The sequence below is a fragment of the Flectobacillus roseus genome (assembly GCF_030056595.1).
In the GTDB taxonomy this organism is placed as follows: Bacteria; Bacteroidota; Bacteroidia; order Cytophagales; family Spirosomataceae; genus Flectobacillus; species Flectobacillus roseus.
The window spans coordinates 57672-152906 of the sequence record NZ_JASHIF010000023.1 but is presented as its reverse complement, the minus strand read 5'-3'; the positions used below and the strand labels follow the sequence as shown (position 1 = coordinate 152906).

Here is a 95235-nt window from a genome sequence, read left to right as displayed (position 1 = left end):
TTTCGCTTTCGAGCCGTTGGTTCATGGGAAGTGGGATGTTTTGGAGCTTGGTAACTACAAAACTCTTGCTTCCCTTTCTTTTTACCTAATTTGTCCCATTTTTTAGTAGGGTAGAGTAGTTTTTCCTTTTAGGCTTAAACACGTTCGGACAAAAAACCAAAAAACTTTACACATTTCCTATTGGTGCGCAGGCATATACTTTTCGAAATAGCTTTCCTAATGGAATCACTGCAACGCTCGATACAATCAAAGCATTAGGAATTACTGAATTGGAGGGTAATGTTCCGAAGGGTATGGATGCGACCGAATATCTAAAATTGTTAAAAGAAAGGAATATTAAAGTTCCATCGACAGGTGCAGGTTATGAAGAAATTGTTGATAATCCTTTGAGTGTGGTAGAAAATGCCAAAAAACTAGGAGCTAAATATGTGATGGTGGCATGGATACCTCACAAGGCTGATTTTGATATTTTTGAAGCACAACAAGCGGTAGAAGATTTTGATAAAGTCGGAAAAGTTTTGGCTGAAAATGGTATTACTTTCTGTTATCACATTCATGGATATGAGTTTATTCCGTATCAGGATGGAACGCTGTTTGACTTCATAGCTCGACGTACCAATCCTAAGTACGTTTCTTTTGAGCTAGATATGCTTTGGGCGTTTCATGGTGGCGCCAATCCCGAAGGACTTTTGGATAAGTATCCCACTAGATTCAAAATGCTTCATGTAAAAGATTTACGTAAAGGCGTACAAGGAAATCATTCAGGCTCGACGCCTGTGACTAATGACGTAACTTTAGGAACTGGTCAAATCGACGTAGCTGGTATTATCAGAAAGGCTAAAAAACTAGGAATTAAGCACTATTTTATCGAAGACGAAAGCCCAATTCAAAATATTCAAGTGCCACAAAGTATTGCCTATTTGAAAAGCTTGAAAGAATAAGTCAGAGTGTTGAGATAGGTGTTGCTTTGCGATTTTCACAAAAAAACTGTATCTATGTAACTCAATCCAACAGACTTTGTGATGAATTCAGTACACCGTTCGGCTTTTGCGAATGACCCTCGAAATGTTTACACGATTCCCGCTTTCAGTATCCATCTCCTCAACGAAATTTTGATAATTCAACATAGCGAATCTGTCCCTGATACAAGTATCAGGGGCTTTTTTGATTTACCAGTTGGTCATATCGAAATTAATTGGGTTGTATTTGAACATCCAATGGGCTATTTGATACAAGTCAATATGGTGGGAGATTCCTTGCAAACGCATTGTAATTGTGGGAGTTCCAAACTCAAAATGTGTGATCATCAGGCGCAGGCTTTGCACAATATTCAGAAGCACCAAGATTTATTGATTTTCTTTGATGATGCCTTACGTTTTAGAAAGGTACGCGCCAAAGCGTATGATTATGGTTTGGAAGCTGAACCTGATTTGATGAAGTATTTTCGTTTACTTTATCAGGAAAAACAAACACATATTCTACCCAAAAATCCTGCCCTTTTTGCTTTTACCAACGACACAAAAGTGGTATTGCAAGACCAATTGCTGTCGGCAAATCATTGGCAACATTTGTCCAATACACAAGGGCAAGAAAATCTGATTGTAGTTTTTAAACTACATAAATATTTCGACCATTTTCATTTAGAGCTATATCAAGCTGATTTTACCAAGGAGGGAAAACCTAAAAATCCATTGATTTCAAGAGCGCCACTAGATAAAATTTGGCAAATTGAAGACCCTGATGTATTGAAGTTTTATATGGCTGTGGCTCGCTTTCAGCATAATTATGAGCAGACGCCTCCCGAAGAGGATTTAGCTAGTTTGAAAGCACTTGTCAAAAATCCTTTGGCTTTACCGATTTTTTATCATAATCATAAAACTTCTGTCAATATTGCCTCACAGTCGATTGTGCCTGTGCAATTGAGTACGCTTCCCATAGAATTGCAGTTGGAGGTCTTTCAGCAAGATGAGATGTATGAAATAAAGGTGTACCTTCAAGTAAATGGACAGGTTTATCCTCTGCAAGATTTGACTTTAAAATACGGCTATTTTATTCAAATTCATCAAACGATGTATTTGGTAGATAATCTTCATTTTCTCAAAGTAATTGCCTTTTTTAGAAGACATAATTATTACCTCGTCTTACATGAATCAAAATATACGGAGTTTCAAAAAGAGATTCTTGATCCGCTTGAAAGACATGTTCGTGTCAAATACTCTTATCTGAAACCTGCTAGCCCTGAGCAAATTCAAGAGGTAAATCTCAATCAAGCTTTGGTTAAGATGATTTATTTATCTGAATATGAGGATTATATCTTGTTGACGCCAACGATGGTTTATGGCGAAGTAGAAATTCCTGTTTTGTCCAAAAAACAACTTTATGCCATTGACCGAAAAGGCAAGCCTTTTACATTACCACGTAATGAGCCTGAAGAACAACGTTTTTTGGGAATATTAATCAGACAACATCCAGATTTTGAAAAGCAATTACATCAGGAAAGTTTTTATTTACACCGAAAAAGATTTTTAGAAAATGAATGGTTTTTGGATGCTTTTGAGGTTTGGCGTGAACAACAAATCAAAATTCTAGGATTTAATGAATTTAAGAAAAGTAGATTAAGTGCGCATAAGGCTAATGTGAGTGTGGTGGTTAATTCGGGGATGAATTGGTTTGATACGACTATCAAAATTCAGTTTGGGAAACAGAGAGTTTCGTTGAAGCACCTACAAAAAACAATTAAAAACAAAGAAAAATATGTAACCCTCGACGATGGCTCGTTGGGTATTTTACCTGAATCATGGGTTTCAAAATTTGCAGATTACTTCCAAGCTGGGGAAATAGTCGAAGAAACTTTGCGAGTTCCACAATCCCGTTTGGGAAGTCTAGAAGAGCTTTTTGATGCTGAAATGCTGACGCAGGAAGTTAAGGCTTTGAGTCAAGACTTTAGAGATAAGATTGAAAATTTAGATAAAATAGCACCTATTCAAGTAACCTCATCACTTCATGCTCAGTTGCGGAGTTATCAATCTGAGGGTTTGAATTGGCTGGCTTATTTGAATCAGTTGAGTTTAGGAGGTGTATTAGCCGACGATATGGGTTTGGGCAAAACGCTTCAGGTATTAGCCTTATTTTTATGGCAAAAAGAAAAAAGCATCCTCAAAACAAATTTGGTGGTTGTGCCTACCACTTTGATTTTTAACTGGTTGAAAGAAATTGAAAAGTTTGCGCCTAGTTTAAAGGTGCTAGTCATGCACGGACCAAATCGTCCTGAAAATACACTTGGTTTTGAGGAATACGATGTTGTTATTACGACCTATCATACACTTTTGTCTGATGTAAAGTTTTTACGAAAATACCTGTTTAATTATATTGTTTTGGATGAGTCTCAGGCTATTAAGAACCCTGAATCACAACGATATAAGGCTGTTTGTATGCTGCAAAGTCGACATCGTTTAGTGATGACAGGAACGCCCATTGAGAATAATACCTTCGATATTTATGCACAGTTTTCTTTCGCTTGTCCAGGACTTTTGGGAACAAAGCGATTTTTCAAAGAATATTATTCTATGCCAATTGATAAGTTTAAAGACTTGCCAAGAGCGCAAGAATTACAACAAAAAATCAAGCCATTCGTCCTTCGAAGAACCAAGCACCAAGTAGCCAAAGAACTTCCCGAAAAAACAGAAATGGTACTTTACTGTGAAATGAGCACTGAGCAAAGAAGGGTTTATGAAGCTTATGAGCGAGAGTTTTGGGATTATTTGAATACAAAAAAAGAAGGGGATATTCCGAAGGAAAGATTACATATTTTACAAGGTTTGACTAAACTCCGCCAGATATGTAATTCGCCTGCCTTGCTCAGTGATGAAGAGTTTTATGGACATGAATCAGCCAAATTGCAAGTTTTGATTGAAGAGATAGAAAACAAATCTCCGAAGCATAAAATATTGGTTTTTTCACAGTTTGTAGAGATGTTGGAGTTGGTCAAGAAAGAATTGCAAATTCGAGATATCCCTTTTAGTTATCTGACAGGACAGACCACAAATCGCTCAAAGGTGGTGGAGCAATTTCAGAATGATGACCAAATTAGGGTATTTCTGATAAGCTTAAAGGCTGGTGGCTTAGGGCTTAATCTTACCCAAGCCGACTATGTATATTTGATAGATCCTTGGTGGAATCCTGCCGTAGAAAATCAGGCGATTGACCGAGTGTATCGAATAGGACAACAAAAAAATGTGGTTGCTGTTCGCTTGATTTGTCCAGATACCATTGAAGAAAAAATGATGACATTGCAGGCTAATAAACAACATTTGGCGAATGAACTTATTAAAACTGACCAAGATATGTTACAAAGTATGACCAAAGACGATTTGTTGAACTTGCTAAAACATTGATGCGTTCTAATTTAGTGATTTGCGATTGAGTGAATGAGTGATTATTCTAAAATTTTTTTTCTAGTAGAGGCGCAATGCTTTGCGTCTTAAGCCTAGTTATACATGGCATAGTTTTATCAAAAAAGCACTCGAAAACTACTTTCAAGCGCTTTTTTGATAAAAAATTATAGAATCAGTAATCATCTAATGATGAGTAACTTGGGTGTTTTCTTAAAACTTATTTAACTACACTTGGATACAAAACACCGTCAAGATTAGTCATTGATAGTCCCAACAATTTTGCCACAATTGGCGCAATATCTTCGAGTCCCATCGTTGGAATTACCACATCAGATTTTATATCAGCGCCATATGCGATGAATCCTGTTTCTATTTCTTTGAAATTAGGGAAATAGCCATGAGTTCCGCCTTTGGCTGGTTTTAGGAATGGTTCTTCAAAAGAATCCGAGAACGAAAATCCTTGTTTGGCTGTTAGTGCAAGAGCTGCTTCTGGGTCAGCGCCAATTGCTTGGTAATCTTCTGGCTTTACTATCTCAAATAACTTTTTAGTGCTAGCTGGCAAATCTGCCAAGATTTGCTGAACCTGTTTTAGTGTTTGTTGGTCTTTTTTATCTTTCAAATACAAAAATGCCATTCCGCCTTGTGGATGGAAAGTGGCTTTCCAATTTCCTCTATCTTTCTTCTTTTCCATCAAACCAGCTTTTACAAGCCATGTATTTGGAGAAAGTTGTGCATGAATATCCACAAATCCATGATCACCAACAATCAAAAATGTAGTACTATCCTTGATACCTGCACGTTCGGCAGCTTCCATAATTTTACCTACAGCACGGTCAGCACCTGCGATAGCTCTCATGACACTTGGACCATTACGACCTTCTTTATGTTCAAAATGGTCTAGGTTGAAAATATGTACAGTCGTCAAATTAGGTTTGTATTTTTCTAATACATAAGCCGCCATACGAGCAATATTTTCATCCATTGTCAAGTAATCGCTATCCATCGCTTTGGCAGTTAATTTACCCGTTGCTTCACGCTCAATTTCTTCAAACAACCCTTGTGGTTTGGCAAATTTGCGCATTTGAATCAATGGATCTGCTACATTTTTTTCAATTTCAGTTTCTGGAATATTATAATCTACGGTTTGTGTACCCACTGTTACAGGCCAGTGAATAGAGGCTGTTTTAAGCCCTTTTTTATGCGCTGCATCCCAGATTGTTTCTGATTTAATCAGGTTGTTTTCCCAGTTCCAACGACCAGTTTGTCCTGTTGGCTCAAATGGAGTATTGTGAAAAATCTTGTGTTTGTTTGGTAAAACTCCTGTCACAATCGTAGTGTGCGAAGGATAAGTAACAGTCGGGAATACACCTCTTACACCATCCGAAGAAGCACCGTGTTGAGCCATTTCATGAAGGTTTGGCGTAGGCCATTGGGCTTGTCTATAGAAGTCTGGGCGAAAACCGTCGAGACTGATAACAACTACATACTTTGATTTTTGGGCAAATGTTATCGAAACCGTGGTCAACAATAACATTAGAAAAATAGCTTTTTTCATTTTTGAGTATTTAAAGGTAGGATAAAAAAGGCTGTTAGAGTATAAACATGCCCTAACAGCCTTAAGGAGTATTAGTGCTGAATTGTGATTATAAATATCTAATTATCAGGATTTTAATCTTAAAGTCAAATTGACAACTTGGTAAGATATGATGAGTACACAATTCACGATTAATAATTCATAATTCACACCCACTAGAATGCGTATCTTAAACCAAGTTGAATACGCCAAGGCGTTCCACCAGCTGTTGATTGTTTACGACCAGCGCCACTTTCAACGGTGTAAGTATAGTTTTTTGTAGTTTGATCAAAACCAGTCATCGTTACCAAGTTGATATTACCATGGTTATAACTTACACCTTGAGTTTTATCCAAAAGGTTCATGAAGTTGAAGCAGTCAGCAGATACAGAAAGTGTTCTACTAAGAATTTTTATATCTTTTGTTAAACGTAAATCAACTGTGTAGTAAAATGGATTGACACCGCCATTACGCTCTGCTACTTTACCAATGTTTTGTCTGATATAGTTTTTAACACTTTCCGTTACTTCTGGGTTATCCAATAATCCTTGAATACCTTTTCTGATTGGTTCTGGAACGCTTGGATTATTTGGATCAAATACAAAAGCTAAGTCGTTTGTTAATACGAAGTCACCATTCAAACTTTTATTACCACCTACCATGAATGAGTAGCGAGTTCCTCCAACACCATTGAGGATAGCACCTAATTGGAATCCTTTTACGCTTGGTGTAGCAGCTGAAATCACTAATTTATCTGAGAATTGGTCATCAGAATAAGAAACAGTTTTGTCACGCGGGTCGTCTACTACTGGTCTGAAGGTAGATGTGTTCGCCACACAACAGTTGAAAGAGGTATTGTCCTTCGTGTCATTTTTCGTATAACTTACCGACACATAGCCATCATGACCGATTTTCATACTAGCATCCAACACAATTGCGTATTGGTCTAATACACCTGTCGACTCTAATTCTAATACACGACCAAGGTTTTTGTCTTTTCTACCTAGTGTCCAGTCAGTTGAGCCATTGGCAGGAATGGTATTAGCAGGAACGTACACACCACGGTTTGCTTCGTTACTCAATCTGAAATAAGGCTCGTCAACGATGTTTCTGTCATAATACACATAGTTGTTGACAGTTTTTGACCAAAGTAAGTTTACCCCAGCTCTAAATCTTTCGTTGAAAAATCTATTGTACGAAAGGTTCATTTTGTAAATAGAAGGTACTTGGAAATCCTTGCTTACTGCGTTGATTGTAGATACATAACTTGCTCCTGCAGGAATGCCTGGGGTAGTAGCAGGATTGTTGCGATACGAAACAAAATCTGGGAATGGTACACCAGCACCTGAAATGTCAATTGAGCCTACCATTGTTCCACTGTTTTGGATATTGTTCAATTGCAAGTACGAAACTGGTTGTGCTGAGAAAATACCACCACCCAACTTAACAATATCTTTTTGGCGACCTTTTACGTCCCAAGTCAATTGAAAACGAGGCTGAATATTGTTGTAATCCGCTAAAGTATTGTTTGTTTTGATTCCTAAACTTGTTTCTGTCTTAGGATTGGCATCGCCCTGACGGAAGAAAATAGTAGCATCATAACGTAGACCAAGCATTGCACTCAAATTTGGTGTTGGGTTAAAATCAACTTGAGCAAATAGTGCTAAGTCAAGCAATGATTGTTTAACAGCTGGATTTACCAATGGAACTTCTCTCGCATAACGACTTGGCTTTTGGTCAATAAAATCTTGTAAGCTATTGAAGAAAAAGCGACCGTTCATTTCGTTTACAATTGTTGAATTCAAAAACGTCAACATATTGTCAGTACCGAATTTGTAGTTGAAGGCACCCTTGCGCAAATAGGTCGTATTGGCTAATTGGATCGTTTTATCTCTTGTTGTTTCAGTACCAAAACGTTGTCCACCAAACTGTACGGTTCTAGTTTGTGTCGCACTCGGATTACTAGCCGTTGGAATTACAGAACGTACTGTAATAATTGCTCTAGGAATATTGGCACTTGGCAAATCATCATTTACGATATAATCACGCGCAACTGTTTGATATTGCACTTTCAATTCGTTGGTGATGTCTGGACTCAACGATGAACGTAACGAAACTAATGAGCTATTTTCTTGAGACTTAAAGCCAATCCAACTTTCGAGTAAGTTAATATTCGAGTTATCTGTCGACGAGTTTGGACTAAACCAAGTAGTAAGGTTATTACGGAAAGTAAGTTTGTTTTTATCATTAATCTGCCAATCCAAACGAACAAAAAGTGCGTTAGCTTCTGTTTGTCTGGAGAAATCTCCATACTGTTGGGTATTTTTCATGCCGTATTTTGCCCTTGCTACTTCAATCAACTTATCCAAATTTTCCTTAGTTATACCAAAGTTTTGTTCTTGTGTTTGGTCATATACTGGTGCAATCTGGTAAGGAATCGTTTCTGTCTGACGGTCATAAGCTACGAAGTAGTGAAGTTTATCTTTCACAAGCGCTCCACCTAAAGAGAATCCATATTGCTTTTGATCAAAAACTGTAGTACGAGGAGTTCCGTTGATATTGTACTCACTAGCCAAAGGGAAAAGCTTATTTCCTAATAAGGTAGCTTGATTGGCACGTTGGAAGAAAAAGGCAGATCCTTCTGTTTTGTTTGTACCATTTTTGGTAACAGCATTCACCGAACCTCCCCCTTGACGACCCTGTGTAACGTCGTAGTTATTTGTTGAAACCTGATACTCACGAATTGCTTCTTGTGAAATCGTATAAGGTCCATTACCGATTGCGCCATTGCTGTACATGTTACGAGCATTTACCCCATCCATCGTAACGTTGGTAGCCGAGCTGCGCTGACCACTAAAACTACCATTTTTACCTTGGAGTGGAGACAATGCCGTTAGTGCCGTAAAGTTTCGTCCTTCCATGGGCAATTGCTTCATCTGAAGAGAGGTCACAGCGATAGCAGCTCCAGCACGTTCGGTTTCTTTGTTGACAAAATTGGCGCTTACTACAACTTCTTTCAGTTCTGTATTGCTTTGCTTTAATTGAGCATTCACTCTCAATTTATCGCCTTGGTTCAAAACATAATCTGTGAATTTTGTAGTTTGATATCCCACAAATGAAATTGTAACCGAGTAAGGTTTACCAAGTGGCAATTGTTGAAGTTGAAACTCCCCTTGTGCATTGGTAACCGTTCCTGTTTGAAAACCTGTCGATTCGTTGCGAACCTTCACTGAAACACCTGGCATAATTTCGCCACTTTCATCAGTGATTTTTCCTAAAATCGTTGCATCCGTACCTTGTGAAAATGAATTAAATGAGATAAACAATACAGAAAAAATAAGGAAAGTCTGTAAGTGTTTGACAAGGTTTGAGAAATTTTTTGACGTAGTAAACGTGAGCATAAACGTGTATGTGTTTTGTTGAGGCCACAAAAGTATGATTACATTTTATGCTGTCTATCTGCTTTTTCTAATGTGAACAAATTTTCATTTTGAGGTAATCTATGTTTAAAATACCTTGATTTTTAGGGACTTTCTAAGTATGATTTGATATTCTTCCGATAAAATGTTTTTAATGAGTCGTATTAAAATAAAAAATCCCCACCGAAGTGAGGATTCCTATAACAGCGTTAGATATGTTCTGACACCAATCAAATTTCAATAAGTAATAGGTCGTCAAACATATTTACGCTGTACGTTTTACAAAATCTATGCCGTTACTTTTCTACAATTTAATTTTTGTGGTAATCTTCAAAATATCTAAGGCCGCTTTCTGAAGATTGATATATTGTTCAGGGATAAGTAAGACCGTTTCTTCATCATCTCGAACCGTATTTTTGAGTTGTACTAATTGAATTTCTGTCAAATCGACCTCTTCTCCCTGAAGCGTTTTTATGCCTAATGCTAATATTTTTTCGGTGTTATCCCCTACCATTTGTAGATTATGAAAATCTGGGATTTGGTCAAAATGTTCGGTCACATAAAGCCCAAGAGTGGCAGTATAAGAGGCAAAAAGGTGATTCAATACCGAAAATTTATGAACTTCTTTAATACTCGTCTGCTTACTTTTAGGTTCAGAAAACATTCGCTGAAATGCCGATGCCAAGTTGGCAGTTTTGACATATACATCTTTGCGAGCCAATTTGTAAGGCAAATAATGAAACTCATTACCCAGATATAAGCCTCTTACTTGTCTAAAATATTCTAAATTAGCCTCCAACATATCTATTAGTACTTTCTGTAACTTTTCTTTTTCCCAAGTTGGAAATAAAAAATAACTCGCAATAAAGGATATACCCCCACCAATAAAGGTATCCATGACTCTTTCTTCCAATATCGAAATATTTCCCATTCCTAAAAAATTATAAAGAATGAGTATAAATGGTGTCATAAACAAAACACTTACCACATAGTTTTTCCGCTGAAAACTATACGCACCAAGCATACAAAGTAACAAAATGGCGAACAACACATTTTTGTTATGTTGATAGGACAGAATCAACAAACCGAAAATTGCACCAACAATAGTTCCGATTAGACGATGGTAATTACGCTCCTTAGTTAGGCTAAAAGCTGGTTTCATAATTACCATAATCGTGAGCAAAATCCAATTGCTGTGCAAAAACTCAAAAGATTGTGCAATGATAAAGCCAACCAGCATCACTAGCGCCACACGTAAAGAGTGTCTAAAAATTTCGGAATCAAAGGTAAGGTTCTCTCTAAAGATTTTAGGTTCAAATTCTTGGTGAGAAATAAATTGATCTGTAGCTAAATCACTGGTATTAAGCGTCTTTTTCTTCCTATTTTTAAAATTTCCGACAATCTTTTTTAATCTCGCAAAGATATTCTTGATGTTGACTTCAATGTTTTTCAAAGCGCCAATACTCAGTGCCGTAAATCCATGTTCTTCGGCATGTTCTTCCAAATCCAATACAGCAAGATGTAGTTCTTGAAGCTTTCGTGGAATGATTGGCGAAAGATGTGGAGTTGTACCCATCTTGAGGTCATAGCCAATCTTTTCTAATTCATCTGCCAAAAGTGTTAGAATATCCTCATACTTTTTGAGAATACCGACGCTATCAAATTGTTTATGAAGGTGTTGGTAATTATAAAAGGTTGACATGATTTGCTCAAACAAATCAATAATATCCACAAAAACTACGACCAAAAAACGTCCTTCTTGTGTTGATTCTCGAACTATCTCGCGAGTTTTAAAAAGCATTTCTCGTGTCGCATCTTGCTTTTCATTTACACTGATTTGTGTTTCAATAAGCTTTTCATAGTTTTCGTCATAATCGACTCCTTCACGATAAAAGGCCGCTTTAATTTTCATAAACTTTGCTACCTCTACTATCGAGTCGCCTAAAGATTGCTGTGCAATTCTGTAAGGCATAATTCGGTAAAGCGATAAGCTAAGTGCCGTGTACCAGAGTCCTCCAATTAGGATATAAACAGGGTGCAACATGATTTCATGAAGCGGACGAATATCTCCAATACTCAATGTCATGACCAATAGCGCTGCCGTACCAATAGCGGCTGCACGAAGTCCATAGACATAAAACATAGAGAATAAAAAGCTAAATCCTGTAATCATTAATCCCAGAATCGGGATCGAAAGATTGGCAAACCCTACTAATAAGGCTACTAGCGAAACAATGCCTGTAGTGGTAAGCATGGCGTTACGTCGATGTACGATTGGACCGGGTGAATCCACGACACTCGCACACAAGGCACCCAAGGAAATCGTCATGCCGATATTGATTTTATCAAATTCGAGCATGAAAAGACTAGGAAAAAGAACCCCAAAGGTGATACGAAGTCCATCTCCAAAATAGGAGCTTAGGACGAAATGCTTGATTTCGTTGGTAGGTCTTTGTGCACTATTGAGCATATTATTCAAGATTAAGATTGCTTATTCGTACTAAATTCAATGGTAGGTTTTTGGCTTTTTAAATATAGAACTATTTTACAAAGAAAAAGGGTATTTCGCTAAAAATACCCTTTTCTCAATTTAATCTTGGAATAACTTGATTTGTTTCAAATTGTCGAACGTAAGGGGCTTTGTAATAAATCCGCTTACTTCTTCAAACCCTTTGGCTCGCTCTATATCGGCTGGGTTGATCGACGAACTCACGACATATATCGGGATCTCTTTCTCAAATTTATTTTTGATTTTGGAAAACTCTTCCAAAAACTCCCATCCATCCATTACAGGCATATTGATATCCAGTAATATCAAATCTGGAATTACGCCCTCTCCTACGACTAGTTCATTGAAATAGTTGAAACCTGCCAAACCATTTTCGAAAATGCTTAAGCTTTTACAAAAGTTCTTGGAGACCAATAATTTTTTTACCCAAAATCCATAGATGTTGTCGTCATCTATGACACAAATAGTTTCTACAGGCTTCATTAAAATGTAATCTTAAATGTTGTACCAATATTTTCTTGACTTTCGACTTCAATTTTACTACCCATCAAATCCAATTGATTTTTGATTAAAAATAACCCAAAACCTTTGCCACTGGTGTGTTTATGAAAGGTGTGATGCATACCAAAAAGTTTGTATTTATACTTCTCGAGGTCAATACCCATGCCGTTGTCCTCAATTTGTAATATGATTTTATTGTTTTCAATCCAAGAAGAAAGAGTAATCTCTGGGCACATTGCGGGTTTCCGAAACTGAATTGCATTGGAAAGAAGATTAATCAGAATGCTTTCCAAATAGGCTGGTATGTAGTAGACACTCTCGCAGCGTGTAAAGTTGCTTTTGATATGTGCTCCACTGAGAACTAGCTCGCTTTGAATCATACTTTTGACTTTCGTCAATATATCATCAAAGCAAATTCTAACTTTCGGTTGTTGAACTTGTGACTGTGTTACCAATACTTCATTGAGTTGAGCGATTGTTTCGCTGAGCTGCTTAGATATTTGCTTTACGTTATCTAATAAAAGCCTTTGCTCGTACTCGGTGTCGCATTCTTCAATGAAATTACTTACCATTTCTAAGTTGCCAGTATGTGACCTTAGATTATGTGACACAATATGGGCAAAATTTACCAATTTCCTGTTTTGTTCATGAATGATTTTTAAAGAATCTTGTAAAAAAAGTTCTTTTTGTTTCTCTTCATCGATATTCTTGATTACTCCACGAACGCCGATAATAGTACCTTGAATATCGAATAGTGGACTTCCTATAACCCTTACCCAAATTTTATTTTGCGCGTAGGTTAAAAACTCACAGCTGATATCAAAAGATTTTCCTAGTGCGATTGATTCATTAAATGCCTTACTAAAAATATCTCTTGAAGCCTCTGGATAATACAATAATGCTTCTTGCAGACTAGGCGTTTTTAAATTCGAAGGATATTCATAGATAGCTTTTGTGCTCTCTGACCAATATACTTCCTGAGTAATGAGGTCAACTTCCCAAGCACCAATTCGTGCCAACTTGGCTGACTCATTCAACAGAAATTCATTCTTTAACAAAGCACTTCTATGGTTGACAGTTTCAGTTATATCAATGATAGAACCTGCCATTTTGATCGGTTTCCCCTCTGAGTTCCATAGTGCTTGTCCCGAAGTTTGGAACCATTTATATTCTCCAGATCGACAAAGCAATCTAATTTCGGTCTTGTAAGGCTTCCTTTGATAAAGATGCTCTTCGAGAAGTTTTTCGACTTTTCTTCTATCGTCCTGATGTAAAAGCGAGTTGAAAAAAGTATTGAATGATGTATTAAATTCTCCATCCTGATAGCCTAGTAATTCATAAAATTTACTCGACCACCAAAGTGTATCATACTGCAAATCCCAATCCCATATACCAGCCTCGATTCCTTTGATTATAAGTTCAAATTCTGTTTTGTGAACGGGAGGCTGTGGTAATTTTTCAGGGTGTTCTACCAAGTACGAAATATGCGTAAAAGTTCCTTTCACCAATACAGCATAGTTGAGTGCATCTCTTAGCTCAACATACCCGTTAATTTGAAAAAATTGAAAATTCCCCTCAGCGTTATAAAGTCTTATTTTTTGCTCAAAATAGTTTTCATTTTTTGTTAACTCCTTTACTATATTGAAATCTAACCATTTAGTGTCTATCGAAAATAAACGGCTCTTCAATGTATCCAAATTATTAATTGTTTGGGAAGGCAGTGATAAAATCGCATTCACATTATCTGAAATAGAAAATGTATTGCTCGTCAAATCCCATGCCCAAAAGTTAGGGATATCATAATATCCTTCCCGATTCCAAGGCTCTCGGATCGCTCTCATAACACAGTGTGGTTTTACTCAAATCAAAAATTCAATTGTGGTCCTTTTAGGAAATTTATCAGTAGTGGAAAGGATTTACTATATGATTAACATAGAGTAAAAAGAAGTATATTTTTTATTGATAAGTCTCTGAAACAGGGACTTTAATAGAGTTACGGGTAGACGATTTGTCTTAAAGTTGGCATACAATAGTAAAGCAAAAATTCTACCTACTATATCGCAGAACGGTGCTTAATGGGAGAAAATAAGATTTATTCTGTAGAAGTTAACGAAATTCGTAATTGACAATACGAATTTCGTTAAATATATGAATTTTAGCAAAGATACAACTATGTATTGATTATATGGTCATTTTGGTATCTAAGATGTTTGGCCAGCAACAAATATAACTCATCTGCTGTATGCGGTTTCAATAGATAATCGTTCATTCCTATTGCAAAAGCTTCTTTGATGGTTTCGGCATTATTATCGGCCGAACTTGCTATAATGGTCAAGTTAGGATCTATTTTGCGAATTTCTTTGGTCAGTTCAAATCCGTTTAGCTCTGGCATTTGCAAATCGATAATCGCTAAATCGTACGATTTCTCTGCTCCAACGAGTTTTAGAGCCTCATATGGAGAGGCACATGTATCCACTTTAATTCCCTTCTTAAGTAAATTTCTAGCAATAATTTTAAGGTTGATTTCATTATCATCTACCGCTAGAATATTATACCCATTAAAATCAAAATCTGTTAATTCCTTGGTAGTATAAGTTTGATTTTGAGCAATATTGAAACCAACTGTAAAATAGAAATTTGAACCTTGATTGAGTTTGCTTTCAACATGTATTTCGCTATTAAACAGTAACAATATCTTTTTGATAATAGCAAGTCCAAGACCAGTACCACCAAACTGGCGTGTAGTGATAATAGACGCTTGAGCAAATTCATCAAATATCTTAGGTAAAGATTCTTCCGAAATACCAATGCCATTATCTATTACCTCAAACTTGACATCTACATGGTTATGAGTTTTGTTTTCGACCTTTGCTCTTATTGTAATTTGGCCATTTTTGGTAAACTTCACAGCATTGGATACCAAATTATTAATTACTTGGACCAAGCGAGTTGGGTCACCTTCCAAAAATGCTGGGATATTGGCATCTAAATCTAGTTGTATTGTATTCCCTTTTTCTTTCGAACGATGCCAATTTATTTCTACAATATTGTTGAGCAAATCAACCAAGTTGAATGGTATTTGCTCAATTTGTACTTTTTGCGCTTCCAGCTTACTGTAATCAAGAATATCGTTAATGATAGATAAAAGTGTTTCTCCAGTAAACTTCAATACTTTTAATGGAGCTTCCTGCTCTTTGCGAGGTTGCTCTTCTAAAAGCAAATGTATATTACCAAGAATCGAATGCAAAGGAGTTCTAATTTCATGACTCATCATCGATAAGAACACCGATTTTGCCTTGAGTGCGTCCTCCAGACGTAGTTTTGCTTGCTCTAATTCTTGGTTTTTTATTTCTAAATCTTCCTTAATCTTCTCTAATTGAATTGTTTTTTTTCGAAGCTCAAATTGATTCGTCACTTGATTTGCCAAAGCTTTCAAGGCCTCAATTTGATCATCAGCTAACGAACGAGGCTTGTTATCTATTACACAAAGGGTACCTAGTGCGTATCCCTTAGAAGTTACTAGTGGAATACCCGCATAAAATTGTACCCCAGGCTCGCTAGTGACGAATGGGTTGTCATAGAACCGATCATCTTCTAAGGTATTTTCAATAATAAAAGGCTCATAGGGGTTCAAAATCGTATGTCCACAAAAGGATGTATCTCTGGGTGTCTCGGCTATGTCGATTCCTTTAGCAGACTTAAACCACTGTCTATCCTTATCAATTAAACTGATAAGGCTTATCGGAGTTTGACAAATCTCTTGCGCAATTTGGGTAATAGAGTCATAATCTCTTTCTGGTAAAGTATCGAGAATATAATAACTCTTTAGTGCCTCTAGTCGCTCAGATTCGTTACTTGGTAAGAGTGGTATTTTCATAAGTAGTTTGTTACGTAAAAATTGAGGTAATGTACCCAACAATATCTTTGTAAGTGAACAAAGACCCCTTTTGCCCAACCCACTCGGAATAGGTTATGGCTGTCTGGTATTCAGAAATTTACAGTGTTTCGCTACTGGCGATAGACGAAACTTACTACTTAGGGCTTGCAGATTTATAGTTTTATAGAAGTGCCATCACAAGGTCAACTTGAGCACAATACAAATTAATTTGTTATAGGATACATACTTGATACGTGTAGAGTCTATCAAAGACACATATACAGAATGGTAAAAATACATATTTTATTTAAACTAATAAAACTATAGTTAGTTGATGAATATATTTTATGAATATCATAAAATATATTGAGCATTACCTCTCACATTGACATGAACAGTCATCAACCCAGAAGATTTCTCTGCAATAGATGTCCCTTTAATATGATGAGGCAGAAATACTGCTCCATCTTCTATATCTTTTTTGTAAATGTTGGTAGTAGCTTCCGTTAGATTGCTATATTTAACACGAATGCTCTTAATTTGTCCTACTTCATTCACGGTGATTTTAAATATAATTTTACCAACCTCGCCCGATTTATCAGTCAATACAGGTTTTTGAGCCAAATAAAAGCGGTCTAGGCCGTTTTCAAGTCCTTCCCCCTTTGAGGCACCATAATCTGGCATAAAAGCTTTAGGTTCGGGACTATAGCCTTTTTGGTCAGTAGTAGAGCTTGGTAATTTTGCTCTAGGAGCTTTATAAGGACTTGGTTTAGCATAGGATGTTTCTGCTCCTGATGCATTACGATTCTCCCTGTTTGGTGCTGCAGGACCCGATGCTTCTTTTATTTTTTTGTTATGTTCAATGATGTTTTTGAAGGGAGCTTCTTCTAATTCATTCGTAGCAAATGAAATTTTAGGTGTTTCATGGGTTACTGTTTTCGAAGTTCTATTCCAAACAGACACTTTTAACGAGAGGTAGAATAGAATAGCACCAACCCCAAGCGTCCACCAGAAGGCCGCTTGTTTGTTTTCTTGTTCTTCTATTTCTTCTTGATACGTTTTCATGGGTTAAGGTATTTGCTTCTACTGCAAATTTATAGAATCCCATCAAGAATATAAAAGATAAGGGGTTGAATAATAGCTTATAAAGCCATATTCAACCCCTTAATAAGTGCTTAGTTCTTGTTATGGTTTCTTGGGAGCAGTCGCCGGAGCATAACCTGTACGAGTCATTTCGCCCCAAGAGTGAGTTTTCTTGAAAAACAAATCATAGTTGCCTTTTATAGCCCAATATACTGTGAGAGGGTGATAAATAAACGGCTCTAAAACAGCGGTAATAAATAAACGACCAATCTCTTTTGGTTCGGAATAACGGTTAAAAAATGTCTCTTGAGCCTGAATAGCCAATATCGAAAAGAATAATGACATGGAAAATACCAACCCGAGCATAGCTACAAAAAAGTATATATTGATATAGCCCAATAGAATCATCACCAAGGTGAAAATCAGACCGAAAGCTTCGATAAATGGTCCAAACCATTCGGCAATTAACCAGTATGGAAAACTCAACATACCAATTATACCATACTTTTTGCGTCCAATCATATCTCTGTGAAGCATCAAACATTCAGCCGTTCCTCGCGCCCATCTATTTCTTTGGCGAGATAAAATGGTTTTTGTCACGGGGGCTTCTGTCCAACAAAGCGGCGTAGGAACGTATGCAACTTCGTAAGGTATTTTATTATTGAGCATCAGCTTATGCAAGCGAATCACCAGCTCCATATCCTCTCCAACCGTTTTCTTATTATAGCCTCCAACTTCAATCACACGTTCACGATGAAAAATACCAAATGCTCCTGAAATAAGTAAAAGCCCATTGATAGAGCTCCAGGCTGTACGTCCTAGAAGGAAAGCTCTAAAATATTCTATCAGTTGAATTCTTGGTAGAAATTTATTGGGAATTTGCAACTTCACCATGTGACCATGATATACCTCAGCGTCGTTATTAAGCCAAACAATTCCTCCTACTGCAACAACCTCTTTGTGGCTATTAATAACAGGGTAAATCAAGTGTTCAAAAGCATTCTCTTCCAATAAACAGTCAACATCAACGCAGGCAAAATAGTCAGAATAGGAAACATTAATTCCTGCATTGAGGGCATCGGCTTTACCGCCATTAGCCTTGTCAACTACAATAAGTTTTTTAAAAGCTTTATTCTTTGATTTATAAATCGCTTTGATTTCATTACAAGGCAAACGGTATTCGAAGTAATAATCAACCTTCTCTAAATCGTAAAATTTAATTGCTTTTTCAAGGGTATCATCTTTACTACCATCGTTGACAATAATCAAAGTTAAATTATTGTAACCCAGTGATAATAAGGAGCGAATATTCTCCACAATGGTGACTCCTTCATTATACGCAGGGGCTACAACTGAAATAGATGGAAGATAAGGGTTTTGACGAAAAGCGTTAAAATCAATATTGAGATTTGCTTGTTTGTGATGCTTCAGTACTTTCCATGACCGAACGCTCATGAGAATGTAAGATGTAAAAATCATCATACAGTACAAAAACAAACCAAATTGTATAAAGTAAGAGAAGAATGTTAGCATCCGATTAAAATTTATTTAACACATGAATAGCCAATTTTTGGTCTGATTTATCACCGTTTGACTCAAGATACGATAAAAATGACATACTATTAGAATTCATGTTTTGAAGCGTTTCGGCAGCTTTTACTCGAATAGCTGGATACGCATCTTTCAATTTGTTGAATATAAATGGAACATCATCGTCGGTTCCGTGCAAGGATACATATTTTAGAATAGCGATTTTCACAGGTTCTTCTTCAGTAGCAAATCTTCGCTTTAATTCATTCAAGTAATCGTTTCCACCACACTCTGCAAGATATTCGATGATAGCAGTCCTTACTTTTGGATTGGGGTGTACTACAAACGACGCCGCATCCATGTCCAAATCAAGTTCTTGAAAAATATTAGCGAGCTTCAATCCCAATATTTTAAGCGTAATAGATTCGTGATTAATCAATTTACTTAAATTTGGGATTTGCTTAAACTGGCTTCTCTTCAAAAAACTGATAATTTCGTACATTTCCCAATCTGAAAGTGGAAAATGAATTTCTGATAGAATATCTACTTGATCTCCGCCCATTGATATTTCGGCCTTGATTGCCACCAAACGTACAAATTGGTTAGGATGATCTAATAATTCAGTAAACATAGTCGAATTTTCCAAAGCCTTAATCGCTAAAAGGTCGTTGGTCGCATTGACAAGCTTATACCATTTATATCGAAAGAATTCCTTTTTAATTTTTTGCTCAAAACCAAAAAAGGTATATAACTCTTTTATCTTTTTTTGATCATCGCCCAACAAAACTTTATTGGCATTGAATATTTCCTCGTAGAGAATTTCTCTAAACAATTTGAATTTCAGTTGAATATTCGAAAAGTAGTTGGCAATTTCCTTGCTCATGAATTCTTGAATATTCAAGTCTTCTTCCATGAGCCAAGCTGTAATATATTGCTGTATTTTTTCTCGTATTTCTGACCTTCTTTTTGCGTTTCTTTTGGCACTTATTTTTTCACTCAATATGCTTATTATAATAACCAAATCCACAATCAATAAGATTGTAGCAAAGACTAATATAATAAATATAAGTCGCTGAATATGAGCGGGTATATTGTTCATAAATTTTGAGAGAAAGGGCAATAAATATAATCAAACTTACTAGGGAATACCTAGACGGAAGTTCCTAGAAGTCGTTTAACACGAATGATTAACTCATTGAAACGAAAGGGTTTTTCAACAAAATCATTTGCACCAAGTTCCAAAGAAGAAACGATTTTATCCTCTACATTCGTACTTGAAAGTACTATAATTGGAGTTTGAGCGTCACGAGTTTTACGGATATGAAAAATGAGCTCATATCCACCCGAAAACGGCATTTGTAAATCAGTTATGACAATATCAGGTTGAACCTCATCGTATAAATCAATAGCGTCTAAGCCATTTTGACAACCTGTCACTTCAAAGCTCTCTCTATTAAACTTATCAACAAGTAATTTTAACAACAGTGATTCATCCTCAGCAATTAGAATTTTCATGATTATTCAAAATTGGGTCTAATACACCCTAAGTATCGTGAAACTAGGGTTAATATTTATTTTATCGGTTACCGAATAATAGTTTTATTGAATTTTACCTTCATTTACTGGGCTTCATCAGTAAGCATTTTAATTTTGTCATAGTCGTTTTGAATATGAAGTAAAAGCTCTTGAAGATCCTCTATCATCTTTTGTTGAGGAACAATAAATTCTTGGGTTTGTAGAAAGGTTTTTTCGACCTCTTTGCAAAGCTGGCTAAATTCAATTTGCCCGACACATCCCAACATTGAACTCATCTTATGCAGTTTTTTGGCAAAACCTAGTTTGTCACCACTAGCAAAGGTCTCATTCAATTCAGACATTTCTGTAGGAATGTTGTTAAAAAAGTACTCCATTATTTCGAGAAAATATGAAGCCTCGTTGTCAAATAACTCTGCAATGTACTCTTTGTCGAAACTAGGATGAAAAGGAAAGGATTCTAAGCTCATTTTAATCAAACATCACAAATAAAACACGGATAAAAATAATACGCTAAAATTGGCGGAGCGTTACTTTTTTTATCATAAAAATCGAACAGCACCTTCAGCTATTTTACAAAGAAAATCAAAAAACTTATATTTGACTACTTTAATTAACGAAGAATTAAAATTATCAGCGCAAAAATCATTCCAAATAGGTTTTACTCGAATTTCGGTATTTTATTTGTAGCATAAAATTTTGATTACATTTTTTTTGATAGAATTATATTTAAGCATGAGCGAATCACTAGAAAAAAGAACTTTTCTTGACCTTCAGAAGGCTGGGTTAAACCAGTTTGGAAACTTAGCCCTTGGCTGGTTTCTTACCATTTTTATTATCCGTCTTATCGAATTGATTTACGGTAGTACGACTCAAAATATTGGCGACTCACTCATTTTTTTATGGGCTAGAGGCTCGTTGTATGATTTCATATATTTTTCAAAATCTATTGTCTTTTTAGGACTAATCCATCAAGCACTACTATTTATATCTCCCAATATTGCCAAAATTATTACTTGGGTAGTTATTTCTGTCTTAACGCTATTGCATCTGTCTTTGATGCAATATTTTATGACATCCCTAGTACCTCTTGGAGCCGATTTATACAGCTATTCGCTGGATGATATTAAACAAACTGTAGGAGCAGCAGGTGTACCTGTACTCGGCATTATTGGAATGATTGTGATTGTGTCGTTACAATTTTTACTTTTTCAAACATTAACCAAAAAAGCTCCAATACATCGTTTTATTATTCCTTTAGTAATTTGGGCTCTTGCCTTTGTTGTGTATTACTTTGATGCAGAACTACAAATACCAAGTCATCAATTCAGTAATGAGTTTGACAATTATTTGACTTACAACAAGTCCCTCTATTTTTCTAATTCATCGTATGATTATTTTGTTGCTAGCGACGACGAAGTAGATATTTATGCAGATAGTTACTTAGGAATTGGGGGTGCTTTACTTGGTGGAAATAACGAAATTTTGAAGGTAAATTATTTAGATGAAAACAATTATCCTTTCTTGAGAATCGATTCAACGCAAGATGTATTGGGCAACTTCTTCAATAAATCTCCTCAAAAACCTAATATCGTATTTCTGTTGGTAGAAGGCCTTGGTAGGGCTTTTACGGGTGAAGGTGCTTATTTGGGTAACTACACCCCGTTTATTGATTCGTTGTCGCAAAAAAGTTTGTATTGGAACAATTTCTTGAGTGAGGGGGGACGTACATTTGCGGTACTTCCCTCTATTTTAGGTTCGCTACCCTTTGGAAAAAGTGGATTCAATGATTTAGGTAATAATATGCCTGTCAATAATTCATTGATTGGTATTATGAAACGCGCAGGCTACCATACTGCATTTTATTATGGTGGCGATAGCAAGTTTGACAATATGAAGCTGTTTTTGCAAAAAGAAGGTATCGACCAAGTGAATGACGAGCCAACCTTTACAGGCTCGGGATATCTCAAATTACCTAAATCTAGTTCATCATTCACTTGGGGATATGACGACAAAAGTTTATTTAAACGATACTTTGATGTGAATGCCAATGAGACCAGCAAGCCAAGTTTTCAGGTTATCTTGACAGTGTCCACACACAGTCCATTCTTAATTAATAATCAAAGTATTTATACCCAAAAACTATTGCAATATAGTCAAAGTCCAAAGGCTAGAATGACGCCATCGCAGCAACAGAATGCTAAAGATTATACACAAATGCTGTCAACGGTGATATATACAGATGAAGCTATTCGTGAGTTTTTTGAGAAATATAAAAAGCGTAAAGATTTTGCCAATACCATTTTCGTTATCACGGGCGATCACCGTATGCCTGAAATTCCGATGGCGACCAAAATTGACCGTTTTCACGTACCATTGATTATTTATTCGCCGCTATTAAAGCGCTCAGTAAAATTTGAATCTATTTCGACTCACTTTGATATTGCGCCAACTATTGCAGCTTTTATGAATAAGAATTATGGTGTTGCTAAACCGTTGGTTACCAACTGGATTGGTACGGGTATCGATACAGTCAGACAGTTTAGAAACGTACACTCTTATCCATTGATGATGACTAAAGCACAGATGATTGACTTCATTTACGGCGATTATGTATTGAATGGGACAGATTTATATCAAATTGGACCAAATATGTCGATGACTTTGAGTCCAGAAAAAGATGCACAGTCGGCGGTAAAAGCCAACTTCGATATATTTAAGCAGAAAAATGAAAAAATTCTGAAAGGGACTAAATTACTACCCGACTCAGTTCGTCTAAAATAGCCATTAAACAAAAAGGTTCTAAAACGATATGTTTTAGAACCTTTTTGTTTAAGAATTTCTCCTATTTTCCCAATCGATTTTTAACAAGTCTCTTCACCGTATCAATACTTACGGAAATATCTAATTCTTGCAAAAGCTTTTTTTGTAAAGCTTTCAAATTAATAGATTCGTCTTTGAGGGCTTCTTCTATTACCTCCAAATGCTGAGGATTATCAAGTGATATGATTTGTTTTCGACCTTGTCCTTCTTTTCTAATCAAACCATTGAGTCCTTCCGACAACCATGCTTTTTTCCAATTCACAAATGTATTCTCACTAATATTCATGAACTTTGCGACGTTTTTTTGGTTCATTCCAAAATCATTCAACAAAAGCCCCTGACAACGCATACGAACCTCTGGCTTCGGATGATACATCGAAGTTTCTTGTAACAGCTTTTTTTCCGATTCAGAAAGTTTAAGTGCTTCTCTTTTTTGCATTTTACTCGTAAATCTAGCGTGATTTAGGTTTACCTCATTTTTCAAAGGATAACTTTACTGCTTTTTTGCTAGATTTCCAAACCGTTACCTAATTTCTGCCTTTGGATACACCTTTTCCTTATAGTAATCCTCTAAAATTTTGCTTGTAAGAGGTCTGTATACGTCCCAGAAGAAACTTTTTCGCTCTGAGACTGATTCGTCATGCACTAACATGGGTACAACATACTCAATCCACTTAAAGTAGGTTGAAAACATTCCGATAGGGTTATCACTAAAGTCTCCAGCAAAATAACTGAAGTGATAATCATCGCCTTTGTGAATAATTATGGCAGGAAATTTTGATGGAATTCCATAACGTTGGAGTTCTTTTGTTCCTTGGGTATTGGCATACACCTGATGATATGCCATTACCTTATTCATTTTGGGGTTGCTTTTTAATACATCAAACCAATAAGGATATTTGATGCTTTCTGGCAAGCCATATTCTTCCTGACCCTCTTGGGTACTTATCATGAAAGGAACTTCGTTAGTGAGATGTCTTTCGTTTTCTAATACCACCACTTGGTCTTTTTCAGACACAAATGCAACGCCTGATTTCTTGAATGGCCATGAGCCCCTTTGCTTGATATAGTTGCGCACCAACCATCTAGGTAACTCAACGTTCACTGTGGTATCGAGCGAATCGAAGTACCTCCCTATCCAACCTGTCCATTGTACACCAAAATCACGTTCAAACTCTTCACGAATATGGGATGCAGTGGGCGAATTAATATCGTTAAATTCCATCATGACAAGCTTTTTCTGCTGCTTCATATTTTTGAGCAGAGTCAAATCTTGATCAGACATTCCTCCATACAAAATTCCAGAACGTTCGGTCTGACTTTTACCAGCAAACCATTCCTGACGATAAATACCATAAGTGTCAGTGAAAAATGCTACATCTGAATCCTTACTAAGTTGCTCCAACTGCGAACTCGAAAAACGTTCTAAACCTTTTACTTGATACTTTTGGTCGTCTTTCGGAAAAAAGCCAAAGTAATCACTAATTTGATACAACTTGGTACTGGTCTTAGTGAAACGCTTATGTTTAAGCATCCAAATCAAAGAGATATGTTCCTGTCCATCAGGCGTGAGAACGGTCTTATCGACAGTAGCCACAACCATTTTTCTTTTTGGCGTTAGACACCATGCCAACCACATCCAAATCGGTGCGCTAATGATTACGAGCAATACTAATTTAATCCAAGAAATTTTTTTCATTTTACCTAAAGCTTTCTGCGAATGCTAATGCCAATATCGAATTGATTACCGTTGACTCTTTGACTTAAATCTTCGTTAAACCAAGAAGCGCTGAGTCCTAGCGTTGTTTTTTCCTTAAATACTTTACTGTAACCAAGGTTTACTTTGAAAGTATTGAGTTTTCTTCCGCCTTCCAACAAAACGTTGCGGCTTTCGTCGGGCGAAATCCCTGATCCTATGCCTAAAGAGAGGAAATCAAACGAACCACCAAAGTAATATCGTGTAGTAAAAGTATAACTCTGTGAAATATCGCTATTGCTTGGTACTAAAAATGCACGGAGGTTGAACCAATAATTACCGATGTACTTACCAAGTGACCCCGTATAAATCCATGTTTCGTCCGAAAACTTTAAGTAACGATAGCCAATCTCCCCTTCAAAGCTTTTGGGTAAGTTGGCGTATAATGAGAAACCATTTCTAAATGTTGGAAATACAGGTAAACTAGGCGAATAACCAAAATTGACATAAGTATAGAAGGTTTTGCTGATGCGAGGATAGCCATCAAGTTCAAACTGGATACCGTCGTCACCAAAGCGTTTGGCATGAGTAACGCGCCCAATAAACGAACCAACTTGAGAACCTCTACTAACAGAAATACTAGTTAAGTGCCAAGGTTGTTCGTGTAGAGAAGAATTATAATTTTTATCAAAATAGAAAAAATCATACGACAAAGTTGCAAACACCTGCCTCGAATTATCTTGCATACGTCCCGCCAAAGTACGAGCTTCTGTGTTTTGAGGTTCGCGCTTGATTACACCATTTACGATGGAAAGACCCTCATCAAATTTTTTCAAATCTTTTAAGGCCTTTGCCTTTTTAAGTAATATCTCCGTATCGTCTGGATAATATCCTAGGGCTGTTTCGCAGATAGTGAGCGCCTCTTGGGGATGGTCGTTCCAATATTCCAAGTCAATCATGGAACTAAGCGCCTCCTTATTTTTGGGATTAGCAGCAAGTACTTGTCCAAGCTCGGCTCTGGCGCTATCTGTCTTGTCTGTCCAAATATATATTCTCCCCAAAAACACTCTTATGTCCTGATAATCAGGACTCTTTTTGAGAGCCTGCTGACAATACGAAACGGCAAGGGGATAGTTTTTTTGTTCAAATGCAGCATTGCGAGCTAATTTGAATAGCTCGTCGGAATCAAGCGTAGGAGCTTGTGAGTAACTTTGAAAACAAAGACTCGATAAAGTAAGGAATAATAAAAGATACCTTGAAAGTAATTTCATAAAAGTAAGTTTTGAAATTGGGCAATAGTTCAAAAACTAGGAATGCCAGGAAACCCAATCATCAACATTAAAACATCAGAAATATTGCGATAAAACACACTTCTAATACTCTAGCAAATTTTATGCTATTATCATGATTTTTTAACGTTCAGAAAATTAAAATTACGGGCTTCCTAGCATATATCAAACATATTGCCAAAATCTTACCTAAACTTCTACTCTCAGAGCTTTGAGTCCGTAAACACCCTGCATCTCTTCTAATTCGAGGTATTCGATCTTACCAGAAAGGATATTCTTACTTTGAAGGTATGTAATATAACTGGCGTATTCTTCAGCATCCTTATGATTGGCATATACCATGGCTATCTTGCCAGGCTGCGTCAATCGTTCGCCAGTATTTTTTACTAAAGCTTTATCAATACGCTTTTTCATAATCTCATAACGAAGATTATAAGCTCCTTCTGTATCAAAACGGCGTTCGTCTTTTCTAAAACTAATATCAATTGGATTGCTATGAATTAGAATCAGTTGCGTCGTGTGCAAAGGCACAGGCAACTCTGGAATTAAATCCTCTGTCATTTTTACAATTTTGGCCATCGAAATCAATTGCCACAATCGTAAGTTTTTCAAATACAGCGGATTAAAAGGTTTGTTTGGTGCAATACTTTGTCCGATATAGATATTGTATTCAACACCATCCGTTTTATATTTTTCGAAATAATTGGGATATGCCTCTTGCAAAACTTCCCTTTCTTCTTCCAGAAAATTATTAATCGTGGCGTTGATTTTAGTCAGACTATCTTCAAAGGCATTTCGATGCGTAAAAATATGTTGATGAAATGCTTCAGTCTTGGCAAAATAGGCTGCAATAGCATCGCTCGCTTTGCCTTTTTCACCTTGTAAATGCTTGAAAATAGGTTGTATTTCTTCTTCAAAATAAAAGTTGATATTCATTTCCTCATCAGGCAAAATACCTTCAGCAATTTTTTGAATAAAACCATCATTTTTAAAATTCAATTCGTCCAACAAAGGCAACACAAATTCATTACGCAATACATTCAAGGTTTCCTGAATCAGAAGAAGCTGCTCCATAAAATCTTGTTGTAAGGCTTTATTTCTTTCAATAGATGAATTACGAATGTCGACAGCGCCATACAAAGGATATACCTTTTCAAAAACCACATTACCCATGGGCTGTTTGGTGGTTGCTCTGTTTTTGAGATATTCCCATGCGACTTCATTAAATTTCCACTCAACAGAAGGCTGTAAAGAGGTAAATTTTTGCTTTATCAATCGTTCAATCTTATCATCAAAATTCTTGATGTGATAGTCTAGCGCTTGCTCCAAAATAGGCAATACGCTGTTGATTTTATTGAGCGAATCATGCGATAACTCCGAAACATTGGACGAGGCAATTTCCAATACCCCAAGCATGCGGTCTTGCGACTGAATCGGGTACATTAAATAGCTTTTAAATCCTTGCTCGATTAAATAACCCGCAATACTGGTTTCTTCTTTGAGTAAATTTGGAATAAAAACTACATGAGGATATTGTAAAAATTTGTCATAGGCTTTTTGAAATTCTTCATAATAAATACTTGAAACTGGGGGCGTAATCAACATCGTGCTGCGATGATACTCATGAGCGTTGACATAGGTATCATTGAGCCGCAAGTATGGCATGAGGTTTACTTGGATATTGGCAGTTCCTAAAAGTACCTTTATCGTTTCGCTGAGGGCACTGTAACTAACCTCTTCTTTTTCTGAAGGCATTTTGAGCACAATATTCTTCATATCGTGTAGACAAGTTTCGGCAGTTATGTCTTTTACAGTGATTAAGCCAAATCCTTCAAATTCAAATTGATGAAGTGGTAATAAAGTTTGAAGTGTTTCTAAATCGATAATTTCATTTTTACCATCGCACACCAAGCCACTCTCAAGTTTTGGTAAAGGTTCAGTCCCTATGTAATTAACATCCAAAAAGCGTTTATCTGGCTTGACAAGATAATGTGTCAATAATCCTGTTTTTTTATTGAAAAACGAATAGGGAACTTCCTCTTCCGTATCAACCTTAATACCATAATATTTGCCTAAAATCCATTTGTATGCATGGTGCAATTTGGTGCTATTGAGTTTTTGGATATGTTCCGATTCTTTGACCAAAATTTTTCCAGAATCTTTATCAATAAAAATATCTTCAAATGCTTCCGAATAGTAAAAAAAGCGAATATGAAAAGGATAGCTCAGCGCAAAAATCTCCTTGTCGTTTTCTGAAAGCAAAGGAAAAATAACGGTTTTGAGTAAACTTAAAACCTCTGGGTATTTCTGTAAAATTTGTGTATCATAAATAGGCTCGTGAAGTTCAGGGTATTGTTCTAACTGGTTCAATACCTCTTCATAAATCCTCTTGAGAATTCCCTCAGAGGATTTGGCGTATTCTTTCAGTAGTCGTAAAAATGGACGAAATGAAAGCTTGGTCGATACGAGCTCTTCGACTGTGAATAGGTCACATTCTTGTACTAGCGTGTTCATTGTTATTGTTGCCTCTACGGCATTCCTTGCTGCGATTAATTAATTCTACCCCCACTAACTACTCTTCTGAATCACAAAATAGACATCCTTTAGCTAAGACAACTACAAGGTAATCAACATTTTACTATTATAAAACAACAGAAAATGTACTACTATCTTTTTACAACAATCATTTGTCATTTAACATGCTGTCATTTACTAGCGAAAAAAGACAAAGTTATATTTTGATTGAAATGGTTTCGAGACGAGTGTGTAAATGATTCGGGCGGTTTGCTGTAAAATTTAGCTATTTTATCATACTCTATACCGCCGTTTATCAGTTATCACACTTAAGTGGGTTTCGTAAAAATGAAACAAATGTTAACTCCAAAAAAGTTTATTTTTTGAAATTATCTTGTAATGATTATAAAAAATATTGCTAGAAGAAAAAACCAAGCTTAAAACTAATTACTTCATCTTCTGAGGAGCGCCCATAAGTCAAGGTTACCACTGCCATTTGGAACGGTGAAAGCCAAATACCACCACCATATCCATGATGCCATTTTTGAGAGGTTTCATTGGGATTCCAAACTCTACCAAGGTCATTAAACGCCAGCACACCAAGATGCGCAGGAAAAAGATATGACTTGAATGAAAGCAACTTCAAACGTGCCTCCAAATTGTGATAAAACGAGCTTCTTCCTGAAAAACGTGAACGACGGTATCCTCTCAAATTACTCAAACCACCCAAAGTATTAGCTTGATAGAACTCATAGTCTAACAAGTTGATTCCCCCTCCCACACGCGTGGCAAATGACAAAACCGCTGGTAATTTGAAGGTATGATAAAATGCCAAATCAGTTTTGACATTGAGATAATCATCTTTGTAATTATGCTCAAATGCTTTCTGAAAAGTTGCCTCTGTATTCCATTTTAAACCACGAGTTGTCATAACTGGATTATTGCGAGTATCAACGGTAAAACCAGTACGTACCCCATAAAAATCTTGTTCGTCATACACAGGCGAGCCTTTGGCAGCATATTCGGCAATGTATCGCTTAGCATTTTCTTTTACATTATATCCATTGAACACAAGCCCATAATAGAGTTTTAAAGGTCCCCAATTATTGCTCAAAAGCACTGAGTTTTCAAGGTTACTAAGTTTGACTCTATAATATTCAATACCTTTTGAATGAATATATTGGGATTCGTTGCTTAGGCCAAAAAAGTTATCTGTTAGCCCATCTTGCTGTAACGTTAGTTTTACTTCTAAATCAGCTTTACCTATTACATCTACAGCTTTTCCGACATAATAAAGGTTAAAAGCATTTGTTGAAAATGCATAATTTCCAGACAAACTATGTTGCATGCGGAATGGTGATTTTCTAAAACCTTGCTGGGTATATTGCACCCCACCACCAAGAAACAGTCCATCGTCGGGGTTATAGGCGAGCGAACCTAAAGGTGCCAATCTATCATAAACAAACGCAAATCTGTCTAGATCATTGATATGCTTATCGTTTTCAGTCGTATGGTTAACGGTTTCTTCTCCAGCCTGAATCGTTGTGTTTTTCTTTTTGTCATAAATTAGCGTCTTTCGTGCGCCTTTATCCACTTCCGAACTATCAATGAAAATATCTTTTCCTTTTCCTCCAATGAGTCTAACTTTAATTCCTTTGTTGGCTTTTCCGTACACATGAAATACATCTTCGCCATCCATTCCCCAAACACGAATCTCCTTTGTATCTTTTGGGTCAAAAATTCTTTGATACAAAAGTGTACCTTGTTTGCCTTTTTTAGTTTGGTCAAACAATTTTACGCTAGTATTACCATCAGCCAAACGTTCAATGTCAATGATTTCGTCTTTGTCAGAGGCTACCACATCTACTTCTTTAGCTAAAAACTTGTAATATTCTGAAGCATAGGCTAATAAATCCTTTTTACGTTGTTTTAACTTAGCTGCAATTTCGGAGGTAAATGGATCATTATTGGGTAGCTTTTTGATAGACTCATCAATCAATGAATCTGAGATACTTTGTTGTAACAAGCTGGCTGTTTCTTGCCAGTCTTGTTGAGATAATTGGGTCAAAAACGCCCTGTCAACATATCTGGCATTGAAGTTGAAAGTATTAACATCACGAATTTTATAGTCAAAACCTTGTACCTTAGGCAAAATCCATTTGCGAGAGACAATCTTTGGCAAAACGCCTTGACTCACAAAAAAGGCTTGGTCACGGTCGCGTGGAATTGCTTTAAAAACCGTCTGTTTTCCTTCGTCAAAAGCTGCCCAACGCCATTGGTCATCATGACGATCCCAATCGCCAATGAGCATATCCAACAGTCTAGCTCGAAGTAAGGCTTTTTGATCCACTACATTTTTATTGTCTTGATCTAATTTATCAAAAAGCTTAAGGGTCGAATAAGTCTTTTTGGCTCCAGCAAAACCTTCATCTGGTCGCTCCTCAAACAAGGCTAATTGTCCTGCAAAAAGTCGCTGATATGGTCCAAGAATAGTATCGTTTGGTAGACGAACCAATCGAGGATTGGTATGTAAAACTCCAGCAGCTTCGGCCAAAGAAGGAATCGTTAGAGCAGCAAATGGATGGGATGCAGAAATTTGGTCACCAACAATATCAACGGTAAACTTGCTACGAATTGCCTCAGGAACAGCACTTTCTGGATATTTTTCTACTGATCTTGTTACATATTGATTTTCGTCTTTACCAGCATATCGGAGTGATAACGTTTGTTGACCTCCCCCACGTTGAATTACTTTTAACCCTCCTTTTTCATGGGTCAAATCCAACACGGGTGCTTGCACAGGACTCGTCCAAATACTCCGATAATTTTTACCCAAGAGCCATTCTTTAAACTTATTGGCCTTGAATTTGGGATTAGGAATAGTTTGTTGATTAGATTTTACGACTAACTCCTGATAAGGCTTTTTCTTAAACTCCAATACTTTTTCGTAAAGCAACTGACCATTCGCATCCCAAAAATAGATTTTTGACGTACCATCCGACAGCCAATCTAACTGAGCAAATCCTTTAGTCGCTGCGGCAAAATAGGAATCTGCACCCTTTTTGACAGGAGTTGTTTTGGAGCCAGCACCAGTAGTGATATAATAAAGAGAGTCTTTCTCAATTAACTGAAGCGTATGTTCATGCCCGTTGGCATAAACCACATTGGGATACTGCGACATGATTCGAACCATTCCCGTTTGCATTTCCTTGTACACAGGATTAGGAATATCCTGAATATTACCAATCCAAGAACGATATAAAGGATAAATAGAGCCAATAATCGGCAAAGGAATATTGATACCCAGTTCGCTAAGTGGCAATATATGTGATTTGAAAGGATAATAGCCACCGTGTAAACTATACGAATACATTGGATGATGTCCTGCCACCACAACCTTTTTGTGTCGGTTACGATACAAAATATCGTCTAGGGAAGTCAACAAACCTGTCAAGGTTTTTACTTCGCAATCAGAGTTTTCATCTGGTTTTTTCCAAGGGTGCAAATACCACTGTGTATCCAATAAAATCAGTGTCTGATTGTCAGAAAGGGGTATTTCTTGAGGTGTCGGGCATCCCCCTTTTGGGAAAAATACTGCTGGGTTTTGGAGGTAATCGGTTACAAATTTTTCCTGGGCAATAATTTCTGTCCAACCATTTTTTCCACCTTGTTCCCAGTCATGATTACCAGGGATAATAAAGCCCGTTCCAATATGCGATTTGATCACATCTAATTGCGCTTTCAGACGATCTTCAGCATCTTTTCTGTCAGGATGTTCCTCATCGACCATTCCTTTGGGATAAATATTATCTCCTAGAAAGACTACTGAACTATTTTTCCCTTTCAATTTTAATTTTTCTGAAAGTGTATTCAAAACTGCATCTTTACCATGTGTATCAGGCTCGCCTGCATCACCGATAAGAAACAATGAATATTCAACTTTTGGTACAGGGCTTTGTGCCAAAAGTTGAGTTGAAAGTGATAGGAAAAGAAGTATATAAAGTAATTGAGTTTTCATCTTAAAAAATTATCAAGCAGTAGTGTGCGCAAATCAAAATCCAATCGTGAGATTGCCAGTGACAGCATAGCCATTATATACTGGAACAAACGATACGTTGGAAGGTAACTTTGGAGCAATCTGCTTTTTGATCCAAGGATAAATAATATATGAAGCCTTAGCAGAAAGAATTCCGATACCTGCACCAACCAATACATCAGACAACCAGTGACGGTTGTTTAGCATGCGAAAAGTACCCGTAGCTGTAGCTACGGTATATCCACCAATGGTGTACCAAACACTTTGGTCGCCATACTCAGTAGCCAAAACGGTTGCGCCAAAAAAAGCATTGGCTGTATGTCCAGAAGGAAACGAGTCACTACTCGAATCGTCAGGACGAGTTATATTAGTCAATTTTTTTAATCCAAATACAGTTCCCAACATGATGCCTGTTCCCAAAACTATTATACCACCTTTATCGACAAAAGTATTTTTTCCCTTTATGCCCACTAAGCTCAAGCCCATAGCAGCAGCTTGGGGTGTAAATTGCAAGTAATCGTCGGCATGAGTTCTAAAGCTAGACAAATATTTGGTATGCCACTCCTTTTGTTCAGCCTTGGTACTATTGTTTATGAACACCATTCCTGTACCAATCAGAATCCCAGGTGCAATCATTTCTTTGGCAGTAATTAAAGGTTTTGAACTATCAGAAGTTTGCTTTTGGGCAAACGTAATATTTGATAAAAAAAGAAAGCTGATAAATACCAGCCTAAAGGATTTTTTGAACATAGAAATGAAATTTTAGTCAATGGTAAAGTCAACTTGTTGGCAAGCAGGTATGGTGTTATGCCTCTGGTTATTAGCCATTTGCATACTTCACCTTGAATCTATTCAAAATTTGAACAGATTTCATTTAAAAAACAAACCCACACAAATAAACATTACTTATGCTGCTGCAACATGGTGGCTATCCCAAAAGCCAGAATAGAAGCCACAAAACCGAACATGAAAATATTATAAGCAATACGTAACAACTTATACTTTTTACCAAGTACCTTCCCCAAAAAGTAAATATCGCGCGTCATGGAGGCATATAGAAACTCCGAGTCATTCATCATTTCCTTCATACCAGCCTGATAATCTTCTAATTTCATTTCGTGAAAATTACCAAAAAACAACAAATTAGCACTTCGGTTAGCAATATCCTCCTTTGAAAATTTACCTTTCGTTACATTCGGAATAGTTGCCAACACTGCAAAAACTGTAGCCAATAAACATACTGTAGTAATCATGATCGTAGGTATTATGAGATAGGTATTCTCCTCCAATTTCCTCATTAATATACTGACAATCAATGAAATAACAATCGTATTTACCGAAATCATAATATTGGCCTTGTTATCAGCCATCGCAGACAGTTGAAAGTGATTGGCGGAAGTGGTTCTAAACATGGTTTCAATACCACGGTCTGGGCGTTTCACCTTTGCGTCTGCATTCTTTTCTTTCTCCTTACTATCTTTTTTACTCTGTTTCAATTCTTCTAATTTCTCTTTGATGAGAGCTATATTTTTTTGTTTACGAGGTTCCAAAACTCTCTTTCCATATGCAGTAAAATAGTGATGATCCTCCATAAAGGTTAGTGTTTTCTTAAGCCAATCTTTCTCGGATAAAGACATTTTGGTAAAGCAAATTTCGGTACGAAGATGTTCTGTCATTTCTAGGAAATTATCAGAAGCCAAATGCGACAAATCGGCATCACACAAAATCATTTGCTTATGCGAATGTGGGCTTTGGGGCATACGAGTAGCTCCAATATAGATAGCAACTTTATCTATTTGCTTTTGGGGGCATTCTATTTTTGCCAGAAATTCCTGAGAAAGTGTAATACTGTGGGTTTCATGGTCATCAAAGCTCACCGAGTAACCAATATCGTGCAACCAAGCAGCCATCAAGAGATTTTCGAGCGCTTTATCTTTCACCCCTTCCTCTTGTGCAATTTCTATGGTGGCAGCCACTACGGCTTCTGTATGTTGGGCATTGTGGTAACAAAACTGAGGCGGTAGTTGTGACAACACCGACTCGGCATATTGTTGTACTAAGTTGAGTTTTTCGGTATGCATAAAGACAATTGCAACACGATTATAGTGTCTTTTTCAGGTAAAAAGTTCCAAATGGAATTAATGATAATACGAATGCCAACATTGCTTTGCGCAAGGTCATGCCTACTTGAATAATCATAGCTAAAATAGTTGCCACAAATGCTACAAACAGGACTCCATGAATGGTGCCTCCAATTTTAACGATTTCGGGTTTATGCAAAATGTATTTGACTGGCATTGCCACAAACAACAAAAACAAATAGCTGTAGCCTTCTATTTTTCCTATGATAAGGAACGCTCTGATGATATTAGCGGATAAGGAACTTTTTTCTGACATAATTTAATTAAGCTTTTGTAAACGACTATCGAAAGTGATGTGACAAAGTAAATTGACGACTTTGAAGAGTATTTACACTTCTTCAACTCAATATTGAGAAATTTCGTTTCAAAAGCCTAGGATTTAGCAAAATACACAATAAAAGTAGTGCCTTTATCAACCTCGCTTTGCACATCTATTTTTCCACCAAGCGCCCGAATTTGAGAACTTACGATATAAAGTCCTAATCCTTTGCTATCTGGATAATCATGAAAACGTTGATAAAGCCCAAAAATTTTACTTCGATGACGCTTCAAATCAATACCTATTCCATTATCTGTAAAGTGAAGTTCAACATAATTAGGGGTATCTATGGTAAACACCTGTATTTCAAGTGGTCGACTCAATGAACGATACTTTATGGCATTGGTCAATAAATTTAATAAAATACTTTCAAGATAAGAAGAGTCAAAACTCACTTCACCAACACCACTAAAGTCTGTTTGCAATGAAGCATTTGCTTCTCGGATTTGGTAGCCAATAGAGGATTTTACTTTGTCAAATTCAGTTTTCAAACTCAAAGGCTTTTTCTCTAAGTTTACCCGATTTTTCATTACCAAAACATCCAATAAATCATTGATAGTTTGATTGAGTAAGAGTGTCGACTCTTTAAATTTTTCGAGTAATTCTAGCGTCATTTCATCACGAATTGACTCTGGCTCTACCAAATCCAGAATACCGATTAGATTAGACAATGGCGCTCGTAAATTGTGGGAGGTGATAAATGTAAACTGCTTTAAATCAGTATTACTATCGGTCAACTCTCGAATCAAAACCTCTTTTTCTGCTTCTGCTTTTTTGCGAGCAGAAATATCCCTGAATACCGAAATTGCATGTGTAAACTCACCTTTAGCATCGGGTACGGGTACAACTTCCAAACTTGCCCAAAATTGCTCACCATTTTTGCGATAAACAATGATTTCAACTTCCTCATGCTTCCAATTTTTGATGGCATCCTCAATTTTGGCAATTGCCTCCAAATCGGTTTTTTCACCAACCATCATCATCGTTGGATTGGCGATTATTTCGCTTGAGTCAAAGCCCGAAAGACGAACAAAAGCCGTATTAAAATAAACAGCCCGATGGCATTCATTTTCGAGGTTAGGTTCTGTAATCACAATGGCGTCATTGCTATTAGTAATCACTGACTCACGCAAACGCAACTGAAGTTCCTCTTCTTTTTGTTGAGTAATATCACGTCCAGAAGCAAATATGAGTTTTTCGTCAGGAAGATATGTCACCGACCACGAAATCCAACGAACACTTTGATCTTTGGCAATAAAACGATTTTCCATTACCGACACCGAAGCCTTTTCTTGAATTCCTCGGAGGACTTCAAGTGTTTGTTGTTTGTCTTCTGGATGTACAAAATCTATTACATCATGACCGTTGATTTCATGAGTGTCATAGCCCAAAACACGTAAAAAAGCGTTATTAATTCTGACAAAAAAGCCGTCGAGCGTAGCAATACCTAGCAAATCGTTACTCAACAAGAAGAAGTGATTGAGCATTTCGTCAGCATTTCGCTTTTCGATTTCAGCTCCTAACTGCTTGCAAACCTCTCCCAAAAAAGATAGGATACTGTCGTCAGGTTGATGTACGGCTTTACTGAAAAAAACCATCCATCCGATATGCTTTTCATCGTAAATGATAGGAATAGAAATAGCAGAGTGTATCCCTATTTTATCAGAAACGGAGGTTCTTTTAAAATCCTCCATTTCGTGAAGATTATTCAACCAAATAGGATGCTGACGATTGTAACTGTCGTTATATATCGTTTGAGCAAGACTCACATCTTTTTGCAAAAATGGCTCTACCATTTCTTGAAAATGCTCAAATTCGGTGGTGTAGCTGTGGGTTTGTAATCGGATATATTCTTTTTGGTAGTCTGTCATCCAAATTTCTGAATGCTCCCAGCCCAAGTAATTCCTTATCGATTCTAGACAAGCATTTAGCCCTTTGGTGAGCGAGGCAGCATTCCGAAATAGTTCTAAACTATGGACTAAAATTCGTTTTTCTTCTTCAGCTCTAACTTTTTCGGTAACGTCCCTAATCAACATTTGCATAGCCTTACGACCTGCGAAATCAATAGGATATGCCGTAACCTCTACGATGATTTTTTCGTACCCTGCTTTTAAATGTACTTGCAATAAGCTGTTTTTTAATGTCAAAGACTCTCTTTGCATGGCTTTCGGACAAATATCCTCCATGCACATCTCCAAAAACTCTTCTCGATCATAACCATAATGCTGAATTGCGGCAGGATTTACTTCCAAAAACTCCATGGTGACACTATCATAAATCCACATGGGGTTGGGATTATTATCAAAAATTTGTCGATAGTTGTATTCAGATATTCGTAGCTTTTCTTGCGAAACCTTACGCTCAGTTATATCCATCATAGTGCCCAGCATCCTTACGGGCACGTCATTATCATCATAAATTACTGAGCCACGGTCATGAACATAGAAATATTCTCCAGCACCATTTTGAAAACGATATTCATATTCCCAGAACTTATTACTTCGAGAAAGCAAATGAGCCTTTATAACGGCCTCTAATGCAATGATATCTTCAGGATGGACTCTTTCACCCCAAAAACTAAAATCAGAAGTAAACGATTTTTCCTCATACCCATGGGTATGTAAGAATGTATCTCCCGAACGCACTACCTCATTATTTGCCAAATTGACATCCCAAACCACACCAATTGTTGCATTGGACACCATAGTGTAGCGCTCGTTACTCTGCTTTATTCTTTCAAGATTACGCTTACGTTCAATACTATATCTAATGGTCTTTGAAAGCAGTTTTGACTCTAATTCACCTTTTATCAGATAATCTTGTGCACCATTTACAATTGCTTCGGTGGTTGTTTGGGTATCCTCCATACCCGAAAGCACAACTATTGGGATATGAGCTGCCAGTTTATTCAAATCTATAATAGACTGAATACCAATACTATCTGGCAATGATAAATCCAAGAATACTAAATCATAATCGGCATTGGCCAAAGCCTGTTTAGCTTCAGCTACCGTTATGACATTCTGAACCTCCTTTACATCTAGCCCTGTATCGTGTAGATATTCCTCAAAAAGTATATAGTCACCGAGGTTGTCTTCTACAACGAGTATCCTCAATTGTTGTGGTTTTATAGTAATCATGGTGGTAATGAAGTTAAGTTAGTGGCAAAATTAAATTAATTTTACCTGCATTAGGCTCAATTTTGTAAGACAAAAGTGTAAAAGTGCTTCTGAGAATATTGTAGAAACCTTTTGCCTACTGCAAACTACTAATAGCAAAAAGCGATATTTTGCAAAATTAATAATACTTGTATTAGCCTTAAAGCCTTAGGAAACCAGCCGTAAACATTACGGCAAAACCTTCTACTTTTATATAGGAAATGTTTTGCCTAAAGCCCATAGCCGAAAATCGAAAGCTCATTACAAGTTAGTTTCGATAAATTTGGGCTTATTTTTAGGTAATGTAAATTTAAAAGCACTACCCTCTCCAACTACACTCTCAACCCACATTTTACCCTTATGGCGTTCAACGATTTTCTTGCAAATAGCCAAACCAATACCCGTTCCAGAATATTCTGTTTTGTTGTGTAGTCTTTGAAAAATGATAAAAATCTTTTTAAAATATGCAGAATCTATACCAATTCCATTATCTCTGAAAGAAAAAATCCAATCATTTTCAGTTTCATCTAATTCAATCTGAATAACAGGGTCTTTTTCTCCTCGATATTTTAGCGCATTTCCAATCAAATTCTGAGCTAATTGGAGCAATTGTACCCTATTCCCATCTACAATGGGCAATTTACTGACTAATACTGTTGCGTGCTCCTTTCTAATTTTTTCGTCGTAAATCTGTATGACCTCCGTCATCACCTCATTCAAGTCTACAAGAACAAAAGCATCGCGGTTGGTACCAACACGTGAATATTCCAACAAATCAAGTATCAGCTGTTTCATGCGCTCTGAGCCATTCACAGCAAAATAAATGTATTTCTTTGCTTGATCGTCGAGTTGGGAATCATACTTTTTCTGCAAAAGTTGCAGGAAACTACTCACCATGCGTAGGGGTTCTTGAAGATCATGCGAGGCTACATAAGCAAATCTTTCGAGCTCTTCATTGGATGCGACCAACTCGCTTGCTCTTTTTTCAAGTTCAAGATTTAACTCGTTTAACTTCAATTCCGTTTGTTTCAATGGCGAAACATCCTGAATTGCACCAATCATTCGAATGGCATGATTAGTTTCATCATAAAGCGTAAAGCCACGATCATACACAAACTTATAGGAGTCATCGGCACAAAGGATGCGGTATTCATCCTCCCAGTGAAGTTTTTTATCAATCAAATGTTTACGTAAACCATAATTTACTCTTTCGGCGTCGTCGGGATGAACCTTCGAGAGCCACCAGTAATAATCACCTGTAATTTCTTGAAGCGAATACCCTAATATTTGGGTCATACTTTCACTCCATAGAATCTCATTGGTTTCGAGATCCAAGTCCCAAATCAAATCATTGGTGGCTTTCGCGACTAAATTATAACGTTCATTACTTTCTCTGAGCGCCAATTCAGCTAGCTTACTTTCCATAATGAGCGTTACTACTCGCTTCACATTTTCGAGCGCCACCTCTTCTTCTCGCGAGGGCACTCGCTCGTCATTAAAGAAATACGCTAACACGCCAATGATTTTGCTCCCAGCTCCAACAATTGGCATCGACCAGCATGCCTTAATCCTCTGTGCTCTAAGCATTTCTACCAAAGGTTGCCATTGTGGCATCAAGGCAAGGTTTTTTACAAATTGTTTATGTGGGAAAAACAAACTGGTGTATTCTCCTTGCTCATTTGGTTTGGTACTAAAACCAAAGGTTTCGATAGAGGTAATCAAATTTTCATCCAAACTTGAATCTACGAGCATTTTCAACTCGTTACCTACCACTTGCCAAGCAGTAATAAATGTGCTTCCTTGTAACTCTTGTACTTGATTGATATAATATTCCAGTACTTGCGCCAATGTAGAATCTTGAGAAGTGTTGTATTCCAGAGCTGCTTTTTCGATTCGGTCAAGCTGCTCTTTCAACTTTTGTTCGGTAACATCTCTAAAAAAGATAGAAAGTCCATTTTCGGAAGGATAGGCGTTAATATGGAACCATCTTCTACCCGGTGCATAAAAGTCATCAAACGATACTGATACATTTTCTTCGATGGCGCGAGTATATTCAGAATAATAACTCAATGGCGCACCATGTCCAAAAGTATCCCAAAGATTTTCATTGATTAAGAAATTACGACTCATCCCCAACAGTCTTTCAGCTTCAGCGTTCATGTAAGTCACTGTATATTTGTGATTTACCGCAAAAAACCCATCAGTAATACTTTCAAGAATATTAGTAATTTGAACATTGTATTGTTCCAAATCACGCTCATGTTTTTTCCTTTCAGAAATATCTGTGAAGATGGTAAACAACGACACAATCTGATTATTTTCGTCGGCAATCGGTCCGGCACTTACATAATAATCTATCCAATCTTCATTGTCATAAATCACTACATCTTGACTCACGTGCTGGCCTTTCAAAACTGAATCAAAAATATTGTAAGCAAGAGGCTCCTCGACAAGTGGTATTTTTTTATCTACTATATCTGTAAAATCGCCCGCAAATTCATGGAAAGACTTGTTGACATAAATAGGCTTTCCTTCGGGACTCCACAAACACACCAAATCTTTCATATTGTCAAGAAGGTGTTTGTACAAACTCAAATGCTGATCACTATGCTTTTTCTCAGTAATATCTTTTGCCGCAGCAATTACCCGATCTTGTTCTTTGATAGAAGCAACCGTCCAAGCTAACCACCGAATTTCACCATCTTCTTTCAAGATTCTATTTTCAAAATACCCTACCTGACGCGTTTGAGCTAGTACTGATATTTGTTGTAAGGTCTTTTCTTTGTCTTCGTCATGAATATAATCAAAAACCGACCGCCCCATAAGTGAGCGCTCAGTACCATATAGCCATTCTGTAGCTACTTTATTAAGTCTTGTAAAACAAAAATCTGCATCGAGCATGCACAGAAAATCTGGCGAGGAGTTAAAGAATATATTGAGCTCGTCTTCGGCTTTTCTTCTTGATAAATCTACCCCAATTTGCCTTGAAACGTTATCAAAAAAATCTGTATCGTTCGATATATGTTCTTCTGTTGAGTAAAAGCAGAAAACCGCAATGACTTGTCCACGAAACAAAATGGGTAGTGCTACTCCCGAACGACAATCTAATTTATCGATAATACGCTTTTCGGTAGATGGAATAAAACCATGAGATAAATCCCATTCCTGAATACGCTGAGTAGCCCAAGCCATTCCAGGCAGAAACTCTCCTATTTTGAGATCTTGGAAAGCCAATCCTGTAAAATCCAAGGCTACAGACTCATCAGCAAACCAGTTAGTGTGAAGGTTGAGCTTGGAATGATTAAGATTCAACATCCAAGCTTCGGCATACACACAGTCCAAGTAGTAGGCCAGAATTCTGAGCGATTCATAGATAGCAACCTGAAGATTATCTATTTCATTGAGTTTTCGAGAAATCGTCCAGAGGTGCTCTTGCTCTAATTCTTTCTTAACCGAATCGGTTATATCACGGCTTACGCCTACCACGCCAATCACCTCACCATTCGTGTCTCGAAGAGGTACTTTATTGGATAATAACCATTTGATTTGTCCTGACTTTGTAAGGAAGTATTCTTTGATATTCGTTACCGCATTACCCGAAGACATTACGTATACCTCTTGCTCACGGAGCAAATTAGCACTACTTTCTTCCAATAAATTTAGCCCTGATTGATGAAGCAAATCTTCCTCTTTGCCGACACCAAATAAATCTAAACCAACTTTATTAACCAATAGGTGACGGTGCTCAGTATCTTTGTAATAGATATACGCAGGGATATTATCAATAACAATCCTAAGGAAGTTACGCTCTTGCAACAAACTAAGCTCTATAAGTTTACGTTCGGTGATATCTTGTGAAGTGCCCTTTATGGCTATTGCTTGTCCCGATTCGTCGGTGATTAACTCTCCTCTTTCATGCATATATCGTATTTCTCCCGACGGAAGTACAATACGATGTTCAAGATTTAATCGCCCTTTTCCCTCACAAACCTGATTATAAGCTTTTAGGAAGTCGTCCCTATCATCGGGATGAATACTTTGCAAATAGGCCTCAATAGTATACTTGAAGTTTTTTTGATCTAAACCAAAAAGTGAAAATTGCTCGTTAGACCAAATCAAATGATTCTTACGTAGGTCAACCTCCCAACTTCCTATACGCGCGATTTTCTGAGCATCGGTAAGGTTCTTTTCACTTTTAAGCAGTTGTTCCTCTACGGCTTTTAGATGAGAAATATCAGACAAGGTTCCTATTACTCGAGTCGGTTCGTTTTGAGCATTTCGTTCCATCACAACACCCCTATCTAGCACCCAGATATAATGATTTTGTTTATGTTTGAAACGATATATTTCTTCAAAATACTGAATTTCATCATGAATCAACTGAAGGGTTGATTTCACAACTCTTTCGTAATCATCAGGATGTATACGAATCAGCCATTCCTGATAGGAGTCCTCTAATTCATTTTCTTGATATCCTATTAACTCTTTCCAAATTTTTGAATAGTGAACCTTTTGTTCAAGCACACGCCAATCCCAAACACCCTGCTGACTACCTTCCAAAGCACGTTTCCATTTTTGTTCGTTGGCTACGATGGCTTGTGAAGTTTCGAAACTGCTGGTAATATCCTTCAAAATACCGTATACGCCTTGCAACTGCCCATTGAGCAGTATAGGCATCGAGGTCAGATGAACTCTTTTAGTCGTACCAGTCCTTGTCCTTATATCAATTTCAATATTTTGAGAACTCCCTTCAAGGGTCTTTTGCAAAATTCGTTGAAGGTTTTCCGAGAATACCAAAGTCGAAAAATTACTAACTTTGCATTCTAAAAGAGCATCTTTTGGATACTCGAGTATATCTGCCAATGCGGCGTTAACGGAGGTAAATTTCCCTTCAAAATCCAAAGAAAATACACCATCAGGATTTTGGTCAAAGAGAGATTGATATCGCTGTTGATTTTCGAGAAGGGTTTGTTCTGTCTGCTTTCTTGAGGTAATATTATTCATGAGCACCGTAATCCCAACTACTTCATTTTGAGCGTTATAAGAAGGATTAATACTCACCTCAAAAATTTGCTCAGAATCCCGAACATCTATTCTTCGTTCAATAGTTGTACTTTCCCCTCGAATAGCATCTTGAAAGAATAGATCACAGTCAACCAGATTGGCAACACTACATATTTCATAAGGTAATGGCGCTCCGATTTGAGGTTCAAAGCCAGCTTTTTCTAGCCAAAAATTCCTAAAAGCACCATTATACTTCAATAAGCAAAAAGATAAATCTAGAGAGAAAATCGCATATGGAATATTTTCTACCAAGGAAGCTAACTCTGCTTCACTTTTGATGAGCGATTGTTCAAGACGCTTTTCATAGGTAAGATTTGTAGAAAAAATAGCAATACCATTCGAAGCGGGGAAAATTCTATTCTGAAACCACTTATTCCAAGGAGTAAAGTAATTAATGACCACTTTCGTTTCTCGATTAGTCATTACATCTTGACAGGTCTCTTGAAATGGGCCGTTTGAAAATTCAGGGAAAGTCTCCCAAGCATTTTTACCGATCAACTGGTCAACAGTTGTTTGAATAGAACTTGCTAATTGTTCATTGGCATAGGTAATGATCCAATCTTGATTAATAACCACAAAACCGTCTGATATGCCTGCTAGGAGGTCATACGCAAAATTGCCAGACTCCTCTGTATTAATGGTTTGTAAATCCTGTTTACCTAGTTTCATGGCACGGATAATACCCATCAACACCTCTTCCTTCTCATTTCCCTGATTGGTGTTGGCAAGGTTCCAATGTGCCGAAACTTCTACCCATAGGTTTTTGCCTAACTCATTGGCTTGTAATACCACTTCAAAACCTTTTTTTGTTTTAATAGCATTGGACAGATTCCTTTCTAGCACCTCTTTCCCAGCATCTGAAAATATATCCTCCAAGCGATTACCTACCTGATAATCTGACCAATAATTGACAATATTATCGGAGAATACAAACTGTTGAGTACTAGGAAAATACTCCCAAATACACAGTTCTGCCAGTGAATCTATGAAGAAATCATGGGGTTCTGTTGGTTCTTCTGAAGAGGTAAGAGTAGGACAATGATTCCCTTTTGCCTTGAGTGTATCCAGTATTTCACGAAGTTGCTCGGTGAAATAAGGAAGTTGTTCCGTAGAAGCATTGGGCAACTGTTCAACCAGAAATTCAAGTTGAGAAAGCGGTTTTATCATTCGAATTGGGCAGCTATGAAATTCAAGGATATGTAATTTAGTAAGTGGGCAAATCTAAGTTTACCCGCCCTAGGCTATCAACTTTATACCGTAAGCTAAAATTTTGAAATGTGTTTATATTGACATAGTGAACACATTTTGACCGAAGGCATATTATATTTTCACCAACGTAAATATAAATAAGCATAAAACCTCACAGTCATCGGTTGGTCGATGAAGACTGTGATGCCATTGTGTCAAACAAAAATATCCGTACAGTTAGAATGAATTAGGTAGAGACATGTATCTACTATATCCGAAAATTAACGTTAAATAGCTTTTAAATTTACTCAATAAAAATTAAGCTACGCAGTAATTCCAAGATAAATAAGCAAAAGGCTAATTTAGGCGCTGAATTAGACCTTTAAGATTAAACATCGAAGGTTATCTTAGTAAGAATTTTACTTTTAAGGTTGGAGTGTTGGGCGGACACTCTAACAAGATACCATTTAGGGCATGGGTGACCCGCTTTCATTAGAATGAGTCCTCATTACTATTGAACGATGCAGTCATAAGCTCACTTTCTGAATTTTCTTTTTCAAAAACTATCTCATCGGATTGATTTAGAGAAATTTGCGGCTCTTCATCATCTACAAGTTTGTTTAGATTTGTGATAATATGAGACTTAAACTGTTTTAATTCTAACTGACTTAGAATTTTCATAAAGTTTGGGTAAATTAAAATAGTGATAGTTTGTAGTTGGAAAAACGCTACAATGGTTTGACTCTCATACAAAACCAAATGCTAGACTTACGTCTAAAACGTTGTTGGGGTTTACTAAGGCAATAATTTTAAACAATAATACAAGGAAAGAATGTTATATGCAAGCCCTTCAAATGTATCCATTTTTTGACAGAAACACCCCAAAAAGCCACTTCAGCCCACCCAAGATAATTACCTACATATCAAATACTTATAATAATTAAATGCGATTTCATGGAGCTTAGAAATACAAGTGATTTTTATCATCTGTAAAATCACTTTAGAAAAATCGTTTTGGCTATTAAGTTATCTTTCTAAACATTGACCTTGTGCAAGAATTTCAGAAGTTTTGTCTAGCTATTTTTACCTAACCATTCCACTCATACATGTTTTCAAAACCTAGTACCGCCAAGATTGATTTTTTCTCTCAGTTGCTTCAGCATATAGATCACCCTGTATGTGTCATAAATTCGTCTTACAAAATCGAAAAATGCAATTTAGCTTTTGACCAAACTTTTCCTCCAACAAGCATCCTAAACAGTTCCTTGTTTTCCAATAAACTTCTCCATGAATCTCTAAGCCAAGTTTGGGAAGGTCAAACTGTTCAATATATTTCCGAACTCGAAAATCAGATATTTGAGCTTAAATTAAGTCCTCTCCACAATGCTGGTGAAACTTTTGGATTAATTCAGTTTTTCCCAAAATCTACCCAAACATTTGACTCAGAACAAGCGCTACAGTACAAATATATTGTTGATCATATTCACGAAGTTTTATTTCAGACCGATGCACTTGGAAACTGGGTATTTCTCAATCAGGCTTGGAGCGATATTTTTGAGTACACTTTAGAAGAAAGCCTAGGACGACCTTTTTATGAATTTTTGCATCCAGAGGATGTAAGAAAAAATGAATTGCTATTTGCGCCATTGATCAACCAACAGAAAAGTTATTGCAAACACATCATCAGATATATTTCTAAATCACACAAAATCAAATGGATAGAGGTTTTTGCCACCTTAGTCATTGGTAGAAATGGCGAAGTGCTAGGTACCTCTGGTACATTGCGAGATATTACCAATGAAAAAGAAAATGCTAGAATTAATACAATTTTGTCGCATAACGTTCAAGACATTGTTTGCATCCATGATTTGGAAGGAAAATATCTCTACGTTTCACCATCTATCAGTCTGCTTACGGGATATTGTCCAGAAGAACTTCTAGGGCAAAGTCATTACGACTTTTTTCACCCAGACGACAAAGTAAAGATTGTTTCTATTCCAAACAGTTCTGCGGATAGTGAAAGTGAAGCAAGATATATATCATACCGATTTAGAAAGAAGAATAATGAATATGTATGGATAGAAACAAGTGTTAAGATTTTCTTTGACGACTATGATATATGTGACCGAATGATTACTTCTTCGAGGAGTATCCAAGAACACAAATTGGTAGAAGAAAGTATGATGAAATCTTTGCAACGTGAGAAAGAGCTGAATCAACTAAAATCACGATTTGTGAATATGACTTCACATGAATTCAGAACACCACTTGCCACTATTCGTTCGAGTGCTGAGATTATCGAAGCTTATATTAAACTAGAAAAATCGACCTATAACGAGAAGATTACAAAGCAATTAGATAATATTCAGTCCGAAATTCATCGTATCTCAAGTCTTATCAGTGAAACCCTCCTAATAGGAAAAATTGAGTCACAGCAACTCACTGTACATCGAGAGGAAGTAAACGTGATAGAGCTAATCAATTTTGCCATCAATCGACAGAATCAACAACAAAAAGACCAACGTATTACAGAATTAGAGGTCGTTGGGGAAGTTCCCAAGATATGGCTTGACCCCCAACATTTTATCCATATTCTAGACAATCTCATTTCGAATGCCTTTAAGTATTCCTTGGGTAAACGAAATCCCATCATATCAGTTAGCAGTGAGAAAAATCAATTGGAAATTCAAATCAAGGATTTTGGCATAGGTATTCCTCTTACAGAGCAAGGGAAAATGTATTCGTCCTTTTTTAGAGCCAAAAATGTTGGGATTATCGAAGGCACAGGACTGGGGTTGGTAATTGTCAAAAATCTAGTTCAGCTCAATAACGGTCATATCTATTTTGTTAGTAGCGAAAATCAGGGAACCACTTTTTTCCTCGACTTCACGATTGACCAAATCTACTAGAGACCTATTTCCTTTATTCCTTTCACAAAAGAAAAACTTTCAACCTTTTGCAAAAAATTGCAATAATTCTGCAAAATCCCTAGAAATAGGGATTGCATATCATTCCTAATTAGCTCAACTTTGCAACTTATGCTACTGAAAACGGATTGTCCTTCAGTAGCTCGAACCCGCATTAAAAGCCCTTCTTAAAAATTTATCGTACCACTGATTTTTATCATTTTTTTTCAATGGTAAAATCCTGTGCCTAACGTTATATCTCTCTTACATTTGAGTACAAATATTTTGCGAAAATGTATTAAAAGTGTAACGTATGCAAATTGCAATCATAGAAGATGATTTAATCTTACGAGAAAATATCGAAATATTTTTTTCCATGTATCCTGATATTGAAGTCAGTATTTCGGCATGTAGTATTGAGCGTTTTTTAGAACAAAGTCAGACAGTTTCGTCAGAACCTTATATCGTATTTATTGATGTAGGCTTGCCCGGAATTTCAGGAATCGAAGGAATCAGTAAAGTCAGGAGACAATTCAACAATACCCATATTGTCATGATAAGTGGCACTTGCAACGAAGAATCCATTTGGGAAGCTATCAAGGCTGGGGCAAATGGATATTTGTTGAAGCCCCTTTCACTCAAGAAACTCGTAGAACAGATTGATATTATCAAAAATAATGGTGCGCTCATCTCTCCAGAGATAGCATCCATGCTTTTTTCTAAAATATCTCAGCAGCCGCAAGAAAAGAAAATAAATGCTGAAGAATTATTAACAAAACGCGAACTCGACGTAATGGACTATCTTTTGAAAGGCCTGTCCTACAAAGAAATCGCCGAAAAACTTTATATAAGTTATACTACCGTCAATGACCATGTAAAGAAAATTTACCACAAGCTAGGTATCAATTCGAAAGGAGAGTTGCTAGCCCTATTTATCCACTAATATTATGACAACATTGGACCCGCCAATCATTTTAATTGTTGACGACGACTTTATCAATCGATTTGTATTAGGTAAAACCCTTGAAACATTAGAGCAAACCTATCAAGAATGTGAAAATGGTGAAGACGCCATCAACTGGCTAAAAGCAACCTCCCACAACCATATTGTGATATTGTTGGATCTCAATATGCCTATTATGGATGGGTATGAATTTTTAGAGTATCTCAAAGAAAATCCGAGAGAATTCGAGCATACGAATATAAAAGTTGTAGTTATTTCAGCAACCACATATTCGCATTTTCTAGAAAGGTTACCAAACGCTGAAATAGTACAATTTTTATCAAAGCCAATTGAGAAAGATCAAATCAAAAATGCTATCGAAGAATCCATAGAATCGTTCCACCAATGATACTCAACGAAGACAAACTCTACTCGCAACTTAACTTTGTGCTCAACAAGATACCGTTTGCGGTATTGATGGAAAACTATGAGCGTAGGTTGCAGTTTGTCAATCAAAACTTTTGTCAACTCTTCAAAATCCCAGTTCCTCCCGAACAGTTGATAGGATTTGATTGCAAAATTGCAGCCACTCAAAGTGCTTCAATGTTTAGAAATCCTACGCAATTTTTAGTACGTATTGAAGAAATTCTATCGGCTGAAGAGTTTGTCTCTCATGAAATCGTGGAATTGGCAGATGGTCGTTCTTTTCTAAGAGATTATCTGCCAATCATCAACGAAGGGATTCATAATGGGCATGTATGGATTTACTATGACTACACCGAAGCCCGTACAATGGAGTACCATATCCTTCATTTAAAGAAATTTTATGAACAAATCTTGAATCATATTCCCGCAGATATTGCCGTCTTTAACAAAAAACACCAATACGTTTTTGTGAATCAAACAGCCGTTCAAGACAATAATTTGCGTGAGTGGCTCATGAATAAAGATGATTACGAGTTTGCCAAGGCACGTGGTAGAGATATTGCCTTTGCCGATATACGTCGTGAAGCATTCACACAAGCGGTTTCTACCAAGCAAGTATATGAATTTTTGGAAGAAGGTATCAATCGAGAAGGGCAGCATAAGTTTAATTTACGTCGTTTCCAACCTATCTTCCAAGATAATGGTGAACTCGAATTTGTGGTAGGCTATGGAATAGATGTGACCTCATTAAAAAAGACAGAAGAGTATGCTCGTCAAAAGGATATTATATTCGCCAAAGTAGCTGATTTGTTGGATGTTGTAGTGATTGTTATAGATGATAACTTTCAAGTGGTATTTGCCAATGCCGCTTACGAATCTTTTTTTGGTATTCCTGCTTCTCAAATTATTGGTAAAGAAATAGACGCCATTGCCATTGAAGATACTTCAATTATCAGAAAAGATATAGCTCTCTATCAGCAAACTAACTATGCGCATCATACAGCCAAAGTTTATCAGGTAAAAGATAAATACGGTATGACTAAATACTTCTCCTACTCTTTTACCCCTTACGTACAAGAAAAAGCTGGAAACATTAATTATGCCGTATTTTTAAGTGATGTGTCGGACCAATATTACGCCGTTGCAGAACTACAAAAAATCATTGATAAGGAGCGTCGCCTTAATGAATTAAAATCAGGTTTTGTAAATATTGTATCGCACGAAATGCGAACTCCCATGTCGGTGATTCAGTCGAGTGCCGAAATTCTTGAAATGCTCAACGACGCCGATAAAGTTACAAAACCGCAGCTTCAACTATACCTTTCCCGAATTATCAATGAAGTTCGAGGGATGGAATCTTTGATGAAGGAGCTATTGCTAGTGAGCAAAATCGAAGGAGGCAAAATGGAGTTTAAGCCATCACCTCAAAACATGAATGAATTCATAGAACAGATTATTACCGCCAATTTTGCTCCTTATGAAGACGGTCGTCAAATCAATGTGCTGTTTAAAGGACAAGCCTATCCTGTATGTTTTGATAGGTTGATGATGACGCATATTCTCAAAAATCTCATAGAAAACGCATTCAAATACTCCAATAATAAAGCCTCCCCTATTATTCGTATTAGCTACCAAAAATCTAAGGTGTGTATTCTCATTAAGGATTTTGGGATTGGAATTCCTGAAAAAGATTTTCCCAATTTATTTAAAGCCTTTACGCGTGCCTCCAACGTGGAAGGTATCAAAGGAACAGGTTTAGGTTTGCTGGTAGTAAAATATTTTGTCGATTTCCACAAAGCCACTATTCATTTTAGAAGTAAGCAAAACCAAGGCACTTCTGTACTTTTAGAACTCAAAAATCATGATACCTAAAATCGTATTAATAGAGGATGATTTATTATTAGCCGAAAACACCAAAACTATTTTAGAGTTAAATCAGTTTGAATGTGAAGTCGCACACAAAGGACAGTTGGGGGTTGAGTTAGTTCAATCATTCAAACCTGACTTGGTAGTTTGTGATATCATGCTAGATGAAGTTGACGGTTTTGAGGTACTCAAAAGGATTCGTGCTATTCCAGAATTCATCTACCTCCCGTTTATATTTCTGACGGCAAGAGCCGATTTTTGGGATAAACGAAAAGGGATGAATCTTGGTGCAGATGATTTCTTGACGAAGCCATTTATGTCAAAAGATTTGGTCGAAACCATTCATGCCAGATTAGAACTAAGCAGCCAGAAAAAAGAATCTGTTGGTTTGGAAATTCGTAAAAATGCCGTTGATGTATTCTATCATATTTCGAGTCATGAGTATTTGACTCCCTTAAATGGTATCGTCAATTTGAGCAAAATGGCGATTGAAATGCTACAAAACAGCCAAGTAAACGACGCCTTATCGTTGATTGAAGGCATTAGTATTTCGGGCAACAGAATTCTGAGAACTACTCGCAAGCTATTATGGTACAACCAGTTATCTAATAACAATAACCCTTGGCGTAATGCTACAAGTGGTACGGTCAACATCCTAGCCTTACATCATCAAATATATGATACCCTCAAAAAAGGCTCCTCTATGCCCTTTGAGTTTAGCTTTAAATCAAATATCAATATTTTATATGGCTATGATGAAGTTCTGTTAGAATTTGTGTTGACTGAATTATACCAAAATATCATTCAGTATGCCAATCATGCTCACAAAGTTTATATTGATACACGCCTCGAAAACAACCATTTACTGATGATTATTCGGAATCATTATTTGGGCAACTACACCATTTGTACCAACGATGTAAAACCGTTTTTTCAAGCACATAACCCCAAGGATATGAATGGAACAGGCTTAGGGCTATACATTATCCAAGAATGGGTTCGAACTGTACATGGTAAAATGGAAGTATCAGCTCAAAACAACCTTTTTGAGATTATTTTGAAAATACCCGTTAGTAATTTTTAAGATAATCCAAATACCCAAACAAGATTTTACCAGTCGTTCCAGTGTGAATATATTCTGCGTTTATACGAATTATCGACCAATTGAATTATGAAGGACGATATTTTTCTTATATTAGTGAAGAATATTCTATTTGCAAGTTTTACTTTGATTGTCACGATAGAATAAGAGCAACTTAAAATTATGAAATCATTACTTAACGCATCAATTGTTTTTGAAAATCATCAATCGCCAGACTTTTTATCCCAACTTTTAGAGTACCTTCAGATTGAGCAACACAACCGCTTCGTTTATCAATTTGAAAATTCGAGAGGAAAAGGTCAAATTCTTTCTACTGAAATAGAGCAAGGATTTGAAGTTGAGCTATTGCAACTACAATTGAATGAGGACTTACATATCAAACCAACACCCTCCGAAGAGAATACTCGGTGGAATGTAAGTATTTGTAATGATTACCTATATACTAAAGAGTTGGCTGAAATTACATCCAATAATTACCCTTATTGTGTGGTGTTGAGTTCGTCCTCGGTTTCAAACGCTAGAATATTTCCAGCCAATCGCCCAATTTTTAGTTTTTCTTTGACCTTCTCAAAAGATTGGATAGAAACGAATATTATTCAAGATCTAAAAGAAGAACCTGCAGAGCGTCTCAATGAGATTATCCAGAGCAATGAATCTGTATTTATGATTGATAATATTGATGTAGACTTACATAGAATCGTAGATACACTGCTCAATGAGGACCTTTACCAGCAAAATACCAAGTTACTTTTTTATCGGACTGCCCTTGATTTGACTTTGATTTTCTTCAAAAAACTCATAAATAAAAGCATATTTATTCCAACTAATCAGAACTTTAAAAAAAGAGATATACAAAAAATCCATGAAATCAATGAAGCTATTCTAACAGATTTGTCAAAGCCTTGCCCTTCCATTGAAGAACTTTCTAAATCTGTGGGCATGAGTACAGCCAAATTCAAAACTCTATACAAAGCAATTTTCAACAACAGTGTTTATAATTATCACCTAAACGAACGCTTAGTGCAAGCTAGAAGGTACTTACAATCAGGTAAATACACTATCAATGAGGTAGCATATATGGTTGGTTTTAATTATCCATCAAGTTTTTCAAGAATATTTAAAAAGACTTTTGGACAATCCCCCCTTCAATTCATGGGTTTACACTATGAAGAAGGACAAGACGAATAACTTAGTATTTTTTTACAAATGCCCAGCAGTGGGCACCTCGAATCCACAAGATAAATAAGAGAATCCACCATTATATTTGACCATTTTTCTCGATGATTGGTAGTTTTTAATTGGTTTTTTCCCACTTAAAAACCCCATACAAAGAGCAAATTTCTATGGAAACGTTTACTAATACCGAATCTCAACTTTCAGAAAATACAACTAAAAAATCTACCTCGATGATAGAACAGGAAAATCCTGCTTTCTATCAAGCTTTGGATTTTGCCAATGAAGCGATTCTTATCTACAATAAGAATCAAGAAAACATTTATCAAAATCGCCAAGCCCAAACTTTCATTGAGAGTCACCAAGGTTTGAGTTCGGGAAAGGTTCTTCCTCAATTATTAAACGATTTTGGATTTCAACAAGAATCTGTTACTCCTTCACAGAATGTAACCGAATATTTTTCGAGTTCGTATGGTCTAAAGGCCCGAATTATGCAATCGGCTGAACAGACTATCGTATACATCTCGATACCCCACGTTTTGGCACCACAAGAGATCATCAACACGATAATCTCACCAGATTTTAATCCGATACTTAATCAGTCAAATGATATTCTGTGTATAACCACCGAATCGGGAAACATTCTTAAAATTAATAGAGCAGCCAGTGTATCTTGGGGATATACCATTGATGAATTTCAGCATAAGAATCTACTATCTTTTTTAACAGAATCTTCTCTGAACATTATTAAAAAAACTTTTGATTCTTTAGTACACGGACAAACGATCCAAAATGTAGTTTTAGATGTCCGCAAGAAAGATGGAACCATATTTCCCATGATTTGGAATGCCGTTTGGAATCCAAATCGACAAACGGTAATTGCTATTGCCAAAGATTTTTCCGAAAGTTTAGTCAAAGAAAAAGCACTTAAACTTTCTGAACAAAACTATTCTTATCTCTTCAATAACAATCCATTACCCATGTGGATTAACGATTTCTATACCAAGGAATTTCTTGAAGTGAATGACGCAACCTTGCGACAATATGGTTATAGCCGAGAGGAGCTTCTCAGTATGACCGTTTATGATATTATCGCTCCAGAGCATTTAGAGAATTACAAAAATGCCAGCTGGGACTTTAATACTGATCCACCCAATTATCGAGGTATTTCATTGCACCAAACCAAATCTGGAATCCCCCTAACCGTTGACATTACAGCCCATCAGATAGAGTATAAAAATCGTACGGTATCGTTGGTGCTTGTTCATGATATAACACAAAGAAAACTCGCAGAAAAGGAGCTTATCCAAACCAATAATCGTCTCAAGGCCGCACAAGAAATTGCCCATCTTGCTTATTGGGAGCATGATTTAAGAACAGGAAAAATATTCTGGTCAGAAGAGGTTTTTAAGATTTTTGAAATAACCGAAAATAGAGAAAAGTTTGACTATGAAAACTTTATCGGAATGGTTCATCCAGAAGATAGAATGTCAATCAAACTATTGGAAGTATCTGTGCTATATGGCAGCAAGCCTATCGAAAAAGAGTTTAGAATTGTACTTGCTTCTGGCAAAACCAAATATCTTTTCAGCAAAACCCAAGTCATCTTTGATACCCTTGGTAATGCTCTGCGGGTTGATAGTACATTTTTGGATATTACTCTACAAAAACAAGCTAAACAAGCGCTCAGAAAAAGTAATGAACGCTTTGAATTAGCCAAAAAAGCAACACGAGATATTATTTGGGACTGGGATATCCTTACTGGAGATTCGTACTGGTCAGACAATTACGAATTTATTTTTGGAAAGTACCCTTACGGTCCTATGAAAGATTTTCAGGATTGGAGCAAAAATATATATTCAGAAGATAAAGAAAGAGTTTTGGATGAAATTCAACTGGCGCTCGCCAATCCAGAACAAAGTACTTGGGAAAGTGAATATCGTTACATACGCGCCAATGGCGAAATTGCCCATGTAAGCGATAAGGGATATATGGTTTTCGATACCCATGGCAAACCTATCAGAATGGTAGGTGCCATGCGTGACATTACCAAAGAAAAACAAGAAGAACAACAGCTAAATCTCTGGAAATCAGTAATTACCAATAGCAACGATGCTATTTTAATTACTGAAGCAGAACCTGTAGAACAGCCAGGTCCGAGAATCATTTATGCCAATGAAGCTTTTACCAAAATGACAGGATATGAGCTTCATGAAATTGTAGGAAAATCACCAAGAATCCTTCAAGGCCCTGCAAGTAGTCGTTACGAACTAAACAAAATCAGAGCGGCTTTAAAAAAATGGGAGCCCTGCGAGATTGAAATTATCAATTATAGAAAGAATAGCGAACCGTTTTGGGTAAGTATTTCTATTGTTCCTCTTGCAGATGAAACAGGTTGGTATACACATTGGATTTCGATTCAGAAGGACATTACCGAACGAAAAAAAAATGAGGCAGAACGGGAGTTACTGATTAGGGAATTAACGCAAATCAATCAAGATTTGCGTCAATTCTCCTATATAACTTCTCATAATATTCGTTCGCCATTATCTAACTTGTTAGGTTTGCTCAAGATGTTGAATACCTCAACCATCACAGACCCTATGACATTGACAGTATTAGAAGGTTTCAAAACTTCGACCAATCAGCTTAATGATACCATCAATGATTTATTAAAAATCTTGGTCATTAAAGAAAATGTCAATGTTCAACAAGAACTTATTGATTTTGAGACAGTTTGGATCAGAATAACACAGATGACACAACAGCTTATACAAGAGGCAGGGACATCAATCACTACTAATTTTGTAAAGGCGCCATCTGTAAATTTTAATATATCGTATCTAGAAAGTATACTCTTAAATTTACTATCAAATGCCCTGAAATATCGTTCGAACAAAAGGCCTTTAGAAATTGTGGTAAAAACTAGAAATACTTCAAAAGGCATCGAATTGACATTTACGGATAATGGATTAGGAATCGACCTCAAAAGACATAAAAACAAAGTATTTGGTCTCTATCAACGATTTCATAATCATCCAGATAGTAAAGGAATTGGCTTGTATATGGTGCAGGCTCAGATAAAATCCCTTGGTGGGAATATTTCAGTAAAAAGTGAGGTAGACAAAGGGACTCAATTTTCAATTTTATTCAAGAAGTAAATATGTTTAAGAAGATTTTGTGTGTAGACGACGACCCCATCACCTTGATGATACTCAAGATGGCCATGAAAAAATGTGATTTTTCATCAGTAGTAGAAACCGTCGCAGATGGAACAGAGGCTGTAAGTTATTATGAAGGTTTACAACAAAACCCTTCCATTGATGCTCCAGAGCTAATTTTTCTCGATTTGAATATGCCTCAAATGGGTGGCTGGGCATTCCTTGATATTTTTAGACAGAGATTTCAAAATAATTTTCCAGAAACAAAGGTTATTATTCTTTCTTCAAGTATCGACCCCGAAGATATTCGTAAATCTCAAGTAGTACCTTGTGTCAAAGAATTTATCAGTAAGCCTATCAATACTACAACCTTACTGAGATTAAAATCAGAAATGGATGTTCATTGACAATATACTTTATTCTACTTTGAGAGAAAGGCTTGTTTTTCAATTATTCATCAAAAAAGCGGTCGAAAAATTAATTTTCGACCGCTTTTTTGATATCTAAAGGGTTGGATAACTCTTTTCTACAAAGGAAATTCTCCCGTAAAGAATCCAACAAATTTCCAAAGCTCTTGAATATCGTCCTCCATTACAGGGTAAGGAGCGTATCTTTCGTTGGTTGATTTAAGAATCAAGACGTTTTTCTCGTTGAGATAATTAAATACTTTTTTCAGAACAACACCTTCATCTTTGGTAACAACAATACAAATTGTACCATTTTTGATAGCACGCCAATTGTCAACGTACTCAGCAAAAACTAAAGAGCCCTCTCTCAAAGGCAACATCGAGTCTCCTTGAATAGGAAATACACGATACTTGCGATCTTTCGGTAAAAAAGGTACGTTAAAAATGGGTAAACGACTAATATAATCAATATCTCCGTAACCGTTTGAATAACCCGCTACAGCCTTAATAGGAACAAACTCGATGTTTTCTTCATTCTCGTTGTTAACAGTAGTAGCCAATATTCTAAGCTTATCTTCCTGACGTTTGGTTGGTTGATTTGTTGCTAGGTCTTTTGTAAGCATATCATCTACACTTACGTTAAAATAACTAGCCAATTTAATCAAATCAGCATAACGTGGTTCAGCGCGACCACTCTCATAAGAACCGAGTGTAGATTTTTTTAAATCAACTTCCTCAGCAAGTTTTTCCTGCGAAATTTTTCCGTCTAACTGTTTGCGTAGGTATTGCAGGTTTTGGCTAAAAAAAGTATCCATTGTGTGTATATATCTAATTCCTAAAGTGAATGCGAATAATTTGTACAAAAACAATATACAAAAATACCATATTTAGTCATCATTCCGCACATTATTTGATAATATTCGTTAATTCGGTGTAAAATTGTAGGCATTTTATTACGTGCGGACTTGTTGTAGAAAGGCAGGTAGGTAAATTTAGAGATAAGACTGCTTATTTCAAAGCAAATGGATAGGTTAAATTATAGATTTATTAGCCATAATAAAAAAAGGTGAGCATTAATAGCTCACCTCTCTCAAAACTTTTTAATTTACTAGATATCAGAGTAATCCGTTGGTCTCAAGAAACGTGTATCATTTTTTGAAACATTATGCTGGTACTTTGGCATCGCAGATAAAGTTTTCCATTCGGGATCAGCACTAAATGCCTTCCAATGCGCATCTCTATCGGCTTTGTTTTCGAAAGTTGTCATGTAAATCAAGTTCGGCATTGATGCACCTGAAATTACTTCCGAGTAAAAAACTGCATTGAAATTCAATCTTTTAAACAATTTAACCTCTCCACCAGCATTAAACATATCTACTTTGTTGACGTATAGTTTCTCGCTTGGACCTTCATAACTTCTAAATTCATACACTCTTTCGGATTTTGGCGAAGAAAGCGCAGGCATTTGGAAATGCGGTTGATCAACAAACGCTCTCATCAAAATAGACTCCATGCGTGTATATACAGGTTTATCCCAAGGCGTATTGATATAATCTTTTCCGTCTTCTAAATAAGTTTTATCTGAAGCAAGTTTTCCTTCCAACTTTGCCCATTCATCCTGTGATTTAAAAGGAATAAATACATAGACTAATTTTTCGGCTGGCTCGGCAGCATCAGTTGCAATGATAGGCTTAAATACACCCACTTTTTCAATACCTGCACGATGCAATGCAGGCATATAGGCATTTTGCAAGTAATTATCGAGTCTCGACTCTTGCTCGGCTGTTTTCAAACGATAAATAACTAACTGATAAAAATCTCTTTTGGGAGCAGCTGCCCAAGATGCAACAGAAGTAAGAATTGTAACCAATAGAGCCAGTACAGCCACTATTCTGGTACGAAATACATGTTTCATTTTCTATTAAAATAATTAGTGAATAATGTTTGAATATATAGATAAAACAAGAAATGATTGTTTTTTACTTATACCTTCAACAAAAATAGAAAATAAAAAAAGCGTTTCTACCATGTTTTATCTTTTAAAGGGTATTAATCAATCGCCATAAAAAAATCGCTACACAGAGCGTTGAGTCCCCATGAAGCGATATTTTAATATGTACACCGATTATTGTAAAAGCATTTATGCTAAAGCCCCTTCTCCCAACACCTCATATAACATACTATTTAAGGAAAGGACAAACTTCGTTCCATCCAATAAATCTCTCAACTGAACTATTTCACAAAGCGTTAGCTCCCATGACAATTGTGCTTGTGGAGCTTCAACTAACTCATAATCAAAATCATCTGATAAATTAAAGATCATTTGATGAATATCGATTGACGATACCTTACGACGAAATGCTAAGAAATCATGAATCTTGAAACTTGCTACCATTCCATTAAAATGCACATGAATCTTGTTTGTCAAATCGCATTGCCAAGTACTTCCTTTTGAATTTTGATACAATTCGTGAAATGCAGGATATTCCATAACCTTACCTCTATTTTGAATACACTACAAAGTTAATAGGAGAAAGAATATCATGCAATAGCTATTTAAAATAAGTCTAAATAAATTTTTGAACTAGAACCACAAAAAACGGCTACTTAGGAAAGTAGCCGTCTAATAACAATTATGATGTGGTGATAATCTGGGTTATATAGTGCCAATTTAAAGCATTAAACCCAATAATCCCACATTCAGCTATAATTTTACTTTTTCCATCTTAGGGGCAAAAAAGTGCATTGCTAGCCAAGCAACAATATATGCCATTGAGCAAATGATAAAGATCACATTATAACCGATGTTTATATCTCCAGCCTTTTTGTAAGTATCTAACAAATAACCAACTAGAATAGGAAATAGAATTCCTCCAACAGAGCCTGCCATGCTACCAATTCCAACTACTGAGCTAATCGCCTTGCGCGGAAACATATCTGATGCTGTAGTAAAAATATTCGCACTCCAAGCTTGGTGTGCCGCCATCGCAAGGGCAATCAAACCAACCGCCTGCCAGATATTAGTGCAATATTGGGCAAAAAATACAGGTAATACCGCCAGCGCAAAACTCAGCATAGAGGCCTTTCTTGCCTTAAATACAGTCCAACCTTTTTTGATAAGATAACCCGAAAGGTATCCGCCACCAATACTTCCTATGGTCGTAGCTGTGTACACTACTATTAATTCAATACTAGGCTTTTTCAAATCTAACTGGAAACGCTCTGCAAAATATGACGGTAACCAGTAAAGGAAAAACCACCAAATGGGGTCAGTAAACATTTTACCAAATACAAAAGCCCATGTTTGACGAATCCCAAAAAGCTTAATCCATTTCACCGATTCTGTAGTTTCTACTTCTTGCTCGTCGGCATCGCTATTGATAAACTCTAACTCTTCCTGACTTAATTTAGGGTGTTTGGTAGGCGTTTCGTAATATAATTTCCAGAAAATCAACCAAATAAAACCCACACCCCCAGTGATAATGAACGCTTCTCTCCAGCCATACGCACCCAAAATCCAAGGTACCATAATAGGAGCTACTACCGCACCAATGTTTGCACCTGAATTAAATATACCTGTGGCAAAAGCTCGTTCCTTTTTGGGAAACCATTCAGCTACCGTTTTGATAGCAGCAGGAAAGTTACCCGACTCACCAAGCCCCAAGAGCATACGCATACTTGCCAGACCAAAAGTTGAACTTACGGCGGCGTGCAATACTGCCGCAATACTCCACCATACAACCGAAATAGTGTAACCTAGTTTTGTACCAATTTTATCGATGATTCTACCAAAAAACAAAAAGCCTGTGGCATAGGCCGCCGTAAACGCCATGATTACTTGACTGTAATCGGACTCTGTCCAGTTAAATTCTTTTTCTAGGGTCGGTTTTAATAATCCAATTACCTGACGGTCAAGGTAGTTGATGGTGGTAGCAAAAAAAAGTAAGAGTACTATTCTCCAACGATATTGAGGAATTTTAGGATTCATAAAAAACAGTTTAAGGTTCATCACTCAGTCATAAAGACCTGCTTTTGAACATTTTGATGATTAGAGTTAATGAGTAAAGACCTAGCAGATGATTATTTACCCAAACTTTCTTCGATTTGTATAATTTTTTTCACACTTTTTTGCATTAAATCCGATTTTTTTATCACATTTGTATCTATAGTCTCACATTGAGACAATTGCTCAGATGACGTTTCCATATTATCCAATTATTTAAAAACGTAGGTAACTCGAAAAGCATAAATGCTACTCATTTACTTACACTTATACCAATTAACTAATGAAAAAAATCATTTTATTGAGTAGCTTACTGAGTGTGAGTTTGCTAGGAACCCTTTCGCACACGCATGCACAATCAGACCCATTGGTGGCAGGTAAAAATATTGCCGTTGTAAGCACCGATTTGGGAAAAGTAAGAGGTTATATTCACAACGGAACTTTTACTTACAAGGGCATTCCTTATGCACAATCTGAGCGCTTTATGCCTCCTACTCGCCCAAAGGCTTGGAGCGATGTGCGTAGTTCTACAGCTTATGGCCCTGTATGTCCTACCGACCCAACAACAACGGTGTTTGACCCTCTCGAATTTGCATTTAACCACAACTGGGGTTATACCAACGAAAACTGTCAAACACTAAATGTATGGTCGCAGGGTATCAATGACGGCAAAAAGCGCCCTGTTATGGTTTGGTTGCATGGTGGTGGGTTCAGTGCGGGTTCGGCTATTGAGTTACCATCTTACGAAGGCGAAAATCTGAGTAAAAAAGGAGATGTCGTAGTGGTTTCTATCAATCACCGTTTAAATGTCCTTGGCTTTTTGGACTTGTCTAGTTTTGGAGATAAATACAAAAAATCAGCCAATGTCGGAATGATGGATGCTGTTATGGCTTTGGAATGGGTCAAAAGTAATATTGCCAATTTTGGTGGAGATCCAAACAATGTAACCATTTTTGGACAATCAGGTGGTGGTGCTAAAGTTACTACATTGATGTATGCGCCATCGGCTAAAGGGCTATTTCATAAAGCAATCAATCAAAGTGGTAGTTATCGTCAAAGCTTTTTGGAACAAGAAGATAGCAAAAAAGTGGGCGAGGCTTTGTTAGAAGTATTGGGTTTGAAACCAAATCAGGTAGATTCTTTACAAAAAATTCCATACGAAAAATTGAATGAGGCTAGCAAAAAAGCGATTGCTAAAGTTCAAGATCAAATGAAAAAAGATGGAAAAGCGTTTGTAGGTGGTGGGTTAGGTTGGGGACCTGTTCACGATGGTGACTTTTTGCCTTATCAACAAGTTGACCCTGCGGGCTTGGCTATTTCAAAAGATATTCCATTCATGTTGGGTTGTACCAAAAATGAATTCATGGCGTCGTTAATGAATCCAGCTATTCGTGATTTTACCAAAGAACAAGCTGTAGATTTTCTAAAAAAACGTTATGCCGACAAAACAGATGCCTATTTGAAGGCTGTTGAAAAAGCCTATCCAAATACCACAAAACCATCTGACTATATCGATATAGATTTGGCAGCATTTAGACCTGGCATGGTGAAGCATGCCAACTTAAAGGCAGATTTTGGTGGAGCACCTGTTTATGCATATCTATTTACATGGCAATCTCCTGTAAACGATGGTATGTACAAGGCTATTCACTGTATCGAATTGGGTTTTGTATTTAACAACATTGACCGTTGTCAGGAAATGACTGGAGGTGGAAAGGAAGCAAAAATTCTAGAAGACAAAATGAGTCAAGCATGGATTAATTTTGCACGTACTGGCAATCCAGCTCACAAAGGTTTACCATCTTGGCCTGCTTATTCCTCACAAAATGGAGCGACGATGTTTTTTGACAATAAAGTAGAAGTGAGAAATCATCATGATAAAGAGTTGATAGAGATAAGCTCAGGCAAATAGCAAGAGCTTATGAGTTAATTATATATCCATTATCTGAAGATGCTCAGCATCAGAAAGATAGTATTAATTGAAAATTTTCTTTATAGTTGATAAATGAGTAATTGGTTTCAGAGTTTTCTGAAACCAATTTTTTTTTGCCCTATTTTTTCAAGAAATTGAAGAAAAATTATACGCCATGACACTCCAAAATAATTCTCTGACCGACCTACATCAAGTAGAGACACTCAACACATCTGCTGCTCATTTCTTAATCATTAGCGATTTGCATATTGCAAGAGGAAAAGAACCCTCTGGAATGATTACAGGAACCGAAAACTTTTTTGCCGATGAAGCTTTTCTGCGATGGATTCAATTTCACCTAAACAAATATCAAGAAGAAGAAGCCGTCTTAGTGATTAATGGTGATTTTATCGACTTTTTGAGGGTCATTTTTACAGAAAAAGAAGTACTTCACTTTGGCTATGATGAATGGCAAAAAATTTTACAAAAGGTTCAAATAAATAAAACAATCGAGGAGCTGAAAGCCAGCTTCACTGAGGATGAAAAAGTATATGGATTCAAAACCGATGATTTTAAATCTATTTGGAAGTTAGAAAAAGTTATTGAAGGTCACGAAAAAGTATTTCTGGCCCTTGTAGAATGGCTTAGTCAGCCCCACAAAGAACTCCTGATTCTAAAAGGCAACCATGATTTGGAATGGCATTGGGAAAAGGTTCAGACCTATTTTTCTGTAAAATTAAATGAGATAGCCCTCCAACAAAACAAACCCATAATAGGTAAGATATCTTTTATACAAGATTCGGTAATCATCAACCAAAAACTCTATATCGAACATGGGCATCGTTATGATAAATTCTCTCATGTGGTTGGAACACCAACATTGGATGGTAAACTTAGCGGGCAATTGAGGTTACCTTTGGGTTCGTTTGTCAATAGATATTTGCTTAATCGTATTGAAGTAGCCTATCCTTTTCTTGATAATATTCGTCCGACCAGTAATATCCTAGCTATTCTTCTAAAAGAAAGGTTTCCTTTAGCTATAGAAATTTTGACTAAAAGGGTACTAGCACTATTGAAATTTGTTGATAAAAAAGCCTTTGCCTATGTTTTTGGTCAGGCACTGACCTTTATTGGCATCATCATGATACCTGTGGTGCTTACCATTTTTTTGATGTATAAAGATATTACTAACATCAATCTGAAAGGAGATTGGAGTAACTTAAGTTTCTTAAAAAACTTGGGCACCTTAATCATATCCTATATTGTTGGTCAGTTTGTCGGTGTATTCAATCTTAAAGAACCTGATGATTTATCGCAAGAGGCGCCCAATATTTTCAAAAAATACCCTAGTATAGAAGTAATAACCATGGGCCACACGCACAACCCCATGCAAATATTTCAAGAAAATAAAGCTTTTTTTAATTCAGGAACTTGGATCCCGATTGTTGAACAAACTGTTGGAAATCTCAAAGAAGACAAGACTTATAATTATTTAGAAATCAGCTTTTTAGAAAAAGAATTATTTACAAAAGATTCTCTCAAACGTTGGAATGATGATGCTCAACGACCTGAAGGCTTGTATTTAACGTTAAAAAACTAGAAAAATCATACTTAACTTTTGAGATTTATACCGTAAAATAAAAAACAAACAAAATTTTCCTCACTTAAGGCATGATTATTGCGGTAAAGTAGTTATTCTTGCAGTGCAACTAAAGAAGCATCGCAAGAATAACCCACTATTTTGTCCTTAACTTTACCTGCCATTGTTGTGATGAATTTAAAAAAGAAACTTCTAGTTGTAGATCAGTCCGATTCTACCAAAATTATCCTCGACCATTTTTTAGGAAAAGAATTTGACATTATCCAGAAAAGTAACGGCTACGAGGCCATTGATTTTTTAAACTCTGGTATTGACATTGATTTTCTTATTACTGAATTAAACCTCCCTCTATTGAGTGGAAAAGAGTTAATCAAAAAGCTCCGAGAGAGTCACCTTTTTTCCAGTCTACCTATTCTATTATTAACAGCAAGTTCAGAAAGCAAAGACCGCATTGAATGTATGAACTTGGGTGCTGACAATTACATAGAAAAACCTTTTAATCCTTTTGAAATTCAAGCAAGAATTAATGCTGTATTGCGTCTGTGCCAACGTAGAAACTATATTCAGTAGTCTTTGAAGAGGTCATTTGTGGGATTCTATTTAGCTTTCTGAATATATCCTTACTTTATGATTTTAGTGCAATAAAAACCGCAGAATCCCCAAGTGGCCTCTACAAATGAGTCTTATTTTTTGATTTTAGTACGTAAACACCAGTCCTTTTTTCAGAGGACGCATTGGATTGTCTATCTCTATCTTGAAGATTAAACGCCCCTAACACAAGGTCGATATCTCCGTCTTTATCCAAATCGCCACAATCCATTACCATCCATTTTTTATCAGAAATTCCCTCCATAAAATGCGGAGTAAAGCCTTTTCCTGTATTTTCAAAATATAAAAAACCTTCTGCAGGACTTTGTTTTTTATCTGGGAAAAACGAAATAGCTGCAATATCCATATCTCCATCACCGTCAAAATCTTGACTTAAGGCTTTAGAAGCTCCATGCATCGGGTAAAAATATTGACGCTTAAAATTCGTCTTTCCATCATTCAGGTAAACATGTACGCCATGATAACGTTTTAATGAAATAGAAGCGTCAGCATTATCGCCATTGGTATACACAATATCTTGATAGCCATCTTTATTGATGTCAACTACCTGAATAAAACTTGAGCCGTAAATAGGAGGAAAACGCAAGACACGCTTGGGCTCAAATTCTCCATTACCTCGATTTTCGAGCACCCAAATGCCTTCATCACCTTGAGTTTGTAAAACCACAATATCAGGCAATTTATCGCCATTTATATCGGTAATAGTGGCATTTCGGATACCTGCAAAATTCAAAATTTCTTTCTTCAATTTAAAGTTTTGATCATACCACGTCAACTTTCCTATATCGTTACCAAACTCACAAATCAGATAGTCAGGCGTACCGTTAGCATCTAAATCTCCCATTGAGATCTCGACAGGACGACGAAGCTTTTCGACTAGCGTTTGAGGAGAACCCTTGGCGATACTCCATAGTTTTCCCAATGCTTGGTCATTGGGATCCATAATGCCCATACCAAGTGCCATCATATTATTAGGTGTTTTTACAACATCAGAAACAGGGCTCTCTGTGGGAACTTCGGAGATTTTTTGGAGTGTTTTATCCCATTTTTCCACCCGATTTCTACCACGATGAGCTACATAAAGAGCTTGTTCATTAGGTAAAATTTTCACCATTGTTACCAATGAAGGCTCGTTGTTGGTATTCTCTAAGGTTTGAATATCAAACAAATCAGAAAGTTGTGTGGCTTTGACTTTTGAAACTTGAGGAATAGGTTTTTCAGGAGCATTTTTTACATAAAAGTCCACTATCTTCTTCCAATCTTCGGGAGCCATAGCAGGTGCATCTGGGTAAATATTTGCTACCGAAACCTCCATCATATCCTCATAACTGATATTGGTAAAGTATCCCATTTTATTTCCCATACCAAGTCGTAAAGCCATTTTTGGCAAAATACCTTTAGCCCACCATTCTTTTTCCACTAAATTAGGAGATGGATAAGCGTGGCATGAAACGCAATGTTGTTGAGATAGTTGTTCGCCCGTCAAACCTGAGGGAACTAAATTTTGTTTGTTCGCTTTTGTTGAGTCACAAGAAACGTACAGAAGGGTATTAGCAATTAATAAGCTAAAAATAGATGCTCGATTCATTACTGAAATTCATTTATGTGATGTGTGTAGACATCATTTTTGGATAATAATTCAGTAATTTTATCATTTTCTGAAGGTAATAAAAGATTACCTTCATTTATTCGACCATACGGGCAAAACAATAGATAAATCGGAGAATCAAAAAAAGCACCTTGCGGGTGCTTTATTCTTTTTCTAAAATAAACTTTTTGAAAAGTGAATCGGCTTGCCATATCGTCACCTCAGACAACCATTGATTTTGCGGTTGAAAGCATACGATTGGAGCATGCTTACAGCGATCCGTACATTCAATTTTTACAATTTCAACCTCGTCTTTGAGTCCATGATCCTTGATAGACTCCTTAAAGAACTTTCGAAGCTCTTTATGTTTTCCGCACTTGCTACCATCGCAAATTAGAATAGTTTTTTCGGGAAATGTTACGTGAGACATAGTCTTTGGAGATTTTTGGTACAAGATAAAAAAAAACCTATCCAAAATAAACGGATAGGTTTCTGATAGCGAAATAAAGGTTTAGAGATCGACTTTCTAAATACTAATTGAAAAGGCTTTTTGAATCGAAAATCGCTGGTTCCACTTTACCAATTTTTTCGTCAGCCCAATTTGATTACTCAGTAATTAATGCGGTTTTATTTTTTTGTTTAGGTAAAATATCCTTCTTTTTGTTACGACGTCCCCACCAAATTAAAAATCCAGTGATTGGCAAACTTGCTGAAATAAGGCTTACTGAAAAAGCTAAAATTTTTCCAGCTATTCCCCAAATAGCGCCAACATGAATATCGTAATTCATTCTGAAAAGTTTATCCGAAGCCGTTGCATCTTTGAGACGACCATACAGATGCGAAACATTAAGCTCCTTCAATGTATATTGGTCAAAATATCGATAATCTGTAGTCCAAAAAGTTCCTTTTTGATGATTCACATTCACTGCAATCGATGCAGAATCTGATTCAGGAACATGGACTTCGATAGAGGCTGCCTGAGGTGTTTCCTTCAAGACTTTATGCCAAGCTTGGTCTATGGCAGCTTCTGAACTTGAGGAAGGAACTTTTCTGGAAAGTGGTTCGACAAATTCTAAAGATTTTTTTCCACCTATTCCAGCATAAACTCCTTTAGAAAACCACTGAAATCCCCAAACCAACCCTGTTATAACCAATACAACCACCACCCATGAAGCATAAAAGCCTAAAACGTTGTGAAAATCATAGTTTTTACGACGCCATTGAGCATTCCATTTAACTGAAAATCGTTGCTTGGCTGCACCCTTATTTTTAGGCCACCAAAGAATAATGCCAGAAATAAGTAAGATAAAAAAGACCAAAGTTGCCGATGCCACAATCGGTTGTCCAACCGAAGGAGGCAACCACAAATAATAATGTCCATCTAATACCCATCTAAAAAAATCCTTTGACATATCTTTCACCTGTAACACCTTGCCTGTGTATGGGTCGAGATACACTAAGAAATAGTGATATGGCTCAAAATGATAAAATATAGCTTGGACTGACTGGTCGGGAGAGCCATACATAATGGCATGTAAATTTCTAGTAGGCAAAGTCTTAGTGGCTATTTCCTGCAATTGTGAAGGTGGCAACATAGGAGCCTTTTGCGGAGTTACAAATCGAAACTCCTCAGTTGCATTTTGTATTTCCTCCTGAAAAGCATACAAACAACCCGTAACACTGATGATAAAAACAATAATCCCAGATGCCAAACCCAAGAATAAATGAACTTTTCCGACAAGTTTTTTAAAATTCATTGATGAATAATTTTAGATGTACAATCAATAAAAGAGCATCCCTCCTATTGGAAGGATGCCTGAATAATTAGAATTTATATCCTACTGTCAAACGAGCATTTCGGAGTGCTTCTGTTTGATAATAATAAAAGCCTCCCCAGTTATAATACGCACCAGAATACAAATACGCATTAAGTAAATTATTGATATTCAAGGCAAAAGATAACTTATTAACTTGATAAGAAACAGCGCCATCCATTTTGAAATAATCTTTCAAAGGTTGTTTGGTGCCATCAAACACATACCAAGACGAACGACCATTTTGGTATTGCGCTCCTAAAGAAACGCCCCAGCCCTTCAATTTTCCGTTGGTAGCTTTGTATGACAACCACGCATTAGCAATATTTCTAGTTGAACCTGGCACATCGACACCTTCATTTATAGGATTGGTATCTTTAGTTACTTTTGCATTGGTGTAAGCATAATTTAAGGTTAGGTCGAGTCCATGAAGGATTTGTCCACGAAGGTCAAATTCAACACCCTTTGTTTGAGTTTGTCCCAGTTGCACAGAAAAATTTGGGTTGGTAGGGTCAGCTGTAAGTACATTATTTTTGGTGATATTATACGCAGCTACAGAGGTAGTCCATAAGCCTCCCAGCCATTCTCTTTTTAAACCAATCTCTTTGTTATTTCCAGTAATAGGCTTAAAACTAACACCATTTTGACCAGCACCAGCTTGAGGGATAAATGCTTCATCGAATACTGCATAAGCAGAAGTATGCTTGTCGAGAGAGTAACTTAAGCCTACTCGCGGAGTAAATTTATTCCCAACGGCTTCGCCAGCATACGGATTTCCATCAGTTGAAGAAGTAAAACGACCAGCCAAGGTTAATCTTAATCTATTTTCAATCAAATGAATTTCATCTTGTACATAAAAAGCGTAGTATTTTTGGAAATAATGAGCACCACGTTCTTTTAAACTTTTACTTCTGTCATACACAGGATATACCGATTCGGGAGTAATACCATATTGCGGATTGTAGATTGCCAATGGGGTAATGTCTTTTGCCGCCACAAAATCATGATAATAATCTTTATAACCAATGTCAGTTCCTCCTAATAGAAGATGTTTGACTGAGCCCGTTTTAAAATCTCCATTTACAAAAAACTGTCCTAATTTATTTTCACCCAATACATCCCAGATAGACATTTTGCGGTAAAGCGTATCGCCATCGGCAGAAATTCCAGATGGCCACATTGACTGTCCTACCTGACTATAATTCATGTAAGCCACTTGTCCTGTAAACCTCCAATTAGGATTAAATGCATGAGCAAACGTCAAGAAAATCGTATTATCATTAATATTGGTTGGATCCATGTTTTTCTCGGCAGTCGTAAAACTCGCAGGTAAATCTGCAAAGCCTTTTTTCGAGAAAGAATAATTAGACCCAATCATCGACATTTGATTGTATTGATAGGTATATTCAGCTGTCAATGATGTTTTTGGTGAAATTTGGTATTTGACAACTGGCGCCACCGACACACGATTATTGTGTTCAAACAAACGATGTGAGCCTTTGGACTGCCCCATGATATTTAGACGATACAATAATTTGCCATCATTTGTCAGCTTTCCATCCAAATCCAACGTAGTACGATAGGTATTAAAACTACCAATTGTTCCAGTTACTTCACCACGAGTAATACCTGTTGGTTTCTTGGTTACCACATTATAAAAACCCGCAGGTTCACCATTAGCAAGCATAAATCCAGCAGGTCCTTTCACAAACTCAATACGCTCGACCATACTCATATCTTCGGCAAGAGGTCCCCATGCCATTTGTACATTCATCCCATTACGAAAAGCCGCAATTTGAGACCCACGCATGTTCAGAAGCGCATAATTATCCCAGTGCTCAAGACGTGTAACTCCACTTACGTTGCGAGTTACACCTTCGAGCATATCAAAAATTTGTTGGTCTTGTAATAATTGTTTTGTAACAACCTGAATGTTTTGAGGTAATTCGAGCAAAGGGGTTTTTAATCTTAAAGAAATCGAGGGATAATCCGTCACATATTTACTAGGGTTTGAGTTTACGACCACTTCCTGTAGCTCTTTGGCACTTTCAGGTAAAGTCAAGGTAATCTCCAATGTTTGTCCTGATGATAGATTGACTTTTTGTTGAACAGCCTCAAAACCCACAAAACTTGCCTGAACTACATAGTTACCAGCCTTAACACCTTGAATTTCGAAATTACCAGCATCATTTGTAACTACACCTTTATTTGTCCCACGTAAAACTACATTCACAAATTCCGCAGGTTTTCCTTCCTGTGTTTTAACCTGTCCTTTCAATATTGCGGTTTGTGCGATTGATAGCCATGAACCCGTCAATAGCATCAATGTTAGATAAATGTTTTTCATTATAGAAAAATTTGAAAGTTGATAAAGTGGTTAGCGACCACTCATGATCATATTCTAAAAGCCTCACATGAGGATTAAAACATGTGGTTGTATCAGCTTTGATGAAACAAAATTATATCTTATTTAGACTAAGTACAAATAAATTTACGTTTTTATTTGGAACAATTCTAAATAGATAGATATATTTGCTTAGAATTAAGAATCGAAAAACAAGCAACTAACTATCAATCAAACAGTTAAACTAAACATAAAAACCTATGAATATCTTAATATTTAGAACCGATATTCAATCGCCAATCGGCATACAATCGGTATGGGAGGCATTACAGCCACTAGGAATCAAATCTTTTAGTATTGACTTTTCTGATTTTAATCACGCACTTTCAGTCGTTTCCGAAGAATTGATCACTCCCCAAAGTATCAGTAAAGCACTAAAGGGAATTGGATATTGCTGCGAATACCTTGCGAAACAAATTGAATAACAAACAAAACGTATATACTATGCGTCATTCAGAGCATCAAACCCAAAGTATTCTGGAAAAAGAAAATGCTTTTGTCAGCTACTGCACTTGTTGTAATCAATACAACCTCTCATATAAAAATCTATTGTTCGCACTTTCTCTGGCAGAGCTCAAACAATTTAAAATTATGTTGGACGCAAAAGTGTGCTTTTATGAATATCCAAGTTCTCATGGCAAAGAATTACTATTCAAAACGGCGCTTCAGCACTTCTTTCTGCTGTTTTCAGAGGCTGAAATCCATGAATTGTGCGACTTGATTATTGAATCCCTATTAGTGGTGGAAGCAAGATTTATATTATCAAACTCACAAATCGACGAATAAAAAGGCCATTTTTTATCCATATCCAAAATACTATTTTGAAAAATTAAAATAAGACAAAACAAAGTTTTATAAAGCCTTAGCTCAGCAATTGTAGACCGTTGAACTAAGGCTTTTTTTAGGGACGTGAACGAAGAAATATCATGATAACCAATGTTATTTGAAGAATTTCAGGAAGTAAAAATTAAGAATAAATACTCATCTTTAAGAAATAATATTATTCTTTTGTAAAATTTTAGTAAAAAATACGCTAATTTTACCTCATAGCAATAAAATTCCTGTTTCTCACATACAAACAGTTGTTTTATTTTGATATTTATAAAAACCACCATACATAATTTTTTCGATAAACCACAGCGCCCTATTGGACTGCATTATTATTGGTACTTTTCATAGATATCTCCCTTTGCTAATTTTTGTATTTTCTTTATCTACTAACTAAAAACGCACAAAAAATGAATAATCGTTTACGAAACTTTCTCGTATTATTTCTGTTTGTGTTGACTTGTGGCTATGCCCAAGCTCAAACTACCGTGAAGGGGGTTGTTTCTTCTAAAGAAGATGGTACAGCTTTACCTGGTGTTACAGTTGTACTAAAAGGTACTACTAAAGGTACTACTACCGATAAGGATGGTAAATTTAGTATCGCTGCAACTGGAAATGGCACCTTAGTTATTTCATCGGTAGGTTACACAAAACAAGAAATTGCTATCCAAAACCGTACAACTATCAATGTATCACTTGAAGGTGATGCACAAATGTTGAACGAAGTATTAATCGTAGGTTATGGTACTGTAAATAAATCTACTCACGTTGGTTCGTCGGCTCAAATTAGTAAAGACGTAATCGCTACTAAACCAGTAGCAAACGTAATGAACGCCCTAGTTGGTGCTGCTCCGGGGGTTCAGGCTACGTTATCGGGTGGTGCTCCAGGTTCTGAACCTACCATTCGTGTAAGAGGTTTCGGTTCACTTTCTGCTTCAAACAATGCACTTTATGTTGTTGATGGTGTACCTTTCAACGGTAGTACATCAACTTTGAACCCAGATGATATCGAATCTATCTCGGTATTGAAGGATGCTGCAACAACAGCTATTTATGGTTCAAGAGGGGCAAATGGTGTAATCATGATTACTACCAAAAAAGGAAAAGAAGGTCGTAACAACTTCAACGTAAGTGCATCAGTAGGTGTAATTGCTAGAGGTTTGCCTGAATACGAGACGGTAAGTGCTCAACAATATTACCCTTTGATGTGGGAAGTATACCGCAATACATTGGCGTATGGTTCACTAAAAGTACCTCAAGATGTAGCTAGTAGCATTGCTTCTGGTTTGACAACTTCTTATGGTGGTAGAACTTACACTGGTATTTACAATTTGCTTGGTAACTACAATCCGTTCAATGTGGCTTCAAATCAAATTGTAGACGTAAACGGTCAGTTAAATCCTAGTGCACAGTTATTATACCCAGAGGATTTGAACTGGGCAAATGCAATGCAACAAGGTGGAAAAAGTAGAAAGAACTATACTATCAACTATGATGGTGGTACTAGTAAGTCAGACTACTTTGTATCATTAGGTTATACAAAAGAACAAGGTTATTTGTTAAAATCTGATTTCGAACGCTTTACAGGTCGTGTTAGTGTAAATACGCAAGCTACCAAATGGTTGAAAACTGGTTTGAACTTGAATGGTACTTACAGCATGGCAAATGTTGATGCTGGTTCAGATGGTGGTACATCATTTATCAACCCATTCTACATTTCACGTTTCATGGCTCCAATCTATCCTGTATACAAGCATGATCCTACTACAGGTGCTTATGTATTAGATGCTAATGGAAACAAGGTATATGATATGGGTGATTCAAGACCAAACTCAAGTGGTCGTCACACAATTTGGGAAAACGAATTAAACTCTCGTAACCAAATCCGTGGTTTGATTGGTGCTCGTACTTTTGCTACTGTTTCTATCTTACCAAGTTTGAAAGCTACAACTAACTTGAGCTTTGATTTGCAAGATACACACTACCGTACTTACGATAACCCTACAATTGGTGATGGTGCTCCAGCTGGTCGCTCATACCACTACTTGTACCGTACAACAAACTATACTTGGAACCAATTGTTAGAATTTGACAAACAAATTGGTAAACATCATGTAAACGTTTTGGGTGGTCATGAGAACTTTACTTACAGATACAACTATTTGACAGGTTCTCGTTCAGGTATCATCGTAGATGGTATTACTGAATTACCGAACTTTGCAACTGTATTGGGTGTGTCTTCATATGAAGACAACTACACTATCGAAAGTTACTTTGCAAGAGCAAACTATGATTTTGACAAAAAATATATCTTGAATGCTTCTATTCGTCGTGATGGTAACTCTCGTTTCGCTCCTAGCGTACGTTGGGCTAACTTCTGGTCAGTAGGTGGTGCTTATAATATCGAAAGAGAAGATTTCTTTGATGTAAAATGGGTTGACTTATTGAAAGTAAGAGCATCTTACGGTGTAGTAGGTAATGATGGTGGTTTAGGTTATTATCCTTATCAAGCATTGTATACTTTAGGAAGAAATAATAATGCAGAACCAGGATTTACGCAAGCTTCTATTCCAAACCCTGATTTGACTTGGGAAACAGCAAACAACTTTGACTTAGGTGTTGATTTCAGCTTATTCAAAGGTAAATTGTCAGGTAGTCTTGAATATTTTAATCGTGAAACAGCAGGTTTGATCTTCAACGTACCTCTTCCTTTAGCTGCTGGTGGTACAACAGGTGGTGGTTTTACTATTCCTAAAAACATCGGTAACCTTTACAACAGAGGTCTTGAGTTACAATTGACAGGAGATATTATTAACACCGGTGACTTCAAATATTCAGCAACGATCAATGCTACTACTTTGAAAAACCAAATCACTAAAATGCCAGAAAACCAGCCATTGATTATCTCTGGTTCTAAAGCATATAGTGTTGGTCACTCAATTTACGATTTCTACTTGCGTCAATTCTACGGTGTTGATTCAGAAACAGGAAATGCATTATACAAAACAAACGTCTTGAGTACAAACAGTAAAGTAATCGGTGCTGATACTGTTACAACTGTATTGGCTGAAGCGAATCAACGTTATAACGGAACATCATCTATTCCAGATGTGTACGGTTCAATGAACAATAACTTCTCTTACAAAAACTTCACATTGAGCGTACAATTGACTTACCAATTAGGTGGTAAAGTATATGACTCTGCATATGGTTCATTGATGCACGGTGGTACTTACGGTACTGCAATGCACGTAGATGCATTAAGACGTTGGCAAAAAGCGGGAGACGTAACAGACGTTCCTCGTTTTGATAACGGAAACATCACAAACCAAACTGGTGGTAGTACAAGATACTTAACAGATGCTTCATACTTAATGTTGAATAACGTAACCCTAACATATAAAATCCCTTCAAACTGGTTGGCTAAAATCGGTGCTAAAAATGCAAGCATCTATTTCTCAGGTGAAAACCTAGGTCTATTATCAGCTAGAAAAGGTATGAACGTAACAGGTTCATTCAACGGTACTGTAGACAACACCTACAACTTCAACAGAGTTATGTCTATTGGTGCTCGTTTAGGTTTTTAATTAGGAAATCATCGATAAAAGAGAAAAAGCAAATGAAAAATATACTTAAAAAAGGCGTTCTAGGATTAATGACAGCATTGTCATTATCTGCGTGCGAATCGGATTATCTCGAAACAGCACCTACAGACCAAGTTGCTACAGTAGATGCTTTTAAAACAACCAAAAACGCATGGGCAGCATTGAATGGTATCCACCGTTTGATGTACTCTCAAATTTTTAGTGTTCAAGCTCAAGGTGGTCAATCTGGTAACATGTTGTATACTGATATATTAGGAGAAGACTTAGTTTTCCCTAACGTATCAAACACATGGTTGAGAAGTGAGTATCAATGGATTAGTCACCGTACTGCTAACAGTTCTATTTGTTACTACAACTATACTTTCTATTATATGCTTATCAGTAACGCAAACATGATTATTGCGAATATTGATAAAGCAGACGGTTCCGATGCTGACAAAAAGGCGATTAAAGCTGAAGCATTGACTTACCGTGGTTGGGCATATTTCCAAATGGTACAGTTATTTGGTGAGCGCTTTGTCGCTGGAGCTGCTAATAGTGGTTTAGGTGTTCCGTTGGTTCTTGAACCAAAAACTACTCCAACTCCTCGTGCTACTGTTGCTGAGGTTTATACTCAAATCAACAAAGACTTAACAGATGCTATTGCTTTATTTTCAGGCTATACTCGTTTAGATAAGTCTCACTTCAATATCAATGTAGCTAAAGGTATCAAAGCTCGTGTTGCTCTTACTCAACAAGATTGGACAACTGCTGCTACATTAGCAAAAGAGGCAAGAACTGGCTTTACGTTGATGTCAAATACAGACTATTTGGGTGGTTTCAACAACTATTCAAATGCTGAATGGATGTGGGCTTCTAGAATTGTAGCAGATCAGACTAACTACTTCTACTCGTTCTTTGCTTATATGTCGAACAACTATAGCTCGACGGCTATTCGTTCAACTCCAAAAGTGATGTTCTCGGCGTTGTATAATAAAATTACTGATACAGATATTCGCAAGAAATTGTGGGATCCAACAGGTAAAAACACCGTAGATTTCCCTCTTCCAGCTTCTACGTTCAACAGATACGCATACCATCCTAAGAAATTTAGAGTGGCTGATGTCAACCTAAGTATCGGTGATGTTCCTTACATGCGTGCTGCAGAAATGTATTTGATTGAGGCTGAAGCTTTAGCTCGTTCAGGAAACAACGCTGCAGCTGCTGAGGCTCTTTATCCTTTGGCAGTTAACCGTGATCCATCTTATGTAAAATCTACAAAGACTGGAGATGCGTTAATCGAAGAAATCATGACTCAGCGTCGTGTTGAACTTTGGGGTGAAGGCTTCCGTTTCTATGATTTGAAACGTACAAATGCTGCTTTGAACCGCAATGGTGGTAACCACAACGCTGCTTATACAAACGGTGTAATGGATGTACCTGCTGGTGATAAGAGATGGGTATTCTTGATTCCTCAAGACGAAATCAATAACACTAATGGTGTGGTTGTTCAAAACCCTCAGTAATAGGATTTAGAGTAATAATAATGGCTGCTATTGACTTTGGTTGATAGCAGCCATTATTGTTTACCAAAAGTTAGAATAGATAGATAATTTAATGTGAATTTTGTATGATATTTGTATTGTATTTAGTTTACATATCCATACTTTATAAAGTTTTATGCTATACCAACACAAAAAAAGCCTTATCCATATTAAGGTAATCAGTGATTCTGTATACAATCACGATATTCAAGATTTTTGCGTAATGTTTACTCGATTCGAGGATACAACTGGAGAACTGTTCTTCATGACAAAAGATGACTTTTATAGTCAATTCGAATTACAATATGACTTACATGAATCTAGTAAAACTATGGTAGTTAATTGTCTCAGCTAACGCTTACATGTCCTTTACGCATCGAAAACCAATATGGTTTGTCGAACTCATTGCCTCTCCTTTTCCTCTACTCCCCGCCTCATATCTCACACAATACTGATCACTGCACAGATAAGAGCCGCCTCTTTGAACATACTTTATGACGTCAGGTTCTTCTGGGTCAAAACTATTTTTAGGTCCTTTAGGGTTTTGCGCTGGACTCGACTTGTAATAATTCACATGATACAAATCACAACACCATTCCCAAACATTTCCTGTCATATCATACACACCTGTGGTATTAGCAGGGAATGACCCTACTGGAGCTGTAGCAGCATAACCATCTTTCTTGAGATTTTGTGTAGGAAAAGTACCTTGAAAAATATTTGCCATCCACTTCCCATTGGGTAGCAATTGATTTCCCCATTCGTATTTAGAACTACTATTTTTACCTTTCGATGCAAATTCCCATTCGGCTTCGGTAGGTAGACGTTTACCCGCCCATTTGGCATAAGCTACAGCATCTTCATGGGCTATATGAACTACTGGGTAGTTTTCTTTTCCTATAATATTGCTTTTAGGCCCTAATGGATGTCGCCAGTCCGCACCTGCAACAAACTCCCACCACTCAAAGTAATTGTCAAGTGAACTTACCTGCTTTGGGGCTTTAAAAACCAGTGACCCTGCCTTTAATTTTTCTAATGGAACGCCAGGAAATGCTTTAGGATCGAGTGGTCTTTCTGCCACTGTAATATATTTGGTAGCTTTTACAAATGCCGAAAACTCCGCATTCGTTACCTCATGTGCATCTATCCAATAAGAATTGACTGTTACTTTATGCACAGGAACAGCATCAGAGAAATCTTTATTTCCCATCATAAAACTACCTCCTTGTACAAACACCATTTCGTTGTCTTTCTTGTCTGAATTAACCTTGATACTATTCTTCATGGCTATTCTGGCTAAGCTTTTTTTCTTAGGTTCTGTTTTACAAACAGCTACAGAAGGCTTTTGCTGGGTTGTGATAACTTCATGAAAAAGGGGACTTAAAATCCATCCCATCAGACTTATTAGCATTGTTATTCTCAACATATTTCAAAATTTTATATAAAATAGGAGATTCAAAATTCTTACAGGCAATGCTCAAATTTAGCAAAAACTCAAAAGTTTTGTATCCTTTACATTCATTCGAAATATTATCTTAAAATATGTTGATGCTTCATCACAAACAAAAAACGTTTTCAACGGGCTATACCTCAGAAAGCGTTTTGTTGAAAAACTCAATTAATCAACTGCAAGTGTTTGCATGAATTGAGATCTTATTTTACTAATCGAATGGTTTGTATAGCCCCAGAACCATTTTCCCCTGTCGAAACAATCTTAATAGGGATATTTTGCTGCAACAATGTATTTCCCTCTAAAGCAATAGTAAAGATTTGAATTTTTCCATTATCAGGATTAATTTCTACTTTCTGAGATAAAACATCGTTTAACCAAATTTCGAAAATATGGGCTTTGGCATCTTTCAAGACTGTTATTTCGATTGCTTTGGCTTTCAACTCTGGATTATTCAATTTGTAAGACATCCATGCCGTAGTGGAGCGCCAAAAATTACCAATACTCCCTCCTACTCTAGTTTGCTTTCCGTCAAAGGCATGGTCGGCTTCAGGTTGTTGTTCGCCCAAAGTAATCCAGTCTACCGTTTTTTGACGTAAAATAATATCAGCCTGCTCTTCTGCCTTCAATTTTTCCTGATGCTGACTTACCTCATTAGCACTCATCAATGGCCAATACATCATATAACGAGCATCATGCAATTGATAAAATGGCTTTAAAATCAAGTTTGTTTTCTGAGTAAAAAATAGATTCGGACTTTCTATTTTATAGGCAAGGGGCTGATTTTTAATCGGTTTCAAACTCGCAATAACCTCATTCTGTGTGCCTACCAACACGGGCGCTTGATTGATTGGATACAATTTACCAATTGCTTCATGACCCATTCTTGAATCATCTGCCACTAATCCCTTCAAATCGGTTGAATCTGTAGCTGCAGCCAAAATAATTGGTCCATGAGCAAAAGCATACCAGTTAGAGCCGTCTGGTAATTGTTCTAATCTAGTATCCATTGGCAAAGCTAATTGAACTTTATCGCCATTTTGCCATGTTCTCTCAACCGATACATAACCTTGCTCATTTAAACTAAGTTTCTGTATTTGATTATTTACTTTTACTGACAAAGTTTTAGCCTCAAGCCAGAAAGGTTTTCTCAGAAACAACTTGAATGTTTGTGGTTTCTTCAAAGAAAGTTGAATTACAGTGCTTTCTTGATTAGGGAAATCTGTTTTTTGGGTAAAACGAATACCTTTTTCCTTCCAGGAAAGTTGAGATGGCACAAACAAGTTCACCCAAATATTTTTATCATCATGTGCGTAAATCAGCTCTGCATATTTAGCGTGATTTTCTATGCCTGAACCCACACAACACCAAAAACCTTTTTGAGCATCAGAATACACTCGATAATGCTGAGGACGAATCGGTGTAAAATAAACCAACCCTCCATGTTCGGGATGCTGTGAGGACAAAATATGATTGTATAAGGTTCTTTCGTAAAAATCAATGTAAAAAGACTTCGGTTCATGTAAAAACAGCGATTTGGTCAGTTTTAACATGTTGTATGAATTACAAGTCTCAGGACCTTGATTAGATTCCAACATAGGTTTAAAGTTATCTGTAGAATTAAAATGCTCGCGGTAACTATTTCCTCCAAATGCCACACTACGTTTTTGAGTAACATTTTGCCAAAAATATTCACTGGCTGAATGCCAATCTTGACGGTTCTTTAGTTCAGCAATTCTTTCAAAACCAATGACCTTGGGAATTTGTGTATTGGCATGTAAACCTGTTAATTTATCCTCATGAGATACCAATGGAGCAAGAATTGCCTGATGAGACATTCTTTCGGCTACGTCCAAATATTTCTTTTGCTGGGTTATCACATACACATCTGCCAAAACCTCATTCATACCACCATGCTCTGTTTTGAGCATCTGTTGAACTTGCGTATCGTTGAGGGGTGCAACAAGATTACAAAACCAGTCCGTAAGATGAATCAAAACTTCCTTGGCTTCTTGGTTTCCTCCAATCAAATATGCATCTCTCAACCCTGCAAATAGCTTGTGAATATTATACAATGGTACCCAAGTATTATTCAAACCAAAACCACTACCATCAATATCACCTTTGCCTATTCTGTCCCAAAATATTTTACCATTGGGAATTCCCCCAACATAGCCATTTTTGTTCTGTTGCTGACAAAGTGATAGCTCAGCGATACAATAATCAAGTTTTTCTTTCAAACGCTTATCTCCTGTTGACGCATACATCAGCGCCAAAGCTGACAAATAATGTCCCCCAATATGTCCATCTAAGCCCGAACTCTCCCAATTACCATACGCAGGTGCTTTTACGGATAAACCAGCCTCTTTACGGTATGGTGCAAGAAGTCTGTCAGCATTGAGTGAAAGAATATAGTCTAAATCTTTTTGTTGGGCATGCAAAAATGCACCACCAGTCAATCGGACTTCATTCAAAGAAAAAGCCTCAATCGGCTTTGGAGAGTTTTGTGCATAGCTTACCGAGGAAGTTATTGTAAAGCCGAGCCCAATGAGTATAGAGGTTACTTTTTTCATTATCGTCAAAAAATAAATTGTGTATTTTTGACACAAATATAATTAACGGTAATACAACTAAATCATGATTTGTCATGGTTTTTTAAAAATAAATCTCTTTAAAATTAAATTGTCTTTCAAAATAGGTACAAAACCCTTTTGAAAGACAATCCATTAGCTGAAAAAGAATCTACTATTTCTCCTCTATTATCACAAATCCCCACGGCTCAAGCGATATTACTTGATTAGTTGTTACCGTTTTGTTCGCTAACAAATCATTACCTGTATTTTCTTTGTAGGTAAAATTTTGAGAAGTACCTGAATAGTTAAAATAGTAATGTAGTTTCTTCCCAAGTTGATTGGTACCCGAACGATGAATTAGTGGAAATTCCAAACCTGATTTTTCCTTCGACAATTGGGCCTTATCCAACACATTTTGTAAAACTTGCTTGTAGACAAACTCACTCGTCAAACAACCTATGTATGTAGCCGTGCCCTTACCGAATTGGTTTTGGGTAATAGCGGCATATTTTCCCCATTGTGGGTGCTCGTAATAAGCCAACACTTTGGCTGTTGTTGGAGTCAGTAATTCCATCCATTGGGTTACTTTCGTCTTATCTGATGTCCATTTTCCCTCTGTATCTTTCAAACTAACACCATTTGGAATTGAAAACTGTGAATATTGAACTCCACAGGCCTCAGAAATAATAGCTGGTTGTATCTCGGTCCTTACTTTGACATTTTCGTCAGAAAAACCACTTTTCAAAGTATATACAATATGTCCTCCATTCTTGACAAAATCATTGAGTTTTTTCAACAAATTAGTTGGAGCGGCGTACAGTGCTGGAACAACAATTACTTTGTATTGCGAAATATCTTCAGTAGAAGGGTCAATGAAATCGAGCTCGACATTCATTTTATATAAAGCATCATAATAAGGTCGCAAAATATCGTTGTAAGTCTCACGAGCTCCCCAACCAAAACTAAAAGCATTAAAAGCAGTCAAAGCTTCATTACTGAATAGAATTGCCACCTGATTATTCTTTTTTAGATTAATCAATTTTTGTCCAACCATCTGAAAATCTTGACCTATTGTAATAGCTTCATTATACGTAGGATTAGGCTGAAAATCGTGGCTAAGCAAGCCTTTCCAATAAGTTTCGGCTGAATTATGAATAGAATGCCAATGCCAATATTCGACCATATTAGCACCAGAAGCTAAATGACTGAATGCTTGCAGTCGCAATTGATTAGGATAAGGTGTCCATTGAGGAAAACCCTGAGCTTCAGTCTCTAATACAAAATAATTTTTCCCATTTTTCATTGAGCGAGTAATATCACCGCCCAAGGCAATTTCAATACCAGTCAATTGGTCTTGACTCGGATGGTATATATCTATCCCAGCAATATCCAAGGTTTTGGCTGTTGCAAAATGATCAACATCAGGTTGAATACCATACGAATATCCACGCCAATCAAGGTCAAAATTTTGTGTAATAAATTGTTCAGGACGTTTATATTCTCGTACAATATCAGCCTGCCATTTCAAGAAATCAACCACCAATTTCCGTTGAAACTTGGCAAATTCAGCAGCGAAACTTGCATTGATAGTCCCAACTGTCGAGGGAAAATCTTCCCAAGCATTAATCCTATTACTCCAATAATCAAAGCCAAAAGCCTTATTGAGCTTATCAAGTGTTCCGAATTTTTGTTTACAATATTCTACAAAAGCCTTTTGCACATTGGGTCCTGCGGTACCGTAGGCCTTGGTCTCATTATCTACTTGGTATCCGATGATAGCTGGATGTTTGCTAACGTGTTCCATCAACTTACGAATAACTCTTTCGCTGGCTTCACGATAGTGCACATTCGAAATATCCATATTTTGTCGAGCTCCATATTGATTTTGTCCACGAGAAGTCACGGCCAAAACATCGGGATGCTTACGAACCAGCCATGTGGGCACGGCATACGTTGGGGTTCCAATAATCACAGCGATTCCAGCTTTGTGCATGGCATCCAAAACTCGATCTATATGCGAAAAGTCAAAGGTATTTTCTTGTGGCTCTAAAGTACTCCAAGTAGACTCAGCAATTCGAACTACGTTAATACCAGCCTTTTTCATCATATCCACATCCTGCTGAAGCCTATCATATGGCATATATTCATCATAATACGCTACACCATAATAAGGAGTTTTAGGAGAAAAATTTTGAGCTTCTAAACCCAGATGAGATGCAACAGCCAAGCAGATAGAGTACCAGATTTTTTTCATAGTAAAATAAGACATTTATTGAATCATAAAGATACAATAAATATAATCAAACAAATACTTTGTAAAGTATAAATTCTCTCAGAAATTGAGCGTTATTTTAGATAAAAAAGAAAAGAAGCTACCCAATTTTGGATAGCTTCTTTTCTAAAATACTTGTAAAATAGCGAGTCTACAAGTTAGATTTATTCGTACAAATTACACTTTTAAAAACACCGTTAAACCACGAGCCCCATGCGCACCCAATACCAATGATTGTTCAATATCGGCAGTTTTGGAAGGCCCAGCTAAGAAAGTCGCAAAACCATACTCCTCCATTCCGATTTGAGCATAAGCTTCATGCATTGACGATACTAAAGAATTTGCTTCTAAAACAATTGCTAAATATTGTGGAATAAATGCCGAAACACGTTGCTTCAAAAGAGATTCGGTAATCCATATAGCGCTGTTTTCAGCAACACCCAAATGACCTCGTATAATAGTGAAATCAACATTCTCTAAAGTATGCGGGTCATTATCGACCCAATCAAGCTCGGCAATATCCGCCAATTCGGGAAGAGTTGAGGTAATTCTGGCATTCGAATCGAAATGTTCGTGGACGAAAGCCTTTATTTCTGACCAATCCGAAAACTCGATTACTTTACCACCAATACCTTCCAAAATTGTTTTAAACTGTTGGGCAGGGCTTTCATAGACGTTACCCAATCCTTTCAAATCAGGTAATGCACTAAATTCTGGTTGATTTTGAGCTATTTTTGCTAAAATTCTATCTCTGCTACTCATGATAGTTGGACGACCTGCTTGGGTCAGATAAGTGTTAATGCAGAATTGTGAATTATGAATTGTGAATCTAAATTACCGTCTTAATATATTTGATAAACAAGTAATTATCCCTCACAAACCACGCTTACCTGACTAGATACTTAATTAAATTAAGTAAAAAGGTAAGAAAAGAAGGCGGGTGGAAAATCTCTCACCCAATCCGACTTTTACACCTCACTATGTCATGGATAAACTCCAAATTTTGCATTGCCTTTTGGCACTCCTTTCGGATTGACTAAGATTTTTTATTGTTCAGATACCATTCTCTAAAGGATTCTTTTGGAGGCTCTGGCATCTCTCTATTTTTAAACCAAGGATTTAATCCATTATTTACCACAAAAGGGATATTTCGCATAAACCATCTCCCAACTTTCCCGCCTGTTTGATAAATAGCAGGATTTGATAATGTAAAGGTCATTGCGCCCATTCCTAATTTTTTAGACGTGGCAGCATATCCCTCTTTCACTATTACCTGACGCCATTTATACAGCTGGTCATGAATATCTATCTTAACAGGACATACATTCGAGCATGAACCACATAAAGTCGAGGCAAATGGCAAGTCTGCATTTTTGCGCATATCCAAATTCGGCGCTAAAATAGAGCCAATCGGACCCGCAACGGCATTGTGATAACTATGTCCACCACTACGACGATAAACAGGACACGTATTCATACAAGCACCACAACGAATACACTTCAACGAGTTACGAAAATCCTCACGACCCAACTGCGTCGAGCGACCATTATCGACAATCACAATGTGCATTTCTTGTCCTTCACGAGGCTTCTTGAAATGACTTGAATAAGTTGTAATAGGCTGACCAGTAGCACTTCTCGCCAATAACCTCAAAAATACACCGAGGTGTTCACGGCGAGGTATTAATTTTTCAAAACCCATACATGCAATATGAACATCAGCCAAGTGGGCTCCCATATCTGCATTTCCTTCGTTGGTACAAACCACAAACTCTCCAGTTTGAGCTACGGCAAAATTAACACCTGTCAGTGCTATTTTACGAGTCAAGAAAGTTTCACGCAAATGATGACGTGCAGCTTCAGTAAGATATTGCGGATCCTTATTTCCTTTTTCGGTACCTAAATGAATATGAAAAGTTTCACCAACATCCTCTTTTTTCAAGTGAATCGCAGGCAAAACTATATGACTTGGTGGCTCATCACGCAACTGAACGATACGTTCTCCCAAGTCAGTATCAATTACCTCAACACCATTTTTGGCTAAATAATCGTTTAAATGGCATTCTTCGGTAAGCATCGACTTACTCTTTACCATACGAGTAACGCCATGCTTAGCAATAATACCATGAACAATTTTATTATGCTCCTCAGCATCGGCTGCCCAATGGATGTGGACACCATTAGCCAAAGCATTTTTCTCAAACTCGACTAAATAGTCGTGCATATTTGACAACACATTATGCTTGATACTAGAAGCCGTAGAGCGCAACAATTCCCAATCAGGGATATTATGAGCGGCTTTATCTCGCTTACTTCTTACAAACCAAAGTGTTTCGTCATGCCAACCTACACGCTCTTTGTCTTTATTAAATACCTCCGAGGCTTTGCTATGTTCAAGAACTTTAGATTCCATATCTGATTACTTAAATTGGGAGCAAAATCTATTTGATTTGGCTATTTAATATTTCTGCAATGTGTATCACTTTTACAGGACTTTGTTGACGACGTAGAATACCTTCCAAGTGCATCAAACAAGACATATCTCCTCCTGTTATAAATTCAACATTCTTGTCTTCATGGTCTTTGACACGATCTTGTCCCATGCGTACTGAAATGGCTTCTTCGGTCACACAGAAAGTTCCACCAAAACCACAACATTCGTCTTTTCGAGATAAAGAAACCAAATCCAACTGCTTGACTTGATTCAATAATTGCTCTGGTTTTGAGAAAAATGGGGCATTCAACTCAGACATTTGTGCTAGTTTCAATCCACGCTGACCATGACAGCTTTGATGCAGGCCAACTCTGTGTGGAAAATTGGCTTCAAGATTTTCCACTTTTAAAATATCTGTTAAAAACTCCACCAACTCATAAACTCGTTTACGAATAACTGAAGCTTTTTCTTCTCTTTTCTCCTCATGTAAGTGTTCTTTAATATGCAAAGTACAACTTCCAGAAGGGCAAACGATATAATCAAAGCCTTCAAAATTATCGATGAATAGAGAATTACACCCTCCCGTTAAATGTTCAAAACCAGAATTGGCCATCGGCTGACCACAGCAAGTTTGATTTAAAGGAAAATGAACCTCACAGCCCAATTTTTCAAGCAACTCCAACGTTGCCACGCCTATCTGAGGATAAAATTGGTCAACATAACAAGGAATGAATAAGCCAACACGCATAATCTTGGATATTTCAAATGTGATACTTATTGGTACCACTTTAAATGTATTTCAAATTTTATAAAGGTGACCTTTTAAAAGCGCAACGTTTTCGAAAATAACAAATTGTACTTTTTTATGTTTACCCAAATCAGTCAAATATTTTTAACCACTACTCAAATAAGGTATTTTACTTAAAAACTACTCTTTCCTTCTACTAGTTTTCTTTATTTTGAATTATAAAGACCTGACTTAATTTTTGGGTAAAAGGGTAGGCTGACAAGCATAATACTTTAAATCAATCAAATCTCCGGGTAATGCTTTTGAGTTCCAATGTTTATGAATAGCCAACGCTGCTCCCAAAGAGCTGGCTTGTGCCATAGATGCAGCAAACACCTCAAGTTCAGGAAAAGCAGCAGCCAAAAGGTTCATAAAAATAGGATTTTTGCTAAAACCACCATCCACAAAAACTCGCTTCACAGGGTAGTTATGCAAAACTAATTCTGTAGAAATTAATTGTTGGGTCATAATATCCAACATCAATTGATGGTAAGCTTCCTCAACGGATGAATAATCTGCTAATTCACGATGTTCAAATAAAGAACTTTTTAAAAGTTCATATTTATTATCCTCTTCAGAAGCAGATGGACTTTGCGCATTTTTTAAACGGTCGATAATCTGTGCATCATAAGCAACTGTCTTGAAGAAATCATTTTCGGCTCCAAAATGCTGTGCAATACGCTTTGTCTGAATCTCATGTTCATATCCCGAAAATAAACGAGAAGCTTTTACGGGCTTGCCTTGATAGTGCATATAACACAAACAGTCATATTGCAACTCTTCAAAAGTAAGCGGAATATCATTGAATGGATTCAAGGAAATACTCCATGTTCCTGTTGAAAGCAAAATAAAAGGTTCTTGAAAATTGATCAAATAAGGAATCAAAGCTGAAGAACTATCGTGCAAGCCCACTCCAACAGAAACAGCCTTATCCCCAATCGCTAATTTTACCACTTCGTCTGAATAGAAAAGTGTTGGTAGTTTTGTTTCAATTTTTTCGCGAGAAGTCCATTCATGATACTTCTGCACTCTGAAATCCCAGAGATTGGTATGGCAACCAATACTGGTAATATCGGAGTAATATTTTTTTGTAAAGAGGCTATGTAAAAACTGAGGCAAGTGAAGACAATATTTTACTTGCTCAAATATTTCAGGTTTTTCGTATTTCAAACGATAAATCTGCATACCAGAATTAAGAGAACCTAATACTGGGGAGGCAGTTCTGACTGCAAATTCTTCCTCACCGCCATATGTATCATAAAACTGTTTTTGCAAATCAGTAGAATAGGCCTTTAGATAATTATAAAGTGGAGTCAGCACATTTCCCTCTTCATTTACATAGACAAAACTTGCCCCATAAGTTGAAAAATTAAGCGCATTTACTACAAAGTTATCTAACGAAAGTACTTCATTCCATGATTCCAATACCCATGATTGCAACAAGTTAACATCCTCACAAGCATCCCCATCCTCGTCGACAGTTTCAGGAAATTGCATACTTTTTTCCCAAACAATTTGGTATTGTTCGTCAAATAAAAACAGTTTTTTATTGGTTTTGCCAATATCAAAAATTGCGCAAACTGGTATTGGATTCATATTTCGGTAATGAATTTTAAAACAGCCTAAGGCCTCACAGATATGTCAGTAAATGAAGGGAAGAATATTCCCGAGTAATTTGTTGCTCGGGAATATAAATTCTAAAGTATATAGGAAAGGTAGAAAAAGATTTTCTACCCAAAATCTTACAAACCAGTCGATACAGTTTTCAAACCGCGTTCAGCAATAAGGTTTTCTCTTACTTTCAACTCACGGTATAGTGCTACAGGATTCAAAGCAGCACCAGCACGCAAGCGAGCCTCAGCAACGATAGCACGAACATCTGTACGGAATGCATTTTGAAGAATTTCTTGAGCACGAACAACATCGTTGTTTTCTTGAGCATCTTCTAAAGCTTTTCTATCTACAGAAAGAGCTTGAGCATAAGCAATCATGATAGCCTCAACAGATTGTAACAAATCTTCTAAAGGATCTTTTACATTGTGAGATGCATCAATCATCCAGCCCAAATCTTTAGCGTGATTCATACCACGAGCATCCATACCTTCCACTAATTCATTGAAAATCAAGAACAATTGATAAGGTTTTACTGAACCAGCCGTCAAATCATCATCGCCGTATTTAGAATCGTTAAAGTGGAAACCACCCAATTTTTCTTCCATCAACAACAATGAAACAATTTGTTCGATGTTAGCATTTGGCAAATGGTGTCCCAAGTCAACCAATGTATAGGCTTTATCTCCCAATTTGCGAGCATACGACAATGATTGTCCCCAGTCTCCTACCGTCATAGAGTAGAAATTCGGTTCAAAAGCTTTGTATTCAACAAAGATTTTCCAATCATCTGGTAAAGCTGCATAGATTTCTTGCAAACTTTCCAAAGTATTTTGATAAGCTTTTCTAAAGTTTAATTGACCCGGGAAGCAAGAACCATCTGACAACCAAACTGTCAATGAATCAGAACCCAACTCGATACCATGCTTAATTACCTCGATATTGTGGTCGATAGCCTGCTTACGAATCGCCTTGTTTACATTTTGTAAAGAACCAAACTTGTAAGTATGTTCTTGATCAGCTTGATCTTGAAATGTATTTGAATTTACTGCGTCAAACTTCAAACCATGCTGAGCTGCCAAAGCACGAATCGCTTTAGGATCAGTAGGAATATCCCATGGAATATGCAACGAAATAGCCCCAGAAGCTTTGTTTAAAGTGTGTAAAAGACCGACGTCTTCGATTTTTTCTTCCAAAGTACGTGGCTCACCACCACCTGCAAATCGTCCGAAACGAGTACCGCCAGTGCCTAAAGCCCAAGAAGGAATAGCAATTTGGAAGTCAACAAGTTTTTGAATGATTTCTTCAGTTCCAGCGATTTCTGAGCGAGTAAACGCCAATTTATTTTCGTGGCCTTTCAACAAAGAGTCGTTGTGTGAGGCAATTTTGTATGATTCGACTAACATGAGATGTTTCTGTTAAAATTCGGATAGTTTGTCCTAAGGTAAATGAAATACATCAACGAGTGGTACACTTACTGGGGAGTTATCTGGATTGGCATCCATGATATCGCCCATATATTTCCACCACTTTTGCATAACTGGATGTTTAGGAAGTTCATCCATTAATGCAGGATTTTCAATTTTTAATATACCAAACAAGGCGAATGTGTCTGGATCAAGGAAAATCGAATAATCTTCTATTCCTATACTTTTGAGCAATGCTACTAATTCAGGCCAAATTTCGTCATGACGACGCTTATATTCCTCGACCTGACCTTGATGCAATTGCATTTTGAAGGCAACTCGTTTCATAATTTATTGCATGATTGAGCAAATGAGCAAATGAATGAATTTGTTCACAAATCACCCATCTACTCATTCGCTAAATAAACCTATCTATAGAAGCCCATTGAAACACCACCATCAACGTTCAAGGCATTTCCTGTTGATTTACTCAACAAACCACCAACAAACGCAAAACAAGCATTAGCAATGTCAACTGGCAAAATGATTTCGTTCAATAAAGTACGTTTTGCATAATAAGCTGGTAATTCTGCTACTGTAATACCATACGCTTTTGCACGGCCTTCAGCCCAACCTCCTGCCCAAATATTTGAGTCAGAGATAACCGCATCAGGGTTTACAGTATTTACACGAATTTTGTCAGCACCTAATTCTGCCGCCATTAGTCTTGTCAAATGCGCCTGTGCTGCTTTAGCCGAACCATAACCAGGGTTGTTTGGACCTGCAACTACTGCATTTTTAGAAACAATATTTACGATGTCACCACCAAAGCCTTGCTTACGCATTACTTCGATACCTGCTTTAGAAACGATAAATTGACCTTTCACCAAAATATCATATAATCTATCCCATTCTTCCAAGCTATGTTCAGCAATAGATTTAGAAATACTGATACCTGCGTTGTTGATCACGATGTCGACACCACCAAATGCCAAACAAGCATTATCTAAAGCTTGCTCAGTGCTTGCAGCGTCCGTCACGTTCAACAATGTAGAAGCTACCGCATCTTTTCCGAAGATCTGAACAAATTCAGCTTTTGCACCTTCTAAGCGCTCTTCGTTGATGTCGTTGATAATAACACAAGCTCCTTCTTCAGCAAATTTCTTAGCAATAGCTTTACCAATACCACCAGCAGAGCCCGTCACTAATGCAACACGACCTGACAATGCTTTTGGTTTTGGCATTCTTTGCAATTTTGCTTCTTCCAACAACCAGTATTCAATATCAAAAGCCTCCTGACGTGGCAATGAAGTATATTCAGAAACAGCTTCAGCACCTTTCATTACATTCACAGCGTTGATGTAATATTCTGATGCCAAACGAGCTGTAGTTTTATCTTTTGCAAAAGTAAACATACCTACACCAGGGTAAAGGATTACTACTGGGTTCGGGTCGCGCATAGCTGGCGAGTTATCATGCTTACAAGTGTTGTAATACTCTGTGTACATAGCACGATATGCCTCAAATGCAGGAGTCAATTGAGCTTTGATACCTGCTACATCTGACAAATCTTCACTTGGTGCTAATTCTAATACCAATGGAGAGATTTTTGTACGCAAGAAGTGGTCAGGACAAGAAGTACCAAGTGGAGCTAATTTCTCTAAATCATTAGAATTAATGAATTCCAATACACGTGCATCATCTGTAAAGTGACCAATCATTTGACGTTCTGAAGAGCAGAAACCACGCAAAATTGGAGCAACTTTTGCAGCTTGTAATTTACGATCTGCCTCTGGCAAACTTTCAATTTTAGCGCCTCCAAATACTGGGCGAGTTTTACCGTAGTTAGACTCTAAATATTCAGCACATTTTTCAATTACTTCCAACGTGTTGATATAACTTTCGTAAGCTGTGTCGCCCCAAGTAAACAAACCGTGAGAACCCAACATGATACCACGAAGTTTGATTCCTTTGGCAGCAGCTTCTTCCAAACAAGCACGTAATTGCAAGCCTAAGTCGAAACCTGGACGTTGCCAGCCTACCCAGCCAATTTCGCCGTTAAACAATTCTTCCGTGATTTTCTGACCGTCTTTCGCTGCAGCAATAGCGATAGCTGCATCTGGGTGAAGGTGGTCAATGTGAGCAAATGGAAGGAATCCATGAAGAGGCGTATCAATTGATGGAGCTTTAGAATCCAAATCAAAAATACAATGGTTGAACAATGCTACCATTTCATCTTCAAATTCGATTCCACGATATACATTTTCCAACGAACGGAGTCTATCTACGTATAACGCAGCACAACCGCTTTTTTTCAAAGTACCGATGTCTCCACCCGAACCTTTAATCCACATTATGTCCGTTTCCTGACCTGTTAATGGATCAACATCTTTGAGCTTTACAGAAGTGTTACCACCACCATAGTTAGTCAAACGAAGGTCGGCACCCAACATGTTTGAACGGTAAATGAAAAGAGCTACTTCATCGCCTGCCAATGCTGCTGCTTTGGCATCATCCCATAAATAGCTTACATGCTTAAATTTAGTTACATCCACTGTTGAAATCGTTGTCATTGTTTTTTGGTATTTGGTATTCAAGCGAATTTACACCGCTTTTGAATAGATTGTTTTATTTCTGTTTAAAGGGTAATTAATGATGGATTTAACATTTTGTTATTGGAATATTACACAAAACACCTCTATCATTTATTCTATATCGAATTGTTTTTTTCTTAGATAGCACAAACTTAATAGTTGTAAATGAGTCAACTTTCCTTTACCGTCCTGTATCAAACGACAGTACAGTTCCAACTATCTGATTTACAGTATATTAATACCTAAAAATAATTTATTTTTTTGTGAAAGTGTTTATTTTTTCTTTCAGAAAACTACTCTTTTGAAGTGAAAACTATTTTCATGAATGATAAATGGTTTAATTTTACCTTGAAAATAGGCAACCAATTATGAAAAAAAAATCAGCAGAGCTTCCTGCTTCACTCGAAGCTCATATGAATGCCAAAACACCCTTTTTATTGGTATTTCACGCTCAATGGTGTCAGCCTTGCAAAGGACTTGCTCCAATCTTAACTGATTTGAGTAAACAGATGGGTGATGGGATATTGATACAAAAAGTAGATGTGGATCGTGAAAAATATATCAGCGACTATTTTGGTGTAAAAAGTATGCCAACTCTATTTTTGTTTCAACAAGGCGAGGTGGTCTGGAAACATGTGGGCATTATCACCAAAAATTCATTAGAACATGTTATCAAAACGAAAACGATAAAACCTTATTTACTCAAATAATTTAGTGAGTTGAAATTGAGTAAATGAGTGATTGTTTTAGGAATCTATATTCTAAAGTTAGGGTCATAATACTTGGCAACTAAAAGTATGTAGTATCAAAAAGCGGTCGGAAAAACAATTTCCGACCGCTTTTTGATGAAAAGTTGGAGCATAATCCTAGAGCTAGGATTTGTGATAATTCACCTTTGTTAGTATGTCAATCGTAAACCTATCTCTTTTGCCTTAGGACTATATTCGTCTTTGATATAGCCAAATACTGGAAATTCGGATTCCAAGATATTCATCACAATTCCATAAAAACCTGTGCCTAAGTTGAAATAGCTTAGAAATGTATCAATCGATATTTGCCCACCACAAAACTGGAGATAACTATCATACTGCATTGACCCCAGCAAATTTGAACTCATTCTGTCAAGAATATTCCTATACAATTGGGGATTTTGGCTCAATATCATATTGGCTTCTTTTCGCTTGGCATTGGTATATTCTTCTAATAACTGGTCTTTCCGTTGCTGTTGTTCTTTTTTACTTTGAACTTCCGCTTTTTTTGTTGCTTGAACTCTTTTGGCTTCTTCTTTCTTTTTTACCTCTTGTTGCTGTGCTTGCATCAAGTCAGGGCTTTTTACCATGGTGGTCAAATAACCTCCTATATTTTTGATATTACGCCCACTAATAAGTTCTTTTTTTAGGTAGTTGATTGCTAGTTGGATTTGTTCAATAGATATTTCATCAAGCCAATCTTTGATAGTGTGTTGCGTAATACCAAAGTCCTTTACTTGATCATAAATAAGGTTCAGCGTCTCATTGGCTTGAATTTCGATTGACTGCGTTATCAAGGGCAAAGGATCTTTGTTTGCTTCTTTAAAACTAGCAGATATTTGCTCTACCAATGGGTCTTCAACTTCTTCCAATTTATTCTTCTTGACCACAAATCTTAATTTGACGACCTTTTTTCCTTGCTTGATTTCGGTAAACTCGAAATACAACTCCGAATTTTTCATCAATTCATTTTGTGCTTGTACGACTACTTTCATCTTAAAATCAAAGTAGTTTTTGTACTTGTGCTCAATATTAAACATTCGTTTGAGCTTATCTACTTCAAATTCAAAAGTTCCGATGCGTTCTTTTTCTTTGCATATCTCATAAAAACGCATGGCATAAGAGCTATCTAGCCGCAAAATATTACGAATATCCAAAACGGTAAAGTTTTCTTTGAGCTGTAATAAAAACGGTTTCAAAAGATTGGGAAACTCTAAAACAAAATATCCTTCTTTTTTGAAATATACATAGCCACTTATGAGGTGAGAATCTAGTTCTATACGGTCGTCTTTGTAGTATACTTTCTTGTCGATCATCTTCTTCACCTCTTGTTGTAGGTGCGAATACAAACTTCCTCCTTCTACGCCCGTAAATTTTTGAAAATCTTTTACCGTGATGGTTAATGGTACAAAGCTTTCTTTGCTGATGTCCAACAACGACAGCATATAAATAAAAAGCTTCATTTGAGTTGGGGTCAACTCAAAACGAGCTTCAATCAATGGATTGCCTTTGACAATCCGATAAGGGTCTTTGGTCACGCTGTCCAAAGCTTGTTCTCTTTTCTCTGTCTTCATATCTTCCATGACATTAGGGAAACCGAGTATTTATACTAATCAGCTTAGAATGAAATACTTAATTTTTTATTAAGACCCTTAATCAAAAAATTGTCACAGACTTCGGTTTCGTTCCTTTATTGTACAAAAATAAGAGGAATTGAAAAAAAAGCATCACAAAAACTACTTTTAATTTAAGCAGGTAGTTTTAAGCACCATAAAAGTAGTTTTAATACACCATAAAAGTAGTTTTAAGCACCATAAAAGTAGTTTTAATACACCATAAAAGTAGTTTTAAGCACCATAAAAGTAGTTTTAAACCTACTTAACAAAATGTAAATCAAATAGTTATGAAGCCCTAAAAGATTTAAAAGAATAAAAGATTTAAAAGACAACAAAGGGAATTGTTGATTTTTCATTAAATTTTTCTTTAAAAATTCAGCTTTGAAAATCTCCTAAAGTTAGTCACGGATAAAAATCGTAAGAGAAAGAATTGGAAGTGGCAACACCATAAAAGTAGTTTTTGGTCAAAGTAATTAAAACTGGGTAGACACCATAAAAGTAGTTTTTATGAAAGTGATTAAAATCCATGAAACACCATAAAAGTAGTTTTTGAAAAGTAATAAAAAGTACGCAGAACACCATAAAAGTAGTTTTTTGAGAACTCAATTGAAAATATAGTTACACCATAAAAGTAGTTTTTACAACTTCCGGCTGAATCCTATCACACACCATAAAAGTAGTTTTTATAAATTCAATAGGTTTTACAAATGACACCATAAAAGTAGTTTTTGTTTTCAGTCATATAATTATCCCACACACCATAAAAGTAGTTTTTATCCATTTCAAAAAATACTTATTTGGAATAGATAAAATATACGAAAGTTGTATCAAAACTGATACCTTTTTGGTATATTTGTATGAAATATAATACAAACGATTTTACCTATGATAAGCCAAGAATTAGTCCTAAAATTCTTAAGACATAATCCCGCACTTTCAGTTTCTACTGTAGAAAAAGAATCAGCATTAGCGAAAGGAACTCTAACCAAAGCAATCACAGGAGAGCGAAATCTCAATGAAAGACATTTAGCGGCTTTATTACCCGTACTAACCAAATACGGATACTCGCCGAATCTTTATCAAAACGCTCGTGTGATTTCAATCATCAATCACAAAGGGGGAGTTGGTAAAACTACTACGACTGGATCTTTGGGTGAGGCATTAGCCAGAAAAGGCTTTAATGTATTATTGATTGATATGGATCCTCAGGGTAATTTGTCTCAAAT

Annotated in this window: 61 protein-coding genes (1 of these 61 cut by a window edge); 20 read left to right on the top strand and 41 right to left on the bottom strand. The window is 36.7% G+C overall.

What is annotated here, in order from left to right; all coding sequences use genetic code 11:
* Positions 1-179: 179 nt before the first annotated feature.
* Positions 180-941, top strand: coding sequence for a sugar phosphate isomerase/epimerase family protein (locus tag QM524_RS22045; protein WP_404828279.1), 762 nt, complete (start codon positions 180-182; stop codon positions 939-941).
* Between the two features lie 81 nt (positions 942-1022).
* Positions 1023-4394: a DEAD/DEAH box helicase gene (locus QM524_RS22040; RefSeq protein ID WP_283346251.1), complete on the top strand. Its 3372-nt coding sequence runs from the start codon at positions 1023-1025 to the stop codon at positions 4392-4394.
* A gap of 217 nt (positions 4395-4611) precedes the next feature.
* Here QM524_RS22040 and QM524_RS22035 read toward each other — a convergent pair whose 3' ends face one another.
* From QM524_RS22035 to QM524_RS21985, 11 genes are all read right to left on the bottom strand, one after another.
* On the bottom strand, positions 4612-5949 hold the full coding sequence (locus QM524_RS22035) for an alkaline phosphatase family protein (protein ID WP_283346250.1): 1338 nt from the start codon (positions 5947-5949) through the stop codon (positions 4612-4614).
* A gap of 194 nt (positions 5950-6143) precedes the next feature.
* The gene (locus QM524_RS22030) at positions 6144-9368 is read right to left on the bottom strand and encodes a TonB-dependent receptor (RefSeq protein WP_283346249.1); all 3225 of its coding nucleotides are present in this window, start codon (positions 9366-9368) and stop codon (positions 6144-6146) included.
* Between the two features lie 322 nt (positions 9369-9690).
* On the bottom strand, positions 9691-11856 hold the full coding sequence (locus QM524_RS22025) for an FUSC family protein (RefSeq protein ID WP_283346248.1): 2166 nt from the start codon (positions 11854-11856) through the stop codon (positions 9691-9693).
* Positions 11857-11976: 120 nt separating this feature from the next.
* Positions 11977-12378: a response regulator gene (locus tag QM524_RS22020; RefSeq protein WP_095168241.1), complete on the bottom strand. Its 402-nt coding sequence runs from the start codon at positions 12376-12378 to the stop codon at positions 11977-11979.
* Positions 12378-14237, bottom strand: a complete 1860-nt coding sequence (locus tag QM524_RS22015) for a sensor histidine kinase (protein WP_283346247.1) — start codon at positions 14235-14237, stop codon at positions 12378-12380. Before QM524_RS22015 ends, QM524_RS22020 begins: the two co-directional genes overlap by 1 nt.
* A 329-nt stretch (positions 14238-14566) precedes the next feature.
* Positions 14567-16273, bottom strand: coding sequence for a GAF domain-containing hybrid sensor histidine kinase/response regulator (locus QM524_RS22010; protein ID WP_283346246.1), 1707 nt, complete (start codon positions 16271-16273; stop codon positions 14567-14569).
* A gap of 354 nt (positions 16274-16627) precedes the next feature.
* Entirely contained in the window at positions 16628-17338 is a 711-nt protein-coding gene (locus tag QM524_RS22005) for a hypothetical protein (RefSeq protein ID WP_283346245.1), read from the bottom strand.
* Positions 17339-17458: 120 nt separating this feature from the next.
* Positions 17459-18811 carry a glycosyltransferase family 2 protein gene (locus QM524_RS22000; protein WP_205749570.1) on the bottom strand — a complete coding sequence of 451 codons (1353 nt, stop codon included), beginning with the start codon at positions 18809-18811 and terminating at the stop codon, positions 17459-17461.
* 82 nt (positions 18812-18893) lie between these two features.
* Positions 18894-19985: a HEAT repeat domain-containing protein gene (locus QM524_RS21995; RefSeq protein ID WP_283346244.1), complete on the bottom strand. Its 1092-nt coding sequence runs from the start codon at positions 19983-19985 to the stop codon at positions 18894-18896.
* A gap of 50 nt (positions 19986-20035) precedes the next feature.
* On the bottom strand, positions 20036-20401 hold the full coding sequence (locus QM524_RS21990; RefSeq protein ID WP_095168227.1) for a response regulator transcription factor: 366 nt from the start codon (positions 20399-20401) through the stop codon (positions 20036-20038).
* Positions 20402-20505: 104 nt separating this feature from the next.
* Positions 20506-20889 (bottom strand): Hpt domain-containing protein, encoded by a 384-nt coding sequence (locus QM524_RS21985; protein ID WP_283346243.1) that lies wholly within the window; start codon positions 20887-20889, stop codon positions 20506-20508.
* Between the two features lie 265 nt (positions 20890-21154).
* On the opposite strand from QM524_RS21985, the gene QM524_RS21980 reads away from it, so the two are divergent.
* The gene (locus QM524_RS21980; RefSeq protein WP_283346242.1) at positions 21155-23203 is read left to right on the top strand and encodes an LTA synthase family protein; all 2049 of its coding nucleotides are present in this window, start codon (positions 21155-21157) and stop codon (positions 23201-23203) included.
* Positions 23204-23264: 61 nt separating this feature from the next.
* On the opposite strand, the gene QM524_RS21975 is transcribed toward QM524_RS21980, so the two are convergent.
* The 11 genes from QM524_RS21975 to QM524_RS21925 all read right to left on the bottom strand — a co-directional run bounded on the left by QM524_RS21975 (position 23265) and on the right by QM524_RS21925 (position 45328).
* Positions 23265-23681, bottom strand: a complete 417-nt coding sequence (locus QM524_RS21975; protein WP_095168220.1) for a helix-turn-helix domain-containing protein — start codon at positions 23679-23681, stop codon at positions 23265-23267.
* A gap of 84 nt (positions 23682-23765) precedes the next feature.
* Positions 23766-24941 (bottom strand): hypothetical protein, encoded by a 1176-nt coding sequence (locus QM524_RS21970; protein WP_283346241.1) that lies wholly within the window; start codon positions 24939-24941, stop codon positions 23766-23768.
* Between the two features lie 5 nt (positions 24942-24946).
* Entirely contained in the window at positions 24947-26209 is a 1263-nt protein-coding gene (locus QM524_RS21965) for a YaiO family outer membrane beta-barrel protein (protein WP_283346240.1), read from the bottom strand.
* A 207-nt stretch (positions 26210-26416) separates the two neighbouring features.
* A complete protein-coding gene (locus tag QM524_RS21960) occupies positions 26417-28741 on the bottom strand; it encodes a hypothetical protein (RefSeq protein WP_283346239.1) in 2325 nt (774 codons plus the stop codon).
* A gap of 418 nt (positions 28742-29159) precedes the next feature.
* Positions 29160-32759, bottom strand: coding sequence for a BamA/TamA family outer membrane protein (locus QM524_RS21955; protein WP_283346238.1), 3600 nt, complete (start codon positions 32757-32759; stop codon positions 29160-29162).
* Positions 32760-32792: 33 nt separating this feature from the next.
* Positions 32793-33527: a phosphatase PAP2 family protein gene (locus QM524_RS21950; RefSeq protein WP_283346237.1), complete on the bottom strand. Its 735-nt coding sequence runs from the start codon at positions 33525-33527 to the stop codon at positions 32793-32795.
* 152 nt (positions 33528-33679) lie between these two features.
* Positions 33680-34858: a Pycsar system effector family protein gene (locus QM524_RS21945; protein ID WP_283346236.1), complete on the bottom strand. Its 1179-nt coding sequence runs from the start codon at positions 34856-34858 to the stop codon at positions 33680-33682.
* A 19-nt stretch (positions 34859-34877) separates the two neighbouring features.
* On the bottom strand, positions 34878-35174 hold the full coding sequence (locus tag QM524_RS21940) for a DUF3817 domain-containing protein (RefSeq protein ID WP_095168202.1): 297 nt from the start codon (positions 35172-35174) through the stop codon (positions 34878-34880).
* A gap of 116 nt (positions 35175-35290) precedes the next feature.
* Positions 35291-38377: a PAS domain S-box protein gene (locus QM524_RS21935; RefSeq protein ID WP_283346235.1), complete on the bottom strand. Its 3087-nt coding sequence runs from the start codon at positions 38375-38377 to the stop codon at positions 35291-35293.
* A gap of 279 nt (positions 38378-38656) precedes the next feature.
* Positions 38657-44626, bottom strand: coding sequence for a PAS domain S-box protein (locus QM524_RS21930; RefSeq protein ID WP_283346234.1), 5970 nt, complete (start codon positions 44624-44626; stop codon positions 38657-38659).
* Between the two features lie 513 nt (positions 44627-45139).
* Positions 45140-45328: a hypothetical protein gene (locus QM524_RS21925; protein WP_283346233.1), complete on the bottom strand. Its 189-nt coding sequence runs from the start codon at positions 45326-45328 to the stop codon at positions 45140-45142.
* A gap of 425 nt (positions 45329-45753) precedes the next feature.
* Here QM524_RS21925 and QM524_RS21920 point away from each other — a divergent pair, with 425 nt between their 5' ends.
* The 8 genes from QM524_RS21920 (at position 45754) to QM524_RS21885 (ending at position 56631) form a co-directional block, all read left to right on the top strand.
* A complete protein-coding gene (locus QM524_RS21920; protein WP_283346232.1) occupies positions 45754-47556 on the top strand; it encodes a sensor histidine kinase in 1803 nt (600 codons plus the stop codon).
* Positions 47557-47866: 310 nt separating this feature from the next.
* The gene (locus QM524_RS21915) at positions 47867-48496 is read left to right on the top strand and encodes a response regulator (RefSeq protein ID WP_095168186.1); all 630 of its coding nucleotides are present in this window, start codon (positions 47867-47869) and stop codon (positions 48494-48496) included.
* Between the two features lie 4 nt (positions 48497-48500).
* On the top strand, positions 48501-48905 hold the full coding sequence (locus QM524_RS21910; protein ID WP_095168184.1) for a response regulator: 405 nt from the start codon (positions 48501-48503) through the stop codon (positions 48903-48905).
* On the top strand, positions 48902-50794 hold the full coding sequence (locus tag QM524_RS21905; protein WP_283346231.1) for a sensor histidine kinase: 1893 nt from the start codon (positions 48902-48904) through the stop codon (positions 50792-50794). The genes QM524_RS21910 and QM524_RS21905 overlap by 4 nt, the downstream gene beginning before the upstream one ends.
* Positions 50784-51872 (top strand): ATP-binding response regulator, encoded by a 1089-nt coding sequence (locus QM524_RS21900; protein WP_283346230.1) that lies wholly within the window; start codon positions 50784-50786, stop codon positions 51870-51872. The genes QM524_RS21905 and QM524_RS21900 overlap by 11 nt, the downstream gene beginning before the upstream one ends.
* Before the next feature lie 180 nt (positions 51873-52052).
* On the top strand, positions 52053-53078 hold the full coding sequence (locus tag QM524_RS21895; protein ID WP_283346229.1) for a helix-turn-helix transcriptional regulator: 1026 nt from the start codon (positions 52053-52055) through the stop codon (positions 53076-53078).
* A 155-nt stretch (positions 53079-53233) separates the two neighbouring features.
* Positions 53234-56224: a PAS domain-containing sensor histidine kinase gene (locus tag QM524_RS21890; protein ID WP_283346228.1), complete on the top strand. Its 2991-nt coding sequence runs from the start codon at positions 53234-53236 to the stop codon at positions 56222-56224.
* Between the two features lie 2 nt (positions 56225-56226).
* Positions 56227-56631, top strand: a complete 405-nt coding sequence (locus tag QM524_RS21885) for a response regulator (protein WP_166577392.1) — start codon at positions 56227-56229, stop codon at positions 56629-56631.
* A gap of 119 nt (positions 56632-56750) precedes the next feature.
* Here QM524_RS21885 and QM524_RS21880 read toward each other — a convergent pair whose 3' ends face one another.
* From QM524_RS21880 to QM524_RS21865, 4 genes are all read right to left on the bottom strand, one after another.
* On the bottom strand, positions 56751-57446 hold the full coding sequence (locus QM524_RS21880; RefSeq protein WP_166577393.1) for a LexA family transcriptional regulator: 696 nt from the start codon (positions 57444-57446) through the stop codon (positions 56751-56753).
* Positions 57447-57739: 293 nt separating this feature from the next.
* Positions 57740-58546 (bottom strand): NIPSNAP family protein, encoded by an 807-nt coding sequence (locus QM524_RS21875; protein WP_283346227.1) that lies wholly within the window; start codon positions 58544-58546, stop codon positions 57740-57742.
* Between the two features lie 225 nt (positions 58547-58771).
* On the bottom strand, positions 58772-59122 hold the full coding sequence (locus QM524_RS21870; RefSeq protein WP_095168168.1) for a hypothetical protein: 351 nt from the start codon (positions 59120-59122) through the stop codon (positions 58772-58774).
* 213 nt (positions 59123-59335) lie between these two features.
* Positions 59336-60619: an MFS transporter gene (locus QM524_RS21865; RefSeq protein WP_095168359.1), complete on the bottom strand. Its 1284-nt coding sequence runs from the start codon at positions 60617-60619 to the stop codon at positions 59336-59338.
* Between the two features lie 298 nt (positions 60620-60917).
* On the opposite strand from QM524_RS21865, the gene QM524_RS21860 reads away from it, so the two are divergent.
* From QM524_RS21860 to QM524_RS21850, 3 genes are all read left to right on the top strand, one after another.
* A complete protein-coding gene (locus QM524_RS21860) occupies positions 60918-62546 on the top strand; it encodes a carboxylesterase/lipase family protein (RefSeq protein WP_283346226.1) in 1629 nt (542 codons plus the stop codon).
* A 175-nt stretch (positions 62547-62721) separates the two neighbouring features.
* A complete protein-coding gene (locus QM524_RS21855; RefSeq protein WP_283346225.1) occupies positions 62722-64146 on the top strand; it encodes a metallophosphoesterase in 1425 nt (474 codons plus the stop codon).
* 171 nt (positions 64147-64317) lie between these two features.
* On the top strand, positions 64318-64716 hold the full coding sequence (locus QM524_RS21850) for a response regulator transcription factor (protein ID WP_283346255.1): 399 nt from the start codon (positions 64318-64320) through the stop codon (positions 64714-64716).
* Between the two features lie 100 nt (positions 64717-64816).
* Here QM524_RS21850 and QM524_RS21845 read toward each other — a convergent pair whose 3' ends face one another.
* From QM524_RS21845 to QM524_RS21830, 4 genes are all read right to left on the bottom strand, one after another.
* Entirely contained in the window at positions 64817-66343 is a 1527-nt protein-coding gene (locus QM524_RS21845; RefSeq protein ID WP_283346224.1) for an FG-GAP repeat domain-containing protein, read from the bottom strand.
* Positions 66344-66506: 163 nt separating this feature from the next.
* Positions 66507-66773 (bottom strand): (2Fe-2S) ferredoxin domain-containing protein, encoded by a 267-nt coding sequence (locus tag QM524_RS21840; RefSeq protein WP_095168157.1) that lies wholly within the window; start codon positions 66771-66773, stop codon positions 66507-66509.
* Between the two features lie 175 nt (positions 66774-66948).
* Positions 66949-68100, bottom strand: coding sequence for a PepSY-associated TM helix domain-containing protein (locus QM524_RS21835; protein ID WP_283346223.1), 1152 nt, complete (start codon positions 68098-68100; stop codon positions 66949-66951).
* Positions 68101-68167: 67 nt separating this feature from the next.
* Complete coding sequence (locus QM524_RS21830) at positions 68168-70504, bottom strand: TonB-dependent receptor (RefSeq protein ID WP_283346222.1); 2337 nt, start codon at positions 70502-70504, stop codon at positions 68168-68170.
* 257 nt (positions 70505-70761) lie between these two features.
* Between QM524_RS21830 and QM524_RS21825 the strand changes: the two genes are divergently transcribed.
* The 4 genes from QM524_RS21825 to QM524_RS21810 all read left to right on the top strand — a co-directional run bounded on the left by QM524_RS21825 (position 70762) and on the right by QM524_RS21810 (position 76499).
* Positions 70762-70986 (top strand): hypothetical protein, encoded by a 225-nt coding sequence (locus QM524_RS21825; RefSeq protein WP_283346221.1) that lies wholly within the window; start codon positions 70762-70764, stop codon positions 70984-70986.
* Positions 70987-71005: 19 nt separating this feature from the next.
* Positions 71006-71347 carry a DUF6686 family protein gene (locus tag QM524_RS21820; protein WP_283346220.1) on the top strand — a complete coding sequence of 114 codons (342 nt, stop codon included), beginning with the start codon at positions 71006-71008 and terminating at the stop codon, positions 71345-71347.
* A gap of 452 nt (positions 71348-71799) precedes the next feature.
* Positions 71800-74976 carry a SusC/RagA family TonB-linked outer membrane protein gene (locus QM524_RS21815; RefSeq protein WP_283346219.1) on the top strand — a complete coding sequence of 1059 codons (3177 nt, stop codon included), beginning with the start codon at positions 71800-71802 and terminating at the stop codon, positions 74974-74976.
* A 32-nt stretch (positions 74977-75008) separates the two neighbouring features.
* Entirely contained in the window at positions 75009-76499 is a 1491-nt protein-coding gene (locus QM524_RS21810) for a RagB/SusD family nutrient uptake outer membrane protein (protein ID WP_283346218.1), read from the top strand.
* A gap of 376 nt (positions 76500-76875) precedes the next feature.
* Here the strand turns inward: QM524_RS21810 and QM524_RS21805 are convergent, their stop codons facing one another.
* The 10 genes from QM524_RS21805 to QM524_RS21760 form a co-directional block, all read right to left on the bottom strand.
* A complete protein-coding gene (locus QM524_RS21805; RefSeq protein ID WP_283346217.1) occupies positions 76876-77943 on the bottom strand; it encodes a formylglycine-generating enzyme family protein in 1068 nt (355 codons plus the stop codon).
* A 227-nt stretch (positions 77944-78170) separates the two neighbouring features.
* Positions 78171-80540, bottom strand: coding sequence for a glycoside hydrolase family 127 protein (locus QM524_RS21800; RefSeq protein ID WP_283346216.1), 2370 nt, complete (start codon positions 80538-80540; stop codon positions 78171-78173).
* Positions 80541-80712: 172 nt separating this feature from the next.
* Entirely contained in the window at positions 80713-82794 is a 2082-nt protein-coding gene (locus QM524_RS21795; RefSeq protein WP_283346215.1) for a beta-galactosidase, read from the bottom strand.
* Positions 82795-82989: 195 nt separating this feature from the next.
* On the bottom strand, positions 82990-83574 hold the full coding sequence (locus tag QM524_RS21790; protein ID WP_283346214.1) for a LutC/YkgG family protein: 585 nt from the start codon (positions 83572-83574) through the stop codon (positions 82990-82992).
* Positions 83575-83848: 274 nt separating this feature from the next.
* Positions 83849-85225 carry a lactate utilization protein B gene (locus tag QM524_RS21785; RefSeq protein WP_283346213.1) on the bottom strand — a complete coding sequence of 459 codons (1377 nt, stop codon included), beginning with the start codon at positions 85223-85225 and terminating at the stop codon, positions 83849-83851.
* A 28-nt stretch (positions 85226-85253) separates the two neighbouring features.
* Entirely contained in the window at positions 85254-85994 is a 741-nt protein-coding gene (locus QM524_RS21780) for a (Fe-S)-binding protein (protein WP_283346212.1), read from the bottom strand.
* 231 nt (positions 85995-86225) lie between these two features.
* Complete coding sequence (locus tag QM524_RS21775) at positions 86226-87629, bottom strand: FGGY-family carbohydrate kinase (protein WP_283346211.1); 1404 nt, start codon at positions 87627-87629, stop codon at positions 86226-86228.
* A gap of 146 nt (positions 87630-87775) precedes the next feature.
* Positions 87776-89050: a TIM barrel protein gene (locus QM524_RS21770; RefSeq protein ID WP_283346210.1), complete on the bottom strand. Its 1275-nt coding sequence runs from the start codon at positions 89048-89050 to the stop codon at positions 87776-87778.
* 33 nt (positions 89051-89083) lie between these two features.
* Positions 89084-89398, bottom strand: coding sequence for an L-rhamnose mutarotase (gene rhaM, locus QM524_RS21765; RefSeq protein ID WP_283346209.1), 315 nt, complete (start codon positions 89396-89398; stop codon positions 89084-89086).
* Positions 89399-89478: 80 nt separating this feature from the next.
* On the bottom strand, positions 89479-91623 hold the full coding sequence (locus tag QM524_RS21760) for a bifunctional aldolase/short-chain dehydrogenase (protein WP_283346208.1): 2145 nt from the start codon (positions 91621-91623) through the stop codon (positions 89479-89481).
* A 389-nt stretch (positions 91624-92012) separates the two neighbouring features.
* On the opposite strand from QM524_RS21760, the gene QM524_RS21755 reads away from it, so the two are divergent.
* A complete protein-coding gene (locus tag QM524_RS21755; RefSeq protein WP_095168128.1) occupies positions 92013-92354 on the top strand; it encodes a thioredoxin family protein in 342 nt (113 codons plus the stop codon).
* 188 nt (positions 92355-92542) lie between these two features.
* Here QM524_RS21755 and QM524_RS21750 read toward each other — a convergent pair whose 3' ends face one another.
* Positions 92543-93967, bottom strand: coding sequence for a replication initiation protein (locus QM524_RS21750; protein ID WP_176464539.1), 1425 nt, complete (start codon positions 93965-93967; stop codon positions 92543-92545).
* A 927-nt stretch (positions 93968-94894) separates the two neighbouring features.
* Between QM524_RS21750 and QM524_RS21745 the strand changes: the two genes are divergently transcribed.
* Positions 94895-95235 carry the beginning of a ParA family protein gene (locus QM524_RS21745; RefSeq protein ID WP_095168120.1) on the top strand. Its footprint extends 616 nt past the window's final position, so only the first 341 of its 957 coding nucleotides appear in the window; it begins with the start codon at positions 94895-94897; the stop codon falls past the right edge of the window.

Bases quoted from the DNA above. Each gene is read 5' to 3' on its own strand.
- QM524_RS22040 (WP_283346251.1), top strand. From the start codon at position 1,023: ATGAATTCAGTACACCGTTCGGCTTTTGCGAATGACCCTCGAAATGTT.
- QM524_RS22035 (WP_283346250.1), bottom strand. From the start codon at position 5,949: ATGAAAAAAGCTATTTTTCTAATGTTATTGTTGACCACGGTTTCGATA.
- QM524_RS22030 (WP_283346249.1), bottom strand. From the start codon at position 9,368: ATGCTCACGTTTACTACGTCAAAAAATTTCTCAAACCTTGTCAAACAC.
- QM524_RS22025 (WP_283346248.1), bottom strand. From the start codon at position 11,856: ATGCTCAATAGTGCACAAAGACCTACCAACGAAATCAAGCATTTCGTC.
- QM524_RS22020 (WP_095168241.1), bottom strand. From the start codon at position 12,378: ATGAAGCCTGTAGAAACTATTTGTGTCATAGATGACGACAACATCTAT.
- QM524_RS22015 (WP_283346247.1), bottom strand. From the start codon at position 14,237: ATGAGAGCGATCCGAGAGCCTTGGAATCGGGAAGGATATTATGATATC.
- QM524_RS22010 (WP_283346246.1), bottom strand. From the start codon at position 16,273: ATGAAAATACCACTCTTACCAAGTAACGAATCTGAGCGACTAGAGGCA.
- QM524_RS22005 (WP_283346245.1), bottom strand. From the start codon at position 17,338: ATGAAAACGTATCAAGAAGAAATAGAAGAACAAGAAAACAAACAAGCG.
- QM524_RS22000 (WP_205749570.1), bottom strand. From the start codon at position 18,811: ATGAGCGTTCGGTCATGGAAAGTACTGAAGCATCACAAACAAGCAAAT.
- QM524_RS21995 (WP_283346244.1), bottom strand. From the start codon at position 19,985: ATGAACAATATACCCGCTCATATTCAGCGACTTATATTTATTATATTA.
- QM524_RS21990 (WP_095168227.1), bottom strand. From the start codon at position 20,401: ATGAAAATTCTAATTGCTGAGGATGAATCACTGTTGTTAAAATTACTT.
- QM524_RS21985 (WP_283346243.1), bottom strand. From the start codon at position 20,889: ATGAGCTTAGAATCCTTTCCTTTTCATCCTAGTTTCGACAAAGAGTAC.
- QM524_RS21980 (WP_283346242.1), top strand. From the start codon at position 21,155: ATGAGCGAATCACTAGAAAAAAGAACTTTTCTTGACCTTCAGAAGGCT.
- QM524_RS21975 (WP_095168220.1), bottom strand. From the start codon at position 23,681: ATGCAAAAAAGAGAAGCACTTAAACTTTCTGAATCGGAAAAAAAGCTG.
- QM524_RS21970 (WP_283346241.1), bottom strand. From the start codon at position 24,941: ATGAAAAAAATTTCTTGGATTAAATTAGTATTGCTCGTAATCATTAGC.
- QM524_RS21965 (WP_283346240.1), bottom strand. From the start codon at position 26,209: ATGAAATTACTTTCAAGGTATCTTTTATTATTCCTTACTTTATCGAGT.
- QM524_RS21960 (WP_283346239.1), bottom strand. From the start codon at position 28,741: ATGAACACGCTAGTACAAGAATGTGACCTATTCACAGTCGAAGAGCTC.
- QM524_RS21955 (WP_283346238.1), bottom strand. From the start codon at position 32,759: ATGAAAACTCAATTACTTTATATACTTCTTTTCCTATCACTTTCAACT.
- QM524_RS21950 (WP_283346237.1), bottom strand. From the start codon at position 33,527: ATGTTCAAAAAATCCTTTAGGCTGGTATTTATCAGCTTTCTTTTTTTA.
- QM524_RS21945 (WP_283346236.1), bottom strand. From the start codon at position 34,858: ATGCATACCGAAAAACTCAACTTAGTACAACAATATGCCGAGTCGGTG.
- QM524_RS21940 (WP_095168202.1), bottom strand. From the start codon at position 35,174: ATGTCAGAAAAAAGTTCCTTATCCGCTAATATCATCAGAGCGTTCCTT.
- QM524_RS21935 (WP_283346235.1), bottom strand. From the start codon at position 38,377: ATGATTACTATAAAACCACAACAATTGAGGATACTCGTTGTAGAAGAC.
- QM524_RS21930 (WP_283346234.1), bottom strand. From the start codon at position 44,626: ATGATAAAACCGCTTTCTCAACTTGAATTTCTGGTTGAACAGTTGCCC.
- QM524_RS21925 (WP_283346233.1), bottom strand. From the start codon at position 45,328: ATGAAAATTCTAAGTCAGTTAGAATTAAAACAGTTTAAGTCTCATATT.
- QM524_RS21920 (WP_283346232.1), top strand. From the start codon at position 45,754: ATGTTTTCAAAACCTAGTACCGCCAAGATTGATTTTTTCTCTCAGTTG.
- QM524_RS21915 (WP_095168186.1), top strand. From the start codon at position 47,867: ATGCAAATTGCAATCATAGAAGATGATTTAATCTTACGAGAAAATATC.
- QM524_RS21910 (WP_095168184.1), top strand. From the start codon at position 48,501: ATGACAACATTGGACCCGCCAATCATTTTAATTGTTGACGACGACTTT.
- QM524_RS21905 (WP_283346231.1), top strand. From the start codon at position 48,902: ATGATACTCAACGAAGACAAACTCTACTCGCAACTTAACTTTGTGCTC.
- QM524_RS21900 (WP_283346230.1), top strand. From the start codon at position 50,784: ATGATACCTAAAATCGTATTAATAGAGGATGATTTATTATTAGCCGAA.
- QM524_RS21895 (WP_283346229.1), top strand. From the start codon at position 52,053: ATGAAATCATTACTTAACGCATCAATTGTTTTTGAAAATCATCAATCG.
- QM524_RS21890 (WP_283346228.1), top strand. From the start codon at position 53,234: ATGGAAACGTTTACTAATACCGAATCTCAACTTTCAGAAAATACAACT.
- QM524_RS21885 (WP_166577392.1), top strand. From the start codon at position 56,227: ATGTTTAAGAAGATTTTGTGTGTAGACGACGACCCCATCACCTTGATG.
- QM524_RS21880 (WP_166577393.1), bottom strand. From the start codon at position 57,446: ATGGATACTTTTTTTAGCCAAAACCTGCAATACCTACGCAAACAGTTA.
- QM524_RS21875 (WP_283346227.1), bottom strand. From the start codon at position 58,546: ATGAAACATGTATTTCGTACCAGAATAGTGGCTGTACTGGCTCTATTG.
- QM524_RS21870 (WP_095168168.1), bottom strand. From the start codon at position 59,122: ATGGAATATCCTGCATTTCACGAATTGTATCAAAATTCAAAAGGAAGT.
- QM524_RS21865 (WP_095168359.1), bottom strand. From the start codon at position 60,619: ATGAATCCTAAAATTCCTCAATATCGTTGGAGAATAGTACTCTTACTT.
- QM524_RS21860 (WP_283346226.1), top strand. From the start codon at position 60,918: ATGAAAAAAATCATTTTATTGAGTAGCTTACTGAGTGTGAGTTTGCTA.
- QM524_RS21855 (WP_283346225.1), top strand. From the start codon at position 62,722: ATGACACTCCAAAATAATTCTCTGACCGACCTACATCAAGTAGAGACA.
- QM524_RS21850 (WP_283346255.1), top strand. From the start codon at position 64,318: ATGAATTTAAAAAAGAAACTTCTAGTTGTAGATCAGTCCGATTCTACC.
- QM524_RS21845 (WP_283346224.1), bottom strand. From the start codon at position 66,343: ATGAATCGAGCATCTATTTTTAGCTTATTAATTGCTAATACCCTTCTG.
- QM524_RS21840 (WP_095168157.1), bottom strand. From the start codon at position 66,773: ATGTCTCACGTAACATTTCCCGAAAAAACTATTCTAATTTGCGATGGT.
- QM524_RS21835 (WP_283346223.1), bottom strand. From the start codon at position 68,100: ATGAATTTTAAAAAACTTGTCGGAAAAGTTCATTTATTCTTGGGTTTG.
- QM524_RS21830 (WP_283346222.1), bottom strand. From the start codon at position 70,504: ATGAAAAACATTTATCTAACATTGATGCTATTGACGGGTTCATGGCTA.
- QM524_RS21825 (WP_283346221.1), top strand. From the start codon at position 70,762: ATGAATATCTTAATATTTAGAACCGATATTCAATCGCCAATCGGCATA.
- QM524_RS21820 (WP_283346220.1), top strand. From the start codon at position 71,006: ATGCGTCATTCAGAGCATCAAACCCAAAGTATTCTGGAAAAAGAAAAT.
- QM524_RS21815 (WP_283346219.1), top strand. From the start codon at position 71,800: ATGAATAATCGTTTACGAAACTTTCTCGTATTATTTCTGTTTGTGTTG.
- QM524_RS21810 (WP_283346218.1), top strand. From the start codon at position 75,009: ATGAAAAATATACTTAAAAAAGGCGTTCTAGGATTAATGACAGCATTG.
- QM524_RS21805 (WP_283346217.1), bottom strand. From the start codon at position 77,943: ATGTTGAGAATAACAATGCTAATAAGTCTGATGGGATGGATTTTAAGT.
- QM524_RS21800 (WP_283346216.1), bottom strand. From the start codon at position 80,540: ATGAAAAAAGTAACCTCTATACTCATTGGGCTCGGCTTTACAATAACT.
- QM524_RS21795 (WP_283346215.1), bottom strand. From the start codon at position 82,794: ATGAAAAAAATCTGGTACTCTATCTGCTTGGCTGTTGCATCTCATCTG.
- QM524_RS21790 (WP_283346214.1), bottom strand. From the start codon at position 83,574: ATGAGTAGCAGAGATAGAATTTTAGCAAAAATAGCTCAAAATCAACCA.
- QM524_RS21785 (WP_283346213.1), bottom strand. From the start codon at position 85,225: ATGGAATCTAAAGTTCTTGAACATAGCAAAGCCTCGGAGGTATTTAAT.
- QM524_RS21780 (WP_283346212.1), bottom strand. From the start codon at position 85,994: ATGCGTGTTGGCTTATTCATTCCTTGTTATGTTGACCAATTTTATCCT.
- QM524_RS21775 (WP_283346211.1), bottom strand. From the start codon at position 87,629: ATGAATCCAATACCAGTTTGCGCAATTTTTGATATTGGCAAAACCAAT.
- QM524_RS21770 (WP_283346210.1), bottom strand. From the start codon at position 89,050: ATGTTAGTCGAATCATACAAAATTGCCTCACACAACGACTCTTTGTTG.
- rhaM (WP_283346209.1), bottom strand. From the start codon at position 89,398: ATGAAACGAGTTGCCTTCAAAATGCAATTGCATCAAGGTCAGGTCGAG.
- QM524_RS21760 (WP_283346208.1), bottom strand. From the start codon at position 91,623: ATGACAACGATTTCAACAGTGGATGTAACTAAATTTAAGCATGTAAGC.
- QM524_RS21755 (WP_095168128.1), top strand. From the start codon at position 92,013: ATGAAAAAAAAATCAGCAGAGCTTCCTGCTTCACTCGAAGCTCATATG.
- QM524_RS21750 (WP_176464539.1), bottom strand. From the start codon at position 93,967: ATGAAGACAGAGAAAAGAGAACAAGCTTTGGACAGCGTGACCAAAGAC.